The organism is Microbacterium sp. NPDC090003 (genome assembly GCF_044748385.1).
In the GTDB taxonomy this organism is placed as follows: Bacteria; Actinomycetota; Actinomycetes; order Actinomycetales; family Microbacteriaceae; genus Microbacterium.
The window spans coordinates 1471033-1586375 of sequence record NZ_JBIVFW010000001.1; the positions used below are offsets into that span (position 1 = coordinate 1471033).

General features: G+C 69.7%; 98 protein-coding genes and 5 tRNA genes (2 of these 103 only partly in view). 32 read left to right on the forward strand and 71 right to left on the reverse strand.

Annotation, left to right across the window (positions count from 1 at the left end):
- Positions 1–79: transfer RNA gene (locus ACIPVN_RS07130), tRNA-Ser, on the reverse strand (it extends 14 nt beyond the left edge of the window).
- Positions 80–177: 98 nt separating this feature from the next.
- Positions 178–546 (reverse strand): VOC family protein, encoded by a 369-nt coding sequence (locus ACIPVN_RS07135; RefSeq protein ID WP_400441360.1) that lies wholly within the window; start codon positions 544–546, stop codon positions 178–180.
- 63 nt (positions 547–609) lie between these two features.
- On the opposite strand from ACIPVN_RS07135, the gene ACIPVN_RS07140 reads away from it, so the two are divergent.
- Positions 610–1053, forward strand: a complete 444-nt coding sequence (locus ACIPVN_RS07140; protein WP_400441363.1) for a MarR family winged helix-turn-helix transcriptional regulator — start codon at positions 610–612, stop codon at positions 1051–1053.
- Between the two features lie 35 nt (positions 1054–1088).
- Here ACIPVN_RS07140 and ACIPVN_RS07145 read toward each other — a convergent pair whose 3' ends face one another.
- The 4 genes from ACIPVN_RS07145 to serS all read right to left on the reverse strand — a co-directional run bounded on the left by ACIPVN_RS07145 (position 1089) and on the right by serS (position 4684).
- Complete coding sequence (locus tag ACIPVN_RS07145) at positions 1089–2360, reverse strand: LCP family protein (protein ID WP_400441365.1); 1272 nt, start codon at positions 2358–2360, stop codon at positions 1089–1091.
- A 50-nt stretch (positions 2361–2410) separates the two neighbouring features.
- Positions 2411–2495, reverse strand: a tRNA-Ser gene (locus ACIPVN_RS07150).
- Between the two features lie 42 nt (positions 2496–2537).
- Positions 2538–3359, reverse strand: coding sequence for an HAD family hydrolase (locus ACIPVN_RS07155; RefSeq protein ID WP_400441368.1), 822 nt, complete (start codon positions 3357–3359; stop codon positions 2538–2540).
- On the reverse strand, positions 3356–4684 hold the full coding sequence (serS, locus tag ACIPVN_RS07160) for a serine--tRNA ligase (protein ID WP_400441371.1): 1329 nt from the start codon (positions 4682–4684) through the stop codon (positions 3356–3358). The genes ACIPVN_RS07155 and serS overlap by 4 nt, the downstream gene beginning before the upstream one ends.
- Positions 4685–4806: 122 nt before the next feature.
- Here serS and ACIPVN_RS07165 point away from each other — a divergent pair, with 122 nt between their 5' ends.
- Complete coding sequence (locus tag ACIPVN_RS07165; protein WP_400441374.1) at positions 4807–5187, forward strand: YybH family protein; 381 nt, start codon at positions 4807–4809, stop codon at positions 5185–5187.
- A 127-nt stretch (positions 5188–5314) separates the two neighbouring features.
- Here the strand turns inward: ACIPVN_RS07165 and ACIPVN_RS07170 are convergent, their stop codons facing one another.
- Positions 5315–5854: an RNA polymerase sigma factor gene (locus tag ACIPVN_RS07170; RefSeq protein ID WP_400441377.1), complete on the reverse strand. Its 540-nt coding sequence runs from the start codon at positions 5852–5854 to the stop codon at positions 5315–5317.
- A gap of 77 nt (positions 5855–5931) precedes the next feature.
- Here ACIPVN_RS07170 and ACIPVN_RS07175 point away from each other — a divergent pair, with 77 nt between their 5' ends.
- A complete protein-coding gene (locus tag ACIPVN_RS07175) occupies positions 5932–6930 on the forward strand; it encodes a diacylglycerol/lipid kinase family protein (RefSeq protein ID WP_400441380.1) in 999 nt (332 codons plus the stop codon).
- Between the two features lie 24 nt (positions 6931–6954).
- Here ACIPVN_RS07175 and ACIPVN_RS07180 read toward each other — a convergent pair whose 3' ends face one another.
- From ACIPVN_RS07180 to ACIPVN_RS07190, 3 genes are all read right to left on the reverse strand, one after another.
- Complete coding sequence (locus ACIPVN_RS07180) at positions 6955–7683, reverse strand: hypothetical protein (protein WP_400441382.1); 729 nt, start codon at positions 7681–7683, stop codon at positions 6955–6957.
- A 50-nt stretch (positions 7684–7733) separates the two neighbouring features.
- The gene (gene cls, locus ACIPVN_RS07185; RefSeq protein ID WP_400441385.1) at positions 7734–9194 is read right to left on the reverse strand and encodes a cardiolipin synthase; all 1461 of its coding nucleotides are present in this window, start codon (positions 9192–9194) and stop codon (positions 7734–7736) included.
- A gap of 99 nt (positions 9195–9293) precedes the next feature.
- Positions 9294–9467 (reverse strand): hypothetical protein, encoded by a 174-nt coding sequence (locus ACIPVN_RS07190; protein ID WP_247623465.1) that lies wholly within the window; start codon positions 9465–9467, stop codon positions 9294–9296.
- 114 nt (positions 9468–9581) lie between these two features.
- Here ACIPVN_RS07190 and ACIPVN_RS07195 point away from each other — a divergent pair, with 114 nt between their 5' ends.
- Positions 9582–10700, forward strand: coding sequence for a DUF4192 family protein (locus ACIPVN_RS07195; protein ID WP_400441388.1), 1119 nt, complete (start codon positions 9582–9584; stop codon positions 10698–10700).
- Here the strand turns inward: ACIPVN_RS07195 and lysS are convergent.
- The gene (gene lysS, locus ACIPVN_RS07200; protein ID WP_400441391.1) at positions 10693–12252 is read right to left on the reverse strand and encodes a lysine--tRNA ligase; all 1560 of its coding nucleotides are present in this window, start codon (positions 12250–12252) and stop codon (positions 10693–10695) included. The two genes, ACIPVN_RS07195 and lysS, sit on opposite strands and share 8 nt — an antisense overlap.
- 79 nt (positions 12253–12331) lie before the next feature.
- On the opposite strand from lysS, the gene ACIPVN_RS07205 reads away from it, so the two are divergent.
- Positions 12332–14161 carry a DUF2207 domain-containing protein gene (locus ACIPVN_RS07205; protein WP_400441394.1) on the forward strand — a complete coding sequence of 610 codons (1830 nt, stop codon included), beginning with the start codon at positions 12332–12334 and terminating at the stop codon, positions 14159–14161.
- 386 nt (positions 14162–14547) lie between these two features.
- Here ACIPVN_RS07205 and ACIPVN_RS07210 read toward each other — a convergent pair whose 3' ends face one another.
- The 10 genes from ACIPVN_RS07210 to hpt all read right to left on the reverse strand — a co-directional run bounded on the left by ACIPVN_RS07210 (position 14548) and on the right by hpt (position 23142).
- Positions 14548–15240 carry a DUF2520 domain-containing protein gene (locus ACIPVN_RS07210; RefSeq protein ID WP_400443331.1) on the reverse strand — a complete coding sequence of 231 codons (693 nt, stop codon included), beginning with the start codon at positions 15238–15240 and terminating at the stop codon, positions 14548–14550.
- A 4-nt stretch (positions 15241–15244) separates the two neighbouring features.
- Positions 15245–17152 carry a PH domain-containing protein gene (locus tag ACIPVN_RS07215; protein ID WP_400441397.1) on the reverse strand — a complete coding sequence of 636 codons (1908 nt, stop codon included), beginning with the start codon at positions 17150–17152 and terminating at the stop codon, positions 15245–15247.
- Positions 17149–17730, reverse strand: coding sequence for a PH domain-containing protein (locus ACIPVN_RS07220; protein ID WP_400441400.1), 582 nt, complete (start codon positions 17728–17730; stop codon positions 17149–17151). Before ACIPVN_RS07220 ends, ACIPVN_RS07215 begins: the two co-directional genes overlap by 4 nt.
- The gene (locus ACIPVN_RS07225) at positions 17681–18166 is read right to left on the reverse strand and encodes a DUF3180 domain-containing protein (protein WP_400441402.1); all 486 of its coding nucleotides are present in this window, start codon (positions 18164–18166) and stop codon (positions 17681–17683) included. The genes ACIPVN_RS07220 and ACIPVN_RS07225 overlap by 50 nt, the downstream gene beginning before the upstream one ends.
- Positions 18163–18699, reverse strand: coding sequence for a 2-amino-4-hydroxy-6-hydroxymethyldihydropteridine diphosphokinase (gene folK / locus ACIPVN_RS07230; RefSeq protein WP_400441405.1), 537 nt, complete (start codon positions 18697–18699; stop codon positions 18163–18165). The genes ACIPVN_RS07225 and folK overlap by 4 nt, the downstream gene beginning before the upstream one ends.
- The gene (gene folB, locus ACIPVN_RS07235) at positions 18696–19082 is read right to left on the reverse strand and encodes a dihydroneopterin aldolase (RefSeq protein ID WP_400441408.1); all 387 of its coding nucleotides are present in this window, start codon (positions 19080–19082) and stop codon (positions 18696–18698) included. The genes folK and folB overlap by 4 nt, the downstream gene beginning before the upstream one ends.
- Positions 19083–19126: 44 nt before the next feature.
- The gene (gene folP, locus ACIPVN_RS07240) at positions 19127–19930 is read right to left on the reverse strand and encodes a dihydropteroate synthase (protein ID WP_400441410.1); all 804 of its coding nucleotides are present in this window, start codon (positions 19928–19930) and stop codon (positions 19127–19129) included.
- Positions 19927–20526, reverse strand: coding sequence for a GTP cyclohydrolase I (gene folE / locus ACIPVN_RS07245; protein WP_400441413.1), 600 nt, complete (start codon positions 20524–20526; stop codon positions 19927–19929). The genes folP and folE overlap by 4 nt, the downstream gene beginning before the upstream one ends.
- Before the next feature lie 2 nt (positions 20527–20528).
- Positions 20529–22526, reverse strand: coding sequence for an ATP-dependent zinc metalloprotease FtsH (gene ftsH, locus ACIPVN_RS07250; protein WP_400441415.1), 1998 nt, complete (start codon positions 22524–22526; stop codon positions 20529–20531).
- 64 nt (positions 22527–22590) lie between these two features.
- Positions 22591–23142 (reverse strand): hypoxanthine phosphoribosyltransferase, encoded by a 552-nt coding sequence (gene hpt / locus ACIPVN_RS07255; RefSeq protein ID WP_247623476.1) that lies wholly within the window; start codon positions 23140–23142, stop codon positions 22591–22593.
- 102 nt (positions 23143–23244) lie between these two features.
- On the opposite strand from hpt, the gene ACIPVN_RS07260 reads away from it, so the two are divergent.
- The gene (locus tag ACIPVN_RS07260) at positions 23245–23781 is read left to right on the forward strand and encodes a DUF937 domain-containing protein (protein WP_400441419.1); all 537 of its coding nucleotides are present in this window, start codon (positions 23245–23247) and stop codon (positions 23779–23781) included.
- Between the two features lie 22 nt (positions 23782–23803).
- Here the strand turns inward: ACIPVN_RS07260 and tilS are convergent, their stop codons facing one another.
- A complete protein-coding gene (gene tilS / locus ACIPVN_RS07265; RefSeq protein WP_400441422.1) occupies positions 23804–24796 on the reverse strand; it encodes a tRNA lysidine(34) synthetase TilS in 993 nt (330 codons plus the stop codon).
- A 68-nt stretch (positions 24797–24864) separates the two neighbouring features.
- Between tilS and ACIPVN_RS07270 the strand changes: the two genes are divergently transcribed.
- Positions 24865–25530, forward strand: coding sequence for a TMEM175 family protein (locus tag ACIPVN_RS07270; RefSeq protein WP_400441425.1), 666 nt, complete (start codon positions 24865–24867; stop codon positions 25528–25530).
- Between the two features lie 46 nt (positions 25531–25576).
- Complete coding sequence (locus ACIPVN_RS07275; protein ID WP_045254862.1) at positions 25577–26068, forward strand: inorganic diphosphatase; 492 nt, start codon at positions 25577–25579, stop codon at positions 26066–26068.
- An 82-nt stretch (positions 26069–26150) separates the two neighbouring features.
- Here ACIPVN_RS07275 and ACIPVN_RS07280 read toward each other — a convergent pair whose 3' ends face one another.
- On the reverse strand, positions 26151–27518 hold the full coding sequence (locus tag ACIPVN_RS07280; RefSeq protein ID WP_400441428.1) for a M23 family metallopeptidase: 1368 nt from the start codon (positions 27516–27518) through the stop codon (positions 26151–26153).
- A gap of 209 nt (positions 27519–27727) precedes the next feature.
- On the opposite strand from ACIPVN_RS07280, the gene ACIPVN_RS07285 reads away from it, so the two are divergent.
- The 7 genes from ACIPVN_RS07285 (at position 27728) to ACIPVN_RS07315 (ending at position 33520) form a co-directional block, all read left to right on the forward strand.
- A tRNA-Glu gene (locus ACIPVN_RS07285) sits at positions 27728–27803 on the forward strand.
- Between the two features lie 26 nt (positions 27804–27829).
- A tRNA-Asp gene (locus ACIPVN_RS07290) sits at positions 27830–27903 on the forward strand.
- A 69-nt stretch (positions 27904–27972) separates the two neighbouring features.
- Positions 27973–28045: transfer RNA gene (locus ACIPVN_RS07295), tRNA-Phe, on the forward strand.
- Between the two features lie 217 nt (positions 28046–28262).
- The gene (locus tag ACIPVN_RS07300) at positions 28263–28904 is read left to right on the forward strand and encodes a hypothetical protein (protein ID WP_400441431.1); all 642 of its coding nucleotides are present in this window, start codon (positions 28263–28265) and stop codon (positions 28902–28904) included.
- 21 nt (positions 28905–28925) lie between these two features.
- Entirely contained in the window at positions 28926–30326 is a 1401-nt protein-coding gene (locus ACIPVN_RS07305) for a threonine/serine exporter ThrE family protein (protein WP_400441434.1), read from the forward strand.
- A 177-nt stretch (positions 30327–30503) separates the two neighbouring features.
- Positions 30504–32483 (forward strand): S1 family peptidase, encoded by a 1980-nt coding sequence (locus ACIPVN_RS07310; RefSeq protein ID WP_400441437.1) that lies wholly within the window; start codon positions 30504–30506, stop codon positions 32481–32483.
- 116 nt (positions 32484–32599) lie between these two features.
- Positions 32600–33520 (forward strand): AEC family transporter, encoded by a 921-nt coding sequence (locus ACIPVN_RS07315; RefSeq protein ID WP_400441439.1) that lies wholly within the window; start codon positions 32600–32602, stop codon positions 33518–33520.
- A gap of 12 nt (positions 33521–33532) precedes the next feature.
- Here the strand turns inward: ACIPVN_RS07315 and ACIPVN_RS07320 are convergent, their stop codons facing one another.
- On the reverse strand, positions 33533–34861 hold the full coding sequence (locus tag ACIPVN_RS07320) for a peptidoglycan DD-metalloendopeptidase family protein (RefSeq protein WP_400441442.1): 1329 nt from the start codon (positions 34859–34861) through the stop codon (positions 33533–33535).
- A gap of 127 nt (positions 34862–34988) precedes the next feature.
- Between ACIPVN_RS07320 and ACIPVN_RS07325 the strand changes: the two genes are divergently transcribed.
- The 3 genes from ACIPVN_RS07325 (at position 34989) to ACIPVN_RS07335 (ending at position 37439) form a co-directional block, all read left to right on the forward strand.
- Positions 34989–35291, forward strand: coding sequence for a hypothetical protein (locus ACIPVN_RS07325; protein WP_400441445.1), 303 nt, complete (start codon positions 34989–34991; stop codon positions 35289–35291).
- Between the two features lie 52 nt (positions 35292–35343).
- Complete coding sequence (locus ACIPVN_RS07330; protein WP_400441448.1) at positions 35344–35865, forward strand: hypothetical protein; 522 nt, start codon at positions 35344–35346, stop codon at positions 35863–35865.
- Between the two features lie 179 nt (positions 35866–36044).
- On the forward strand, positions 36045–37439 hold the full coding sequence (locus ACIPVN_RS07335) for a cell division initiation protein (protein WP_400441451.1): 1395 nt from the start codon (positions 36045–36047) through the stop codon (positions 37437–37439).
- A 60-nt stretch (positions 37440–37499) separates the two neighbouring features.
- Here the strand turns inward: ACIPVN_RS07335 and ACIPVN_RS07340 are convergent, their stop codons facing one another.
- From ACIPVN_RS07340 to ACIPVN_RS07355, 4 genes are all read right to left on the reverse strand, one after another.
- A complete protein-coding gene (locus ACIPVN_RS07340; protein ID WP_400443333.1) occupies positions 37500–38618 on the reverse strand; it encodes a fatty acid desaturase family protein in 1119 nt (372 codons plus the stop codon).
- Positions 38619–38759: 141 nt separating this feature from the next.
- Entirely contained in the window at positions 38760–39038 is a 279-nt protein-coding gene (locus ACIPVN_RS07345; RefSeq protein WP_400441453.1) for a hypothetical protein, read from the reverse strand.
- A gap of 185 nt (positions 39039–39223) precedes the next feature.
- A complete protein-coding gene (locus ACIPVN_RS07350; RefSeq protein WP_400441456.1) occupies positions 39224–40126 on the reverse strand; it encodes an intradiol ring-cleavage dioxygenase in 903 nt (300 codons plus the stop codon).
- A gap of 72 nt (positions 40127–40198) precedes the next feature.
- Complete coding sequence (locus ACIPVN_RS07355; protein WP_400441459.1) at positions 40199–41350, reverse strand: low temperature requirement protein A; 1152 nt, start codon at positions 41348–41350, stop codon at positions 40199–40201.
- Between the two features lie 359 nt (positions 41351–41709).
- On the opposite strand from ACIPVN_RS07355, the gene ACIPVN_RS07360 reads away from it, so the two are divergent.
- Positions 41710–43242: a sugar transferase gene (locus ACIPVN_RS07360; protein ID WP_400441461.1), complete on the forward strand. Its 1533-nt coding sequence runs from the start codon at positions 41710–41712 to the stop codon at positions 43240–43242.
- Positions 43243–43246: 4 nt separating this feature from the next.
- A complete protein-coding gene (locus ACIPVN_RS07365) occupies positions 43247–44200 on the forward strand; it encodes a glycosyltransferase family 2 protein (protein ID WP_400441464.1) in 954 nt (317 codons plus the stop codon).
- A 257-nt stretch (positions 44201–44457) separates the two neighbouring features.
- On the opposite strand, the gene ACIPVN_RS07370 is transcribed toward ACIPVN_RS07365, so the two are convergent.
- A complete protein-coding gene (locus ACIPVN_RS07370) occupies positions 44458–49800 on the reverse strand; it encodes a PKD domain-containing protein (RefSeq protein ID WP_400441467.1) in 5343 nt (1780 codons plus the stop codon).
- Between the two features lie 278 nt (positions 49801–50078).
- Positions 50079–51092 (reverse strand): glycosyltransferase family 4 protein, encoded by a 1014-nt coding sequence (locus tag ACIPVN_RS07375; protein ID WP_400441469.1) that lies wholly within the window; start codon positions 51090–51092, stop codon positions 50079–50081.
- Between the two features lie 59 nt (positions 51093–51151).
- On the opposite strand from ACIPVN_RS07375, the gene ACIPVN_RS07380 reads away from it, so the two are divergent.
- On the forward strand, positions 51152–52339 hold the full coding sequence (locus tag ACIPVN_RS07380) for a DUF1972 domain-containing protein (RefSeq protein ID WP_400441473.1): 1188 nt from the start codon (positions 51152–51154) through the stop codon (positions 52337–52339).
- Here the strand turns inward: ACIPVN_RS07380 and ACIPVN_RS07385 are convergent.
- Positions 52336–53670, reverse strand: a complete 1335-nt coding sequence (locus tag ACIPVN_RS07385; protein ID WP_400441475.1) for a hypothetical protein — start codon at positions 53668–53670, stop codon at positions 52336–52338. The two genes, ACIPVN_RS07380 and ACIPVN_RS07385, sit on opposite strands and share 4 nt — an antisense overlap.
- A gap of 7 nt (positions 53671–53677) precedes the next feature.
- Entirely contained in the window at positions 53678–55060 is a 1383-nt protein-coding gene (locus ACIPVN_RS07390; protein ID WP_400441478.1) for a polysaccharide biosynthesis tyrosine autokinase, read from the reverse strand.
- 128 nt (positions 55061–55188) lie between these two features.
- Here ACIPVN_RS07390 and ACIPVN_RS07395 point away from each other — a divergent pair, with 128 nt between their 5' ends.
- Positions 55189–55845, forward strand: coding sequence for a hypothetical protein (locus ACIPVN_RS07395; RefSeq protein WP_400441480.1), 657 nt, complete (start codon positions 55189–55191; stop codon positions 55843–55845).
- Between the two features lie 18 nt (positions 55846–55863).
- Here the strand turns inward: ACIPVN_RS07395 and ACIPVN_RS07400 are convergent, their stop codons facing one another.
- The 5 genes from ACIPVN_RS07400 to ACIPVN_RS07420 form a co-directional block, all read right to left on the reverse strand.
- Positions 55864–57015, reverse strand: a complete 1152-nt coding sequence (locus tag ACIPVN_RS07400; protein ID WP_400441483.1) for a glycosyltransferase — start codon at positions 57013–57015, stop codon at positions 55864–55866.
- Positions 57016–57112: 97 nt separating this feature from the next.
- Positions 57113–59737: a right-handed parallel beta-helix repeat-containing protein gene (locus ACIPVN_RS07405; RefSeq protein ID WP_400441486.1), complete on the reverse strand. Its 2625-nt coding sequence runs from the start codon at positions 59735–59737 to the stop codon at positions 57113–57115.
- A gap of 268 nt (positions 59738–60005) precedes the next feature.
- Positions 60006–61340 carry a phenylacetate--CoA ligase family protein gene (locus ACIPVN_RS07410; protein ID WP_400441489.1) on the reverse strand — a complete coding sequence of 445 codons (1335 nt, stop codon included), beginning with the start codon at positions 61338–61340 and terminating at the stop codon, positions 60006–60008.
- On the reverse strand, positions 61337–62386 hold the full coding sequence (locus ACIPVN_RS07415; protein ID WP_400441491.1) for a glycosyl transferase: 1050 nt from the start codon (positions 62384–62386) through the stop codon (positions 61337–61339). The genes ACIPVN_RS07410 and ACIPVN_RS07415 overlap by 4 nt, the downstream gene beginning before the upstream one ends.
- Positions 62379–63101, reverse strand: coding sequence for a CDP-alcohol phosphatidyltransferase family protein (locus ACIPVN_RS07420; RefSeq protein ID WP_400441494.1), 723 nt, complete (start codon positions 63099–63101; stop codon positions 62379–62381). Before ACIPVN_RS07420 ends, ACIPVN_RS07415 begins: the two co-directional genes overlap by 8 nt.
- A 118-nt stretch (positions 63102–63219) precedes the next feature.
- Between ACIPVN_RS07420 and ACIPVN_RS07425 the strand changes: the two genes are divergently transcribed.
- The 3 genes from ACIPVN_RS07425 to ACIPVN_RS07435 all read left to right on the forward strand — a co-directional run bounded on the left by ACIPVN_RS07425 (position 63220) and on the right by ACIPVN_RS07435 (position 66140).
- Positions 63220–64152 (forward strand): glycosyltransferase family 2 protein, encoded by a 933-nt coding sequence (locus ACIPVN_RS07425; protein ID WP_400441496.1) that lies wholly within the window; start codon positions 63220–63222, stop codon positions 64150–64152.
- Between the two features lie 66 nt (positions 64153–64218).
- A complete protein-coding gene (locus ACIPVN_RS07430; protein WP_400441499.1) occupies positions 64219–64866 on the forward strand; it encodes a DUF4232 domain-containing protein in 648 nt (215 codons plus the stop codon).
- 14 nt (positions 64867–64880) lie between these two features.
- Positions 64881–66140, forward strand: a complete 1260-nt coding sequence (locus ACIPVN_RS07435) for a hypothetical protein (RefSeq protein ID WP_400441502.1) — start codon at positions 64881–64883, stop codon at positions 66138–66140.
- Here ACIPVN_RS07435 and ACIPVN_RS07440 read toward each other — a convergent pair.
- Positions 66094–67260 (reverse strand): glycosyltransferase, encoded by a 1167-nt coding sequence (locus tag ACIPVN_RS07440; RefSeq protein WP_400441504.1) that lies wholly within the window; start codon positions 67258–67260, stop codon positions 66094–66096. The two genes, ACIPVN_RS07435 and ACIPVN_RS07440, sit on opposite strands and share 47 nt — an antisense overlap.
- A gap of 193 nt (positions 67261–67453) precedes the next feature.
- Here ACIPVN_RS07440 and ACIPVN_RS07445 point away from each other — a divergent pair, with 193 nt between their 5' ends.
- Positions 67454–67903 carry an adenylyltransferase/cytidyltransferase family protein gene (locus tag ACIPVN_RS07445; RefSeq protein ID WP_400441507.1) on the forward strand — a complete coding sequence of 150 codons (450 nt, stop codon included), beginning with the start codon at positions 67454–67456 and terminating at the stop codon, positions 67901–67903.
- Positions 67904–67907: 4 nt separating this feature from the next.
- Here ACIPVN_RS07445 and ACIPVN_RS07450 read toward each other — a convergent pair whose 3' ends face one another.
- Positions 67908–68300, reverse strand: a complete 393-nt coding sequence (locus ACIPVN_RS07450; RefSeq protein ID WP_400441510.1) for an SIP domain-containing protein — start codon at positions 68298–68300, stop codon at positions 67908–67910.
- Positions 68301–68381: 81 nt separating this feature from the next.
- Between ACIPVN_RS07450 and ACIPVN_RS07455 the strand changes: the two genes are divergently transcribed.
- The 3 genes from ACIPVN_RS07455 to ACIPVN_RS07465 all read left to right on the forward strand — a co-directional run bounded on the left by ACIPVN_RS07455 (position 68382) and on the right by ACIPVN_RS07465 (position 71977).
- Entirely contained in the window at positions 68382–68645 is a 264-nt protein-coding gene (locus ACIPVN_RS07455) for a glutaredoxin family protein (protein WP_247623511.1), read from the forward strand.
- A gap of 175 nt (positions 68646–68820) precedes the next feature.
- Complete coding sequence (locus ACIPVN_RS07460) at positions 68821–70197, forward strand: MFS transporter (RefSeq protein ID WP_400441513.1); 1377 nt, start codon at positions 68821–68823, stop codon at positions 70195–70197.
- Positions 70198–70225: 28 nt separating this feature from the next.
- On the forward strand, positions 70226–71977 hold the full coding sequence (locus ACIPVN_RS07465) for an aldehyde dehydrogenase family protein (protein ID WP_400441515.1): 1752 nt from the start codon (positions 70226–70228) through the stop codon (positions 71975–71977).
- Between the two features lie 19 nt (positions 71978–71996).
- On the opposite strand, the gene ACIPVN_RS07470 is transcribed toward ACIPVN_RS07465, so the two are convergent.
- The gene (locus tag ACIPVN_RS07470) at positions 71997–72884 is read right to left on the reverse strand and encodes a neutral zinc metallopeptidase (RefSeq protein WP_400441517.1); all 888 of its coding nucleotides are present in this window, start codon (positions 72882–72884) and stop codon (positions 71997–71999) included.
- A gap of 45 nt (positions 72885–72929) precedes the next feature.
- On the opposite strand from ACIPVN_RS07470, the gene ACIPVN_RS07475 reads away from it, so the two are divergent.
- The 3 genes from ACIPVN_RS07475 (at position 72930) to ACIPVN_RS07485 (ending at position 74930) form a co-directional block, all read left to right on the forward strand.
- A complete protein-coding gene (locus ACIPVN_RS07475; RefSeq protein ID WP_400441519.1) occupies positions 72930–73919 on the forward strand; it encodes a malate dehydrogenase in 990 nt (329 codons plus the stop codon).
- A 121-nt stretch (positions 73920–74040) separates the two neighbouring features.
- Positions 74041–74382 carry a response regulator gene (locus tag ACIPVN_RS07480; RefSeq protein ID WP_400441521.1) on the forward strand — a complete coding sequence of 114 codons (342 nt, stop codon included), beginning with the start codon at positions 74041–74043 and terminating at the stop codon, positions 74380–74382.
- Positions 74383–74459: 77 nt separating this feature from the next.
- A complete protein-coding gene (locus ACIPVN_RS07485) occupies positions 74460–74930 on the forward strand; it encodes a recombinase family protein (RefSeq protein WP_400441524.1) in 471 nt (156 codons plus the stop codon).
- Positions 74931–74937: 7 nt separating this feature from the next.
- On the opposite strand, the gene ACIPVN_RS07490 is transcribed toward ACIPVN_RS07485, so the two are convergent.
- The 31 genes from ACIPVN_RS07490 to ACIPVN_RS07640 all read right to left on the reverse strand — a co-directional run.
- Positions 74938–75570: a hypothetical protein gene (locus ACIPVN_RS07490; RefSeq protein WP_400441527.1), complete on the reverse strand. Its 633-nt coding sequence runs from the start codon at positions 75568–75570 to the stop codon at positions 74938–74940.
- 41 nt (positions 75571–75611) lie between these two features.
- Positions 75612–77300: an alpha/beta hydrolase gene (locus tag ACIPVN_RS07495; protein ID WP_400441529.1), complete on the reverse strand. Its 1689-nt coding sequence runs from the start codon at positions 77298–77300 to the stop codon at positions 75612–75614.
- Positions 77281–77601, reverse strand: a complete 321-nt coding sequence (locus ACIPVN_RS07500) for a hypothetical protein (protein ID WP_400441532.1) — start codon at positions 77599–77601, stop codon at positions 77281–77283. Before ACIPVN_RS07500 ends, ACIPVN_RS07495 begins: the two co-directional genes overlap by 20 nt.
- A 150-nt stretch (positions 77602–77751) precedes the next feature.
- Entirely contained in the window at positions 77752–78039 is a 288-nt protein-coding gene (locus ACIPVN_RS07505) for a WXG100 family type VII secretion target (protein WP_247623521.1), read from the reverse strand.
- Positions 78040–78161: 122 nt separating this feature from the next.
- On the reverse strand, positions 78162–78827 hold the full coding sequence (locus ACIPVN_RS07510; protein ID WP_400441535.1) for a hypothetical protein: 666 nt from the start codon (positions 78825–78827) through the stop codon (positions 78162–78164).
- A 4-nt stretch (positions 78828–78831) separates the two neighbouring features.
- Entirely contained in the window at positions 78832–79473 is a 642-nt protein-coding gene (locus ACIPVN_RS07515) for a hypothetical protein (protein WP_400441537.1), read from the reverse strand.
- The gene (locus ACIPVN_RS07520) at positions 79470–80597 is read right to left on the reverse strand and encodes a hypothetical protein (RefSeq protein WP_400441540.1); all 1128 of its coding nucleotides are present in this window, start codon (positions 80595–80597) and stop codon (positions 79470–79472) included. The genes ACIPVN_RS07515 and ACIPVN_RS07520 overlap by 4 nt, the downstream gene beginning before the upstream one ends.
- On the reverse strand, positions 80594–80896 hold the full coding sequence (locus ACIPVN_RS07525) for a hypothetical protein (protein ID WP_247632977.1): 303 nt from the start codon (positions 80894–80896) through the stop codon (positions 80594–80596). Before ACIPVN_RS07525 ends, ACIPVN_RS07520 begins: the two co-directional genes overlap by 4 nt.
- Positions 80897–80972: 76 nt before the next feature.
- Positions 80973–81260 (reverse strand): WXG100 family type VII secretion target, encoded by a 288-nt coding sequence (locus tag ACIPVN_RS07530; protein ID WP_247623521.1) that lies wholly within the window; start codon positions 81258–81260, stop codon positions 80973–80975.
- 130 nt (positions 81261–81390) lie between these two features.
- Positions 81391–81987 carry a hypothetical protein gene (locus ACIPVN_RS07535; protein ID WP_400441543.1) on the reverse strand — a complete coding sequence of 199 codons (597 nt, stop codon included), beginning with the start codon at positions 81985–81987 and terminating at the stop codon, positions 81391–81393.
- A gap of 57 nt (positions 81988–82044) precedes the next feature.
- Positions 82045–82716, reverse strand: a complete 672-nt coding sequence (locus ACIPVN_RS07540; protein WP_400441546.1) for a hypothetical protein — start codon at positions 82714–82716, stop codon at positions 82045–82047.
- A gap of 37 nt (positions 82717–82753) precedes the next feature.
- Positions 82754–83347 carry a hypothetical protein gene (locus ACIPVN_RS07545; RefSeq protein ID WP_400441549.1) on the reverse strand — a complete coding sequence of 198 codons (594 nt, stop codon included), beginning with the start codon at positions 83345–83347 and terminating at the stop codon, positions 82754–82756.
- Entirely contained in the window at positions 83344–84642 is a 1299-nt protein-coding gene (locus tag ACIPVN_RS07550) for a hypothetical protein (RefSeq protein WP_400441552.1), read from the reverse strand. Before ACIPVN_RS07550 ends, ACIPVN_RS07545 begins: the two co-directional genes overlap by 4 nt.
- A gap of 17 nt (positions 84643–84659) precedes the next feature.
- The gene (locus tag ACIPVN_RS07555; RefSeq protein WP_247623530.1) at positions 84660–85007 is read right to left on the reverse strand and encodes a hypothetical protein; all 348 of its coding nucleotides are present in this window, start codon (positions 85005–85007) and stop codon (positions 84660–84662) included.
- Between the two features lie 82 nt (positions 85008–85089).
- Positions 85090–85983 carry a hypothetical protein gene (locus tag ACIPVN_RS07560; RefSeq protein WP_400441556.1) on the reverse strand — a complete coding sequence of 298 codons (894 nt, stop codon included), beginning with the start codon at positions 85981–85983 and terminating at the stop codon, positions 85090–85092.
- A 36-nt stretch (positions 85984–86019) separates the two neighbouring features.
- Complete coding sequence (locus ACIPVN_RS07565; RefSeq protein WP_400441559.1) at positions 86020–86898, reverse strand: hypothetical protein; 879 nt, start codon at positions 86896–86898, stop codon at positions 86020–86022.
- A gap of 163 nt (positions 86899–87061) precedes the next feature.
- Entirely contained in the window at positions 87062–91573 is a 4512-nt protein-coding gene (locus tag ACIPVN_RS07570) for an FtsK/SpoIIIE domain-containing protein (RefSeq protein ID WP_400441562.1), read from the reverse strand.
- A 64-nt stretch (positions 91574–91637) separates the two neighbouring features.
- Entirely contained in the window at positions 91638–92996 is a 1359-nt protein-coding gene (locus tag ACIPVN_RS07575; RefSeq protein WP_400441564.1) for an RDD family protein, read from the reverse strand.
- On the reverse strand, positions 92993–93718 hold the full coding sequence (locus ACIPVN_RS07580; RefSeq protein WP_372491565.1) for a hypothetical protein: 726 nt from the start codon (positions 93716–93718) through the stop codon (positions 92993–92995). The genes ACIPVN_RS07575 and ACIPVN_RS07580 overlap by 4 nt, the downstream gene beginning before the upstream one ends.
- Complete coding sequence (locus tag ACIPVN_RS07585; RefSeq protein WP_400441567.1) at positions 93715–95346, reverse strand: serine/threonine-protein kinase; 1632 nt, start codon at positions 95344–95346, stop codon at positions 93715–93717. The genes ACIPVN_RS07580 and ACIPVN_RS07585 overlap by 4 nt, the downstream gene beginning before the upstream one ends.
- A complete protein-coding gene (locus tag ACIPVN_RS07590) occupies positions 95343–96899 on the reverse strand; it encodes an FHA domain-containing protein (protein WP_400441570.1) in 1557 nt (518 codons plus the stop codon). The genes ACIPVN_RS07585 and ACIPVN_RS07590 overlap by 4 nt, the downstream gene beginning before the upstream one ends.
- A complete protein-coding gene (locus ACIPVN_RS07595) occupies positions 96899–97714 on the reverse strand; it encodes a PP2C family protein-serine/threonine phosphatase (RefSeq protein ID WP_400441574.1) in 816 nt (271 codons plus the stop codon). Before ACIPVN_RS07595 ends, ACIPVN_RS07590 begins: the two co-directional genes overlap by 1 nt.
- On the reverse strand, positions 97711–99069 hold the full coding sequence (locus tag ACIPVN_RS07600; RefSeq protein ID WP_400441577.1) for an RDD family protein: 1359 nt from the start codon (positions 99067–99069) through the stop codon (positions 97711–97713). Before ACIPVN_RS07600 ends, ACIPVN_RS07595 begins: the two co-directional genes overlap by 4 nt.
- Positions 99066–101492, reverse strand: a complete 2427-nt coding sequence (locus ACIPVN_RS07605) for a transglutaminaseTgpA domain-containing protein (protein WP_400441579.1) — start codon at positions 101490–101492, stop codon at positions 99066–99068. Before ACIPVN_RS07605 ends, ACIPVN_RS07600 begins: the two co-directional genes overlap by 4 nt.
- Positions 101489–102751, reverse strand: a complete 1263-nt coding sequence (locus ACIPVN_RS07610) for a DUF58 domain-containing protein (RefSeq protein ID WP_400441582.1) — start codon at positions 102749–102751, stop codon at positions 101489–101491. Before ACIPVN_RS07610 ends, ACIPVN_RS07605 begins: the two co-directional genes overlap by 4 nt.
- Positions 102751–103722 (reverse strand): AAA family ATPase, encoded by a 972-nt coding sequence (locus tag ACIPVN_RS07615; protein WP_400441585.1) that lies wholly within the window; start codon positions 103720–103722, stop codon positions 102751–102753. The genes ACIPVN_RS07610 and ACIPVN_RS07615 overlap by 1 nt, the downstream gene beginning before the upstream one ends.
- A 58-nt stretch (positions 103723–103780) precedes the next feature.
- A complete protein-coding gene (locus ACIPVN_RS07620; RefSeq protein WP_400441587.1) occupies positions 103781–109870 on the reverse strand; it encodes an Ig-like domain-containing protein in 6090 nt (2029 codons plus the stop codon).
- A gap of 184 nt (positions 109871–110054) precedes the next feature.
- Complete coding sequence (locus ACIPVN_RS07625) at positions 110055–110792, reverse strand: hypothetical protein (RefSeq protein WP_400441590.1); 738 nt, start codon at positions 110790–110792, stop codon at positions 110055–110057.
- Positions 110789–111616, reverse strand: coding sequence for a PP2C family protein-serine/threonine phosphatase (locus ACIPVN_RS07630; RefSeq protein WP_400441593.1), 828 nt, complete (start codon positions 111614–111616; stop codon positions 110789–110791). Before ACIPVN_RS07630 ends, ACIPVN_RS07625 begins: the two co-directional genes overlap by 4 nt.
- Positions 111613–113052 carry a DUF5684 domain-containing protein gene (locus ACIPVN_RS07635; protein ID WP_400441596.1) on the reverse strand — a complete coding sequence of 480 codons (1440 nt, stop codon included), beginning with the start codon at positions 113050–113052 and terminating at the stop codon, positions 111613–111615. Before ACIPVN_RS07635 ends, ACIPVN_RS07630 begins: the two co-directional genes overlap by 4 nt.
- On the reverse strand, positions 113049–115343 hold the 3' portion of the coding sequence (locus ACIPVN_RS07640) for a transglutaminase domain-containing protein (RefSeq protein ID WP_400441599.1). It continues 255 nt past the right edge of the window; 2295 of the gene's 2550 nt are visible here — the last part of the coding sequence; its start codon lies beyond the right edge, outside the window; the stop codon is at positions 113049–113051. Before ACIPVN_RS07640 ends, ACIPVN_RS07635 begins: the two co-directional genes overlap by 4 nt.

Here is a 115343-nt window from a genome sequence, read left to right on the forward strand (position 1 = left end):
GGATTTGAACCCCTGGACCCCTTAAAGAGGTCTCCACCTTAGCAGGGTGGTGCACTAGGCCGGACTATGCGACGTCTCCAGGCATCCTCGCCCGAAAGCTCGGATGCACCTAGCCATCGTAACGGATTCCGCCCCATCCCACGAACCGGGTCGATCCCTCCCCCGGGAGAGCGCCGATCAGGCGCGATCGTGGAGGGTCACGTGGTAGCCGTCGGGGTCGGCGAACGTGAACGTGCGGCCGAAGGGTCCGTCGATCGGATCGGACACGATCGTGTGCCCATCGGCGACGAGGGCGTCGTGAATTCGCTGCACATCGGTGGCGTGAAGCCAGAGTGCGACGCCGATGCCGGGGCGCGAGACGGAGGCGAGCTCGGTTCCCGGTACGAGGTCTCGTAGTGCGAAGGCGATCGGCGTCGTCGTGAAGACCACGGCGTGCGGCGGCCCGTCCGGCGACCGCACGAGGCCGAGGTAGTTCTCGTAGAAGGCCTGGGAGGCGTCGAGGTCGCGCGTCTGCAGGGAGACGAAGTCGGGTCCGGTGACAGGCATGGGTTGCTCCTCAGATTGTATGTCAGTTTTCTGACACACAGAAGTCTATGTCAGAATACTGACATGACGCAAGACGGCATCCATCTCCCCTCGTCCCTCGGCTACCTGCTGAAGGAAGCGGCGAGCGCCCTGCGCTCCGCGATGGAGAATGCGCTGCGCCCCCTCGACATGACGATCACGCGCTATTCGTGCCTCGAACTCCTCGCCCAACGCCCCGGACTCTCGAACTCGGATCTCGCTCGCGGCGCCTTCGTCACGCGGCAATCGATGAACGTGCTGTTGCAGCAGCTCGAACGCGAAGGGCTCGTCGCGCGGGCATCCGAGGCTCCGGTCGGCAAGGCGCTGCCGACGGTCCTCACCGCGGAGGGCCGACGACGCCTGGCATCGGCGACCGCCGCCGTTCGCGCGGTCGAGAAGCGGATGCTGTCGGAGATGAGCGACGACGATCAGGCCGTCGCGTTCCGGATGCTGCAGAGCATGACGCGATCGCTTCGGTCGGCGCCCTGATCAGATGACCGACGTGCACCGCGTCGTGATGCGGATCAGCGCACGTTGCCGTTCGAGCAGGTCTGCTGCGCGGCCGAGTTGCCCTTGATGCTGTCGGGGAGGGCGACGACGTTCTCTGGCGTCGCCGGCTCGGTCGGGGCGGCTTCCTCGGTCGGAGCCGTTTCTTCGGTCGGGGTCGTGTCTGCGGGCGTCGGCTCTTGCACGATCACACCGTCGTTGCTGGTGTTCTGATGCGTGATCTGCAGCTGCGCGTTCGCCTCGATCGCGGCGAAGAGCTCGCCCGCGGCCGTGTAGTTCGGCACCACCTTGTTGGCGTTCTGCGAGTCGGTGCCGGTCGGGTACTGCACGAAGACGATGTCCTCGAACGGGACCTCCTTGACCGCGAGCGCGATCTGCACGATCGTCATCGGGTCGTTCAGTGTCGTGCTCGTCTCGAGGTTGCTGAGACCGACGTTCGCGAGTTTCAGCATGGTGCCCACGTTGCCGAGGGTCTCACCGCTGATGAGCTTGCGCGCCAGGCTCGACATGTACTGCTGCTGGTTACCGATGCGGCCCAGGTCGCTGCCGTCGCCGACGCCGTGACGAGTGCGCAGGAACTGCAGGGCTTCAAGGCCCTGAACCGTGTGATTTCCGGCCGTGAGGTCGAGTCCGGTGTAGCGATCGCGGATCGGGTTCGCGAGGCACACATCGACGCCGCCGATTGCGTTCGTGATCTCGATCACGCCGCCGAAGGTGACGGATGCCGCGAACTGCACCTCTTGATCGGTGAGCTCGGAGATGGTCTTCGCGACGCAGTTGAGGCCGCCGTCGCTGTACGCGACGTTGAGAGGCTGCTTGCTCATGGCGGAGTGCACGTTGCCGTCGTCGTCGGTGCACTCGGGGATGGGGATCATGAGGTCGCGCGGGAAGCTGACCACCGTGATGCGACGGGGGTTGTCGGAGACGTGCACGAGCAGGTTGACGTCGTTGAGGTTGCCCTCGGAGTCGTTGCCGCTGCAGCGGTCGCCGAAGTACCCGGCGTACGCCTCTTCGCAGGTGTCGACACCCGCGAGCACGAAGTTGAATCCGCCCTCGTACTCGCTGATGTCCGGCGGCACGGCGTCGGCCGACTGACCCTCGAGCTCGACGGAGTTCGCGAGCTGCGTGCTGCGCAGGTCGTACACGACGTACGCCGCCACACCGATTCCGCTCACCAGCACCACCGCGAGTCCGATCGCGATGAACTTCAGCAGCTGGCTGAGGGGTCCCGGCGAGTGCAACTGGCCGTGGCGAGCGATGGTTCGACGGCGTCGGGTGTTCTCGGTCACACGGTGCCTTTCGGTTCTGCCTGCGGTGAGGGGGCACCGGGCTCAGGAAGCGGAGGGTGTGGGATTCGAACCCACGAGACATCTCTGCCCACTGGTTTTCAAGACCAGCTCCATCGGCCGCTCGGACAACCCTCCCGACAGACGGATCTGCCGACAAGCCGTGAGTCTAGCCGAGTTCTATTCTCCTGCGCTGACCTGGGCGGGCGCTGGAAGCGTATTCAGTGCACTCGCCAGCCCGCCGTCGGCGACGTCGTCGGTGATCTCGGATGCCGCGTCCTTCACTTCGACCGGCGCCTGGCCCATGCCGATCGCGCGCCCGCCGAGCGAGCGCGCCCAGCCGAACATGCCGATGTCATTGCGACCGTCACCCGCGACGAGCACACGCTCCCCGACAAGGCCGAGCTCGTCGCGCACGCGCTCCAGCGCGGTGCCCTTGTCGACTCCCTGCGGGGCGATGTCGAGCCAGGCCGTCCAGCCGATCGCATACGACACCTCGTTCAAACCGGCATCCGCCACCAGCCGATGGAAGTCCTCCTCGTCGTGCCCGGGCGAGACCACGACGATGCGCGACACGGGTTCGGCCGCGAGCTCCTCGAAGCTCACCCGCCGACCCCCGTCGAGCGTCCAGTCGTCGAGCTGGTCGGTGAAGAGCCGCTGGCCCGAGGCGAGCTCGACCATGTAGCGGGCGTCCGGCAGGCGCTCGCGCAGCAGAGTGAGCGCGGGCGAGGGGTCGAAGGTCTCGACGTTCCAGCGCTCCCAGTCGTCGCCGACGCGGCGCATCGTGACGGCGCCGTTCGAGCACACGACGTATTCGGCGTCGAGTTCGAGCTGCTCGACGTAACGGCGGGTCGCCATCCAGCTGCGGCCGGTGGCGATCGTCACCACGTGACCGGCGTCGCGCAGGCGGGCGACGGCCTCGGGCACGCCGGGGCTCATCGTCTCGTCCTGGAGCAGGATGGTGCCGTCGACGTCGAGCGCCACGAGCCAGGGCGCGGTCACGCGGTGACCTTCGACTTCGTGTTCTCCGGCGTCAGCACCTCGAGCCCTCCGAGATAGGGGCGCAGCACCTCGGGCACGCGCACCGAACCGTCGGCCTGCTGGTGGGTCTCGAGCAACGCGACGATCCAGCGGGTCGTCGCCAGCGTGCCGTTGAGCGTCGCGACGTGCTGCGTCCTCGGAGCCGATCCGCCCTGTGTCGCCTCACCAGCCGAGGCATCGACCGTCGGACGATGGCGCACATCGAGGCGTCGCGCCTGGAACGTCGTGCAGTTCGACGTCGACGTCAACTCGCGGAAGGCGCCCTGCGTGGGCACCCAGGCCTCGATGTCGTACTTGCGCGCGGCGCTCGATCCGAGGTCGCCCGCGGCGACATCGATCACGCGGTAGGCGAGGCCGAGCGACGTCAGCATCTCCTCCTGCAGGGCGACGAGGCGCAGGTGCTCGGCTTCGGCGTCTTCGGCCTCCGTGTAGACGAACATCTCGAGCTTGTTGAACTGGTGCACGCGGATGATGCCACGAGTGTCCTTGCCGTGCGAGCCGGCTTCGCGACGGTAGCAGGTCGACCAACCGGCGTAGCGCAGCGCGCCGTCCGAGAGATCGACGATCTCGTCCTTGTGATACCCGGCGAGCGCGACCTCGCTGGTGCCGACGAGGTAGAGGTCGTCGCCCTTGTCGAGGTGGTAGACCTCGTCGGCGTGCTCGCCGAGGAAGCCGGTGCCCTGCATGATCTCGGGGCGCACCAGCGTGGGCGTGATGAGCGGCACGAATCCGTTCTGGAGCGCCTTGTCGAGCGCGAGGTTCATGAGCGCGATCTCGAGCCGGGCACCGATGCCGCGCAGGAAGTAGAAGCGGGCGCCCGAGACCTTCGCGCCGCGCTCCATGTCGATCGCCCCGAGGATCTCACCGATCTCGAGGTGATCGCGCGGTTCGAAGTCGAACGAGGGCACCTCGCCGACGCGGCGCAGCTCGACGAAGTCGGCCTCGCCGCCGGCGGGCACGCCGTCGATCACGACGTTCTCGATGCGGGCCAGAGCAGCGGATGCCGTCTCCGCCGCGTCGTTCGCGACCTGCTGTGCCTGCTTGACGCGCTCGGCGAGCTCCTTGCCCTGCGCGACGAGGGCGGGCTTCTCCTCCTTCGGCGCCTTCGCGATCACCTTGCCGAACGCGTTCTGCTCGGCTCGCAGTTCTTCGAACGCGGCGAGCGCCGCGCGGCGCGATCGATCAGCCTCGAGCGCGATGTCGACGGTGGCCTGGTCGTTGCCGCGCGCGGCCTGCGAGCGGCGGACGATCTCAGGGTGGTCGCGGAGGAGAGCGAGGTCGATCATTCCACGATTCTACGGGGGTCTTCCGCCCCCGCAGACTCTGCGGATGTCACACTCACGCGCGTGCATCGTCTTTCTCCTCGGTGGTCGGCATCCGGCCGATCCCCGCTGTGAAAGGACTACCCATGACCACCCGTGTCACCTCGCTCGACCAGCTGAACCTGGCGTTCGCCGACCGCTTCAACGCCCGCGACCTCGACGGCCTGATGGCCCTGAACACCGCCGATGTGGTCTTCGTGCCCGCCCCCGGCACCCCCGTGACCGGCGAGGCGGCCGTCCGCGGTGCGCTCGAGCAGTTCCTCGGCCTCGACCTGCCGATCTCGATGACCGTCCGCCACGTGTTCGAGAGCGACGGCACCGGCCTCGCGATCGCCGACTGGACGATCACGGGCACGGGTCCCGACGGATCCGAGGTCGCCCTCGCCGGCACGACCGCCGACGTGGCCGTCTTCGACGAGGAGCACGGCTGGCGCTATGCGGTCGACAATCCCTTCGGCACGGTCTGACCCGTAGCCCGGCATCCTTCGAGCCTGCCGAGACCCACCACGCGCGTCGAGACCCACCGGTCTCGACGTCGGCGACCAGGGGTCTCGGCGGGCTCGATGGGTCTCGATGGCCGCGTCGGCCCGGGTGTCAGTCGGTGCCCATGCCGTTCTGCCGGCAGGCTCCGAGCGCCTTGCGCGCGCGGGCGACGCGCTGGCGGACCGCCGCAGGATCGATGCCCAGCCGCTCCGCTGCTTCGGTGGCCGACAGGCCGTCGACGGCGGTGAGCAGCAACGGCTCCCGCAGCGAGTCGGGGAGGTCGTGCAGCGCGGCGAGCGCCCCGTCGAGGATCACGCGGATCTCGGCGGCTCCGGCCACGTTCACGGCGTCGGGCATCTCGTCGTCGAGCTCGGCGTGCGGGCGGCGCACCCGCTGACGGGAGAGGTCGATCGCGACGTTGCGAGCGATCGCGTCGAGCCACGAGCACACCCGCCCCGGCGCGGGGGTCTCGAGATGGGCGACCGATCGCCAGGCGCGCAGCAGAGCCGTCTGGGCGGCGTCGTCGGCATCGTCAACGGGCACACCGAGCGAGATGCTGCGGCGCCGGAGCCGATCGGGCTCGTCCGTGATCATCTCGGTCAGCAGCGCACGCGCGTCGTCGATCGACTCGCGATCGGCCTGCGCACCCATTCCGGCCCCTCCCCCGAGCGATCGGGCACCCGTCCCCGTGTCACCTGCGTGACACATGCCGGGAATAGAGTATCGCCATGACGAAGCCCCCGGCCGCGAGACGACAGGCCGCACTCGTCTACAACCCCATCAAGGTCGACGAGAAGAGACTGCGCGCCGCCGTGCGCGAGCTGTCGAAGGCCGAGGGGTGGGAGCATCCGGCGTTCTATCCGACGACGATCCAGGATGCCGGGCAGGGGGCCACGGCGCAGGCTCTCGCCCGCGGCGTCGACGTCGTGCTCGTCGCCGGCGGTGACGGCACCGTGCGAGCGGTCTCCGAGGCCATCGCGAACACGGGCGTGCCCCTTGCGATCCTGCCGAGCGGCACCGGCAACCTGCTCGCACGCAACCTGGCGCTGCCGCTCGCTTCTCCCGACGACATGATCCGCGCGGCATTGACCGGATCCCGCCACGCGATCGACATCGGATGGGCACGCATCACCCGCGAGAGCGGCGACGAGAGCGAGCATGCCTTCGTCGTGCTCGCGGGCATCGGGCTCGATGCCGACATGATCGCGAACACCCGACCGGACCTCAAGAAGTCGGTCGGGTGGATCGCCTACGTCGACGGCGCCGCGCGCTCGCTCGCCAATGCCTCGCCCTTCCGATCGGTGTACCAGATCGACGACGGGCGCCTGCACTCGACGAAGGTGCACAGCATCCTCTTCGCCAACTGCGGCACTCTGCCCGCGGGCATCGCCCTCGTGCCCGATGCCTCGATCTCCGACGGCACCCTCGACGTCGCCGTGATCCGGCCGTCCGGTGCGTTCGGCTGGTTCAACGTCTGGCGCAGGATCTGGTGGGAGAACTCCGTTCTGCGCCGCTTCGCCGCCGGCAGACGGATCCTCGAGCGCCGCGGGAAGGACGCCGCCGTGAACTACTTCCAGGGCCTCGTCGCGGAGGCTGCGACGTCGGCACCCACACCGGTCGAGCTCGACGGTGACGAGTTCGGCGACGCCGTGCGCATCACGTGCCGGGTCGATCCGGGCGCACTCCTGCTCGCGCTGCCGGAGGGGCATCCGGTCGACGCGCTCTGACGCGTCGCGGCCGCGCGCCCCGGATCAGTCGCGAGCCGGAACCGAGACCGTTCCGTCGAGATTGCCGCCGCTCAGGGTGAGTGTGAACTCGCCGTCGTCGACGGCTCCGTCTGCGAAGGCGACGATGGTGGCCCGCGGAGCCATGTCCATCGTGCACACCTGACCCTCGATCGTCGTGAACTCGACGGTGCCCGCGTTGCCCGAGCCCTCGACCGACGCGACCACCGGCGGGCAGCCCGACGACCCCCAGGTCACCAGCACCAGGGCGTCGTCGTCGAACCATCCGGCCGACGGCTGGTACTCGGTCGGCTCCCCCGGCATGCCGGTGACCGCGGCACCCTCGAGCTCGACGTCGTCGCTCGCGTCCTTGTAGGTCACCTGAAGAGTGATGTCCTGGGTCGGGTCGACTCCGCCGGGCAGCCCGCCGAGGCTGGCGCGCTGCACCATGTCCATGGTGCAGACGGCGTCGGCATCCGTATCGACGAGTTCGACGGAGACGTTCTGCCCCTCGGCCGTGACGGTGTCGACCTGCGGGATGCAGGTCGACGATCCCCAGGTGACGACGGCGAAGATGCGCCCGTCGTCGAGCAGGGCGCCCTCCATGTCGTCGTAGTCCTCGTCGGCGATCGGTGTGCTCGACGGGAGGGACGTGCTCTGCGGCGACGTCGAGCCCGGCCCGATCGTGCATCCGGCGATCAGAACGACGGCGGCCAGAGCGGAGAGTGCGGCGGCGACACGGGTGGGGGAGGTCATGCGCCCAGGATACCCGCGCGGTATACCGGTGGATAGCGAGATGGACGCGGCTACTGCAGGGCGGAGGTGAGGCGCGCCAGGTTGTCGAGCACGGTCGAGCGGAGCGGCTGCTGCATCCACTCCTCGAGGGTGAGCTCGCGGCTGAGCGACCGGTAGGTGTCTTCGACCTCGCGCATCTCGGCGACGAACTCCTCGCCGCGCACGAGCATCGAGACCTCGAGGTTGAGACCGAACGAACGCATGTCCATGTTGCTCGAGCCGATCACCGCGACCTCGTCGTCGACCGTCAGGCTCTTGGTGTGCAGGATGTACGGTTTGCGGTACATCCAGATGCGCACGCCCGCCTTGAGCAGCACCTCGTAGTAGCTGCGCTGCGCGTGGTAGACCATCGCCTGGTCGCCCTCTTCCGAGACGAACAGCTCGACCGCGACTCCACGGTCGACGGCCGCGGTGACGGCGAGCAGCAGGGCCTCATCCGGCACGAAGTACGGACTCACGATCATGATGCGATCCTTCGCCGCGTACAGCAGCCCGAGGAAGAGGCGCAGGTTGTTCTCGACCTCGAATCCGGGGCCCGAGGGCACGACCTGGCAGTCGAGGTCGCCCGAACCGATGTCGGCGTGGGCGATGTCGATCTCCTCCAGCACGATGTCGGTCTCGCTGTACCAGTCGCTCAGGAAGATCGCGTTGACGCTGAGCACGACCGGTCCGTCGAGGCGCACCATCAGATCGACCCAGTGCAGGCCGCGCTTGATGTTCTTCGGCAGGTTGTAGGTCGAGTCGGTGACGTTCTGCGAGCCCAGGAAGGCCGTCACGCCGTCGACCACGAGGAGCTTGCGGTGGTTTCGCAGATCGGGGCGCTGCATCCGACCCTTGAACGGCTGCACCGGCAGCATCAGATGCCAGTCGGCTCCCATGGCGTTGAGACGCCGGATCGTCTGCTTGTAGCGGGGTTTCCAGCGGTTGGCCCAGTGATCGAGCAGCACCCGCACCGAGACGCCTCGGGCCGCGACCTCTTCGAGCGCGCGGAAGAAGTTGTCGGTCGAGGCATCCGATTGCAGGATGTAAAACTCGACGTGCACGTAGTCCTTCGCCTCGCGGATGGCATCGGCCATCGCGTCGAGCGACCCCTGGTAGTCGGAGATCAGGTGCGCTCCGTTGTCGCCCGAGAGCGGCAGAGCACCGAGGCGCTGGTTCATCTCGACCAGCGGACCGAACCAGTCCGGCGCGTGCGGGCGGAGGGTTCCGAAGTGCAGGTGCTCGCTGGTCGCCGCGATGTACTCGTTGATCTGGTCCTGCTTGCGGCGGCGGGCGCGCGGCAGCCGCGGGTTTCCGATCACGAGGAACAGGAAGACCCCGACGAACGGGATGAAGAAGATCGCCAGCAGCCAGGCCATCGCGGCCGTGGGGCGGCGGTTGCGCGGGATGACGATGATCGCCGTGATGCGGATGGTCAGGTCGAGCACCACGAGGAACGCCGTGATCGCCCAGGCGACGCCCTCCGCGGTCATACTGCTCTCTTCCTGACGGGCCTCGCCGATGACGGGCTCCGTCGCGCATCACCGTCCGGCGGTGTTCGCTTCACAGTATCGGATGGGTGGGACAGAGCCTCAGGAACGCGGGGGAAGGCCGCGGGCCGCACGCTCTTCCGCCTCGATCTGCGCGTGCACCTTGCGCTCGGTGCGGTCGAATCGCAGGATGCCGCGGAGCACCATGAAGAAGATGGCGCTGACCCCGAGGGTCGGAAGGATCGACCACGCGGCGGCGACCCAGAAGTTGTCCATACCCCCATGGTACGCGACCTCACTCCTCCTGCGCCGGTCACAAGGTCGGGGCCATCTCTCCACAGGCCCGGTTTTCCGGAACGGACGGATGCTCCCGCCGGGCACACTCGCCTCATGAACACCGTCCTCCGTGCCGCAGATTCCGCCGAGTTCCTCGGCATCGTCCCCCTCCTCGCCGGCTTCACGCCCCGACGCAGCATGGTGCTGCTCCCCTTCCAGGGCTCCCGCGCCTACGGCGCGATGCGCATCGACCTTCCGCGCGACGACGTACCGCTCGAACAATATGCGGATACCGCGATCGGCCTCGTCTCCCGCGTCGCCGCGATCGATGCGGTAGCCGTCGTCGCCTACGTCGACGAGGCGGCCCAGAGCACGCCGGACGGGTGGGTCCTCCCTCACGCCGTCGTCCTCGACGAACTGCTCGGTTGCGCCGAGGACGCCGGCCTCCGCATCGTCGACGCGCTGTGCGTCACGCCGGGCGGATGGGCGAGCTACCTCGAAGAGGAGCCGCTTCTGCATCCCGTCGAGCCGGCGTGCGCCGAGAAGGTGCCCGGAATCGGAGACGTCTCGGGCGATCAGAACTCCGGCGCCGCGCTCCCCGTCGCCGATCTCGCGCAGAAGGAGCGCGTCGGGCGAGCCCTGCGCGACCTCTCGGAGATGCTCGGGCGCCCGGCGTCGTCGCTGTCCGACGAAGCGAACCCCGAGGCCCTCGCCGCCCTCGCGATCCTCGACGACGTGCCCGCGTTCTACGAACAGCTCCTCGACACCCGCGGCGATCTGCCGCCCTTCGCGGTCGCCGCACTGCTGTGGTGCCTCGAGCGCCCCGTCTACCGAGACGTGGCGCTGCTGCAGTGGGCGTCGGATCACGCGTCCGGTCGACGATCGCTCGGCGCTCAGCTCGACTTCGCGCAGCACGGCCGGTCGATCCCCGACGAGCTCGGCGACATCTTCCTCGGCCGCGGCCCCACGCCCGACCCCGACCGGCTCAGCTTCGCCCTCGAGGTCGTGCGCACCGCCGCATCACGAGCTCCGCGGGCGACCCGTCCCGCCCCACTCACCGCGGCGGCGTGGCTCTCGTGGGCGCTCGGCCGGTCGACGCACGCGGCGCACTACCTCGACGAGGCGCGCTCGATCGACCCGGACTACGGACTCGCCGCACTCGTCGGCTCGATGATCGAGTCCGCGGTGCTGCCGGAATGGACCTTCCGGCGCACCACGGGGCCGACTACTTGACCAGCGGGAAGAGGATGGTCTCGCGGATGCCGAGACCTGTGATCGCCATGAGCAGGCGATCGATACCCATTCCCATGCCACCGGACGGCGGCATGCCGTGCTCCAGCGCCCGAAGGAACTCGTCGTCGATCGGCATCGCCTCGACATCGCCGCGCGCGGCGAGCTTCGCCTGCTCGACAAACCGCTCGCGCTGGATCACGGGGTCGACGAGCTCGGAGTACCCGGTCGCCAGCTCGAAGCCGCGGATGTACAGATCCCACTTCTCGACCACGCCGTCGATCGACCGGTGCTCGCGAACGAGCGGCGAGGTGTCGACGGGGAAGTCCATGACGAACGTCGGGCGCACGAGGTCGCCCTTCACGAAGTGCTCCCAGAGCTCCTCGATGAGCTTGCCGTGGGTCGCCTGCGGCGGCAGATCGACGTCGTTCGCCTCGGCGAAGGCGATGAGGTCCTCGACCGCGTCCTGCGGAGTGAACGTGCGCCCGGCCGCGGCGGACAGCGACTCGTACATCGAGATGCGGTCCCACTCGCCGCCGAGGTCGTACTCGGTGCCGTCGGCCCAGGTCACCGTCGTCGACCCTGCGACCGCGATCGCCGCGTTCTGCACGAGCTCCTGGGTGAGTGCGGCCATCTGGTCGTAGTCGCCATAGGCCTGGTAGGCCTCGAGCATCGCGAACTCGGGGCTGTGCGTCGAGTCGGCGCCCTCGTTGCGGAAGTTGCGGTTGATCTCGTACACGCGCTCGATGCCGCCGACGACCGCGCGCTTGAGGTACAGCTCGGGGGCGATGCGCAGGTACAGCTCGGTGTCGAACGCGTTGGAATGCGTGATGAACGGACGAGCGGATGCTCCGCCGTGCTGCACCTGCAGCATGGGGGTCTCGACCTCGAGGTAGTCGTGACCGGTGAACGTGGCCCGCAGGCTCGCGTTCACCGCGGCGCGGGCGCGCACGGTCTGGCGCGCCTGCTCGCGCACGATCAGGTCGAGGTAGCGGCTGCGGACGCGGCCCTCCTCACTCAGCTCGGCGTAGGCGTTCGGCAGGGGCAGGATCGCCTTCGATGCGATCGCCCAACCGTCGGCCATGATCGACAGTTCGCCGCGGCGGCTCGAGATGACCTCGCCGTGCACGAACACGTGGTCGCCCAGGTCGACGTATTCCTTCCAGTCCGCCAGCGACTCCTCGCCGACGTTCGCGAGAGAGATCATCGCCTGGATGCGCGAACCGTCACCCGCCTGCAGGGTCGCGAAGCAGAGCTTGCCGGTATTGCGGCTGAAGACGACGCGGCCGGCGACCCCGACCACGACGCCGGTCTCGGCGCCCGCTTCGAGCTCGTCGGCACCGCCCTCGCCGTACTGGGCGCGCAGGGCCGGGATCGTGTGGGTCACCGGGACACCGACCGGGAACGCCCCGCCACCGGCATCCGTCCGCTTCGCGATCAGACGCTCGCGCTTGGCGAGACGCACGGCCTTCTGCTCATGGATCTCGTCGTCGCCGAGCTCGGTGTTCGAAGAGTCGGTGGGGTTCTGCGCGGGCGCGGCGGACGCGTCGGTCATTCGGGGCTCCTTGGAAAAGTCGTTCCAGTTTACCGAGGCTACGAGCCGATCCGAGGCCGGGGCTGGGTAGCCTCGAAGAATGGCCGCCCCACGGATCCTCCGCGCCCTCGCCACCACCGCCGCCGTCGCCGTCGCCGTCGCCGTCCTCGTGTTACTCGCATCGAGCCCCGCGAGCGCCCGGGCATCCGTCTCCGCCGACGTCGACGACTTCTCCTACGCCTCGTGGGACGCCACCTACACGGTGGGCGTCGACGACGAGGGCCGAGCCACCATGCACGTCACCGAGGAGCTCGTCGCCCGGTTCCCCGACGTCGACCAGAACCGTGGGATCGTCCGCGGCTTGGCCACCTCCTACGAGAATGCGGGTATCGACACCCGCGTCCTCTCCGTCACCGACCAGACCGGCGCCGACGTCCCCTACGAGACCGACACCGACGATGGCGTGCTCTACGTGCTCACCGGCGACGACGACTACGTGCAGGGACTCCAGACCTACGTCATCGAATACGAGATGCGCGATGTCGTCCTGGCCGCCGAGACCGGAGTCGACGAGTTCTACTGGGACCTCCTGCCGCTCGACAGCACTCAGGCGATCGAGTCGTTTCGCGCCGACATCCTGTTCGACGACACCCTGTCCGCGGCACTCACCGGCGCGAGCGGTTGCTACGAGGGCTTCTCCGGTTCGTCCGAGACGTGCACGGTCGAGGGCCCGACCGACACCCCCGACGGCGCGATCTTCCACGTCGAGTCGGGCGAGCGAGCCGCGGGTGACGGCGTGACCGTCGCGATCGCCTTCGAGGCGGGCACCGTCACCCAGCCGTCCGCCCGCACCCCGAACCCCGTCACCGACGTCGCCCCGATGTTCGCCGCAGTGGGAGGTCTGGGGCTGACTGTCGCGAGCTGGTTCGCCGTCGCGTCCGTCCGCAAGCGTCGACGCACCGCCACCGGCATCGTCGTCGCCCAGTACGACGTGCCGGATGCGATGCCTCCGCTCCTCGCGGCCGCGATCCTGCCCGACCCGAAGGCCGTGATCTCCGCAGAGATCGTGCACCTCGCCGTCCGCGGCGTGCTCCGGATCGAGGAGGGGGCCGAGCCGGAGCGCCCGCGGCTGCGGCGCCTTCCCGACGGGCGCGTCCCCGACGGACTCGACGCGGATGCGGTCGACAACCTGTTCCTCGGCACCGACGGCACCGACGTCGTCGACATCCCTGCCGCGAGCGAGACCTTCGCCGCGCGCATGGGAGTGTTGCAGGCGCTGGGCAAGAAGCAGGCCGAGACCCGCGGGCTCACCGTGCGCGAGCGCGCCCGCGGTGCCGTGATCCTGCAGTGGATCGCGATCGCCGTCGCCGCGATCGGACTGGCGGCGGCGATCTGGGGAGTCGCCACCGGTCGCGTCGGCGCGATCCCGGCGCTCGTGGTCGTCGCGTTCGGGGCCTTCTTCGTGCTCCTGGCGAGCCTCTACGCCTTCTCGAAGCACGTCGTGCTCACCCCGGAGGGTGCACGGCAGTACGAGTACCTCCAGGGGGTGCGCGAGTTCATCCGCGTCGCCGAGGCCGACCGGCTGCAGATGCTGCACTCCTACACGGGGGCGGAGCGCCGGCAGGACGGCAGCGCGAACGTCATCGTGCTCTACGAGCGGCTGCTCCCCTACGCGATGCTCTTCGGCATGGAAGACGAGTGGGGCACGGTGCTCGAGCACGCCTACACGCAAGAGCAGCGGGGTCCCGGCTGGATCGGCGACGGTCGCTCACCGTATCTGAGCACCTCGCTCGCGGCCTTCGCCGTCTCCACCGCGTCGGCATCGTCGTACACGGCCCCGTCGACCGGCAGCTCGTCGAGCTTCGGCGGGTCGAGCGGCGGCGGGTTCTCCGGCGGCGGCGGCGGGGGCGGGTTCTCCGGCGGACGCTGACCGGCACCTCACCCCTTCCCCCCTTTCCGAGGGGTCAAGACACGCCTCAACGCACAGTGCGCTCACGGCATGTTGTGACCCCTCGCGTCCTCACTCACACAGAGATGCGGAAGGTTGCCCCATGCGCGCGTCGCGGCGGCCGCCGTGCGCACGCAGTGCAGTGGACGCACGCTATGCAGGAGGACGCACGCTATGCAGGAGCGGATGCCGCGCACGCACCTCCGCAACGCGCGATCTCCTCCGTACCACGCGCCCCTCGGGGGAGGAAGCGGTCACTGGCGTCTGCTCTCCCCTCCCCTGATCGCGAGAGGTCAAGACACGCCGCGTCCCGCACCCCGGATAGGGCGTGTCGTGACCCCTCACGGTCGAGGATCGCGGGGCGCCGGTCAGAGCAGGGGCGGAGGATCGGATGCTTCGCGCAGAGCCCGTTCGACGGTGGACTGCACGAGCGCCGAGAGGTAGCCGCCCGGGTTGTCGATGCCGATCTCGCGCAGGCGTCCGGTGGCCTGCCCGATGATCGAGCGCGAGAATTCGGTGGCCGTCTGGATCGCATCGGCGTAGGCGGCGCGATCGGCCTCGGCGACGACGACCGGCTCGCAACCGATCTCGACGGCGAGGGCCTGGGCGATCGGGAGGACAGCCGCCGGAGCGGTGACCGCAGCGAACCCCGCCTGCAACTGACGCAGATCGATCGAGGATCCGGTGAACGTGATCGCCGGGTGCACGGCGAGCGGGATCGCCCCCTTCTCGGCCGCCGGACGCAGTACCTCGATGCCGAAGGCGGGATCGGTGTGCAGCACGAGCTGGCCGATCTGCCACCCGCCGACCTCGGCGATGCCGGCGACGAGCGACTCCAACTGGTCGTGCGGCACCGCGATCACCACGAGCTCGGCACGGCGCACGACCTCGAGTGCATCGAGCACGGGCACATCCGGCAACACGGCCGACGCTCGCTCGTCGTCGGATCCGCTCGTGATCCCCACGACGGCGTGCCCGGCGCCGCCGAGGGCCGCGCCGATGACCGGTCCCACGAGGCCCGCGCCGATGATCCCGACGCCGAGGCGTCCGTCGCGCTCCACCACGTCACTCCTCCGTCGGCGCCGGGGGTACGGGCGGTGCAGCAGGCGCGGTCGGTGCCGGCGGCTGAGGTGCAGGCGAGGCCGAAGGCGCGGGCGGGGCCGGCGGTGCAGCCGAAGTCGGTGGCGGCACCGCCGGCGCACCCGCACCGGTCCCGGGCTGCCCTGCGTACGGCGGAGGCACCGGCGCAGACGCTGGAGGCGCGGGCGCACCCACGACGGCGGCACCCGCTTCTCCCGCATCCGCATCTCCTGCATGCTCGCTCCAGCGGTGCGAGGTGTCGCGCGCGGCGGCTGCAGCGGCCCGACTCGAGACGTCGCCGATCAGGGCGAGGGCGTCGTCGCGCTCGAGGCCCGAGAGGATGCCGTGGATCGGACCGGGCACCGTGTGCACCTGCGCGCCGCTGACACGCTGCGCGCGATCGATGGGGCCCTGCGAGAGCGAGACGCCCTGCAGCCGTGCGAGCGGGAACACCGCGAGCTTGCGCCAGAGGACGCCGCGACGCAGGATCAGTCCGAAGTCGGTGACCGTGTACCCGTGGCGCTTCCACGAGAGCGGGCGACGCCAGCCCGCACGACGGGGCATCGTGCGATACGGGTCGCCCTCGACCGGTCCGAGGATGCCGTGCTCCCAGATGAGGGGGATGTCGGACGCCGGCACGTCGGGCAGGATCAACCCGAGCACACGCTCGACGTCTGCCCGCTTGCCGACCGGGAGCACGATGTTGAACTGCTGGGCGCTGCCCGACGACTGCTGCGCGGCGCTCTTGCCGCTCATGCGGTTGATCTTGATCGACCACCAGCCGAACGGGCGCCACAGCAGCGACTGCGTGACCTCGACCGCGAAGATCCGCCCCGGAGGCAGGGTCTCGGTGACCGTCGTGAGCAGACCGTAGGTGATGCGCACACCGTCGGGCGTCGGAGCGATCGAGTACCGGAGCGACTTCGAGATCTGCGCCCACGTGATACCGACGACGGCGATCACCAGCGGGATGCCGATACCGAGCGCGAGCCCCAACGAGATGAAGCTGCCTCCCACGTCTCCGTCGAGCAGGGCACCGAAGAACATGAAGCCCATCGTGATCCCGAAGATCAGCGCGAAGAAGACGAACCACAGCACTCCCGCGAGCAGCTGCGACCCGATCAGCCGACCGGTCGGGATCTTCACGACGCTCTCGGGTGCCACGTCTTCGAGATCGACGCCGGCGATGAGCCCCGTGACGCCGTGATTCATCGAGTCGACGAGCTGGGCGCGCGCGGTCGTCGGTGCGGCGGGCGCACCGGATGCCGCAGCCCGCCGCGCCGCACGCACGCCGGACGCCAGGCGCAGGATGTCGGCGCGCACGGCTTCGGCCCGCGGGGTGGCGAGGTACTCGAGCTCGACGTTCGCGTCGGTTCCCGCGCCGACGACCTCGAGCTTGGCGAGGCCGATGATGCGCGCCGGGAAGGGACGGGTGAGGTTGACTCCCTGCACGCGATCGAGCGGGGCGCGGCGGTGCGAGCGGAAGATGATGCCCTTGCGCACCTCGACATGATCGCCGGTGATGCGGAACTGCTGGAAGCGCCACACGAACCAGAAGATCGCGACCAGCACGACCAGCAGCCCGAGCACCGCCAGCAGGGCGATGAGGATCAGGTTGTTCTCGAGCACCCAGTCGACCGGGTCGCCCGAGGAGTAGTCGCTGTAGTGCGTGTCGCTCGGCGTCGTGATGTTCACGAACCAGGCGATCACCCGGTCGCGCAGGTTCGCGACCGTGATGCCCGCGACGATCAGCAGCACGAGTCCGCCCTTGAACAGGGGCGTGAGCGGATGCATCCGATGCCATTCGCCGTCGGCGAGGTTCGACGTATCCGTCTTGTCCGCGGGTGCGCCGCCCGTTGGCGTCGGCGGGGCGGGGAACTGCGGCTCGCTCACAGGCCGGTCCGGCGGGTCTCGGCGACCTCGATGAGCGTGTCGCGCAGCGCTTCGGCCGCCGCCTGCGTGAGGCCCGGGATCTGGACGCCGGTGGTCGCCGCGGCGGTCACCATCTTGAGCTGCGAGATGCCGAAGCCGCGGTCGACCGGACCCTGCGTGATGTCGACGAGCTGCATGCGCCCGTAGGGCACGGCGATCATGCGCTGCCAGAGGATGCCCTTGCGGAAGACGATGTCGTCGGCGCGCAGCATGTAGCCGATCGCCCGCGCCTGCCGCGGCAGGATGATCATCGTCGCCACGATTAGCAGCGAAAGCACGGCGCCGGGGATCCACACCCAGCTCTGGTGCAGCACGAGGGCCAGCACGACGGCGGCGACGATCACGACGACGAGCAGGAGCGCGTTCTGCAGCAGCTGCGAGACGGCGTAGCGCGGCGAGATCTGGTGCCACGTGCCGTCGAGCTCGAGGCGGGCGTCGCTGCGCGCGGTACGGAGAGAGGTGTACACCCCTTGGTCGAGGGCGGCGAGGTCAGTGCCCTCGGCCGGGTTCAGGGGCGCGTTCTCTGGGCTCTGAGTCATCAGGATCCTTCGGCAGGGTGCAGAACTGTTCGGCGACGAGGGCGGCGACCACGAGCACGATTGCTCCCGCGATCAGGGCGATCATCGCCACTGTCGACCCTACCGGGGGATCGATCGGCCGTGTCAGGAGGAAGCCCAGGAGACCCGCACCGAAGCCCGCGAGCAGGGCTCCGAGCAGACTCGAGGCGCGGGCCAGCGTCGCGGCGCGGAGCGCGCGGAACGGATCGATGCGGATGCCGGTGCGCACACTGCGCCGCACCGGCCAGGCCACGGCCAGCGCCGCCGCGGCGATCAGCACGAGCAGAACGGGGAGGAAGACCGAGGGGGTGAAGGTCGCTCGCCCCATCGCCGTCAAGAGCTGATCGAGGAGGAACCCGAGTGCGGCGCCGACGGCGGCGAGGATGACGAGGAGCCCGGCGGAGGTGCGCTGCATCATTCCCCCTGCGCGCGGAGCGCGGCGGCGAGGTCGGCGATGCGGCCATGCCCGATGAGTTCGGCATCGGGGTCGACGTCGAGCCAGGGGTCGAGCACGAAGAGCCGCTCGAAGGCGCGCGGGTGCGGCAGCACGATGCGCGGGTCATCGGAGACCATGTCGCCGTACGCGATGAGGTCGAGATCGAGGGTGCGGTCGCCCCAGCGCTCGTGACGCTCGCGCCCGTTCTCGTCTTCGATGGCGTGCAGCATGCCGAGAAGGATCTCGGGGGCGAGGCGCGTGGTCACCAGAGCGACCGCGTTCACGTAGCCCGGCGCGTCGGGGTCGGGCCCGTCGAGCCGGAGCGCGACGGTCTCGTGAAGAGGAGAGAGTCGCACGTCGGTGACCAGAGGAAGGCGCGCGATGCGCTGGGCCGCCGCGGTGATCGTGGCGTGGCGGTCGCCGAGGTTGGCACCGAGGGCGACGACGGCCGTGACCGGCTCGCGACCGGGGCCCGGCGGCTGAACCTCGGGCGGGCGGGTGAGGTTACGGCTCATGCGGCACCCCCTGCCACGGCGCGCCCTCGGGTGAGGGTCACCGCGACATCGGCGAACGTGAGCGAAATGGGGGCATGCGGCTTGTGCACCGTGACGGTGACGTCGTGCACCCGCTCGTCGGCGAGGGCGGCGTCGGCGATGCGCGACGCGAGCGTCTCGATCAGGTCGACGGGCTCTCCCGCGACGATCGCCGCCACCTTCTCCGCCAACTCGCCGTAGTGCACCGTATCGACCACGTCATCGGATGCCGCCGCCGGGGCGAGGTCGAGACGCAGACGCAGGTCGATCGTGAACTCCTGCCCCTCGGCACGCTCGTGGTCGTACACACCGTGCCGACCGAAGACCGTCAGCCCGGTCAGCACGATCTCATCGAGGGAGTCCATCATCCCAGCGTACGCGGGAGCACCGACGGCGCAGTGGCCGGTGCTCAGCGCCCTTCCCAGGCGTGCGCGATCGCGAGCGCGTCACGGGTCGCGGCGACGTCGTGCACGCGCACCGCCCACACGCCGGCGCGCAGCGCGAGGGCGCTGGTGACGGCGGTCGCGAGGTCTCGACGCTGCTCGGTGACGTCGGCATCCGCCTGGCCGAGCGTCTCGGCCAGGAACCGCTTTCGCGAGGCGCCGATGAGCACCCGCGGCCCCAGGCCGACGATGTCGTCGAGTCCCCGCAACAGCTCCCAGTTCTGGGCACCCGCCTTCGCGAATCCGATACCCGGGTCGAGGATCACCCTCGACGGCGCGATGCCCGCCGCCGCGGCCTCGCCCATGCGCTCCTGCAGCTCACCGGCGACCTCGCGGGCGATGCGATGGTAGTCGGCTCGGGCGTACATGTCGTCGGAGAACCCGCGCCAGTGCCCGATCGCGTAGTCGGCACCGGACTCGGCGACGGCCGCACGCATCTCGGGATCGGCGAGCCCGCCCGACACGTCGTTGACGATGCGCGCGCCGGCGCGCACCGCCGCCGCGGCGGTCGAGGCGTTGAGGGTGTCGATGCTGAGGGCCACGCCCGACGCGGCGAGCTGCTCGATCACCGGGATCACCCGCGACTGCTCGGTGGCGGCATCCACACGCTCCGCGCCGGGACGCGTCGACTCTCCGCCGATGTCGAGCACGGTGGCGCCGTCGGCGCGCAGCTTCAGTCCCCGCGCGACCGCGGAGTCGACGTCGAGGTAGCGCCCGCCGTCGCTGAACGAGTCGGGCGTGACGTTGACGATGCCCCAGATGCCGGTCACGAGAGCGCGCCGGACGACGTGCCGATGAGGGCGATGAGCTCGGCGCGCGCGATCGGGTCCTCGTACACGCCGCGGGCGGCGATGGTGAGGGTGGATGCCTCGGGCTGGCGAGCCCCTCGCATCGTCACGCAGCCGTGGCTGGCGTCGAGCACGACGAGCACGCCGCGGGTGTCGAGGTTCTCGGCGATCGTGTCGGCGATCTGCTCGCCCAGTCGCTCCTGCACCTGCGGGCGGGCGGCGAGGATCTCGACGACCCGCACCAGCGCACCGAGACCCACGACCTGCTCCCCCGGCAGGTACGCGAGGTGGGCGCGACCGGCGAAGGGCAGCAGGTGGTGCTCGCACACCGAACGGAAGCGGATGTCGCGCAGCAGTACCGCGCCGGAGGGCAGGGTGTCGGGGGCCGGGCCCCGGGTCACACTGATCGTGCGTTCGAGCGGAGCCGCGGCATCCTCACCGACGCCGCCGAAGAACTCCGCGTACAGCTCTGCCATGCGCGTCGGCGTCTGCCGCAGACCCGGACGATCGGGATCTTCGCCGATCGCCTCGAGCAGCTCACGCGTCAGCCGCTCGATCCGCGTCCTGTCGACGCTCACGATCAGGCCGTCGCGGGACGCGGGTTCGTGGCTCCCGAGGGTCCCTGCGCGCGGGCGGTCGCCGAGGGCTCCTCGACGGACGCAGCCACCGGCACGACCTTCTTCGGAACCTCGATCGGCGGCACGTCCGAGACCGGGCGGTCGGAGCTCGACAGCCACAGCGGGCGCTCGGGCAGCTTGCGGATCTCGGTGAAGATCTCGGCGATCTGGTTGTGGTCGAGGGTCTCCTCCTCGAGCAGTGCCCGGGCGAGACGATCGAGGATGTCGCGGTTCGCGCTGATCACCTCGTAGGCCTCGTCGTGCGCCTGCTCGATGAGCGCGCGCACCTCGGCGTCGACGCGCTCGGCGACCTTCTCGGAGTATTCGCGTCCGCGACCCATGTCGCGCGCGACGAACATGTCGCCGCCCTCGGAGCCGAGCTTGACCGGGCCGACTTCGGTCGTCATGCCGTACTCGATGACCATCTTGCGGGCGATCGAGGTCGCCTTCTCGATGTCGTTCGAGGCCCCGGTGGTCGGGTCGTGGAACACGATCTCCTCGGCCACGCGGCCGCCCATCGCGTACGTGAGCTGGTCCTGCAACTCGTTGCGCGTGACCGAGTACTTGTCTTCGAGCGGCAGCACCATCGTGTAGCCGAGGGCTTTGCCGCGCGGCAGGATCGTGATCTTGGTGACCGGGTCGGTGTAGTTCATGGCCGCGGCGGCGAGCGCGTGCCCACCCTCGTGGTAGGCCGTGATGAGCTTCTCGCGGTCCTTCATCACGCGGGTGCGGCGCTGCGGACCGGCGATGACCCGGTCGATCGCCTCGTCGAGAGCGCGGTTGTCGATGAGCTGCGCGTTCGAGCGGGCGGTGAGGAGCGCCGCCTCGTTCAGCACGTTCGCGAGGTCGGCACCGGTGAAGCCCGGCGTCTTGCGGGCGACGACCTCGAGGTCGACGCTCTGCGAGAGCGGCTTGCCCTTGCTGTGCACCTCGAGGATCTTCTGACGGCCCTTGAGGTCGGGAGCGTCGACACCGATCTGGCGGTCGAAGCGGCCGGGGCGCAGCAGCGCCGGGTCGAGGATGTCGGGGCGGTTCGTCGCCGCGATCACGATGACGTTCGCGTTCGGGTCGAAGCCGTCCATCTCGACGAGCATCTGGTTGAGCGTCTGCTCGCGCTCGTCGTTGCCGCCGCCCATGCCGGCACCGCGGTGACGACCGACGGCGTCGATCTCATCGATGAAGATGATCGCCGGCGAGTTCTCCTTGGCCTGGTTGAACAGGTCGCGCACACGCGAGGCTCCGACACCGACGAACATCTCGACGAAGTCCGAGCCCGAGATCGAGTAGAACGGGGCGCCGGCCTCGCCGGCGACGGCGCGGGCGAGGAGTGTCTTACCGGTTCCGGGAGGGCCGTACAGCAGCACGCCCTTCGGGATGCGGGCGCCGATCGCCTGGAACTTGGCGGGATCCTGCAGGAACTCCTTGATCTCATGGAGCTCTTCGATGGCCTCGTCGGCGCCGGCGACGTCGGCGAAGGTGACCGTCGGGGTCTCCTTGTTGACGAGCTTCGCCTTCGACTTGCCGAACTGCATGACCTTTCCGCCGCCACCCTGCATCGACGACAGCAGCCACCAGAACAGCAGGCCCAGCAGCACGAGCGGGAGCAGGAGCGAGAGGAACCCGTCGAACCACGTCGCGCGCGGCACGGCGTCGTTGAAGCCCTCCTTGGGGTCGGCGTCGTTGATCGCCGTGACCACCTCGTCGGCGCGGGCGTCGACGTAGTAGAACTGCACCTTGTCGGCACCCTCGAAGGGCTTCGACAGCGTGAGGTCGACGCGCTGGTCGCCATCGGTGTTGACCACCTCGGTGACGGTCGAGCCGCCGAGCAGCTTCAGACCCTCCTGCGTGGTGATCTGCTTGGGTGCCGCGATGTTCGAGACCAGCACGAACCCGAGGATCAGCAGCAGGCCGATCACCAGTACGTAGATCAGCGGATTCTTGCCGAGCTTCTTCACATCCATGATCGGATCAGCGTATCGCGCGCGTACTAGGCGCCTGCTGTGCGTTCACCCACGGCGTAGCGCGTCAGGAGTAGACGTGCGGGGCGAGCACCGCGACGTCGCGCAGGTTGCGGTACCGCTCGTCGAAATCGAGACCGTAGCCGACGACGAAGTCGGTGGGGATGTCGAAGCCCACGTACTTGCAGTCGATGACCACCTTCGCCGCCTCCGGCTTGCGCAGCAGGGCGAGCACCTCGATCGATTCGGCGCCGCGGGATTCGAAGTTCTCGAGCAGCCAGCTGAGCGTGAGACCCGAGTCGATGATGTCCTCGACGATGAGCACGTGCTTGCCGTTCAGGTCGGTGTCGAGGTCCTTGCGGATCTGCACGACGCCGCTGGACTTCGTGCTCGCGCCGTAGCTCGACACGGCCATCCAGTCCATCGGCGCGTGGAAGGGCAGCGCCCGTGCGAAGTCGGCCATCACCATGACCGCGCCCTTGAGTACGCCGACCAGGATGAGGTCCTTGCCCGCGTAGTCGTCGGCGACCCGCAGGGCCAGCTCGTCGAGCTTGGCGAGGATCTGCTCTTCGGTGACGAGGATCTCGGACAGGTCAGCCTGGATTTCCGTGGCGCGCATGGATCGATTTTAGGCGATCGACGACACTCCCCTCCCCCCGCCCCGGTATCCGCACTAGCCTGGGCCGTGAACGGCCTGGCACCCACCGATGGAAGGATCCCCATGGCTCTCGACGACATCCTGAAGCAGGTCCCGATCGACGACATCGCGAAGCGACTGGGCGTCTCGCACGACGAGGCGAAGACCGCGGTCGAGCAGGGCGGCGCGGTGCTGCTCGGCGGGCTCTCGAAGAACGCCTCGACCGATGAGGGTTCGGCGGCGATCCAGAAGGCGCTGAAGAAGCACGAGGGGACGACCGGGGCCGCCTCGGTCGATGACATCGATCAGGCCGACGGCGACAAGATCGTCTCGCACATCCTCGGGGCCGAGGAGAAGAAGAAGGTCACCGAGAAGCTCACGCAGTCCGACAAGACCGCGGGCATCGACTTCGGCAAGCTCCTGCCGATCCTCGCGCCGATCGTGATGGGTCTGATCGCGAACGCCGGCAAGGGCAAGAGCGGATCCGCGTCGACAGAGTCGCAGGGCGGCGGCGGGATCGGCGACATCATCGGCGGCCTGCTCGGCGGCGGCGGCAAGTCGGGCGACGGCGGTATCGATCTGGGCAGCATCGTCGGCGGCCTCTTCGGCGGCAAGAAGTAAACCGGCCCCCACCCGCCGCGGGTCAGGTGCGCGCCGTGAAGACGATGCGCCCCCCGTGGCGGGCGGCGGCGCACCCGGGCAGGTCGATCGGCCCCTGACCCGACCAATCGGTCACCAGACGCGCGACCTCCAGCGTCTGCAGCCGAGTGAGGCTCACCCCGAACTCGCTGTCGACGACGAGGCGGATCACACGATTGCGCAGGGCCGCCGGGTTCGCCGCGAGCGCCGCGACGCTCACCGAGATGCCGGCTTCGGCGTGCTCGACGATGTCCTCGATGGTCTCGTGGATCATCTCGTCGAACGCCTCGGCGTCTTCGCGCAGCTGCTCGGCGGTGCGCGCGAGGGCTTCGGCGATGCCCGGCCCGATCTCGGCCTCGAGCACGGGGAGCACGCGCTCCCGCACCCGCACCCGCGCGAATCGGTCGTCGAGGTTGTGCGGGTCGTCCCAGACATCGAGAGCCGATGCCGCGCAGAAGGCACGCGTCGTCGAGCGACGCACCGTCAGCAACGGGCGCATCCAGCGCAGACCGTCGTCGTCTCGGACGGGCGCCATCCCCTGCAGGCTCGACGCTCCGGCGCCGCGGGCGAGTCCGAGCAGCACGGTCTCCGCCTGGTCGTCGAGCGTGTGGCCGAGCAGCACCGCTCGCGCGCCGACCTCGCCGGCGACATCCCGCAGCGCCCGATAGCGCGCAACCCGGGCGGCTGCTTCGGGACCGTCCTGTGCGGCGTCGATGACCTCGACCCGAGCGATGCGGGCCTCGAGGCCGAGGGTGTCCGCGTGCTCAGCGGCTCGGGCGGCGACGGCATCCGATCCCGCCTGCAGGGCGTGATCGACGGTGACGGCGGTCGTGCGGATGCCGAGCTTCGGCGCCTCGAAGGCGACCGCGGCTGCGAGCGCCAGCGAGTCCGCTCCCCCGGACAGTGCCACCACGACGGTGGCGCCCTCGGGCAGATCGGCCAGTGCGGTGCGCACGGCGCGACGGATCTCGGCGATGGCGGGGTCGAGTGACGGCATCCCTCCACGCTAGGGCACGGCATCCGCGGGGCGTGCGCCGCTCACGGCGGCGGGTCTATCCTGACGCCGTGACCGCACCGCACCGCACCACGCCGTTCCGCACCGAGCGGTTCTCGGCGTTCGTCGACGCCGTCGTCGCGATCGCGATGACGCTGCTCATCCTGCCGCTGATGGAGGCGGTGTCGGATGCCGCCTCCGGCAAGCTGACGACGGCGGCGTTCTTCCACGAGCACTCGGGGCAGCTGCTGAGCTTCGCCCTGAGCTTCCTGCTCATCGCGACCTTCTGGATGGGACACCACAGCCAGTACCGCGATGTCGAGCGGATCACGACACCGCTCATCTGGATCAACGTGGCGTGGATGGCCTCGATCGTGTGGCTGCCGGTGCCGACGGCCATGCTGGGGCAGATCGACACCGATCCGCTGCAGAAGGTCGTGTACATCGGCACCCTCATCGCGACGCAGCTCGCGACGCTCGCCGGAGGCATCTATCTCGGACGGCACCCCGAGCTCTCGACCGCGGCTCCCTCGACCTACCGAGCAGGGGTGCTCGGCGACCTCGCCGCGATCATCCTGTTCGCCGCGGCGCTGCTCGTCGCGGTGCTCGTTCCCGAGATCGGGTACGCCTCGCTCCTCCTCCTGTTGCTGAACGCGCCCGTGTCACGTCTGGTCGATCGGGTGTCGCGCCGACGCTCGCGCGACACCGGCGTTCAGACGCCGGGGCCCGCCGAGTAGGCTTGTCCGCGGCATCCAACCGATTTTTCTCCCGAGGAGCACACGCATGGGCGCACACGACGCCGTCATCGAGATCCCGCGCGGCAGCCGCGTGAAGTACGAGGTCGACCACGAGACCGGGCGAGTGCACCTCGACCGCGTGCTCTACACGACCTTCGGCTACCCCGCCGACTACGGCTACTTCGACAACACGCTCGGCGAGGACGGCGACCCGCTCGACGTGCTCGTGCTGCTCGACCACGCCATCTACCCGGGCGTCGTCGTCGAGGTGCGCCCCGTCGCCGTGCTCAAGATGAGCGATGAGGCCGGCGGAGACGACAAGCTCGTCGCCGTGCTGTCGAAGGATCCGCGCTGGGCGCACATCCAGGACATCGACGACATCGCCGAGTACACCAAGAAGGAGATCGCGCACTTCTTCGAGCACTACAAGGACCTCGAGCCCAACAAGTGGGTCAAGGTCGACGCGTGGGGCGACAAGGCCGAGGCCGAGCGCATCCTCGACGAGGCGATCGTCCGCTTCGGCGAGCAGGGTCACTGACCCCTCCGAGCCTGTCGAAGCGAAAGACCCCCGGTTCCGCTCAGCGGCCCGGGGGTCTTCTGCATGCGGGGAGGGCGGATGCTCAGATCGAGATGCCCCGCGCAGCCATGAAGTCGGCCGGGTTCGTGTAGGCCCCGTTGATGTAGACCTCGTAGTGGAGGTGGCAGCCGAACGACCCACCGGTGTTGCCGGCGTAGGCGATGACCTGGCCGGCGTTGACCCACTGGCCGCTGCTGACGGCGAAGCCACCGTCACGGATGTGCGCGTACCCGGTCGCGACGCCGGTACCGTGCTCGATCTTGATGTAGTTGCCGTACCCGCCGTTCCGGGCCGCGTAGACCACGGTTCCCTGGTACGCGGCGTAGATGGCCGCACCGCAGCCGTTGGCGAGGTCGATGCCGTAGTGCCAGCTCGACGAGCATCCGTTCGCATTGCACTGCTGCGAGCGGGGGCCGTAGCCCGAGCTGCGGTAGCCGCCGTGCGGACGCACCCAGCCGCTGCCGCTTCCGGCCGGCGTGCCTCCGCCGCCGCTGTTGCCTCCGGCGTTCGCCGCCGCTTCGGCGGCCTCGCGCTCCCGGCGCTTCTTCTCCTCGGCTTCTCGAGCCGCGACACCGGCCTGGTACCCGGCGACCGTCTTCGTCGTCGCGTCCTTGAGCGCGGCGAGCTGCGCCTGCATCGTGGTGAGGTTCGCCGACTGCTCTTCGAGAGCGGCCTGAGCGGCATCCGCCGCCTGCTGAGCGGCGACCATCTTCTGCTCGGCGATCTTCGCCAGGCGGTCGCGCTCGTCGCGCGCGACCTTGGCCTGGTCGCTGAGCGACTGGGCGGAGTTGCGGGCGGCGACGGCGTCGTCGTAGACGGACTGGTTGTATTCGAGGAGCTTGTCCATCGTGCCGAGGCGCGACAGCAGTTCGTCGGCATTGGCGGCGGACCCGGCGAAGAACAGCTCGAGCGACGTGTCATCGCCGCCGTTGCGGTAGAGCTGCGCGGCGACCTGGCCGGCCTTGCGAGCCGACTGGTCGGCGATGCCCGCCTGCTCGTCGGCCTTCCCCTGAAGGGTTTCGGCCTCGGCGATCGCGGCGAAGTAGTCCTGCTGGGCGGTGTAGAACTCGTCGGAGGCGGTCTGTGCGGCGGCCTGGGTCTGCGCGACCTTCTGGGTGAGGGAGTTGATCAGCCCCTCGATGCGCTTGATCTCCGCGCCCTTGGCGGCTTCGTTGTTCTTGGCGCGCTGCACGTCGTCCCAGCTCGGGTACGACGCGGCGTAGGCGGCGGAGACGCCGGAGGTGACCCCGAAGGCGCTGAGCGCGACGACGCTGAGCGCGCCGAGCCCGAGCGCGCCGCGACGGCTGACGCTCTGCTTCCACAGCGCGGCTCGCTCGGCGGGCGTGGGCGCGCAGCCGCATTCCTCGGATGCTGCAGCTGCTGCGGCATCCGTCGTGATCTGGTCGTTCACACGGCCCCTTCCGCCGGTTTCACACATGTCACAGTAACAACAACTTTCACATGCGCACCAGGGCGCGCAGGTGGGTCGAAGGGCATGCTGACGGGTACATGGTCTCGCGGAACACGCCCGGGAGCGCGCTGACTCGCCCTCGATTCGCGATTTGCCCCGACTATCGCTTATGCTTGAGCGTCGGCAAGGAAGTCCCCCGGGACTGACTCGGCCCCATCGTTTAGCGGCCTAGGACGCCGCCCTTTCACGGCGGTAGCACGGGTTCGAATCCCGTTGGGGTCACCACGTCCGATATAATTGAAAACAAGTATGGCCCTGTAGCGCAGTTGGTTAGCGTGCCGCCCTGTCACGGCGGAGGTCGCGGGTTCAAGTCCCGTCAGGGTCGCTCCGTGCGATGAGCTCTTTCTTCGGAGAGGGCTCTTCGTCTAGGACGCGACAGGTTCGCCGGTCGCGCGGCTCTGTAGCTCAGTTGGTAGAGCGTTCGACTGAAAATCGAAAGGTCACCGGATCGATGCCGGTCGGAGCCACACGGCTGATCATTACAATCAGCCCAGAAACCCTCGCCTAGCTTCTACATGGCGGGGGTTTTGCTTTTCCCCGGCATCCGCGTTCTCGTCGCGCGAACGGCCGCGCCAGCCTTTCCGGTCGCACGAACGGCTGTCCTGAGCGCTGATATCAGCCACTCGCGCGACCGGAACCACAGGAGCCCTTGCGACGCCTGTCGGTCTCGGGTGTACTTCTCCGATGCGATCCGTGAACCCGATCCCCGGTAACCCCTGGCCGCACGACATGGTCATCCGCGTCCAAGATTCGCCGTGGGCACTCTACGAGCTCCTCTGGCTACGAGAGGCACACGGACTTCAGCCCGCCGGCGATGACCTTCCGCCGCTTCTCGCCCGCACCCCTTCCCCGGCTTCGACGAGCCCCGACGCCGCGACGCGCGCGCGCTGGGAGAGTGCGTGGACGCGACTTTGGCGTGCGGCCTCCGCTCACGCCGGTCGCGAGCAGGACCACGAGGGACACGCGCGACTCATCGCCATGAAGCCTGGCGATCCTGGCCGCACCGAACTGCTCCATCACATCATCGGCCCGACCTGGCGCGACGAGTTCGGCGACGAAGCGTTCGACGACCCCTCCTACACCCAGCGTGAGCGCTCGACGCCCGAGGAGCGCGCCGCCGCGCGCCCGCGCACCCTCGCCGACAATCCCGAGCATCGTGACCTCGAAGCACTCATCCCCGCCTGGCGGGCCGGGCTCACGACCATCGTCACGATCCCCTGCCGAGGCGAGCACACCCGCCGCATCGGCGACAACGCACTGCTCACCACCGCCGCAACGCGCGCCGACAGCGCGGCCTATCGGCGCGCGCTGGCATCGTTCGTCTGACCCGGGCGAGAGGATGGAGACATGTCCTCGAACTCCCGCCGGCGGCTGCTCGCCTCGATGCAGCGGATCCTGCACAACGATCCCTCGAACGTCGCGCACACCGAGGCCATGCCCATCATCGACGAGCGCACGGTGCCCCGCGTGCTCGACCTCGCGACGCGCATCGGGGAGTCGATGTTCGCTGTCGGAGCTTCGGCCCACGAGGTCACGCTCGCGATCACCCGCGTCTGCGAGGCTTATGCCCTCAAGGGCGTGCAGGTCGACGTCACCTACAACTCGGTCACCGTCTCGTTCCACCTGAGCGGCGAGGTGTGGCCCGAGACGCTGCTGCGCGTCGTGCGGGTCGCCGCCCCCGACCACTCCAAGCTGCAACGGGTGCAGGCGCTCGTCGCCGACATCGAAGCGGGGCTCGATCTGGAATCCGCGCGCACCGCGTTCCGGGTCATCCGGCGCGTGCCGTTCCGCTACCAGCAGGCGGTGGTCGTCGTCGCCCGCGCCCTGCTCGCCGTCGGCGTCAGCATCCTGCTCGGCGCATCGCCGCTCATCGTAGGACTCACCTTCATCGCTGCTCTCGCCGCGGCGCTCACCCAGGCGGGTCTCGCGCGCGTGCGCGTTCCCCTCTTCTTCAGCCAGATCGCCGGAGGCTTCGTCACGACGGTGGTCGCGGTCGCCGTCTCCGCGCTCGGGTCCGCCGGGATCGAGCCGTTCGTCGGCATCCGCCCCTCGATCATCGTCGCCTCGGGTATCGTGCTCATGCTCGCCGGACTCACCGTCGTCGGCGCCGCGCAGGATGCGATCGACGGGTTCGCGCTCACCGCCGGCGGCCGCATCCTCGACCTCACGATGCAGACCCTCGGCGTGGTCATCGGCATCCTCGTGGGCCTCGAGCTCGGCAGCGTGCTCGGGTTCACGATGGACCTGCCCGACGACCCCGCGCCGTTCGGTCCTCTGCTCGGCGTCTTCGCCGGGGCGATCATCATCGCCGTCGCGGTGGCCGTCTTCAACGGCGCCGGCATCCGCATCATCCTCGTCAGCGCTCTGCTCAGCGCCATCACGATCGCCGGCTACTCGGCATCCGTCGCCCTCAATCTGCACCCGGCCGCGGCGAGCGCGATCGGCGCCCTGCTCGCGAGCTTCGTGGGCGTGCTGATCGCCCACAATCTGCACGTTCCGTCGGTGGCGGTGACGACCGCGGCGATCGTGCCGCTCGTGCCCGGAGTCGCGGTCTTCCAGGGGTTGCTCGAGATGGTGCACAACGGCGGCACCAGCATGGGCGTCGTCGGTGCGGGCGGCTCGCTGATCGATGCCGCCGTCATCGGTATCGGTCTCGCCTCGGGCGCCTCGCTGGGCCTCTACCTCGGAACTCCGGTGCGCGCGACGCTGGGCAGCGTCACGAAGACGCGAGCGCGTACCCGCCGCTGACCGGCCGTTTCGTCGCGCGGTATGGGCACTTCTCCCCAATGACAATTCGCGCAATATATCGCCCGCCCCGCATACAGCGCGCTCACAGGTTGACTAGGTTGGGCGTGTCCCCGGGCGCGCGCAAGCGCTTTCGTGCGCGCCGTCGATCACCTGCACTACGAATATCGAGACGAGAAGATGACCCCCAATAAGAGAAGAGTGCTGGCGGGCGGAACCACCGCGGCCATCATCCTCGCGCTGTCCGGCGCGCTGATCCCCACGGTAGCCACGGCCGACGAAGACGTCGCGGCCCCGACGAGCGGCGCGACCTTCGATGCGAACGCCAAGCAGCTGCTCACGAACGAGGGCGTCGAAGCCGTCGCCACGAACGCCGAGGGTCAGGTCGTCGTCTACACCACGACGGCGCCCGAGACTCTGGACGCTGAGGCGGATGCCTTCGTCGAGAGCCACTCGAACGTCGTCGTCAAGGTGATCGATGCCCCCTTCGAATCCCATGCCGACACCGATGTCGTCGGTGGCGCCGGCTACTTCGCCTTCGACCCGACCAACCCCACCGGTCCCGGCGGGCTCTGCTCGGTCGGTTTCTCCGCGTGGTCGCCTGCCGGCGACCCCGCGGTCGTTTCCGCGGGCCACTGCACCGGTGACGGCCTGTATTCGGTAAGCGCCCTCACCCTGCCGAGCGGTGACCAGGCCGGCGGCGGCAACCCCGACAACTCCGACGTCGAGGTGACGTACGGTCTCGCCGAGCTCGCGTTCTCGCAGTACGGCGGACCGGGCAACACCCACGGCACGTCCGGCAACCCGAACGACCTGAGCTCGACCGATGTTTCTGCCTGGGACATCGTGAACCCCAGCCTGACGACCCTCCCCGAGGTCACGAACTGGACCACGTCCGCGACCGAGGATCTCTCGGCCGCGACCATCCCGGTTCGCGCCGTCGGTAGCGCCGCTGTCGACGGCGCCGTGACGAAATCGGGTCGCACGACCGGCTTCACCTCCGGCCAGGTCCTCGAGGTCGGAGGCTGGGCGAACGTCAGCGGGCGCCAGGTCTACGGCTTCGTGACGAACGTCGCTTCGGCAGAGGGCGACTCGGGAGGCGCCGTCTTCCAGGGCAACACCGCCGTCGGCATCCTCTCGGGTGGCACCACACAGAACGGCCAGCCCATCATGTTCGCGGCCGACCTGCAGAACGCCCTCTCCTACACCGGCGGTTACACCGTCGCTCTCTACGTCGATGCCCCGACCGTCACCTCTCCGGCTCAGGTCGGCATCGGCGGCGCCATCACCGGCACCGGTGCGCCCGGTCAGACGCTCGTCGTCACCCAGGCCGAGGGCGCACCCTTCGAGGTTCCGATCGACGGCAACGGCAACTGGTCGTTCCCCGCACCGCCCGAGGTGGGCGAGTACGAGTTCAGCGCGATCGTGCGCAACGGCTTCAACGAATCTGCAGCGACGCCGTTCGCGGTCGCTGTGCTCCCGGGCGCTCCGTCGTTCACCTCCCCGGTGAACGGCGACCGCATCGTCGGCGAGGTCACTGAGATCTCCGGCACGGGAGAGATCGGCGCGACGGTCAGCCTGACCGGCGATGTCACCGACGAGACGACCGTCGGCGAGGACGGCACCTGGAGCGTCGAGGTCGACCTCGGCATCGACGCCTACTCGATCACCGCCACGCAGGAGATCGACGGCGTCACCTCGGCAGCGGCGACCTCGGCCTTCGCCGTGATCCCGACCGCACCGGTCGTCGACGCACCGCTGGCCGGTGGCGCCTACGCCTTCGCCAGCGCCCCGACGTCGGCGAACGGCACGGGAATCGACGAAGCCGCGATCAGCGTCACGCTGAACGGTGCGGATGCCGGCGCCACCACCGTCGCCGACGGCGCATGGAGCGTTCCGCTCACCGCCCAGGCGGGCGAGTTCACTCTCGTCGTCACGCAGACCGTCAACGGCCAGAGCAACAGCACCACGGTCGCGTACGCGGTCGCCGAGGCCCCGGCCACCGGCGGCGGTGCGGGTGGCGCGGACAACACCCCCGGTTCGCTCGCCAACACCGGTATGACCGACCCGTCGCCGTACGTGGTGACGGCCGCCGGCCTGCTCCTGCTCGGGGCTGCGCTGCTGGTGGTGCGTCGGATGCGGACGCGCAACACCCTCTGATCCGATTCTGATCTGATCGCCGTCGGGCGGTGCGGGCTCCGGCTCGCACCGCCCGACGTGTTTCCCCGTGCGCCCCCGGATTCGTCCACCCCGCGGCACCTCGATACGCTCGGAGAATGCTCGAGACGCTCACCGGATTCGTCGTGGTGGGCGTGGCGATCATCGTCGGCTACGTGCTGGCACGGATCGATCTGCTCGGCGAACACGCCCGACCGGTGCTGAGCCGCCTGGTGTTCTTCGTGCTCTCGCCGTTCCTGCTCTTCACGGTTCTCGCGCACGCCGATGCGACGATGCTGTTCTCGTCGCTGCTGCCGGTGTCCGCGATCGCCGCGGTCGTCGTGATCCTGATCCACACGCTTGTCGCGCGCTTCGTCTGGCGTCGGTCGGTGGCCGAGACGACGATCGGCGCACTGTCGGCCGGACAGGTCAATTCGAACAACATCGGCCTGCCCCTCTCGCTCTACCTGCTGGGGAGCGCGGCGTTCCCCGCGCCGGTCATCCTCCTGCAGCTGCTGGTCTTCACTCCCCTCTCGCTCACGATCCTCGACGCCGCGACGGCCGAGCGCACCTCGCTGCGCCGCACGCTGCTGCGCACCGCCACGAATCCGATCATCATCGGCGCCCTCCTCGGCACCCTCGTCTCGGTCACGGGCCTGCGGCTCCCCGAGATCGTCCTCGCACCCGCGCAGTTGATCGCGGATGCCGCTGTGCCGGTGCTCCTCATCAGCTATGGCATGTCGCTGCACGGCCAGCGCGTTCTCGGCACGCAGGGGCATCGACGCGACGTCGTCGTGGCGAGCATCCTGAAGCTGGCGGTCATGCCGCTGGTCGCGTGGGTCTTCGCCCAGTACGTGTTCGGGCTCACCGCCCACGAGGTGTTGATCGTGACGGTGCTCGCGGCTCTGCCGACCGCGCAGAACGTGTTCAACTACTCGCAGCGCTACGGCGTCGGCGAGCCGATCTCCCGCGACACCGTCTTCCTGACGACGATCGGATGCCTGCCTGTGCTGCTCCTGATCATGCTTCTGCTCGGCTGACGCGGCTCGCGGTCACTCGATCTGCAGGTACGAACCGAAGCCGGTGCCGATGACGTAGGAGGCGCCGAACCCGCCGTTCCCGCCTCCGGGGTAGACGCGAAGGTCGCCGTTGGCCATCCGCGCGACGAGGTCGGGGCGACCGTCGCCGTTGTAGTCGACGCCGCCGGTCATGGCCGTGAACCCGGTCCATCCGCGCCCGACGATCTGCCGTGCGGCGAAGCCGTTGGGAATGCCCGGGTAGAAGTACTGGGTGCCGCCCGCGTCGATGGCGATGAGGTCGCCCCGGCCGTCGCGGTCGAAGTCGCCGCCCACGAGATAGACCATCGAATTCCACTCCGGTCCGCCGGGACGCGTCTGACCCGACAGACCGCCCTTGCCGTCACCGAGATGAATCGTCATGTTGCCGTCCGGACGAACGGCGATGACGTCGTGGAGTCCGTCTCCGGTGTAGTCGGCACCGGAGACGAGATGCAGCAGCCCGCCCCAGCCGGTCGCGATGTCGCGCTGGGAGGCGAAGCCGCCACCGGCCGCGGGACTGCCGCCGTAGAACTCCAGGGTCCCGTCGTTGCGGACCACGATGAGGTCGGAGTGGCCGTCGTTGTTGAGGTCACCGTGCGCGATATGTCCGCGGCCCGCCCACCCCGACGTGATGACGACGCGCGGCTTGAGCGCCGCGGTGCCGTTTCCGCCGAGGAAGTGGAGGTCGCCGTCGGCGGCCACACCGACGAGGTCGGCCCTGCCGTCGCGGTTGTAGTCGGCCGTCAGCACCTTGGGGTTGACCGGCGTTCCGAGGCCGGGGAAGTTCATCGGGATGAATCCGCCGCGCGTGACGTTCGTCAGGCACGTGAAGCCGTTGTTGATCGCGCTGTACACACTGCCGTTGCGCCACACCTCGAAGTGCAGGTGGTAGGCGTCCGTGGCACCGGTCTTGCCGACGACGCCGATCTGCTGGCCGCGGCTGACGCGCGTGCCGGCCGCCTGCAGACCGGGTGCGGCCATGTGCCCGTAGCGGGTGACGTAGCCGCCGGGATGTTCGATGTCGACGTAGTTGCCGTAACCGCTGTTCGCCGTGCGCGCCTTGATCACGCCGTCGTAGGCGGCCAGGATCGGTGTTCCGCCGCCTCCGCCGATATCGATGCCGTCGTGCTTGCGATAGTTGTTTCGGCATCCGTCGCCGACCTTGGACTGGATGTTCCCCGACGAGGGATAGACCATCTGCCCGTCGGTGGCAGCGGATGCCGGCGCCGACGTCGTGAGCGACGGGAAGAAGGAAACGATCACCACCGCCAGGAGTGCCAGAACACCGGTGCGGGCGCGCCGCAAGCGTGACTGTCGCTTCATGTCGCGCTCTCCCGTGGTCGTTCGGCCCCAGCGGACATGATGTCCCCCGCCGTCACGGTATCAGCGCGACAGGAATTCGTCGCGGACATCGGCGTGATATTCCCCGAATAAGAAGTACGGTTCTTCTATGGGCAGGCTCAGGTACGACGGCACTTCCGACCCGATCATCATCGAGGACGTGACGCTCGCGCATCTCAAGATCATCATCGCGACGAAGCTTCGCCGGCAGGAGAGCTTCATGATGACGTGGGTACCCCGTGACGGCGGCCCCAACAAGCGGGCGACCGTCTGGATCCATCCGGCCATCCCGCTGCAGTTCGGGTTCGACGAGGAGCAGCCGCCCACCGTCGACCCGCGGCGGATCGCCGAACTGATGCAGCACCTGAACGCCAGCGGCGAGCTGGTGCTCGACCACGTGCTGTCGAGCTAGCCGAAATATCGGTGCGCGCGACCCGATCGCACGCGCCCGCTACGCTGTGGCCGTGGACCCGACACTCATCCTCCTCGGCATTCTCGTCGTCGTGCTCATCATCGGCGGCCCCTTCATCAGGAGGTGGGCGAACCGCAAGGCCTCGGCCGCCGGTGAGAACGCCGGACGCAGGTTCGCCGCGAAGCAATTGGTGAACGTGCTCGTCGAGTTCGGAACGACCGTCGTCATCCACGCTCCCGAAGATGCGGCACGTCAGATCGTCGCCGAGGCCGCGGGCAAGAAGCCCATAGACTTCCCGGAGCGCGCAGACGGCGGATTCGGCATCCGCTTCGTCGAGCCCGATGACACGATCGTGCGCCTGGTGCCCGATCCCGCCGGCACACGCGTACAGGTCGAGACCTTCCGCGAGTACATGGGCTTCCCGCAGACCGTCTCGCTCTGGCAGGACCTGCGCACGCGCATCTCGACCGTCGCCGAGGCGCGCGGGGTCACCGTGTCGGAGGGGCCGCACCTCGAGTACCTCCGCGGCCACCTGCTCGACCCCAAGAACGCCCGCTGGGCACTCGACAGCTGACCGCCCCCTCGCCCGGGGTGGCTTCACCGTTTCGTGCCGGGCGAATCGGGCACGCAACTGCCACCCGACGCAACTAGGCTGGACTCCGACGGCGACAGCGGCTCGCAGCGGCTGTCGCGGCATCGGCCCTCACGATCCCTCCCCGGTCCTCACGGACCTGCCCCAGAAAGGCACGAACCATGAGCGAATCCTCCGAGTCCGAAGACCGCAGCGGCGACCGCTCCCCCGACTTCTTCGACCAGCTGATCGAGACCACGCCGCCCGCAGCCTCCTCTTCGCAGGGCTCCTCGTCGTCTCCGGCGGCGTTCACGATCGGTTTCCGCGGCTACGACAAGGCGGAGGTCGACTCCGCTCTGTCGACGCTGCGCAACCAGCTGCAGCAGGCGAACGCCGACCTGGCCGACGCCGAGGTGCGTCACGCCGACGCGATCGACGCACTGAAGTCGGACGAGAGCGCCGCGCGCGAAGAGCTCCAGAGCGAGCTGACCGCTCTGAAGGCGAAGGTCGCCGAGACCGAGCAGCAGGTCGCGACGCTCACCTCCGAGCTCGTCGACGCCCCCGCCCCGGACGGGGAGGAGGCGCCGTCGCGCCAGCAGTTCGAGGCGATCCTGCGCGTGGCCGAGGAGCAGGCGAACGTCCTGATCCAGAACGCCGCGGTGCAGGCCGACCGCCTCATGGCCGCCGCCCGCGAAGAGGTCGCCGCCCAGCGCGCCGAAGCCGAAGCAGACGTCGCCCGCATCATCTCCCAGGCCGAACGCGATGCCGACCAGGTGCGCCTCAAGATCGACACCGAGTACACGGCCCACGAGGCGCGCATCGAGCGCGAGGCCGCTCACGCCGCCGAGAAGGTCAACCAGGCCTCGCAGGAGGCAACTGCCATCCGCACCGAGGCGGAGAAGGGCGCGGCCGCGCTGCGCTCGCTCGTCACCCGCGAGACCACGCAGCTGCGTGCCGACGCCGAGCGCGAGGTGCGCGAGATGAACGCCCGCGTGCTCGAGTTCGAGGAGACGTTGACCCGTCGCCAGGACGACGCCCAGCAGGAGTTCCTCGTGCTGCACAACCAGGCCGTCGCCCACGCCGAGCGCATCACGAGCGATGCGAACGAGCAGGTATCCGCCTCTCTCGACCACGCCCAGCGCATCTCGGCGAAGGCCGACGACTACGAGCGCCTCATGCGTTCGCAGGCGCAGTCCATCGAGGCCGACGCCCAGGTCCGCGCCCGCGAGACTCTCGACCGTGCACGGGTGAAGTCGCAGAAGATCGTCGACGCCGTCACGACCCACACCAACACGGTGCTGCGGGATGCGGAAGACCGTACGCGCCAGCTGCGCTGGCAGCAGCAGCAGCTGACGAGCTTCATGGCCGAGGTGCGCGAGCTCATCCGCCCCGACGGCATCTTCTCCGACGAGGGCGGCTCGACCGCGTCGCTCGGCGAGGTCGCCACGATCGACGACGAGCCCGTCGAGGAGTTCCTGGGTGACGAAGTGCTCGACGACGAGGCGATCGACGACGAGCGTCCGCTCGAGAAGATCACGATCGAGGTCGTCGAGAGCGACGACGACTCGACACGCTGACGACCCCTGCATGACGAAGGCCCGAGCGGAATCCGCTCGGGCCTTCGTCGTGGTCGTCGTCTATGCGCGGCGCATCTGCGATGCGGCGGGGCAGTCGAAGGGATCGCTCGCGGCGAGCCCCACACGGTTGAGGTACGCGATGACGATCGCGTACGACCGCCACAGGCTCGTCTCGGTGTAGGGGATGCTGTTGGCCGCGCAGTAGTCGCGCACGATGCCGCGCGCCTTCGAGAGGTGCAGGCGCGACATGTTCGGGAACAGGTGATGCTCGACCTGGTGGTTGAGACCGCCCATGAACCAGGTGGCCCACCAGCCGCCGTTGACGTTGCGCGAGGTGCGCACCTGCTTCGAGAAGAAGTCGAGCTTGGCATCCGGCGCGATGACCGGCATGCCCTTGTGGTTCGGGGCGAAGGACGCGCCCATGTAGACGCCGAAGACGGCGAGCTGCACGCCCATGAACGCGAAGGCCATGCCCAGGGGCAGGAAGAGGAAGACGGGCACGATGACCAGCGCGAGGCGGAGGGCGATCAGGCTCAACTCGGTCCAGCGGCCCTTCACGTTCTTCTGCGTGGTGAGGTGCTTGAGGCTGATGTAGTGGAGGTTGATGCCCTCGAGCGTGAGCAGCGGGAAGAACAGCCAGCCCTGCTTACGGGTGATCAGACGCACGAGACCGCGGGACTGTGCGGCATCCGTCTCGAGGAACGAGATCGTGTCGACCTGGATGTCGGGGTCTTTGCCGACCTGGTTCGGGTTGCCGTGGTGACGGGTGTGCTTGGAGTCCCACCAGTGGTAGCTCATGCCGACGGCACCGGCGGCGAGGAGGCGTGCCAGGCGGAAGTTCGCCGGCCCGGACGCGAGGATCTGACGGTGGGCGGCCTCGTGGGCGAGGAACGCGACCTGCGTGAAGAGGATGCCGAGGGCGCCGGCGATGAGCAGCTGGAACCAACTGTCACCGAGAAGGATGAAACCGGTGATCGCTCCGCCGAAGCCGAGCGCGAGCGCACCCGCGACGAGCGAGTAGAAGACCGGGGTGCGCTGCATCAGGCCGGTCTCCTTGACCACCTGCTGCACGTCGCGGTACGCCTTGGCCATCGGAGGGAAGTCGGCGTTCCCGGAATACGTCTGCCGGATGGGGCCGAGCGTGGAAGCGGTGGTTTCGAGCTGTGAAGTGGAGATGATGCTCTCCTTCCGATCGGGAGCCCTCGAGCTTCAGAAGCCAAGGGCAGATGCCGTTCGCTGACCTCAGGCTAACCCCGCCCGCATACGCCGGAGGGCATACGAAAGCCCCTCCGGCATGTCTTTCCGGAGGGGCGGGGTCGTTCAGGAGCGTGCGCGGCGCGGGCGACGGCGGAAAACCGCGGGAAAAACGAGGTTCCGGTGCTTGCTGTGGGGTTCGTGTGAGAACTCCAGAGCCCGCTGAGCGCGGTCGAGATCGGCGAAACGGCCGAGATCGGCGCCGCGCGCGTCGCGCACGAGGTGGGCGGTGCCGTCGAACTCGACGAAACCGGCGAATTCGCCGTCGCGAGTCGCGACGTGCACATCGAGGTCGGCCTGCTTCCAGGTCAACGGATCGGTCGGGTGGAAAGTTGTCGTACTCATGGTCATGCTCATCATTGCTGTGTGGCGGGCGCGCTTCGGCGCTCCGCGATGGAAGATCGTGGGCGGATGCCGCGCGCGTCGATGTGCGTGGTCCGGAATGGCCCTGATCAGTGGCGACGTGGGCGCCGAGAGGGGCGAAGCACACACGTTGCATAGAAAGAATAGCAGACTTCGCGGAGGCCGCGTCAGCGGGTCACTCCCACCGCCAGCACCGCGCGGTACCCCGCGGACGCATCTCCCGAGAGGGTGGCGAGCTGCGACGCGGCCGAATCCTCGCCGAACACGTTGTCGCTCGCGAGCGTAATCCGAGAGAGGTTCCGAGCGGATCCGTCGTAGCCCGAGGTCGCGTAGACCGCCGCGCATTCCGCCTCGGGCAGCGCCACCTGGGAGGTGGCGATCGCGTCGCGCGCGTCGGTGATCGATGCGACGTCCGGGTACACCTCGAAGTGGATGTGCGGCCAGCGACCGGCATAGCAGCCGGGGAAGATCGAGGTGAAGGTCACCGAACCCTCGGCATCCGCCACCTGCACGCCCCGCAGGTAGGTGACGTCTTCCAACCCCGAGGAGTACAGGGAGTACTCGCCCTGCGCCGTGCAGTGCCACGCGTAGACCGCGACACCGTCAGCGGGCGCCCCGCTCGCGACATCGACGACCCGGAGTTCGAAGACCAGGGGCACTCCATCGGCGGTCGCGCCGCCGTCGACCGACGAGCGGATGTCCTGACGGACGATTCCGGAGTCGTCGAGGATGTCGGGGCCGTTCGACCCGTCACCCGGGTAGGGCCCCGCGGTCTCCTCGGGGATCTCCGTGACCTCGGCGGTCACGGCATCCGACGTCGGCGTGGGAGTGGGCGTGGGCGTCGCGGTCGGCGAGGGGGAACCGGATGCCGTGACCGACGGTGCGCAGGCGGCGAGCACCACCGCTCCCATGCCGAGCCCCGCCAGGCTCAGCACTCCGCGACGCGTCAGCAGAGTGCGCAGGTCGAAGGGCGCGCCCTGGTCGACGACCTCCTCATCGGGACGATCGAGCAGGCGACCCTCGTAGGCGGGGCCTTCGGGCGTGCGGTCGGGCTCGGGGATTCGGGTCATGGTCGCGCTCCTCGTGTGCGGGTCGGGAGCGTCCATGGTCACTCGGCGATCGATGCGCGGCCCCTGCCCCGGCTATGCGTTCTCGATGACGGCGGCCTTCTTCTCCGGCACCGGCGGGTGCAGCACCAGGAACACGACGATGATCACCATGATCACTGCGGTGAGCGCCACGGGGACGGGAAGGATCGGGTCGAGCAGCACGAGCACCGCACCGATCGGGACGATCGTGTTGACCACGCGGTCGGCGCTCCTGCGGATGGCGACCCACCAGACGCCGAGCAGGAAGACGGCGATCGGGACCGTCACCGTGAAGGACGCCGCCGTGCTCGACAGCTCGCTCTTGCCCGTGAGCACGTCGAGCTCGACCTCGATGCCGGCCGAGAAGGCGGCCGCCGCCGCGAAGATCACGTAGTGCGTGTAGCCGTAGCGCAGCGAGCTGCCGAACGACCCGACGGCACGATGGTGCTCCGGCCAGAAGTAGATCCACCACAGCGATGCCGTCACCACCAGGGTGAGCACGGAGATCGAGATGAACGGCACGAAGGACTCGGCCTCGTGCAGCGCCTCGATGATCGCGTTCGCCGACGCCAGCAGGCTCTCGCCGAGCACGATCAGGGTGAACAGACCGTAGCGCTCGGTGATGTGATGCGGATGCCACGGGGTCTGCCGCTCGTGCTCGGCGAAGACCGGGATCGACATCTCGAGCAGTGCGAACGCGACGAAGGCGACGAGTTGGAGGGGTCCCTCCGGCACCAGCAGGAACAGGATCCAGAGCACCTGCACCGCGGCGATGCCGACGGCGTAACGTCTGGTCGCCCGGCGCAGCGGCCCTGCCGCGCGCGACGCCCGCAACCACTGGGCGACCATGGCGATACGCATCACCACGTATCCGACGACCACGAGCGCGAAGCGCCCCTGCTCGAACGCGCTCGGGATACCGGCGGCGAGCACGAGCACGCCGCTCATCTGCACGATCGTGGTGACCCGGTACAGCCAGTCGTCGGTATCGAACGCGGTCGCGAACCAGGTGAAGTTCATCCACGCCCACCAGATCGCGAAGAAGAGCATCGCGTACGAGATGATCCCGTGCTGCAGATGTCCTGCGCTGAGGGCATGGTGGAGTTGAGCCGAGGCGGTGCTCACGGCGACGACGAACACGAGGTCGAAGAACAGCTCAAGCGAGCTGGCGACCCGGTGCGGCTGGGCGGCGTCGCGCGGAATCATGCGGGTGAGACGCAGTCTCGGTGAAGTGGCGTCGGGTGTCACCGCGCCAGAATAGACCCGCTGTCGCGGCGGCGTGCCGAACCTCCGAAATATCGTTCCGGATCGTTGCGTGGAGAACCTACCCAAAGCGACCGCCGTGGGCTATGCTGACGGGAGTCTGCAGTGCTCTCTGTACGCATTCACCGTGTGGGACGGTGTCTGTTCGCCCGTGATGTGGGATCACGGAACGCCAGAGGGACCCGAGGGGTCGGGAATGCAGACGAAACCGCGAGCGTGGGGCTGGCGGTCTGGGGAATATCTGGGGAAACAATGGCGCACTGGGGATTTTTGCGTACATCACCGGCTCGAGGAGCCTCGGCATGACCTCCGTAGAGGATGCCGTGAGCATCACTCGCGCAGGTACGGCATTCGTGCCGGTTGCCGCTCCGCGAGCCGTCAAGCCGGTGCCGCGCTCGGTGGTCTCACCGCGCGTCTCCGCAACGCTGGAACGCCGCCGTCAGTGGGAGCGGCGATATCGGATGCGACTGCGGACGACGGATGCGGCTGTCATCCTGCTCGCCGTTGCACTGACGGCGGCGATCCAGCTGTCCATCGGCCTCACCATGCTCGAGGTGCTGCGCGCCAGCGCGCCGCTGGCCGTGCTGTGGTTCCTCATGCTCGGGGCGCTGCACACCCGTGACGCCGCGCTGTTCCAGGCGAGCGCGACCGAGTACCGCGGCGTCGCGAATGCGAGCGGCCTCGCGTTCGGCCTGGTCGCGATCATCGACGTGCTGCTGGCGTGGGAGTCGATGCAGCTGATGCTCGTCGTCGGGCTGCCGGTCGGACTGTTCGCGCTGCTCGTCGCGCGCTGGGGATGGCGGCACTGGTTGCAGGGCGAACGGCGCCACGGGCGCTTCGCCTCCCGTACTCTCGTCGTCGGCAACCGTGACGACGTCGAGTACGTCATCCGCACGCTTCACCCGATCGGGGCCTCGGGCTACCAGGTGGTCGGGGCGACGCTGCTCGACGGCAACGCCCGCGACGTCGAGATCGACGACATCCGCTTCCCCGTGCTCGGCAACTCGAACTCCGTGGCGACCGTGGCCACCGAACTCGGCGCCGACACGATCATCGTCGCCAGCCGTCCGGAGCGCGACCCCGACTTCGTCAAGCACCTGAGCTGGCAGCTCGAGGGCACGGCCGCCGAACTGGTTCTCTCGAGCCGGCTCACCGATGTCGCCGGCCCTCGCATCTCCTTCGCCTCGGTCGAGGGGCTCCCCCTGATCCAGGTGCAGATCCCGACATACGAGGGCGGCAAGCACGTGCTCAAGCGCGCGCTCGACGTGGTCGTCGCGACCCTCGCCCTCATCCCGATCGGGCTGATCCTTCCGGCGCTCGCCCTTCTCATCAAGCTCGACTCCCCCGGTCCCGTGTTCTTCCACCAGGAGCGGGTGGGGCGCGACGGCCGGCGCTTCCGGATGGTCAAGCTCCGCTCGATGGCGACGGATGCCGAGCAGAGGCTCGCGGCGCTCAAGCTGCAGAACGAGGGCTCGGGTCTCCTGTTCAAGATGAAGGACGACCCCCGTGTCACGCGCGTCGGGCGCGTGCTGCGCAAGCTGTCGCTCGACGAACTGCCGCAGTTCTGGAACGTGCTCGTCGGCGACATGAGCGTGGTCGGACCTCGTCCGCCGCTGCCGACCGAGGTCACCGCCTACGACGGAACGGTGTTCCGCCGGCTCTACATCAAACCCGGCATCACCGGTCTGTGGCAGGTCTCGGGTCGCAGCGACCTGTCGTGGGACGAGAGCGTGCGTCTCGACCTGCGCTACGTCGAGAACTGGTCGGTCATGAACGACCTGCAGATCATGTGGCGTACGGCGAAGGTCATGGTGCAGCCCAGCGGGGCATACTGAACGCATGAGCACCGCCACGCCCGACGAGGGCCCTGCCGTCCTTGTCGCGGTGACGACCTTCCGACGCACTGAGCTGCTGCCACCGCTGGTCGCCGCGATCCGAGACGCCGCGGGAGCCACGGGCACCCGGATGCGGATCGCCCTCGTCGACAACGACCCGGAGCGATCGGCATCCGCGGTGGCCGCCGACCTCGGGGTCGACTACGTCTCGGAGCCCACTCCCGGGATCGCGGCGGCTCGTCAGGCTGCACTCGATGCCGCTCGCGCCGATGAGCTCGTCGCCATGGTCGACGACGACGTCGTGCCGCAACCGGGGTGGCTCGACGCCCTCGTGCGCGTCTGGGCGGCGGAGCACCCCGCGGTGGTGATGGGCTACGTCGAATACGTGTGGCCCGAGGGCACGGACCCGTGGATCGTCGCCGGCGGATTCATGCGCCGGCGACGACGTGTCACCGGGCAGCGCCTCGACGCTCTCGCCACCGGGAACGTGCTGGTCGATGCCGCCCAGGTACGCCGCCTCGGCGTCTCCTTCGACACGAACCTCGGGTTGGCGGGTGGCGAGGACATGCTGTTCGGGCGAGCGATCCTCGCGGCGGGCGGGTCGATCATCGCCTCCGCCGACTCGGTCGTGCGCGATGAGGTTCCCGTGGCCCGGACGACGCGAGAGTTCGTGCGACGCCGGACCATCTCGCAGGGGCAGATGCGCACACGCCTGCTGACGCGAACGCCATCGATGCCGCGGCGGATGCTCCTGCGCGGCGCGCATCTGCTCGGCGGCGTCGCGCGCCTGATCGTGTTCTCGGTTCGCGGCGCGTTCGCGCGCCTGCGAGGAGACGTCGCGGCCCATGCCGTGCTGCAGCGACGCACCTGGTTCGCGCAGGGCCGCATTCTCGGCGCCGTCGGGCACGTGACGCCCGAGTACGCACGGGCGTCCCAGCCAGGAACCGCTTCGGCATAGCCGTTCGCACCACGCGCGAGCCCGCGTGCTCTTCGATCTCTTGCGGGCGTCGGCGGTCGCGAGAGGTCACGACACGCCCTGCGGGACAGCCGACGTACGGCGTGTTGCGACCCCTCACGGTGCTCCAGTTCGCATGGAAAAGGCCCGGCATCCGCGAGGATGCCGGGCCTTCCAGCGACGGGAGCGTATCGGGCACTCCCGGATCGCCCGGATGCGGGGAAGGGCGAGCGCCTGGCCTGGCCCTCCCCGCACCGTGCCTACTGAGGAACCACCACGGCGATCCGATCGAACGACAGCTTGGTCGTCGGGTTGGTCGACGCCGAGCTGATCGACGTCTTGATCCCGACGCCGCCGGCCGCCTGGAGAGCCGCCGTCGTGTCGGTGCCCTGCAGCTGCCACGCGGTGGGCTCGGGCTGACCTTCGGCCCAGATCTTCGCGGCGATCGTCGTCGGGTTCGTGCCCGTGACCGACAGCTTGGTGTGCAGCACCTGTCCCGGCGTGTACGCGGTCGGCAGCACGTAGCTGTTCCCGATCGCGGTCTCGTCGCGCAGGATGTAGAGGCGGATGACCCCGGCCGGCTCGAACCGCACGCGGGCCGAGTAGTTCGAGGTTCCGACAGTGCGTCCGAGTACGGTGACGCTCGCTGTGCCGCCGGTCGAGGCGACATCGGACGAGAACAGCGTGTCGAGCACGATGTTCGTCGCCGAGACCCCCAGACGGGCCTCGCGGGTCTGCGAGGGTGCCAGCGTCACCGTTCCCTGACCGGCGGCGACGCCGAAGGCCGCGTTACCGCCCGACGTGGCCCAGGCTCCGCCGAGGTCCGCCGTCCCCCACCCTCCGGAGAGCGTGCGGTTGAACTCGTCGGTCGCGAGCGGGGTCGGCCCCGCCGGCGGGTCGACGGGCGGAGCGGTCACGGTCACGGGAGCCGTGATCGTGTGCGTCGCACCGACGTTGTCCGTCACCGTGAGCGACACCGTATAGGTGCCGGCCGCGGCGTAGGGGTGGGACGCCGTGACTCCCGTGCCCGTCGCTCCGTCTCCGAAGTTCCAGGCGTAGGAGGCGATCGTCCCGTCCGGGTCGCTCGAGGTGCTCGCATCGACGTTGGCGGTGAGGCCGCTCGTCGAAGAGACGAACGCGGCGACCGGCGTCTGGTTCGGCGGTGCGACGACTGCCCCGGAGACCACCTTGTAGTTGTCGATGCTGATCACGGTCGGCACCGCCGAGACGGAGCTGACGGCCATCTTCAGCCCGACGGAACCTGCTTGCTGCATCGCGGCCGTGGTGTCGGTCGCGGACAGCTGTGGGTTGGTCGGCTCGGTGGTTCCCGTTCGCCACACCTTGAGCGAGAGGTTGGTCGGCGAGGTTCCCCGCACCGACAGCACGGCCGACAGGCTCTCACCCGCGACGTAGTTGCCGGGCAGGACCACGCTGTTGCCGATCGCCGTCTCGTTCCTCAGCAGGTAGAGACGGATCGTTCCGGTCGACTCGACCTTGATACGGCCCGAGTAGACGTCGCTCCCGACCTGACGGCCGTTGACCGTGAGGTTGAAGGCGCCGCCCGAGGTCGCGTTGCTCGACGAGATCGTCAGCGAGGTGATGGTGTTCGTCGAGCTGATTCCGGCGAGGCGCGCCTCGCGGGTCTGCCCGGCAGCCAGAGACATCTTGCCCACGCCATCCGCGACCGAGAAGGCTGCGGCCCCACCGGTGGTCGTCCAGGCCCCTCCGACGTCGGCGCTGCCCCAGGAGGCGCTCGCCGATCGGGCGAAGGCGTCACGGGCGATCACGTCTTCGGTCGAGGCCGGAGCGACGACGATCGACGAGGTCGCCTGGTGCGTCGCACCGCGGTTATCGGTCACGACGAGCGTCACCGTGTAGGTGCCGGCTGTCGTGTACGTGTGCGTGGCGGTCGGCCCGGTCGCCGTGGCGCCGTCTCCGAAGTTCCACGCGTACCCGGCGATCGTGCCGTCGGCGTCGGTCGAGCCGCTGCCGTCGGCCGAGACGGTCATACCGTCCGCGCCGCGCACGACGTTGGCCACGGCCTTGGGCGGCACGTTCGCCGCCTCGACCACGATCTGTTGCGTGCTCGTCGCCGAGCCGCCGCGATCATCGGTGACGGTGAGCGAGACCGCGTAGGTGCCGCTCGCGCCGAAGGTGTGCGCCGCCGTCGCACCGGTTGCGGATGCTCCGTCTCCGAAGTTCCACGAGTAGCTCGCGATGGTGCCGTCCGGGTCGGCGCTGGCCGAACCGTCGACCGACAGCGCCAGGAACTCGGCGCTGGCGGTGAACGCCGATGTCGGCAGCACGTTCGGATCGCGCACGACCACATCGTGGCTGACCGTCGAGGTCAGCGAACCGCTGTCGCGCACCATCAGGGTGACGGTGTAGGTGCCGGCGGTCGTGTAGGAGTGGGTCGGCGCGACCCCTGTGCCGGTCTCACCGTCTCCGAAGTTCCAGCTGTAGTCAGCGATCGGCCCCTCGGCGTCGGTCGAGGTCGAGGCGTCGAATGCCACCGACAGGTCGGTCGGGGCGGTGGTGAACTGCGCGACCGGGAGCTCGTTGCCCTGACCGGTCTTGCCCAGCTGGTAGTGCTGAAGCACCTGGCTGGCGCTCAGGGGCGCCGGGTAGATCGCCAGCTCGTCGACCGAGCCGACCCAGAACGGGTCACCCTCCCACGTCGAGTCGCCGCCGACCCGCCAGTAACCGGCGTAGTCCTCGGCGTTCGAGACCGCGTTCGAGGCGACCAGCTCACCGTCGACATAGAGCTGCATGCCGCTCGGCGACTGCTGCGCCACGACGTAGTGCCACTGGTTGTCACGGTACGTGCTCGGTGCGGTGAGGATGTTCGTTCCGCCGTTGTACGTGCCGAACTTCAGCCGACCCACGGTGTCCATGTAGATGTGGCGGTCGTAGTTCGAACTCGCGTTGGCGTTGTTCGAATTGCTGTTGCCGAAGCCGACGATCTTGCCGCCGCCCGTCGTGGTCGTCTTGAACCACGTCTCGATGGAGTAGACGTCGGATGCCGCGTACTGGCGATCGCTGACGACGTTCTGCCGGTTGTTCCAGGTGCTACCGAGGCGCGACGACGTGAATCGGATCGCCTTGTTCGTCACCCCGGCGAGCGCTCCGGTCTCGCCCTTCTGGATCGATGCGCTGCCGCTGGTCTTGTACGTGCCGGTGCTGCCGTCGCGGCCGGAGTCGGCCGCCACGGTGCCGGTGGTCTCGCCCAGACGCCAGTAGAGGGTCGGGTCGAGGTCGTAGACGGCTTTGCCGTAGGCATCCGCGGGAGCGGCCGGGAGCGACGAGGTGCGCCCGGAGGCGACCCAGTGCGCATCGACCACGTCGCGGGTGATCGCGGTGTCGTACACCGCGACGTCGGCGATCCTGCCGTTCAGGTACCCGGAGCTTCCGGCCGAGGGCCAGCTGCCCAGCGAGTCGCCGCCGATACGCCAGTAACCGGAGTAGCTCTGCCCCGTCGTGGTGTCGGACCGCGACCCGACGCGCTTGCCGTCGAGGTAGAGCACCATGCCGGACGAACTCATCGTGCCGACCACCTGGTGCCACTGGCCGTCGTTGAACCCCGCGCTGCTGGTGACGGCGCGCGTGGTGCCGGGGTACACGCCGAACGACACCTGACCGGTGTTGCTGATGTAGATGTGCCGGTCGTAGCTGCCCGAGTTGCCCGTGGCGTTGTTACCGAAGCCGACGATCTTCCCACCGCTCGTGCTGGTGGTCTGGAACCAGGCCTCCACCGAGAAGGTGTTCGGGCCGACCTCCGACACGGCCGAAGCGCCGGTGCCGGTGGAACCGTTGAACGCCGTCGACGACGACGCCGCTCCGACGACCTGACCGGTCTGACCGCGCGTGTATCCGCCGGCGAGCGTGACGTCGTTGCCCGCCATCCAGTCGATCGCCGAGGCGCCCGACGCGTCGTTCAGCGGCCAGTAGTACTTCGGTGCCGAGTTGAGGATCGCGGTGTTGTAGGCGTTCTCCGTACCCGCCGCCGCGACGGTCGCGGAGGTCCAGTCGGACGTCGTCGAGTTGCCGTTCGGATCGGTGACCTTCACGCGGTACTGGTACGTCTGGCCCGCGGTGACCGCGTTGTCGGAGTACGTCAGGCGCGGACGCACCCAGTACGTCGACTCGGCCGTGGTCGTGTAGATCGGCTGCGCGATGTCGCGACGGAAGACCTCATAGGTCAACTTCGCATTGTCGGCATCGTGGTTGGCCGACCAGGCGATGCGCACCTGACCGGCGCGGAAGGACTGCGTGCTGATCTGGTAGGCCCCGCCCTGGATGGTCGGGCCGACCTTGTTCGGCGCGGTCGACGGCTTCGCGAAACGCACGAGGCCCTGTTGGGCGACGCCGCCGACGGCCGTGAACTCACCGCCGTAGATCAGGTACTCGCCGGCCCCCGTGACCGACCATCCGGCCTGATCCATGCCCGAGACCGAGCCCGGCTGCCACTTCGGGTACCAGTGCAGCAGTTTGGCGGCGGGGTTGCCGGTGAAGCTGCGGTAACCGTAGGGGTCGGGTGTGATGGTGCGGTTCGACGGATTCTTGTCGAACGCCAGCGAGTGGTTGAAGTTCCACGGGTCGAGCTGCGGGAACTCACCGATGTTGCCGCAGTAGTGGGTGTGGGATGCCGTGTAGAGCACGCCCCCGGTCGGGAAGATCGAGTACGTGTCGCCGTGGCAGTCCTCCATCCATGCCATCGACCCGTCGCTCCAGTTCGCACGGAATGCGCCCTCGAAGTCGTCCTCGGTCTTGGAGCCGCCGAAGTCGTAGCCGCTGCCGTACACGCTGTCGCCGTCGGAGGCGAGCGCGTAGATCGATGCGCCGGTGCCGGCGTTGCGGATGACGCTGTTGATCGCCCACGGCAGGCTCTGGCCGGTGACCGCGTCGAGGGCGGCCATGCCGCGCCCGGGGTTGGTCGAGCCGTTGGTCGAGGTGAAGGAGCCGCCGATGACGACCTTCGACTTGTCGGGCGACACCACCACGGCGCGCACGCCGTAGCCGCCCGCGAGCTGCGGGTTGAAGTCGAGCACGGCACCGGTCGATGCGCTCAGCGCGGCGACACCGGTACGGGCGACGTTGTTGATGTTGGTGAACTCGCCCGTGACGTAGACGGTCGTGTCGGTGGCGACGATGCCCTGGACGATCGTGTTCGTCCCGGGGGTCCAGGTCGAGATGAGTTGACCGGTCGCGGTGTTGAACGCGGCGAGACGGTAGCGGTTCTGCCCGTCGACCGCCGTGAAGCCGCCTCCGATGTAGAGACGGGAGCCGTCGGGCGAGACGGCGGCCGCGAGGATGCGGCCGTTCACGTTCGGGTTGAACGATGTGTCGAGCACGCCCGTCGCGAGGTTGTAGGCGAGCAGGTTCGACCGCGCGGTCTCGTTCGTGCCGGCGGCGGCGCCCGCCGGGCGAGCGCTGGTGAACTGACCGCCCGCGAAGACCTTGTTGCCTGCGACGGCCTGAGCCCACACGATGCCGTTGATCTGCACGGTCGGCAGCGGATCGGCGCTCATCGTCACCGGCGACGCCGGATCGGTCGGAACGGTATCGGCCTGCGCGGCAGGAGCCGTCAGCGTGGCACCGAGCATCGCAGCCACCAGAACGGTGACGATCCCCAGTGCGATACGACGGAATGGACGTGATTTCGAATCGTGATCGTTTTCGATCGCGTCGAGTCGACGGACTCGCATAGCGCCTCCCCAGGCGGCTGCCGAGTGATCGGCAAAGAAGTGGATTCCCCCGCGTCCCCCATAGACGCATCCGCGGTAACGATAGCGCACAACCGCGTCGGATACTAGAAGAAGTTTCTCGACGCCTTCGCGACACCCCGGATCAGATTCCTCGGAAGGGAAAGATCACCCCGGCGTCAGACCACGATGCGGGCGAGGTGGGCGCACATCTCGCGGGTCGTGAAGCGCTCCTCGACGTCGCGGCGCCCGGCCAGGCCCATCTCCGCCGCGCGCTGCGGATCGTCGATCAGGCCGATCAACCGCTGCGCCAGCGCCTCGTCGTCGCCGAGCGGCACGAGGTGGCCGGTTCGCCCCTCCGCGACGTACTGCGACATGCCGGGGGTGTCGGTGTTCACGACCGGCCGACCGGTCGCGAAGGCCTCGAGCGTCACCGTCATGCCGGAGACGTGCAGATTGGGACGGGTCGCGGTGGCGATGACGGATGCCGTCGCGTAGAGCTCGTGCAGTTCGCCGTGGCTCATCCGCTGAACGACCTCGACACCGGCCGGAGCATCCGTCGACGCCGACGACTGGACGATGAGCTCGACGTCCGGGCGCTGCTCGTGCACGCGCGCCAGCGCGCGGAACAGCGTCTGCGGATCCCGGTCGCGGTCGTTGCCGACGCTCACGATGCGCGGGCGATCGGGGTACGGACGGGGCGAGAAGAAGTCGGCGTCGACGCCGAACGGCACCGCGACGATCCGCGGCCCCGCGCTCCCGAAGAGGGCGCGCAGGGGTTCGACCTGCGCCTCGCTGAGTACCCACAGCGTCTCTGCACCGCGCAGCACCTCGACGAGCCGACCGGTGTCGACCCCGCGCTCGATCATGTCGGTCAGCCAGATCACCCCCGAGGCGAACCGCTCGTAGGGGCTCGCGATCTGCAGGCGGAAGGCCGCGTTCTCGTCCCAGGTGAACGCCGTCTGGGCGCGCGGTCGGGGCCCGATCCCCACGCGCGACCGGAGCCGCGAGAGACGCCCTGGCGCGGGGAGGTCGAGCACGGCGACCGGCGCATACTCGCACAGACCGTCGAGCCCGTAGGGCCATACGCTCGGCACCTCGCCCGCGGAGTGCCGGCGCTCCCAACGCGTCACCGACTGCTCGGCGGGGAATCCCCAGATCAGCGGGCGGCGTTCGTGCGGCGGCGTGGACACCGCCCCAGGATAGCCCGCGGTCTTCCGACATCGTCGGCCGCCTCGGGCATACTGATGCGATGCAGACCGCCTCCGCTCCGTCGTCGACGTCCCTGCGCATCGCCCTCATCGGCACGCGCGGCATCCCCGCCGCGTACGGGGGATTCGAGACCGCCGTCGAGGAGGTCGGGCGGCGCCTCGTAGAGCGCGGGCATCGCGTGCTGGTCTACGGGCGCGACGCCGGCACGGCGGGCGATGTGCACCTCGGCATGCGCCGCGTGACCCTGCCGGCGGTTCGCCAGAAGGCGCTCGAGACCCTCAGCCACACCGCGCTGTCGACCGTGCACGCCGTCACCAGGGCACGCCCGGATGCCGCGTTCGTGTTCAACGCCGCGAACTCGCCCTTCCTCCCACTGCTGCGCGCGCGTCGCATCCCGGTCGCCCTCCACATGGACGGCCTGGAGTGGCGGCGCTCGAAGTGGGGCCCGCGCGGCAAGGCGTACTACCGCGCCGCGGAGTCCTTCGGCGTGCGCCAGGCCGACGCGATCATCGCCGACGCCCCCGGCATCGGCGACTACTACGACCACCAGTTCGCCGTCGCGAGCGAGCTGATCCGCTACGGGGCCCCGCTGCTCGACGACGCGCCGTCCGACGGCATCCGCGAGCTCGGCCTCGAGCCCGACGGCTACCACCTGGTCGTCGCCCGCTTCGAGCCCGAGAACCACGTCCGCGAGATCGTGGAGGGCTATGCGATGTCGTCAGCCGCGAAACCGCTCGTCGTGGTCGGCTCCGCGCCCTATGCCGCGGAGTACACAGCCGCGATCGACCGGATCGCCGCCTCCGATCCGCGCATCCGACTGCTCGGCGCCGTCTACGACCAAGGTCTCCTCGACGCGCTCTACCACCATGCCTCGACGTACCTGCACGGCCACTCGGTCGGGGGCACGAACCCCTCGCTGCTGCGCGCGATGGGGGCGGGCACGGCCGTGGTCGCGTTCGACGTGGTCTTCAACCGCGAGGTGCTCGACGAGGAGGGCTGGTACTTCCGCACGCCGGGAGATGTCGCGGCGGCGGTGAACGCGGCGGAGTCGGATGCCGGAGCCGTCGCCGCGGCATCCCACTCCGCCCGGCGCCGCGCGGCCGAGGCGTTTTCGTGGGACGACGTGGCCGCGGCGTACGAAGACCTCGCCCGGCGCCTGGCGGCCGGCGACAGCATCCACCCGCTCGCTCGCCGAGCGCATCGCGCAGAGACGGAGTGGCCCGGCTAGACCGGATCGACGGCGGCTTCGGCCGCGGATTCGGGCTCGCTCTTCAGGAGTCGATCCCGGTGGCGGTGGATGTAGATCGCGTACGGGATCACCTGGCAGACGATCAGCGCGAAGCTCACGCCGAGGAGCGGTCCGACGATGCCGAGCACCGGCGTCAGCACGAGCGAAAGACCGATGCTGACCGCCGCCATCGCCAGGGTCGGGATGACCTGGAAGCGGATGCCGGGTTTGTCCATGATGAACATCCCGAGCGGGTACACGGCTGCGGTGAGCATGATCATCGTGCCGAACGCGAGGATCGTCGAGGTGCGCACGTCGAGTTCGCCCTGCGTGATGAACTCGAACAGCCACGGCGAGATCAGCCAGACGAACGCGGTGGCCGCGGCGACCGCCCCGGCGAACAGCAGCGAGAGCAGGTACGGTCCGCGCGTCAGCTCGCCCCTGTGCCGCAGACGCGCGAACTGCGGCCACAGCGCGACGCCCGCCGCCATCACCAACCCGTTGAGGGCGAAGAACACCTGACCCGTCACGCCGTATTCGGCGACATCGGTCGGTGTGCCGAACTGGGCGAGCACGTAGCGCTGCGACCCGACGGCGATCGGGTAGGTGATCATCTGCGCGAGCATCGGCCAGCCGACGTCCATGACCCTCACCCCGGGGATGCGGCGCCACCGGAACAGCATCCGCAGAGCGTCCGGGATCAGCGGCCGCGTCGACCTCGTCACCAGCAGGAAACCGATGATCGCAGAGAGCAGCGAGGCACCGTAGGAGGCGATCGCCAGATACGAGTCGAAATCGCGCCCGCCGAGGTGGAGCATCAGCCAGACACCGCCGAGGGTGACCGGCGAGATGAGGCCCTGCACCAGGATCACCAGGTGGTTGCGCCGCTGACCGAGCAGGATGCGGAACCACACGCCCAGGGTGATCGACAGACTGAACAGCGTGATGCACAGGAAGGCGGCGAGCGCCGCTCCCGGGATCGCGCCGGCGTCGCCGAACAGGGCGCGCCACCCACCCGTGACGAGCAGCACGGTGTTGATGAGCATGAGTCCGGTCGCGAACATCAGCAGGATGCGGCCGACCGAGGTGACCTGCAGTCGGAGCCTGCGGTCGGTGCGGATGTCGTCACTGGTCGCGACGGCGTTCACGAGCACCGCGCCGCTGCCGAGGTCGGTGAACGTGAGCAGCGACGGGATCGTGATGAGGAGCGAGTACAGGGCGTAGTGCTGGATATCGGTCTCGCCGAGGATCATGCGGGTCGTGATGACTCCGCACACCAGCGAGACGACCATCGTCAGCGCACGGGCACCGAGGGCCAGGAGCGAGTTCATGACCGTGTCAGCGCGTGGCGCGGGCGACGAGACGCGGACGGACGCCGCGTCTCGGTTCGTCCGTGTAGTACGGGCTCTTCGCCGCGCCGCGCACACCGTTCAGCACGATCCCGAGCACCGGGGTCCTGGTCGACTCGAGGGATGCGAGTGCCCGGGTGAGATCGGCGGCCTTGGTGCGGTTCGAGCGCACGACGAACAGGGTGCCGTCGGCCATCGTCGACAGCCACAGCGCGTCGCTGACCGACAGCACGGGCGCGGTGTCGATGATGACGTAGTCGTAGGAGTCGCGCGCCTCATCGACGATACGGTGCAGTCCGCCGCTCGACAGCAGCTGGCCGGGGTTCGGAGGCTGCGCGCCGGCGGTGAGGACGTCGAGTCCCGGCCGCCCCCACTGCTGCACGGCATCGGCGAGCTCCACGTCGCCGATCAGGACGGTGGTGAGGCCGACCGAGCCCTCGAGCTGGGTGTACCGGGCGGTGCTCGGGCGACGCAGGTCGGCTTCGACGAACAGCACCGAACGCCCGCCCTCGGCGAGGGTCAGGGCGAGTCCGAGGCTCACCGACGACTTGCCCTCCTGCGCCGAGCACGAGGTGACGAGGATGACGCGGCGGTTCTTGTCGACGTCGACGAATTTGAGGCTCGCGGCGACCTGACGCATCGCCTCGGCGACGCGGCCATCGGGCTGCGAGCGGATGATGCGAGCGATCGTGTGGGTGTCGGATGCTTCGGGGATCTCGCCGAGGAGGGCGACCTCGGTGGCGTCGCTCAGGGTGCGCGCGGTCGTGATGCGGGTGGCGAGAATGCGTCGGAGCAGCGCGAAGACGACACCGAGCGCGATTCCGGCGACGGCACCCACCATCACGTTCAGGCGGGTGTTCGGGGAGATCGGAACCGTCGGGGTGCGCGCGGCGGAGATCGTGTCGACGCGCACGGCGGGCTCGCCGTCGGCGCTGACCGGCGAGACGCCCGCGACGGCGGTCGCGAGCTCCCGGGCGATCGCGTTCGCGGTCTCGGCGGCGCTCTCGCCACTGGCATCCGTCACGCCGATCTCGATGACGACGGTGTTCAGGGGCACGTTGACGTCGACCCGCCGCGCCAGACGGTTGGCCGTCTCGTCGAGCCCGAGGTCGTCGATGACGGGGTCGAGCACGGTCGGCGATTTCACGAGGAGCGTGTAGGTCTGCACCAGGCTCTGCACGTAGTTGGAGCCCTGGACCAGCTCGCTGGTGTTCTCGCCCCGGGTCGGGATCACGATCACCTGGGACTCGGCCCGGTACTCGGGGTCGATGAACTGCGAGTACCCGTACGCGGACCCCGCGCCGAGCACCATCAGCACGACGATCACGATCCAGTGGCTCCTGAGCGACTGGAAATAGTCCTGCAGTGTCATGTGTCCCCGTATCCCCTCGGCACCTCGACGTGCCTGAGTGTCTCGCACGGTGCCTTCCCCGCGACCATTATCACCTATGTTGGAGGATCGGACCGCAGAGATCTCTGCGGGGCACGACGGGGGAACACGTGACGCACAGACTGATCTTCGTCTGCGAGGCGAACATCTGCCGGTCGCCGCTGATGGAGCTGGTGCTCCGCGCGCAGGGCGATGCGGCCGGGTGGCAGATCTCGAGCGCGGGCACCCGCGTGGGCACGGCGGGCCATCGCATGTGCGTGACCTCGGCCGAGATCGCCGAGACCTCCGGCGATGCCGAGACGCCGATCCTCGCCGCCGGCCACCGTTCGGAGGCGATCGATGCCGAGGCCTTGCGGGCTGCCGATCTGATCCTCACCGCCAGTCGCGCCGAGCGCTCGACGGTCGCCGCCGCCGCACCCGACGCTCGTTCGCGCGCATTCACCCTGCGCGAGGCGGTCCACCTGGGGTCCGAGCCCGTCGAGCCCCAGGAGTTCGAGATCATCGCCGAATTCGATGCGGATGCCGCGAGCACCGCGGGCCTGGCCAGGTACGCCGAGGCGCTCCACGCCCGTCGTGGCTTCACCGCGCCGCCGAAGACGAGCCGCGCGTTGTTCGGCCGACACCGCCGGAACCCGTTCGACATCGCCGACGCGCACCACGACTCGGCGCGCGAGCACCGAGCGATGCTGACCTCGACATCGGCCGAGGTCGTGCAGTTCCTGCGTCAGGCTGCGGCGTTTCTCGATTCGGCTGCGGGTTCGCGCTGACCTCGGCGGTCTTCGACCTCAGCGAGCCCGCGCGAGGTCGCTGAGGAAGCGGGCGATCGTCGCCCGGTAGACCGCCGGGGCGAAGCGCTCCTTCGCCCGGTCACGATCGGCGAGCGCCGTCACCCGGAGCGCCGACCAGTCCGCGACGACCCGGGCGAGAGCATCCGCCAGCGCCGGTGCGTCACCCGGCGCGACGAACGCGGCCGAGCCGTACGGGCCGACCGCCTCGCGCAGGCCGGGGATCTCGCTCGCCACGACGGGACGCCCGGCGAGGACGCCCTCCACGGCTGTGTTTCCGAAGGATTCGTCCTGGCGTGAGGGGACCACCAGAACGTCCGCCGCCCCGAGCGCCGGCCATACGTCCGACCGGAAGCCGTGGTGCTGCACGAGATGCGCGACACCCAGCTCTTCGGTGCGACGCCGCAGGGTCTCGTCGTACGCCTCGTTGCCCTCGAAGACGGCCCCGACGAGATCGAGTTCGGCCTCGATCCCGGCATCGCCGAGGAGAGCGACCGCCTCGACGGCCACGTCAGGACCCTTGCGGTGGGAGATGCGACCGACGTAGGCGATGCGGAGGCGATCGATCACCGCGCGCGGCTCGGTCACGGACTCCGGGGAATCGACCCCATTGGGGATGAGCGTCGCGCGCCGACCGAGCGCCGGGATCACGGAGGCCACCGTCCGCATCGTGAACTCGCTGTTCACGATGATGCGGTGCGAGGCGAGGTGCGGCGCATAGAGCAGCGTGTTGACGACGCGAGCGGCGGACGCCTCGGCCTCGTGCACGTGGGTCACCGTCGGCACTCGCAGCAGGCGACCGACGAGGGGCCACAGCGGCAGCACGATCGTGCTCACGTACAGCGTCCGAGGACGCAGGCGACGGGTGATCACGACCGCGGCGACGAACCCGCGGATGGCATCGCGCAGGGATCGCAGCCAGTTGCGGGGGCGGAGCGCCGACTTGCGCAACGCGAAGGTCGGCGGGATCAGCACCTCGACGCCGGCGGCCTGGAGCTCGCCGACCAGCGGACCCGCCGCGGGGAGCGCGACGACGACGCGCTCCCCCGCATCACGCAGGCTGCGCGCGCTCTCGAGGAGCATCCGGTCGGAACCGAACAGCTCCCACCCGGCGTGCACGAGCAGATGCGGGCGGCGGGTGTCGGCTGTCACCCGACCATTCTGCACGGCGGGGCCGCTCGGCGCGCCCCCACCGCCCATCCGCCCGCCGCATCTCGGACGCGGCGGGCGGATTCGGTGGGGGTGCGTGTCAGCGTCCGCTGCCCAGCAGCACCGTGCCGCTGCCGACACCGAGAAGGGTCGCGGCCGCGCCGGTGAGCGGACGTGCGATGCCGCTGTTGGCGGCGATCTCGTCGGCCATGCCCGAGAAGGGCTCGGCAGTGGTGGTCATCGCGTTGCGCCATCCGGTGTTCTTCGCCGAGGCGAGCGCGAGCGGTGTCGAGAACGTCTCGTAGACGTTGCCCGAGCCACCCCAGGTGACCATCGACGGCCCGCCCTTCGAACTGCTGAAGAGGTTCCCGTCGATCGTGAGGTTCCACGTGTCGACCGCCCGTCCGGTCTGGGTGTCGTGAGCGAAGATCGCTCGAGGTCCGCCGGCGCCGAACACGTTGTTGCGGATCGTGATGTTGCGGTTGATCCACGTCACCGTCGGGTCGGCACCGGTCACGCGCGGATCGCGTCCGACTCTGTGGGTGGCTTGACGTCGCTCGTCCTGCATGAGGTTGATGTCGTGCCGGGAGTTGTTGCCGAGGTCGTTGTTCGTGATGAGCACGCCCTCGGTATCGAAGATCCGGATGCCTTCCTTGTTGTCGAACGTCTGGCTACGGGCGATCGTGACCTTCGATGAGAGCTCGGCGTGGATGCCGATCTCGGTGTTGTCGTTCGACGTGACGTCGACGATGTTCACGTCGTAGCAGGACTCGTCGAACCAGGTTCCGCTGCCGACGTTGCGGCTCGTGTCGACGTTGGTCATATCGACCCCGCGGGAGCGCGTGACCTTGATGCCGCCGGCGACGGGCGAGCCGTTGAAGCGCTCGTTGTTGTTGTCGGTGATGAGCGAGTCCGACACGGTCGAGTCGTACGCCGTGGTCAACGACATGCCGAGCAGGCCGTTGCGGCGGATCGTGAGGTTGTCGACCGTGGCGCGGTCGTTGCCCACGAAGAGCCCGATCGTGGCGTTGTCCTCGATGACCAGATCGCGAAGCGTGACCCCGACGTTGTGCATGCGGATGGTGCCGAGCACGTCGTACGAGGTCGCGTAGCGGCGCACACCGAGGCCCTTGAGCTGCGAGTTCGCGGAGCGCACGTTGAACGCCTGCCCGAGATCGCTGGCCCGCACCTGCTTACCGCTCGGGTCGGTGCCGAGGATCAACCGATCGTTGGCGTAGTCGACCGCGAACGTGCCGGCTGTGACCTGGGATGCCGAGGCCACCTGCTTCTGCGCCACGCCGTCGATGAACAGCATGTCCGGGTGGTTGGCCATCGGGTAGTTCGGGTCGACGAACCAGCTCGCATTGCCGTTCAGCATGTCGTCGTCGAACTCGGCGGTCCATCCTCCGCTCACCCACGACGATCCGGACTTCGTCCAAGAGGAGACGCGGGTCGATCCGTCGAACCAGACCGCCTCGCCCGGGTAGGCCTGGATCGTCAGGGACTTGTTGAAGGGCACCTCGACGGACTCGTGGTACTCACCGGCGCGCACCACGATCGTCGAGCCGGCGGGCGAGGAATCGACCGCCTTCTGCACGCTGCGGTACGGCGCCGCCGCGCTGCCGTTCTGGGTCTGCGAGTTCGATGAACCGTTGACGAACACGGCCCCCTGCGGCACGGCGTAGGACGCAGTGCCGACCGGAGCGGAACCCCGGGCCTCCAGGCCCGTGCCCGGCTGGGGCTGCGGCTCGGGCTCCGGCTGGGGCTGCGGCTCGGGCTCCGGCTCGGGCTGGGGCTCCGGCTGCGGCTCGGGTTCGGGCTGAGGTTCGGGCTCCGGCTGCGGCTCGGGAACCGTGACGACCTCGCTGCTCAGCGGCCCGGTGGCGACCGTCGCCTCGAGCGCGTCGATCTGCAGGGCGGATGCCGCGGCGCCGCTGCTGGAGGCGTAGCCCCACAGCGCGAATCCGCCGGCACCGCTGATCTTGTTCGACGAGGCATCGGTGACGGTCAGCTGCGGCGCACCGGGAGCGGCGCCCTTCGGCGTGAGGCGGGCCTCGAAGGTGACGGCGTCGGTTCCGGTGACGGTCGCGTCGAACGTGTACCAGTCGTCACCGAGGATGGTCAACGGCACCGACGCCGACTTCAGCTCGGTGTCCTTGCCGCCCTGGGTGCGCAGCACCGAGAGCTGCACCTGCCCCTTCGCGTCGGTGAGCAGGCGCACGCGATAGGACGACCCGTCGCTCTGCACGCGGGTGGTGTAGGCGTAGTACCCGCGACCGCCCGTCGCCGACAGGCGCACGTCGGCGGAGAGCCGCACGTCCTTCGCCTCGAGGGCGCGAGGGGTGAGGTAGGCGGACTCGCCGGGCTTCAGCGCGATGGTCGCGGCGCCGTCGGCGACGCTCGCGACACCCGCGCGGGACGACCACGAGGTGTAGGCCAGCCCGTTGTCGGAGCTGCCCCACCCCGCGGGCGAGGTGCGCTGGAAGTCGTCGGCGAGCAGCACGGTCGGTGCCGCCGCCGCGCTGCGGGTTTCGGGAGCGGGAGCGTCCGCGGCCGGGGATTCGCCGGGGGCGGGGTCGGGCGACGCCGGTTCGGGAGCCGGCGCCTCGCTCGCGCTCGGCTGCGGCTCCGGTGACGGGGCCGGGGTCTCGGTCGTCGTCGGCTCGGGTGCCGGGGTCTCAGCCGCCGAAGCGGGAGCGCCGACCAGGCCGAGCAGAAGCGTCACGGCTGCGACCGCAGCGGTGGCACCGGTGGTCGCCGGACGAGGGGAGGGATCGGGACGGTGATGGTGACGTCGAAGACGCAACAGGGTTCTCCTAGGGGTTTCAGCCCGCGTACACCGCGCCCCTCCAACTTGCCCCCTCCGGGCGAGATGGTGTGCAGTATCGGTACGCACCGCCTACCCGGAGGGCGGCGGCCAGGGGTCAGTGTACACACGCCCACTGGAAGATCGTTGCGAAACTGAAATATATTGGAAGCCCAGGAGCCAGGACTCAAGCCGGGGAGACGGGGGCGGCGCTGCGGATGAAGCGCATCTTGCCGCCCACCTGCGGGATGCCATCGACCCGCTCCACCGTCACCGGAACCAGGCCCTTGGTGGCGAAGCGCAGCTTCGCGGCGGCCGCGTCGATCCCGGCCTGCGCATCCGGCGCATCGCTCGGGATGCAGCGGAGGGTGACGGCGTAGTCGGCATCCTGCACGATCTCGAACTGACGGATCGACAGCGGGGCATCGTCGAAGATGTGGCCGAGCGCCCCCGCGATCGTCGTGCCGTCCGGCAGGCGCACGGCATCCGACGACCTCCCGGAGATCGCGCCCAGACGCGGCAGGCCGCGCCCGCAGGCGCACGCGCCGGGCAGGTAGCTGCTGATATCGCCGAGGCGGTAGCGCACCACCGGGAACACCCGGTTGCTCAGGTCCGTGACGACGACCTCGCCCTCGACGCCCTCGGGCACGGGAGCATCCGAGGCATCGACGATCTCGATCCTCCGTACGTCCGCGAAGACGTGCAGGCCGCTCTGGTGGCTGCACTCCCCCGCCATCCAGGGGATCTCGGCCGAGCGGTAGTGGTCGTAGCAGGGGGCGCCGAAGGCCGCCTCGATCTCGGCGCGTGTGCCGGGGGTGAGCGGAGCCGCAGTCACGGCGATCGCCCGCGGTGGATGCACCTCCACCCCCAGGCGCCGCAGGCGGCGCACGGTGTCGAGCACGCCGCCGCCGTAGCCGATGAGGAACCGCGGCTTCACCCGGTTCCAGTCACGGGCGAACTCCGTCACGGCCGCATCCGTGATCTGGAAGGCGTCGAGCTGTACGCGCCGCGAGGGCAACCACCCGAGATCGTGCCGCAGCCGTGCCGCTCCCGTGAGCACGTGCCGGGTGACGATGCCACGGTCGTCCCACGGCGTCACCCCCCACCACTCGAACAGGCGCCACTCGAGCGCCCGCGCCGGGAAGCGCAGATCGCGCAGCAGATGCAGTGGCAGCCCCGTGCTGCCACCCGTCTTCGACACCACACTGGTGCGCTCGTCGGCCTCATCGGTGCGGATGCCGTCGAAGTTCTCGCGCAGCATGGCCTTGTCGACGATCGGCAGCGACGAGAACGACGCGGGGTCGCGCAGGTCGTCGTCGGAGAACCCGTGCGACGAGTAGAGCTCACGATAGAAGGGGCTGTGCGCGAAGGCGAACCGGGCGTGCTCCGCCGACCGACGTGCACTGATGTCGGCGATCTCCTCGGGCGCGAGCGCATCCATCTGCAGGAACGACCGGTAGGCCTCCATACTCGAGCGTCCGCCGATCGCGGTCTTCAGGCGGAACGCCGCCTCGCGGATCACGCGTCCACCCCTCGGGGCTGCACGCCGAGCCAACGGCTGCGCAGGGCCGCCCGGTAGGCGGCCGCGTGCGAGGCCCCGGCATCCGCCCACTCCCGACGCGAGAGATCCGGCCGCTCGGCCTCGATCCGCCGCACCGCGCGCAGCGCCTCGAGCAACGCGCGGCCGTCGACCTCGCCCTCGTACATCTGCACCCACTCCGTGCCCACCTCAGCGGCGAGCGCCTCGTTCGGCTCGTTACGCGGCACGAGCACCGGCCGGTCGAGCGAGAGGGCCGCGAGCACACTGCCGGAGTTGTGCATGAAGCGGTAGGCGAGCACGACCAACTCGGATGCCGTGACCAGCTCGACCAGCTCGGCATCGCTGAGGAACGCGAGCTGCAGCGTCACCCCGGGCAGCCCCTCGACCTGCGCGCGCAGATCGTCCGCCAGCTCCTGCGTCGAGGCCTTGCCGCCGATCGTCATGCTGAGCTCGTGATCGTCGCCGCGAGCCTCGGCGTAGGCATCCACGAATCCCGAGACGCCCTTGTACCGACGCACACCGCCGAAAGTTCCGAGACGCCCGCGCACCCGGTCGGCGCGAGGCTGCGGCGCGTACCAGTCGCGATAGTGCCCGTGCAGGATGACCGAGCGCGCGGTGCCCTCCGGCAGCAGGGTGGTCTCGTTCAGGACGATCCGGTGATCGGCCTGGTGCTCGATGCGTCGCAGTAGCCACAGCCGGGCGGCGTTGTCGTCGGGGAGCTCGAGATTGTGCACGGTGCGCACGACCGCGATGCGCCGCGAGAGCGAATGCCGCAGCGACAGCAGCGCGGTGAGCACGTACTTGCCCACCGACGACACGGCGCTCCCGCCGTGCAGCTTCACCTCGGGCCAGTGCCAGTGAAAGACGTCGTAGCGACCGAGGATCGCGCCGCGCCACGAGAAGCGGAGGTGATCGACCTCGTCGGAGTCGGCGAGTGCCCGATCGAGCATCGTGATGTACGGGTTGGTCGTCACACGCGGCGCCCCGAAGGACTGCATGACGCGCACCGGCCCCGGGCGCTCAGCCATCGGACTGCAGCCCCTTGATCGAGCGGTACCAGCGCATCGCGGCGAGCAGGAGCAGCAGCGCGTTGATCGCGGCGAGCGCCGTGTAGATCACCACGAAGCCCTGCTGCCACCACAGCAGCGCGAAGGCGAGGCAGAGGAATCCGTAGTCGCTGGGGATCACCGCGAGCGAGTACAGCGAGCCGGAGCGCCACGCCTCACGCGGCGCCTCCTCGGTCTCGGCCGGGGACTGGAGCCGGTGGATGCGCCGCAGGAAGTCGGCGGCGATGATGCCGAAGAAGAACGTGTTCGCGATCGCGGCGAACGCCAGCGGTACGAGCAGCCACAGGTCGTCGAGATCGTAGAACCGGAACCAGCACACGAGCACGGCGAGGTGGATCGTGGCGAGCTTGAACGAATCGAAGAAGTGGTCGAGCCACTCCCCCGCGAGCGAGCCCGTTCCGGTGAGCCGCGCGAGCTGCCCGTCGGCCGAGTCGAGCGCGTAGCCGAGCACGAGCAGCGCCGCCACCAGCACCGACGACCAGACGGTCGGCGCGAGCACCGCGATCAGCGCCACCCCGCTCAGTGTGCACAGCGCGCTCACGATGGTGACCTGCGACGGGGTCATCCCCCACGCGTAGGCCGTCGCCGCGAGCGGGCGCCCCAAAGGCCGGTTCACGTAGCGCGAGTATGCCGCCGCGCCCTTCGATGATTTCTGCGCCTGTTTCAGACGCAGCATCGCCCCACGAATCTCTGACACGACATCTCCCCAGGTGGCGTCAAATGTAGCCTTCACTATAGCCACAGGCGCCCTCGCACGGGTCCGTGGGTTTCGTGGCGACGGGGAGGATGCACGAATGGACGAGGGACGGATGCTGGGGATCATCGTCGTCAACTACGCCTCGGCGAGCCTTCTCGCCGAGAACCTGACCAGGACCGGCGCGGCGGTGCCGGACGCGCGGATCGTCGTCGTCGACAACCGCTCGACTCCGCAGGAGCGCGCACACGTCGAGGCGCTGAGCGTCGCGAACGGGTGGCGGCTCGTGCCGATGGACGACAACGCGGGGTTCGGCGGCGGAGTGAACGCCGGTGCCGCGGTGGCGTTCGACGAGCTCGGGGTCACCGACATCCTGCTCCTGAATCCGGATGCCCGGATCGACGGTCGCTCGGTCGCCGCCCTGGCCGCGGCGACCGCGGAGGGGCCCAGCGTCGCCTCGCCGCGCGTCGAGGACGCCGCGGGTCGCGTGTGGTTCGCCGGCATGGACGTATACCTCGACGACGGATCGATGGGCGGGCCGCGTCGCCGCCGCGAGCACGCCGACGCCCGGCGCCTGCCGTGGCTCAGCGGAGCCTGCCTGTGGTTCACCCGCGAGGCATGGGACCTCACGGGCGGCTTCGACGACGCCTACTTCCTGTACTGGGAGGACGTCGACATCTCGGTGCGCGCGGCCCGCGCGGGGGCGCGCCTGCTCGTCGTCGATGACGCTCTGGCGGTGCATGACGAGGGCGGTACGCATCGAGCGAGCACCCAGCGGCCGGAGGCGAAGTCCGAGCTGTACTACTACTACAACATCCGCAACCGGCTGCTCTTCGCCGGTCTGCTGCTCGACGGAGCGGATGCCGAGGCCTGGTCGCGCACCGCCTGGAGCAATGCACGCCAGGTACTGCTGCGCGGGGGACGTCGGCAGTTCCTCCGCCCGATCGCTCCGCTGCGCGCGGCCTGGCGCGGGGTGCGCGACGGACGGCGACTTCTTGCACAGGCTGGTTCGGAGCGCGGGCCCGCGGTCTAAACTCTCATCACCGGCAGCCGTCATCGCGGCGCCGGATGGGGACACACGGGGAGCAGGGGGTCTGCGATGGACGCAACCGAAGAGACGCAGCCGAATCGACGGCGCGTCTGGATCACGTCATCGGCGCTCGTCGTGGTGATCGCGCTCGCGATCCTGGGCGCGATCTTCGTGCCGCCGCTGCTCGCCGGAACGCCGAGCAGCACGCCCTCGGCATCCACCACTCCCACCACGCCTCCGCGCGACATCGTCGATCCCGATGCCCCGCGCCCGACGCAGACGCCGACGCCCGCCGCCGGCGCGACCGACGAGCCCTTCGCCGAACTGAGCCCGGTCGCCCCCGACCAGACGATCGTCACCGAGGAGGGCATCGAGATCACGCTGTCGTCGCTGCAGGCCGTCGACGGCCAGGCCACCCTCTCGGGTGAGACCTCCGGTCCCGCGATCCGTGCGACCGTGCGGATCACGAACACCGGTGACGAGTCGCTCGACCTCGAGTACGTCGCGGTCAACGCGTACATCGGCGAGGATCGTGCGCCGGCCGGCACGCTGACCCAGCCCGGCGGCACACCGTTCGAGGGCACCGTGGCACCCGGCGACTCCGCCGACGGCACCTACCTGTTCTCGGTGCCCGAGGCCGACCGCGACGACGTCACCCTGACCGTGGACTACCTGTTCGGCGCGAAGGTCGCCGTGTTCCGCGGAGACCTGCGCTGATCGGCGCACCCGCCATGGGGCGCGCCGAGCGGTACACGACCACCTCGATCGTCGCGGCGGCCGCTGCGGCGGCGACCGCGGTCCGGTACCAGTTCGGACCGGGCGTGAGCCTCTCGCTGATCGCCGCCGTCGTGCTGCTGCCGGTGTGGTGGCAGGTGCTGGCTCGGTTCCGCTTCGCCCGCCTGCTGCTCGCCCTCGCCGCGATCGCCGCGGTGTGGGGCGGGGTGCTCACGCTGTTCGAGACCATGCGCCCGGTGTCGACGAGCCTGCTGCTCGAGCAGACTTTCACGCTGCTCTCGCTCGCCGGCGGCATCGGCGTGCTGCTGTGGGCGCGCACGCAGATCGGTCTCGGCGGTACCGCCGTGGCGTTCGGCGTCGGCGCGCTGACGAACGTGGCGCTGACGGGCGGAAACTCGGCGAACCTCTGGAAGTACTCGCTCGCGGTGCCCGTGATCATCATCGTGCTCGGTCTCACGGCGACGAGCGGACGGCGGTGGCTCGACCTGCTCGCACTCGGCGGGCTCGCCGTGGTGTGCCTGGCATCGGACTCCCGGTCGATGACGTCGTTCCTGCTCCTGGCCGCCGTCATCGTGCTGTGGCAGATGTTCATGCCGCCGGGAACCCGCCGACCGCGCCCGATGCAGACGCTCGTCCTGCTCGGCGTGCTGAGCCTCGCAGCCTTCAGCCTGCTGCAGGCGCTGATCCTGGAGGGGGCGCTCGGCGACGCCGCCCAGCAGCGCACCCAGGCGCAGATCGACACCTCCGGGTCGCTGATCGCCGGCGGACGCCCCGAACTCGGAGCGGCGACCGCGCTCGTCGCCGAACGGCCGCAGGGATTCGGCAGCGGGGTGCTCCCCGTCTCGCACGACGTGTGGATAGCGAAGACCGGCATGAGCGAGCTCAACTACGACCCCGACAACGGCTACGTCGAGGGATACATGTTCGGCGGCCAGTACGAGGTGCACTCGGTGGTCGGCGACCTGTGGCTGCGCTTCGGCCCGGTCGGAGCGATCTTCGCGGTCGCACTGATCGGGTGCGCGATCTACGCCGTCGCGCGCAGCGTCTCGGTCAAGGCCGCCGCCGGGATCGCGATCTGGCTGGTGCTGCTCGGCGCGTGGGACACGTTCTTCAGCCCACTGCTGACGTCGTCGCGCACTCTCGCGCTGCTCTTCGCGCTCACCGCGATCCCGGTGGCGCGGCTCGCGTCTCGCAGCGAGGCGAGCGAGGTCAGAGCTCGCCCGGACGCATCGCCTCTTCGTCGATCGCGCGGATGATGCGCAGTGTCGCGGTATCGGGCTTCGGCTCGCCGCTCTGCCCCCGGCGTCGGGGCGCGTAGACCACCAGCGAGTGGAACAGGAAGCGGGCGAAGAACGCGACGATCAGGGAGAGCCCCGTCGCGAGGACGCTGGAGATGTGCCAGGTCTCGACCATCAGCGCCATCACGGGGATGCGCAGCGCCGCCTCGATGCTGTTGAACGCGAACGACGCCGCGAAGCGCTGCCACACCCCGCGGGCGTGCGTGCGCATGTCGGCGAAGACGAAGCGTTCCTGCAGCAGGAAGTTGCCGACGATCGTGACGCCCGCCCCGATGATCGCGGCCCAGATGTACGGCACGCCGGCCGCCGTGAGCAGCCACATGATGGCGAGGTTCGCGACGGCGCCCACCGCGCCGATCAGGGCGAACAGCGACATCTTGCCGAAGCGCAGTCGCGCGAGATGCGCGATGAACGTGCCGCCCTGGCGCAGGCTCGCCTTGGACGTGCCGTGACGTCGCTCCGCGAATTCCATGGGCACCTCGGCGATGCGCAGATCGGTGCGGGCGAGGATCTCGAGCAGGATCTTGAAGCCCTGCGGCTGAAGCGTCGCGAGGTCGAGCCTGCTGCGATCGACGAGGAAGAACCCGGTCATCGGATCGGTGCTGCGGGCGAGGCGGATCGGGAACATGGCCCGCGTGAGCCAGGTGGCCGCGCGCGAGACGCCGAAGCGCACCGCCGTGCCGAGACCGCTCGTGTCGCCGCCTCCGATATAGCGCGAGGCGGCGACGACGTCGGCGTCGCCCTCGGCGTGCCGGGCGAGCAGGGCGGGCAGGAGCTCGGGAGGATGCTGCAGGTCGCCGTCCATGACGACGCAGAGATCGGATGCCGCGGCCTCCAGACCCACCACGACGGCGCCACCGAGTCCACCCGTGTTCTCGACCCGGTGGATCACGCGCACGGGCAACGGAGCATCCGCCGCGACCCGCGCGACCTCGTCGGCGGTGTCGTCGCTGCTGTCGTCGACGAACAGGATCTCGGCGTCGTACCCCACCAGTGCGGCGGCGGTGCGGGCGACGAGCTCGGTGACGTTCTCGCGTTCGTTGAAGGTGGGCACGATGACCGTGACCTTCGTGTCCATGTCGCCCCCTCTGCGCGTGCCGCTGTGCGACATCTCATCGTGCCACGGGTTCCTCTGCACTCGAAACCTGGCCCGACCCCCGGATCCGGGGGTGCGCTTTCGCGTGCGGGAGGTCTAGACTGACCCATGCGACTGTGGGAGTCGCAGGTGGATGGGGATCCACCTACTGGGGAATCACTGATCTGGGGAGATCATGGGGACGCGTATCGGCTATGCCGCGGGAGCTTTCGACCTGTTCCACGTGGGGCATCTGAACCTTCTGCGCCACGCCAAGCAGCAGTGCGACATTCTGATCGCCGGCGTCGTGAGCGACGAGATGCTGCGCGAGGTGAAGGGCATCGAGCCCGTCATCCCGACGGCGGAGCGCGCGGAGATCGTGCGGCACATCTCGTTCGTCGACGACGTGCACGTCGAGACGACGCCGTCGAAGCTCGACGCCTGGGAGAACGTGCGCTTCACGCACTTCTTCAAGGGCGACGACTGGCGCGGCACCGAGAAAGGGCTGCGCCTCGAGCACGAGTTCGCGGCGGTCGGGGTCGAGGTCGTGTACTTCCCGTACACGGCGCACACCTCGAGCTCGTCGCTGCGACGCGCACTCGACGCGATCACCGCGGGTGCGGGGGCACCGGCGCTCGCACGCTAGGGCCTCAGTTCGATACGCCGAGCAGGCTGCGGGTCATGCGGGCCACGTGGGGTGGCGTGTGCGGCCCCAGCCAGACGGTCCACTGCGCCGGCGGCTCGCTGCACGCCCACTCGACGCACCACGAGTGCACGGCGCCGGCGAGGCGCTCGCCCTTGGTGTGCGCACGGATGCCGTCGCCGCGCACCAGCCAGCGCACCGAGACACCGTCGGGCACATCGATGTGACGCATCTGGATGCGCGCGGCCGCTTCGAGCAGGATCACGCCGGTCGCGTCCCACGGCAGGCGCGCGGCGATCCCCGCGATCACCCCGGCGTCCGCCGCGTCTCCGGCGACGAGCACAGCACCCTCGATGTTCTCCCAGTCGGGATCGTCCAGATGCTCGCTCGCGTGGTTCATGGCTTCGATTATAGGTAAGGCTACCCTTACCGACAACCCCTTCTCGGCCCTCTCCCCGTCAGGGCGTTCTACGCTTGTCTCATGACTTCTCCTGCTGAATCCACCATCACGATGTTCGGCGCCGACTGGTGCCGCGACTGCATCCGCACCAAGAAGCAGCTCGACGACCTCGGCGTCGAGTACACCTACGTCGATCTCGTCGCGGACCCCTCCGGTGCCGACGTGGCGAAGGACATCTCCGGCCGCACGAACATCCCCGTCGTCCTGTACCCGGACTCCTCTCACCAGGTCGAGCCGTCGAACGCCGACGTCGAGGCGAAGCTGCGCGAGCTCTCCCTGATCTGAGCGCGGGGCGGGCCCCCTCGACGGGCCGTGAGCGAGAGCTGACGCGCCGCTCGCACAACTTCGGAGATCCGCAGCGCCACGCCGCGCCGGCATCCGATTCGACGGCGTGTCGCGTGAAATCTCCGAAGTCGTGCCGGGCGAGGAGACGAGGAACGCCCACCGCTACACTGGCGCGATGAGCACAGAGGCTCGGCCCGAACGAGCATCCGTCCGCCTGTCCGCGCGCACGATCCTGCTGTACGCGATCGGCTCCGTCGGCACCGGCGGCTACGCCACGCTGCCCGGGCTGGTGCTGACGTATTTCCTCACGGACAACCTCGGAGTCGCCGCACTGGCCGCCGGGGTCATCGTGACCGCCGCCAAGATCTGGGACGTGGTGATCGACCCGCTGATCGGCGCGGCGTCCGATCGCCAGCTCGCGCGCTCGGGCTCGCGTCGCGGGTTCATGGTGCTCGGCGCCGTCACGCTCCCCCTCTTCTTCGCGCTGACGTTCGCGGTGCCGCCGTCGTGGGGGCCGATCGCCGGTGCGGTGTGCGTGCTGCTCGCCTTCCTCGCCACCGCCACCGCGTTCAGCCTGTTCCAGGTGCCGTACGTGGCGCTGCCCGCCGAGCTCACCGATGGCTACGACGAGCGCACGCGCCTGCTCGGGTGGCGGGTCGTGGTGCTGACGGCATCCATCCTCCTGTTCGGCGCGGGCGGCCCCGCGCTGCGCAAGGCCGGCGACGACCCTGTCCTCGGATACCTGGTGATGGGCATCGTCGCGGGTCTCGCCATCGGCATCGGCATGCTCGTCGCGACGCGCACAGCGGATGCCGCGGCCGCACGCGGCGCCGAGGACGCGACCCTGGCGACCCCGCCCGTCGGCATGCGCGAGCAGTACGCCGCGGGGTTCCGGGCGCTGCGGCGCAGCCAGCCGTTCCGCGCACTGCTGGGTGCGTTCCTGCTGCAGGCACTCGCGACCGGCACCATGCTCGCCGGGGCGCAGTACATGGCGACCTGGGTGCTGCGCTCGGAGGACGCGGTGACGTTCGTGTTCGTCGCGCTCGTCGGCCCCGCACTCGTGGCGACGCCCGCTTGGACCGCCGTCGCCCGACGGGTCGGCAAGGAGCGGGCATTCGGGATCGCGAGCGTGCTCTTCGCTCTCGCCGCGGCATCGCTCACGATCGCCGTCTGGACGCCCGGTGTCTGGATCTACGGCTCCGTCGCGGTGGCCGGCATCGCCTACGCCGGGCTGCAGTCGCTGCCGATGGCGATGCTGCCCGACGTGATCTCGCACGATGAGCGCACCCACGGCAGCGGACGCGCAGGTACCTTCACCGGCATCTGGACCGCCGGGGAGACCGTCGGCTTCGCACTCGGGGCGACGACCGTGTCACTCACCCTCGCTCTGACGGGATATGTCTCGACGGTCGCCGGGGCGACGACCGAGCAACCGGATGCCGCCATCACCGGCATCGTGCTCAGTTTCAGCATCCTTCCCGCGCTGATCATGCTGGCGAGCCTGCTGCCTCTTCGCCGCTACCGCCTGCGCCGCCACGACATCGACGCATAAGCTGGGATCCCGTTCGAAGGAGCCGCCCGTGACCTCCACGCCCGTCGCCACGACCACCCCCGAGATCGGTGAGAGCGAGCGCGCGCGACTCGACACGGCGATCACCGACCTGCAGACCGGAGCCCGCGTGTGGTCGGCGCTCACCATCGGGCAGCGCGTGACGCTGCTGCGTCAGGTGCGAACGAGCGTGGCCGCGACCGCCGAGGACTGGGCCACGACCGCCGCAGCGACGAAGGGGCTCGATGCTCGGCATCCGCTCCGTGGCGAGGAATGGCTGAGCGGGCCCTACGGCGTGCTCGGCGCCCTCGACGCCTATATCGAGACGCTCTCGCGGATCGCCCGCGGCGCCAATCCGCTCGACGGCGTCACCATCGATCGCGCTCCGGGAGGCCGCACGCGCGTGCACGCGTTCCCCCTCACCGGCATCGACCGCTTCCTGCTGTCGGGGTTCACCGGCGAGGTCTGGCTCGAACCCGGCACGACGCCGCGCGCGGCTCGCGCCGCCGCGGGGCTCGGCCAGCGCACCCCGAGCGTCTCCGGCGGAGTGGGCCTCGTGCTCGGCGCCGGTAACGTCACCTCGATCCCCGTGCTCGATGTGCTCTACGAGCTGCTCGCCTCGAACCGCACGGCGCTGCTCAAGGTGAACCCGACGCAGGATCCCCTCGTACCGATCTACAAGCGCGCGCTCGCCCCGCTCATCGAGCCGGGGTTCCTGCGCATCCTGCGTGGCGGCCCGGCGGTCGGTGCATATCTCACGGCGCATCCCGACCTCTCGCACGTGCACATCACCGGGTCCGCGGCGACGTTCGACGCGATCGTCTGGGGCCCCAAGAACGCACGCGGCGCCCGCCGCAAGAAGCCGTCGATGTCGAAGCCGATCACGGCCGAGCTCGGCGGGGTCTCGCCGATCATCGTCGTGCCCGGCGAATGGACGGACGCCGACCTGCGCTACCAGGCCGAACACGTCGCGACCATGCGGCTGCAGAACAGCGGCCACAACTGCATCGCCGGGCAGGTCGTGATCCTCTCGGAGGACTGGGACCAGGCGGATGCCTTCCGCGCCGCGCTGCGTCGCGCATACGCGAGCGCTCCCGAGCGCCCCACCTGGTACCCGGGATCGACGAACCGTATGCACCAGGCATCCGATGCCTACCCCGATGCCCTCGTGCTCGGCGACCGGCTGCTCGTGGAGATCGACGGTGATGACGACGCCTCGGCGCTGCAGAGCACCGAGTACTTCGCCCCGGTCCTCGGCGTCGTGAACGTCGCCGGGACGGGCCAGGAGTTCCTCGACGCCGCCGTCGCCTACGCGAACGACGAGCTGCAGGGCACGCTCGGCGCGAACCTGCTCATCGACCCGGCGACCGAGAAGTCGCTCGGCACCGGCTTCGAGCGGGCGATCGCCGCCCTGCGATACGGATCGATCGCGATCAACGGATGGACCGGCTTCGCGTTCATCACCCCGACGCTGACCTGGGGCGCGTTCCCGGGCAGCACGATCGACGACGTCGGCAGCGGCATCGGCGTTGTGCACAACGCCCTGCTGCTCGATCGGGTCGAGCGATCGGTGCTGCGCGGGCCGTTCCGACCGTTCCCACGGGCGCTGGTCGGGTCCCTGAGCCTGTCGAAGGGCGACGGCCGGTTCACGATCCTGCCGACTCCACCCTGGTTCGTGACCTCGCGCACCGGCGCCGAGGTGAGCGAAGGGCTCACGCGCTTCCGCGCGAACGGTGGTATCCCGGGACTCGTGAAGACCCTGCTCGCGGCGCTGCGCGCCTGAGGGCTCTCGCGGCGCGATATCAGGGTTCGAGGTCGTCGACCGAGCGGGTGAACGTCTCGGCGCAGACTCCGAGGCCCTCGGTGAAACCCAGTTCGAACCAGTACTGCCGCTGCTCACTCGATCCGTGCGTCCAGCTCTCGGGGTTCGAGACACCCGACATCTCCTGAATGTGGTCGTCGCCCACCGCCGCCGCCGCATTCAGCGCGTCTTCGATCTCGGTCTCGGTGGGCTTCACGAGATACGGCGTGCCGTCGGCATCCGTCTGCTCGGAGATCCGCCCGATCCAGGCACCGGCATAGCAGTCGGCCTGCAGCTCCATGCGCACGCCGTTGCTGCCGGGACCGGTGCCGTTGTTCGGGTACTGGTCCATCGTGCCCACGATGTTCTGGATGTGGTGGCCCCACTCGTGCCCCACGATGTAGAGCTGGGCCAGGTTACCGGCGGATGCCCCGAACTGCTGCTGCATGAGCGAGAAGAACGTGGGGTCGACGTAGACGCCCTGCTCGGGCGGGCAATAGAAGGGACCGACCGCGTTGGACGCGGTGCCGCACTGCGTCGACGTCGACCCGTCGACGACTCGAAGTTTCGGCGGCACGTAGCCCTCGACGTTGTCGCCCCAGAACGCATCGAGGGCCACCTGCGCCCCGGCCATGCGGCAGTCGACGTTCTCATTCGCGTCCTGTCCGGTGTCGCAGTTCTCGATCACCGACTCGCCCGATCCCGCGCCCGAGCCGCCGGGCGAGGTGCCACCGCCGAGGAGCCCGGTGAGGTCGATCCCGAGCAGAGGCCCGGCGATGAGGGCGATGATCCCGAGCACGCCGACGCCCGCACCGCCCGCGATGGCGGCGTTGCGGCCGCGGCGGCGCGTGGTGTTGGTCGACAGATCGGCGTCGGGGTTGAACGTCATGGCTCCGAGGGTACTCCGCCCCTCGGACGGACGTAGGCTCGGCATATGACCACGACGATCACCATCACGGGCGCGGGCGGACAGATCGGCTATGCGCTGCTGTTCCGCATCGCGGCGGGGGACCTGCTCGGACCGGACGAGAATGTGCGACTGCGGCTGCTCGAGATCCCGCAGGGGATCGGGGCGGCGGAGGGCGCGGCGCTCGAGCTGCAGGACGCCGCCTTCGGTCTGCTCGAGCACGTCGAGGTGACGGATGACGCGGCGGTCGGCTTCGACGGCGCCGACCTCGCGCTGTTGGTGGGCGCGCGCCCCCGCGGGCCGGGCATGGAGCGCGGTGACCTGCTCGCCGCGAACGGGAGCATCTTCGGACCACAGGGGGCCGCGATCGCCGCGAACGCGGCACCGGGCGTGCGGGTCACCGTTGTCGGCAACCCCGCGAACACCAACGCGCTGATCGCCGCGGCATCCGCCGACGGTGTGCCGGCCGAGCGGTTCACGGCGCTGACCCGCCTCGATGAGAATCGGGCGCGTGCGCAGTTCGCACAGACCCTGGGAGTGCCGGTGGCGACGGTGGCGCGCCTGCCGATCTGGGGCAACCACTCCGCGACGCAGTTCCCCGATGTGTCGCATACGACCGTGGCGGGCGAACCGGCGGCGGATGCCCTGGCCGCGATCGTCGGCGATGTGCCGACGTGGCTGGAGGAGACGTTCATCCCGCGGGTCGCGAAGCGAGGTGCCGAGATCATCCGGGTGCGCGGGTCGTCGTCGGTCGCCTCGGCGGCGAGCGCGACGATCGACCACGTGCGTGACTGGGTGCACGGCACCGAGGACTGGACCTCGGCCGGTGTGGTCTCGCACGGCGAGTACGGAGTGCCCGAGGGGCTGATCTCGTCGTTCCCCGTGCGGGCGATCGACGGGGAGTGGCGGATCGTCGAGGGTCTGGAGATCGGTGAGGATGCCCGGCGGCGGATCGACGCCTCGGTCGCCGAGCTCGTCGAGGAGCGCGATGCGGTGCGCTCGCTCGGTCTGATCTGATCTGACCCACTCTTCCGGCGTGAAACTGTGGATAACACAGTTGTTCACCGTCTCCGCACGAGGACTATTCGCCCACGTATGGTTACTGGACTGATGTCGCTCCGCAGAGCAGAATGGACCGGTGACCTTGTCTCCTGACACGATCGGAATGATCATCGCCCTCTTCGCCTTCACGGCGACGGTGCTGAGCGGTGTGGGCGCGATGCTCGCGCATCAGACGCGGCGCCTCGACGCCCGATTCGAGCAGATGGACTCACGGATCGATGCGCGATTCGAGCAGGTCGATGCGCGATTCGAGCAGGTCGACCGTCGTTTCGACCAGGTGGACGCCCGACTCGACCGCGTCGACGCCCGAATCGACCGGGTGGAAGAACGCCTCCTCGGCGTCGAGCACGAGCTGGTCGACGTGAAGATCACGATCGCCCGTCTCGAAGGGCCTCCGCGTCGCCTGCAACAGCTGTGAGCGGCATCCGCTCCGTCTGCGGATTCGATACGGATCCGGGCCTCGGACAGGGCACAATGGATTGCGGAGGTGCGCCCATGAGCGATACGACAGACCGGACAACCGGCACGGCATCCGTCGATGACGCGCTCACCAGCCCGCTGCACCTGCCGCACGCCGCAGCCGAGTGCCCGAAGTGCTTCACCGAGCTGCAGCAGAACCGCGACTTCTGGCTCGCGCGACCGGACGGTTCCCGCCTGGTCGGGCTCGTCGTCTCCCGCGAGGGCATGCCCCCGGTCGTGCAGCAACGCGAGGACCTCACACGTTTCGGTGTGCCGATCGAGGGCTTCCGTCACCCGGCGCCCGACATCCTCGAGAGCTGGGGCGATCGACTCGCTCGACTCATCGACACTCTGCGCCCGGGCGATGTTCTGGTCGTCGCCAACACCCACGCACTCGGACGCGATGGCGAGGAGGAGTCGCGCACGGTCGCCGAGCTCCGCCGCCGCGGGATCATCGTGAAGGTCCTCAACCACGACGCGCGCCACCTGGCGGATCTCGCGCGCTGACGTACGCCTACGGCGAAGGTGTCGGCGCGAACGACGGTTCACCCGGGGTCACGCCGAAGAAGAGCGGATCGCTCGGCGACTCTTTCCGTGGCAGGTAGCCCTCCGACAAGGTGACGCCACCGAAGATCTCCTGGCTTATCTCGTTCCGGTCCCCGGGCCAGCACTTCGTATTCGCCTTGACGAGTACGGAGCCGTTGGCGATGAACGTCACCATCAGCAGCGAGAAGTCCCCTTGCCGGCGCACGATCACATCGGACGACTGCACCTCGCCTGAGCCGAGCTCCTGACCCTCCACCTCGAAGCCCGCATCGGTGAGATAGCGTCGCACCTCGTCGCGCATCGCATCCTGCGCGTCCGGATCAACCTGCGTCGTGCGTGTGAGATCGAACTTGTAACCGTTGTCGCCGCACCCTGCGGCTGAGGGCTGCATCCCGAAGGAGCCGATCTCCGCTTCCCAGGGCCCGTCATAGATGAGCGCTTGGACATCGTTCGTGATGGACCGGTAGTCGAAGTAGTGCTGCTTCGCCTGTGCGACGAGCTCGTCACCTGTAGGGGTCATTCCGTCTCCTCCGTTCACGCACCCGGTGAGGGCGAGCGCCAACACCGCCACAACAGCGGACATCCGCCAGCGCTTCCTCATCTGCACTCCTCCACTACGCTTGCGTGGTCGCCGCGAAGCGGTCAACTGATCGGCTCGCCATTGGCGACGATGTTGGCAATGTTACGGAACGACTCCGAATCGGCGGAAAGGTAGCCGTTGTCCTCCTGCCACCACTCCACGCCGGTGTTGCCTCCGTCGTGAGCCGCGTGCCCGGGCGTGCCGACCGCCATCTCGGTGCCGCCCCCCAGACTCGGGACCTCGCCCCCGTCGCTCTCGAAACTCACCGCACCCGGCAGTTCCTCGGGATTCGTCCCGTGGCCGAAGGAGCTGTGCTCGCCGTACCTCGCAACCCAGTCGTCGGGAGCACGGGAAGCGTAGATCTGCGTGCCGGAGTAGTCCATCGGCGCGTCGCCGGTCCAGCTCTGATGGTAGCCGTCGGGGACGCCCGCCGATCCGACCGCGATGAGGTTGTCGACGCCGAGATTGTCGGGCGCACCGCCCACCGCGAGGAAGGCGGTCGTGCTGCCGTAGGAGTGCCCGATGACCGATGTGGTCACCCGCGAGGACACCTCGTTGTCGAGTCCGCGCAAAGTGGAACTGAGCGTCGCCGCCCCTTCGGTGGCGCTGCCCATCGTGTGTTCGGTCGCGAAGTTCGGAGAGTCATACCCGTACCAAGCGATCGTCGCCGACTGCACTCCTCCGCCGTACTCGTTCGCATAACTGTTCAGGTCACGGGCGCTCTGCCCCCAGTCGCTGAGGTCGGCGAGGCTCGAGAACATTCCCCCCACCAACACGTTGACGTTGGTGATGCCGTCCATCGGATCGACCGGGTTGCCCTCGTCGTCGACGATGCGCACGCCGTACATCACAGCGGCGGTCGCCTGCGGATGCTCGAACGGATGGAACATCAGCAGCTGACCGTCGAAGTCGGCCATTTCCGCACCGAGATTCGCCAACTGGGAGTCCAGTGGCTCGCCATACGGGCCGCCTTCGATCACCCGGTCGTAGGCGGCCTTGTTGGCGAGGAACCGGTCGAGGTAGGGAACGCCTTCGAGGTTGCCGACGAACTCCGGGTAGGTGCGCGCCAGCGCCGCGCGCTGCGCATCGGTGAGGCTGTCCCAGATCTCGGCCACCTCGGCCGGGCTGTCGGCGTTCGCGAGCGCATCGATCGCCGAGAGCGTCGAGTCGCTGAGGGTCGTGCCATCGGAGCGGACCAGGCCCGAGATCGCAGCCCCATAGGCCTCATCCCACAGCGAGTACGCCGATTCCCACTGCTCCCACAGATCGTCGAGGGTGCTGGTGGCCGAGGCGAGACCGCTCTCGGCATCCGTCACACCCTGCTCGGCGGTATGGCGGGTCTGCGCGGTGTCGTCGGGCGTGCACTGCCGTTGGGCGAGTTCCGCGGACTCGAGATCCGCTGCGGCCGTCTCCTTCGCGGCGTGGGCCGCCTCGATGTCGTCGATGAGATCGTTCGCCGCCTTCGCGTGCTGCGCCACGGCCTCGCCGTAGGCGCGGACGACATCGGCGATGCGCCGGAGGGTGAGGATCGTCGGATTCATCCTGCTCGCGAGGGCACCCGACTCGGTCTGCACGCGGTCGATGCTGTCGCCGCGACCTTCCAGCCCTCCGTCGATGTTCTGCAGCACGATGCGGGCGTTGCCGCCCTCGTCGATCAGCTTCTCGAGGTCACGATGGATGCCTTCGAGGGAGCCGCTGTCGTACTCGATCTCCTCGAGCGGCCAGCCGCGGTTAGGAGAAGTCAGCGACATAGTCGGCATCCCATCCATTACCGAGCGAGACGTCGAGATCGTCGAAGGATTCGTTGATGCTCTTCAGGCGATCGCTGATCGCGACGCCCTCGAGGTGCTGCGCCTTCGCTTCCATCGACGCCTGACCGAGTGCGTTCTCGAGCATGACCCGGAGGCTCGTGCGCCCCACTGGGTTGCCGACGCCGGTGTCGCGCGCCCAGATGTCGTTCGCATACATCACGTAATTGCCGATCGAAAGGTCGATCTGCAGGATCGCCCCTTCGAGCGCGGCCTTGTCGATCTCGACGTCCGACATCTTCACCCCCCGGTGCTCTCTCTGTTTTCACCCTAGCGGCGCACATCGGGATGTCTCGATGGGCAGGACTCCCCATCCGCCCCGCGCCAGCGGCCGGGTGTGGGACACGACGAGGGGCCGGCGGCGAACCGTCGACCCCTCGAAAACTGCGCTCGGTCAGCTGCCGGCGAGCTGCGTGTCGAGGTCCTGGATCGCACGCATCATACCCAGCAGCGACTCCGACATGTCGTTGATGCCATCGACCGCGGTCTTCAGACCCGTCGTCAACTCGGTGTAACCCTCACCGAACTTGCCCGACGCATGCTGCGTCTTGAAGTCCTCACCCAGAAGGGTGTCCACCTGACCCTTCAGCGTGTCCAACTGACCCTGAATGTCATCACGAGCCTGCGACAGCGACGACGCCACCTGCTCCATCTCTGCATAAGACGCACCGAAATCGGCCATCGTCCACACCTCCGGAAATCGAATGAACCGGACCCCTCCGGCCCGATAACAACCACCCTACGAAAAACCCCCACCCCCGTCGATGGGGAGACCTCCCCATCGAGCCGCGAGTGACGGGGAGGTCAGCGGCCGATCACGCCCGATCGGATCCGCACCCAGAGCGGGTCCCGCTCCGAGAGACCGGACACGATCCGCATCACCCCGCCGATCTGGCCGATCCCGGCGAGCGCGGCGATCACACCGGCGACCCCCGCCGCCGCGGTCATCGAGGTCGTGCCCTCGATGAGATCGCGGACGAAGAGGGCGATCCCGCCCACCGCGATCAGCAGTGCCAGGCTCGCCGTCGCGATCCGCACGAACACCCGCGGCTCGAAGTTCACGGTGCGCGCCTGCAGCCAGCCTCCGGCGCGACGCTGGCGCCCTCCGCGCGTGTACGGCAGACGCATCCACCAGGTCGCGGCGGAGAGGAGCCGCCGCCCCGACCACCACAGCAGCCCCAGCAGGGCGATGCCCGCCAGAGCGACGACGACGGCGACCACGATGGCCACCAGGTCGACGCCGGCCGGTGTGCCCCCCAGCATCCGCACCGTCTCGATCAGACCGACCGCCACGAACGAGCCCGCCGCGGCGAGCGCGAAACCCAGGATGCCGAGACCCCACCGCGACCAGCGCTCGAAGTCCGCACGCAGGGCCGCGGCGGCGCGGTCGGCCTCGACAGGACGAGCGTCGTCGGCTCCCGCCTCGGCGATGAGCGGACGCGAAGCCGGGAGGATGAGCGCGAAGGGCATGTAGTCAGGTTAGGTCGTCGTCGAGCGGGGTCTCGAATCGTGCGCCCTCCGGCAGTTCCGGTTCGACCCCCTCGGGCAGGTACTGCGTCATCGACAGCGCGAAGGCCGTCATCACGGCCAGCTCCTGACGCTGCGTCCGATCGGAGCAGAGCCCCATCACGACCACGGTCCCCACCTCGTCGGGGAGACGGATCTCGCCGACCGTCATGACCGTGTCCAGGCCTCCGCTCGACACCAGTCCGCTCGTCACGGTACCGACTCGACCGTCGGGCGACGCGAAGGTCTCGGCGGTCGCGTCGTCGCCGAAGCGGCCGAGCGGCAGCAGACGGTGCAGGGAGACGGCATCCATCGCGTCCTCCGGACGCGTCACGACCACATTCGTGCACAGGAACGACACCGCCGGCCGCTCGCCGAGCACGATCGACACCCCGGCGAAATCGAAGTCGGTGTCGGCGAAGGTGCGCACGCCCTCATGGAAGCCGGCGACGATCGCCTCTCGCGCCTCGTCGGGGAGCCATCCCTTGCCGCCCTCGAGGTAGCGTTCCAGCCACTCCTCCGGCGTGCGCTCCCCCATCGCGCGGAACTCGATCCAGCCCTGCGGCATCCGCTGCCAGACCCGGTGGCCGGCGGCCTGTTCGACGCTCACAGCTCGGCGTCCGTCTTCGGGCCGTTGCCGTGCACCGTGTTGTCGACCCGCTCGGCGAGGTTCTGCCACGGTCCGAACAGGCTGTCGGTGAAGTCCTGGCCCTTGTCGTGCGCATCCTTGGCGGTGTTGAACATCCAGTACGTGTTGGCCACCATGTTGCTCATGTTGATGTTGAGCGTCACGGCGAGGGTTCCGGCCGCCGTGCCGCCACCGGCGAGCGCCGGCGTCATGCGCTGGATCGACGGGATGAGCACCGCGCCGCCGGGGCCGATGAGCGTCTTCGCCGCGACGCCCAGCAGACCACCGGCGAGGAGTCCGACCGCGCCGATCGCGAAGTCGGCCCACGACCCGCGGCCGGTGAGCGCCTGGAGACCGTCGATCGCGACGAGCGCGATCGACATGATGAGGGCCACGGTACCGAGTACCGGGATGAAGATCGAGAGGATGGCGATGATCGGCAGTGCCGCGCGGAGGATGTCCTCCAGGATCGGCACCACGTTGTCCATGAGCCACTCGCCGGCGTCCGCCAGCCAGTCGCCCGCCCCCTCGAGGAAGTTCGAGAACGCGTTCCCCGCGTAGGAGTTGAGGGTGTCGCTCGCGCTCACGAGGTGCTGCGCGGCGATCGCCGCGTCGTCGTCGACCTCGATCTTGAGGCGCTGCGCCTCGGCGATGACGTCGTCGAGCGCTCCTTGCGCCGTCGCGAGCGCCGTGGTCGCGTTCGAGACGGCGTCGGGGTCGGCATCCTCGGCGTCGGCGCCGTCGACCGCCTGGTCCTTCGCGGTCGCTTTGCTGCTCACCGAGGCGGCGGCGGTGGCCGCCCGTTCCTCGAGCTCGCGGGCGCGCTGCTGGTACCCGGTGAGCTGGGTGATCCAGGTGCTGAGCGCATCGCGGGAGGTGCGCAGCGCCGAACCGGTGTCGACCAGGTGCGGTCGGAAGTCCTCGCTCATCGCGGCGCGGAACGCCACGGCGGCCTCGCCCGTCCAGGCGGCGTCATCGTCGCCGTTGAGCATCGCGAGCGCATCGTCGACGCTGTCGCAGCCGGTCGAGAGCCCGAGCACGAAGCCCTCGAGCTCGCCGAGGTTGCCGGGAGCGGGATCGAATCCCAGTGCGGGGAACGAGGTCATGCGGATGCCCCCTCCTCGGGTTCCATACTGGCGGCGAGCTCGGAATCGAGCCCGCGGAACGCCTCGAGGATGCCCTGCAGGCCGGTGCTCGCATCTTCGGCGTAGCGGCCGAGCTTGTCGATGCCTCCGCCCCACGAATCGTGGAGGTCTTCGAGACGGCGCCGCAGCTCCTGCTGCGGGACGGCCGAGGCCGAGACGCTGCCGAGAGCGCTGGTCGCGGCATCCAACGACGTGCGCATGTTCGCATACGCGGTCTTGCTGGCCTCCATGGCCGAGTAATCGATACTCACATCAGGCATGCGTGCCCCCTCCCCTGCTCACCGATCGAAAGGGGGCGCCGACCTCGTCGGTCGACGCCCCGTGAAGAACGCTCGGTCAGCTGCCGGCGAGCTGCGTGTCGAGGTCCTGAATCGCACGCATCATGCCCAGCAGCGACTCCGACATGTCGTTGATGCCATCAACCGCGGTCTTCAGACCCGTCGTCAGCTCGGTGTAACCCTCACCGAACTTGCCCGACGCATGCTGCGTCTTGAAGTCCTCACCCAGAAGGGTGTCTACCTGACCCTTCAGCGTGTCCAACTGACCCTGAATGTCATCACGAGCCTGCGACAGCGACGACGCCACCTGCTCCATCTCTGCATAAGACGCACCGAAATCGGCCATCGTCCACACCTCCGGAAATCGAATGAACCGGACCCCTCCGGCCCGATACCCACAAACCTAACAACCCCCACCCCCACCGTCGATGGGGAGACCTCCCCATCCCGCATCCGCGATGGGCGAAGAACCGGACTCAGGGGCGGGGGATGACGCCGGCGATATCGATCTCGCCGTCGTAGGCGAGCCACGCGACCCAGGCGGCGGGCGCGAGCGTGCGCGCCTGGGCGATGGTCGTGGCGTCGATGCCGGCGCTCGCCAGGGCATCGAGTCGGCGGGACCACACGGCCTTATCGGTCGCCGTCGGCGAGGACGACGACGCCGCCCACTCGGCGTCGCGGCGCATCTGACGCAGGTCGCCGGGATCGACGGATGCTCGCGCGCCGGTCGAAGGCGCGGCATCCCGACGCCGCACCAGGTCGCTCCGGATCGTGACTCCCGCGATGAGGAGGGCGATCACCGCCGTCATCGGCAGCCAGATCGCGAGGTCTTCCGCCCTGAACCCGCGGTCATCGCCGGTCCCGAGAACGAGGCGTATCGCGAGCATCGCGACGCACAGCATACCCACCAGCACGGACGAGGTCTCGCCGACGCGGGCGCTCTGAACGTCCGGCACCCGCAGGAGGAACGCGATGAGGAGAACGGGGATGGCAACCGCTCCGGCGATGAGAGCCGTCGACATCGCGAGCTCCGGATCCATATACGCGTTCTTGCGGCCCGGGGGACCGAGCATCACCGCCGCCGTCAACGCGGCGGTCAGACCGCTACCGCACCGAGAGGGTTCGTGCGCTCAACCCGGCACCGCATCCGACGAACCCGCTGGTACGGCGTCCTCCTCCGCCACCCGCTCCCAGGCGAACGTCGAGACGATGGAATCGCTCAGCAGAGCCAGCTCGTCGATCACCTCGGCGGGGAGCACATCGCCGTCGGGGATGACGATCGTGGACGTGAAGACGAGGGCTTTACGGCGCTGCGTTCCCGGCACCGGGATGACGTAGGTGATGGTGCGGCCGCCGACGCCCTCGATCGACGACGCCCCGGACGGGCGCTTCGCCTCGGTCATCCACCGCACGATGTGCTTGACGTGGTCGTCGAGGAACGTAGCGCCCCGAAGCCGGAAGGCCTCGGTAACCCAGCCGTCGAGGTTCTCGCCGTGCGCGGCCGTGAGCAGCGAAGCCGTGATCGAGAGCGGCAGCAGCTCCTCCATCGGCACGTCCTGCTGCCGATAGACGGCGAACACCTTGGTGTTGCGCATGACCTGATTGACCTGCGCCATCATCGTGCGGAACTCGGCGTCGAGGTCGGGACGCCCGGCCTGCATGAAGATCGCACTCGCCTTGCGCACGTCTTCCTGCTGCGCGGCGTTGGTGGGAACGTGCCGCACCCAGCCCGGGGGGAGCACCAGGCGGAACGGTGGCACGCCGAACCGCATCTCGACACCGAGGTCGTTGATCTCGTTCACCGAAGGGCTCCTCGCGATGGTCGGTCCGGGAAGGCGATCACGCCGGCAGGGTGATGCCGTCGATCACGCGGAGGATGTGCTCCTCCATGAGGGCGAAGGACTCGAGCGTCGAGCCCATCGCCTCGATCATGATGACCCATTCTCCCGCACGGAGCATGACCGTCCAGTTGGCGATCGGGCGCGCGACGCCGTCGACGACGACGGCGGAGGTGCGGCGCAGCAGGAATCCGTTGCCGTGCGAGTCGGTCTCGAGCTGAATCAGCTCGGATGCCGCCGAGTCGGGGAGCGTGGCGATCTCCTCCAGCACGGCGCGCTCATCGAGCGCCTCGGCATCCGCCACCGTGATCTCGACGAGGACGTCGCTGTACACCCCTCGGGGGATGAACCAGAGTTGCGTCGCGGCGTTGCCCGCGAGCCCTGCGAGACCCTGCGCGGTGAGGCGGATCGCGTCGAGATCGCCATCGGTGAGCGTCGAACGCGACGCGTAGCGCTCGACCGCCGCGTCGACCCACGCCTCCACTCCGCCGTCGCTCGCGAGATCGCGGGCGGTCGGCAGCGGGAGGAACCATTCGTCGTCGTAGGCGAAGTCCCATCGCGCGTCGGTCGCCGTCTCGACGGGAAGCGGCGTCATCGGGTGATCCCGTTCAGCAGGCCAGCGGGCGAGAGGCCACCGGACGGTCGCCCGTTGGTCATGGCCACGCCCTTGTCCGCCCACTTGTAGACGTTCCATGCCTGCTCGAACAGCGTGGGAGGACTCGCGTCCATCACCGAGCGAAGGGCCTCGGGCAGTTGTGGCCGCAGGCGGTTCGCGTAGCCGGTTCCGACCGCGGCTGCTTCCTGGAAAGAGACGGTGAAGGATCTGTTCGCGCCGCCGAGGAAGCGTTGTCCCAGTCCGGCCAGTGTGAACGGTCCAGTCATGCGCGTCCGCGAGACGTTCTGCACGAATTCCGCGAAGTTCGCCTTGCTCGCCGCACGCCAATTGCCCGGCTTCGCTACGATCCCCCGGATGCTCTGGATCTGTCCGAGTGGGCCGGTGAGCTGCTTGGGGATCGCCTTGAAGAACTTCCCGAGCCCCTGACCGAGCTTCCCGATCGGCAAGACCCCGACGATCGCCCAGGCGAGATCGCCCCAGCCCTTGCGACCGTCGAACATGAGCGCGACGGTGAGAGCGAGCGCGATGACGCCGACGACCAGCGCCGCGATCGCGAAGAACGGGCCCCCGATGATGAGGCCGAGGACGGCGATCGCGAGCCCGACCCAGCTCACCCACTCGGCGACGACCGCGAGGACTCCCGCGATGTCCTCCCAGGTGGAGTCCTTGCCGATGTCATTGGCATCCGTGAGTCCCGACACGGCCGTCTCGTACGCCTCGTGCCAGGTGTCGTACTCGGCGTCGAAAGCGGCGAGGTTGTCATCGTGATCGCTCGATGCCGTGCTCAGAGCGCTTTGGGCTCCGGATGCCGCAGAAGCGAGCTCCTGCCCCGCAGCGGTGTTGGCCGCCGCGGCGTCCTCCTCCGGCGGGTTCAGCCGCGTGTTCGTGTTGTGGGAGCTCAGCGCGGCCGATGCATCCGCCGCGTCCGACTGCGCCGTCTGCAGGGCCGTGAGGCTGGACTCGCAATCCGCGACCACCGTCTGCATGCGCGACTGCACCTGGGCGAGCGCCGTCGCGTAGGCGGAGAGGGTCGACCCCGCCGGCGTGTAGCGCCGACCGGCCTCGTCGAGGTCTTTGTGGACGTCGTCGATGACCTCCTTGATCCTGTCCATCGCATATCCGCGACCGACGATCGTGCCGTCCTTGATGCCCTCGAGAGTGCTCGCCGCCTCGACCATGCTCTCGCCGAGCTCGGTGATCTGCGACCCTCGCGTAGAGATCGCCGCGGCATCCCCCGCGACCACCTCGACATCGCGTCCTCTGTGCGTCTGCATCTTCCCGCCCCTCCGTGTCAGTACGCCACCGGCGCGTGACCGCCGGATCCGCCCGCGCTGCTGCCCGACTGCTCCATCGACGTCGCCATCTCGGAGTCGAGGCTGGTGACCTCGTCGACCGTGCCCTGCACTCGCTGCGCGACTTCTTTGAGCTTCGTCAGCAGCTTGTCGCGGCTGTCGTTCCAGCTGCCCTCGAAGTCGTGGCAGCGGTCCTGAAGCCGACCGTCGCCGTAGGGCCGTGCGACGGCGGCCTCGACGTCGTCCTGGCGCCCCGACGCCGACTCGAACTCGCTGACGATCGCCGTGAGCTGCTCGCTCGTGGTCTGCAGATACTCGATCGGCACGATCATGCTCTGGCCGCTCATCGCCCCTCCTCAGTTCCTGGACGATACGACATTAGTGGGCGGCGACGTCTCACACGATGGGGAGCACTCCCCATGTTGCGGATCACCGCGCCGTACGGCGCGCGGCGCCGTTCTCGGCCTTCTTCGTCAGCGCCCGGATGCTCTCGCGATCGGCCAGGATCCCCAGCTCCGTGATGCCGGCGGCACCGAGGCCCCGACCGCGCGTCTTCGCCGCGGTGGTGCGGATACTGGTGGTGGAGGCATGCTCCATGACCTCGCCGAGCCGTGTCCATCGCCGGAGGTCCTGAGCGTCGAGTTCCTTCCGATGCGCGCGGCGCAGTCGGCCGAGACGCCTTCCCCCGGCCTTCCGCTGACCGAACGTCTCGCTGTACTCGTCGCTCCCCTTCTCCAGGATCCTGCGCTGCTTCGCCTCCGTGTCGGTGATCACCGCCGCGATCTCCTGGGCGTAGCCGGGCATCCCCCGGAGGATCCGCCGCTCCTCCGCGACCCATCGCCGCAGCAGTGCATCCTCGCACTCGTCGCAGAGATTCCTCGGCGCGACCCCGTCCGTCGCGTAGCCGCAGTCGCACGGGATCCCCCCGCGCTGTGCGCGCCGTGGGGGCGCCCATCCGAACCGCTCCCGCAACGACGCGGCACCCACGACGCTCTCGTGCAACTCCCCCAGATGCCCCTCCCCGCTCCGGCGCTGCGCCTCGCGCACCAGCGGCTCCCACCGCTCCGCATCACCCGCACGCACCAACGGCTGCGCCTCCCGCGCATACTCCGCCAGGACCGCGAAGACCTCCGCCTCCACCAGCGCAGCCTTCAACACCGACGCCGACGTCGCCCCCGGCCACGACGGAAACGCCGCATCGCGTGACAGCTCGCGCACCCGCGCCTCACCCGCCGCCACGAAACGCTCCCAGACAGACGTCAACGCCTCGTCACGCTCGAGCACGCCCCGCTCGAACTCCACCACCGCATCGAACACACCCATTCGAAAAGCGTAAGCCGTGCCCGCCTCCGAACGTGCTCACCGACTGTGCCGGACCGCCGCCGCACCGTGCTTCGAGGCGAGGCGAAGATCCACCGTGACGAGTTCCGTGAGGGCTGCCGCGCCGAGTCCGCGCGGGGCGACCTTCGCGGCGGTCTCGCGATAGGCGGTCATCGCTGCCGCCGCGATCGGGGCAGCGGTCGCCGACCAACGGGCGAGGTCGACGGCCCGCAGCTCTGCGCGGTGCTTTCGGCGCAAACGACCCAGCGCTCTGCCGCCCGCCCGACGTATGCCTGCAGCGTCAGAAGCGGTGTACTCGCCACCCTTGACCCATGCTCGCTCCTGCTTCACGGCAACCTTCGATACGACTGCGGCGACCTCTTCCCCGTACGTCGGCAGTGTTCGCAGGATGCGTCTCTCCTCACCGACCCATCGAAGAAGAAGCAGGTCCTCGCAGTCATCGCAGAGAATCCTCGGCACGACCCCGTCCGTCGCGTAGCCGCAGTCGCACGGGATCCCCCCGCGCTGTGTGCGCCGTGGGGGCGCCCATCCGAACCGCTCCCGCAACGACGCGGCACCCACGACGCTCTCCTGCAACTCCCCCAGATGCCCCTCACCGCTCCGGCGCTGCGCCTCACGCACCAGCGCCTCCCACCGCTCCGCATCACCCGCACGCACCAACGGCCCCGCCTCCCGCGCATACTCCGACAGGACCACGAAGACCTCCGCCTCCACCAGCGCAGCCTTCAACACCGACGCCGACGTCGCCCCCGGCCACGACGGAAACGCCGCATCGCGTGACAGCTCGCGCACCCGCGCCTCACCCGCCGCCGCGAAACGCTCCCAGACCGGCTTCAGCGCCTCGTCACGCTCGAGCACGCCCCGCTCGAACTCCACCACCGCATCGAACACACCCATGCGAAAAGCGTAAGCCGTGCCCGCCTCCGAACGTGCTCACGTGAGAAAAGGGAGACCGGATGCCGCGCCGGCGGCGCGTCACGGCCTCCCACCGTCCGGCACGCCGAAGCGGCGGCATCCGCTCCGGGTTTTCTCCCGACCGGATGCCGTCGCAGACGCGAGCTCAGCCGACCCGTTCCCCCTCGACCAGCGGCATCTGCACCGTGACCTGACGACCGGCCTGCACGAAGATGCCTCGCCCCTCGGGGAAGTCCGTGCGCTTGACCTTCGGGAACGGCACCTTGAACACCGCGTCACCGTCGAACGAATCGGGCTTGAGGATGATGCCCTTGCGCCCGGCCTTGAAGTCGCCGATGAACCCGAAGCCACTCGTCACCTGCGTGACGTCGGCGTCGCCGATCATGAGGTGGTCGCTGCGGTTGATCGCCTGGAACAGCGCCTTCATGTCGCGCTCCGCCGGCGAATCCGCGAACTGCGGCACGTCTTCCACCACGATGAGGATGCGGATGCCGAGTGACTCGTCGGCGACGAGCTCGACGAGCTCCTTGGCGAGCTCCTTCGCCTCCTCGGGTGTGGTGGCGCTGCGCGTCCAGTCGGCGTAGCCCTTGAGCTGCGCCCGTCGTCCGCCGAAGTGGAACAGCTTGACCGCCGGATCGAGGCGCCGCATCGACGTGATGAGGCCCTTGAGAGCCGTGGTCTTGCCCGACTGCGGGGGCCCGGCCACGACGAACGTGCCGACCGGGTCGAAGTCGCGTGCGGCGAGGGTGTCCTCCGCGACGCCGAGCACCGGGAACTCGCCCAGGCGATCGGGCAGGTCGCGCACCGACAGGCGGGTCGGCAGCGCACCGATCTCCTCGACCTCCCGCACGCCGGCACCGCGCAGCTGCGCCGCGAGCTGTTCGAGCAGCTTGGTCTGCTCGGCCACGTTGGGAGTGCCGCCGAGCGTCGCGATCTGCGTCTCGAGACCGTCGACGATCGCGCGACCCGGCGCGGATGTCTCGTCGAGCACGTCCTTCGGAGCATTGAGCATGGCGTAACCGGAGTCGTCGGAGAGGCGCAGCACCACGCGGCGAGAGACGTTCGCGCTGACCGCCGTGGGCACCGAGCCCGAGCGGTCCGCGCTCGCGATCACGTGCACGCCGAGCGGCCTGCCCTCGCCGAGGATGCGCATGAAGGTCTGGTAGAACGGCATCCGCGCGGTGGTCGATTCCCACTCGCTGCGGAACTGCGGGAAGCCGTCGATCAGCAGCAGGATGCGCGGCTCGCGCGACCCGGTGATCTCGCGGTACTCGGTGAGGCTCGAGGCGTTGGCGGCACTGAAGCGCTTGCCGCGATCGTCGAGCACGCGCGCGAGCGAGCGCAGGATGCGCTGCACGCGCTCGGCATCATCGCCCCCGATGATCGATCCGACGTGCGGCAGGACCTCGAGGCTCTTCAGCGCACCCGACCCGAAGTCGAGGCCGTAGACCTCGACGTCGGCGTGCGCCGCGTGGAACCCGGCCGCGATCGCGACGGTGCGCAGCACGGTCGACTTGCCCGAGCCGCTCGTGCCGTACACGAGGAGCGAACCGTCCTTGTCGGGCACGAAGTACGCGGGCTCCTGCATCTGCCGAGAGGGCACGTCCATCTTGCCGAGCAGGATCTGCCCGTCACCCAGCACCGGCAGATCGCGGATGTCGACCGCGCGCTCGAGGTCGTCGAGCCACGGGCGGCGCGGGGCCGGGATGCCGGCGATCGAGGATGCCGCGACGAGCGACGAGACGATGCGCTTCTGGTCGTTCGGGCCGAGGTCCTCGTCGTGCGAGTCGGACTCGGGCGCCTGGTCGGCCTCCCACGTCTGGATCGATCCGAACCGCAGCTCGGCCACCTTGACCTCGGCCTGCTGCACCTCGTCGGTGGTCCATCCGCCGGCGTACGCCGACTGGAACGGCACGAGACGACCGGGGCCGGTCTTCGCGATCCCGCGACCGGGGAGCGAGGGCGGGAACGACGCCGCCACCGGGTCGTCGACGACGTCCTTCGAATCGGACTCGTCGGCCATGCGCAGTGCCACGCGCAGGTTGGTGTTGGCACGCAGGTTGTCCTTAATGACGCCCGCGGGCCGCTGGGTCGCCATGATCAGGTGGATGCCGAGGGAGCGACCGCGCTGAGCGATGTCGACGACGCCGTCGACGAACTCGGGCACCTCTCCGGCGAGCGCCGCGAACTCGTCGATCACGAGCACGAGGGCCGGCGGGGTCTCGGGGTCGCGGCGCTTCTCGAGCTCGAGGAGGTCCTTCGCCTTCTTACGGTTGAAGAGGTGCTCGCGGTGGTGCAGCTCGGCGCGCAGGCTCGTGAGCGCCCGACGCACGAGGTGCGGGCTGAGGTCGGTGACCAGTCCCACGCAGTGCGGCAGATCGACGCAGTCCGCGAAGGCGGATCCACCCTTGTAGTCGACGAAGAGGAACGTCACCCGGTCCGGGCTGTGCGCCGCCGCCATGCCGAGCACCCACGCCTGCAGGAACTCGCTCTTACCGGCGCCGGTGGTACCACCGACGAGGGCGTGCGGCCCCTGCGTGCGCAGGTCGAGGGTCATGGCATCCGTCTGCGACTGCCCGATGATGGCGCGCAGGTTGCCCGCCTTCTTCAGGCGCGACTGCGGCGCGCCGGAGCGGTCGAGGATCGTGTTGTTCTGTCGCCAGCGGTCGATCACCGCGTGGGGATCGGACGCCAGTTCCGTGCCGACGAGCGACAGGAACATCACCGAGTTCGGAATGTCGGAGGAGTCCTCGATCACGGTGCTCGAATCGACCACCGGAGCGAGACGCTTGGCGAACATCGTCATGTACGAGTGCGAGACGCCCTCGACGCGCACGTCGTCGTAGGCGACGCCGTTGCGCACCGTGCCGACCCGCGCGTGCTCGAGGCCCGCCGAGACGTCGACGAAAGAACGGCAGGCGGCCGGCAGCGACTCGACCACCGGGGCGACGAAGAGGCCGTAGACGCCGACATCCGCTCCCCGCTCGAGGATCTGCGTGAGGCGCGCACGGTCGACCGGCGCATCGTTCGTGACGATCACGAGGATCGCGGTCTGCCCGGGGAACGTCGCCTCTTCGGCGGCCCGCTTGACGTCGGTTCCGTAGTACATCGGATCCCAGTCGTCGCCGTAGGGCGGGCGCTGCGACTTCGCCTCACGCGAGCGGCGGAGCACGATCTCCTCGAGACCGTTGAGCAGCGCCGTGCCGGTCGAGGCGGAGTCGGCGAGGGCGACGTCCTTGAACGGATTGCGCTCGCTGGAGGTGTGCGGAAGCCACTTGAGCCAGTCGAGCTCGTTGGCCCACCCGGGTTCGGTGAGCGCGACGGTGACGAGCTCGTTGGGCGAGTGCATGCCGAACAGCTGCACCGCCAGACCGCGCAGGGCGTCGCTGGCGAGCGAGGTGGGGCCGGCGACGCCGATCGATCCCGAGCTCTGCAGCGACTCGAGGATCGGCACGTCGTCGATCATCTTGTACCGCTCCTCGAGGCGGTCGACGCGCTCGAGGTACTCGGGCAGCGCCTCGGGGATGTCGGCGCGCTTGATGCGCGTGCGCGATTCGTCGGTACAGGTGCCCAATCGCACCGCGAGGAAGTTCCAGTGCTCGGGGCGACGGGTCCAGAGCAGCGGGCCGAGACGCATCGCCTCGTCGAAGACGACGGCGACCGCCGGCACCTCGTTCTGACGCACCTCGCGCTCGCGGGGCTGGGCGAGATAGAGCTTCTCCTCGAGCCGCTCGAAGTGCTCCTCGAACTTCTCGACCTCTTTGCGCAGGCGCTGACCGAGGTTCGTCTTCTGCGAGATGAAGTTTCCGAACATCATCAGCGGAGACATGAAGACGATGAGAAGCGAGCGCGGGTTGCCGCTCATGGCGTAGATCGCGGCGCCCAGCAGGATCGGGGCGACCAGCATCGGCCAGGGGAAGAGACGCTGCACCTGGTCGCGGGGGTAGCGGGGCTCGTCGAGTTCTTCGCCGGTGAAGCGGGGCTCGACCCGCGGGCTGCGGTTGAACAGCAGCGCTCCGCCGCGCTCGAGCACGGGGTCTCCGGCCGCGGAGCCGTCGAAGTCGCTCACGAGGTGCACGACGAACTCGCAGTCGCCGAGGGTGAAGCGCTGGCCGGGGATCACGCGCAGGCGCTGCACGAGGCCGCCGTCGACGAGGATGCCGTTGGCCGAGTTCAGGTCGACGATCTCGACGAAGGTCGTCGCGACCTCGATGCGCGCGTGGCGCTTCGAGACGAGCGGGTCGGCGATCGTCACGTCGTTCGCGGCGTCGCGACCGATGAGGAAGTGCCCGATGGGCAGGGCGAACTCCTGGCCCGTCGCGGGGCCGGCGACCACCGTGAGAACGGCGGCGGGGCGCGCCCCGGCGGTGCCGACGGATGCCCGGTTCGGACCGAGGTTCACGACCTCCGCGAGGAAACCGGAGCCGAGCGGGGCGTCGCCGACGAGCAGGTCGGGGGTGAGCATGGTGAGCTGCTCGCTCGTCGGCGGGGCGACGGAGAGGGTGAGCACGTCGGTCGGCGATGCGGGGATGCTGCGGGTCGGATCGCTCGACGCGATCTGCCGCGCGACGTCGGCCACGGTGGCCGTCGAGTCGGCCATCACGACGATGTCGGTCAGGGGTGCCGCGGGGCGGCGCAGGGTCAGCTTGACTCTCATCGTCGATCCTCACCGCGCCCGGGGCGCGTCTCTCGTCTTGCGGCGGTGGGGCGCACGGCCCCGGTCATGCCTGCTCCACCCGCATCGTGCGGTCTCCGAAACGCACGGTGTCACCCGTGCGCAGTTCGGCGGGGTGCCCGGCGACGAGCGGCGTCTCGGCTCCGTCGCGGATGATCGCGCTCCCGTTGGTCGACGCACGGTCGACCACGAACACGCCGCGGCGCGCGGGCATCACGGCCACGTGGGTCTTCGAGACCGAGCGGGTCTCGTCGGGAACGGGGATCAGCTGCGCTTCGCCCTCGCCGGCCGCAGCAGCGGGTGATCGCCCGAAGAGGGTGGTTCCGCGCACCTCGACGCGCGCGCCCGAGTCGAGCACGAGCACGGCGCGGATGCCGTCGCCGACCTCGGCCCGAGCAACGGATGCGGGGGCGGATGGCGCGGGAGCCGCGGCATCCGAGACGGCGGCCGGCGCCGGAGCCGCCGGGGCCTGGGGCGGCGACACGACCGCTGCGGAGGGAACCGAGGCGGGCGGTGCGGGTGAGGGTACGGCCGGAGCGGGAGCCGCGGCCGGAGCGACCGGGAACACGGGAGGAGCGCCGGTCGCGAGCGACGGCGGCACCGTGGCGACCATCAAGCCCGGAGCCTGAGCATCCGTCTTCTCCGCGGGCGTCTGCGACCGGTGCGCTCCGATGACCCCACCCGAGAGGCGCGCGCTCGGCACGTACTCGGCGGGGGCGTCTCGGTCGATCGGGGTCGCGAGCGAGGGCAGCGGCGCCTTCTCCTCGTGCTCCGAGATCTTGACGCTCTTGCGAGCGATGCGCATGCGCTTCTGGTCGTAGGGGTTGAGTCCCCGGCGCACGTCGACGAACCAGGTGCCGGCGGCGAGGTCGAGCCACCCGCGCCCGCGGCGTTCGATGTCGAAGAGCGGCGACAGGGCGATCACGAGCACCGGGCCGATCACGGGCACGATCAGCGAGGCGTAGGCGAGGAGGTAGCGCACGACGGCTCCGCGCCAGAACTTCGGGCGCTCCAGGGTGCGCACGTTCACCGAACGGATGCCGCACACGGCCTTGCCCAGCGTCACGCCCTTGCGTCCGTGCAGCACCAGCTGCACGATCACGTAGGCCAGGGTCAGCACCTGCGAGACCGCCACCGCGACGATCACCCAGACGAGATCGCCGCGGGCGAAGAACGCGTCTACGTCGAACCCGCCGGAGGCGCTGTCGACGAGGACCGGTGTCAGCACGATCAGAGCCGGGAGCGCGACGAGCACCGCCACGGCCCACTCGAGGAGCGAGGCGAGCACACGCGATCCCGTGCGCGCGGGCAGCAGACCCAGCGACGCGGCGTACGCCGGGTCGGGGCGTCCGTGCGCGTCGAGACCCTCGACGACGGACGTGCCGTCGTCGATCTCCCAGATCACTCCTGCTCCCCTTCGACCTCGTCGGCGTGCGAGATGTCGAGCAGCGGAAGGTCCTCGCGACTGACGAGACGCGAGGCGATCACGTGCTCGACCAGGCGGGCACGGCGGTTCGTGGCGAAGCTGCGCTGCCCTCCGCGCATGCCGGGCACGCCCACGCGGTCGAACTTGTCGCACACGTTGTCGAGCTTGCGGTTGAAGCGGGTGACCGTCCAGCCCAGCCGCTCGGCGGCCTTCACCGATGTGGGGATGTCGCTCATGCCCGTGCCGTCACGGCGCAGCTGCGGCTCGGCGAGGGCGAGGATCAGCAGCTTCTGGCTGAGGGTCAGAGGCACGTCCCCGATGGTCGACGCACCGCCGTCATCGTGGTCGCGCCGGGTCGCGCGGAACGCGGGCTCCGCGGCGTGCAGGGTGAGCTCGTAGGTCGTCGGCCCCGCGCTGAAGACCACCGTGGTCTTCTCGAACACCAGCGGCAGTCGGGCGCCGGGCGCGAGCCAGGCCTGCACCCCGCCGGCCGAATCGGTCACGGTCGCCGTCAGCCGCGTGCCGACGTTCGACAGCCACCACAGCCCGTCGGCATCCGTGATCTCGAGGAAATGCCGGTGCAGGAAAAGATTGTCGTCGAGCTCGAGATCCCCTTCTCTGCCCACGATGAATCGGCCCCCGCGCTCGATGGGGAAGTATTCCCCGGCGAACTCGACGGTCACTCCGGTCGTACCGCTCACTCCACGCACCCCCGTACCGGCTCCGAGGCTCTTCCGTCCTCGCGCCGAAGCATCACTTCGATGCACACGATATCGCCCGCCGGGCTCTCGACCTGCACCGTCGTCTCGGCTGTCTGCTTCTGCTCGCCGACATCGTCGAGGCGCACCTGGTGCCAGAGGTAGCTGTCGCCCTCCTGCGGAGAGGGGTTCGTCCAGGTGAACGTGACGGTCGAGCCCTCGCGCGTACCCGTCGGCGCGGCGAGCGTGGGGACCACGTCCGGCACGACATCCTGCGGCTGCGCGTCTTCGGATGCCTGAGGGGCGGGTTCGGGTTCGAGGCCCGCGACGAGCAGGTTGAGTCCGACGATGCCGCCGATCACGAGCACCACCGCTGCGGCGGCGAGACCGATCCAGAGGCCCGCGCGCGAGCGCCGGGCATCCGTCGTCGCCGGCGCGGGAGCCGCCGGGGCACCGGCTGCCGACGGTGCCGGGACGAACACCGGGGCCTCGGGCGCGACCACCTGCGGCGCGCGCAGCAGGGTGCGCTCGTCGTCGGGGACGGGCGGGGGCACCGGCGCGGCCGAGGGCCGAAGCTGCGTCTGCTCGAACGCCGACGGCACGACCGGCGCGTCGAAGCGGGGCACCTCGGGCGTGCGGGGCGGGGTGTGGCGCTGCGTCGTGGCCGAGGGGCGGGTGGAGGTCGCCATGTCGGGGTCGATGCTGACGACCTCGCGCACCCGGGTCAGACCGTCGTCGTCGTCTTCGAGTTCTTCGGCGGACGGATGCTCGTCGACGATGTCGATCGGGGTGACCGAGTGCGACAGCTCGATCTGCACCTTCTGCAACGCCCGTGCGAAGGCGACCGCGCTCGGGAAGCGGTCGTCGGGGTTCTTCGCCATGGCCCGCTCGAGCAGCCGCTGGAGGCTCTCCGGGGAGTCGGGCCGGCCGAGGTGCGGCAGTGCCGCGCGCTCGATGCGCTCGATGAGATCGGCGCTGGAATTGCGCTCGCCCGGGCGCTCGAACGGCGAGCGCCCGGCGAGCAGCGTGAACAGCGTCGCCCCGAGGGCCCAGACGTCGGTGCGCGGGCCGCTCGTGGGCGGCTCGGCGAACGACTCGGGCGGCGACCACGGGATCGACATGCCGGACGCCTCGGTGGTCGCACCGGTGGTCGACGCGATGCCGAAGTCGGTGAGGGCCGGGCGGTTGTACTCGGTGACGAGGATGTTCGCGGGCTTGATGTCGCGGTGCAGCACCCCGGCGCGATGCGCCGTCTCGACGGCGCCGGCGACCTGCACGCCGACGCGCAGCGCCTCGGCGACCGAGAACGGCTCCTTGCGGGCACGCAGCTGCAGGTTCGGACGCGGGCAGTACTCCATGACGAGGTACGGGCGGCCGTCGCCCGCGACACCGGCCTGGTAGATCGTCACGATCGCGGGGTGCGTCGAGAGCATCGCCATGACGTTGGCCTCGTCGGCGAACTCCTGGGCGGATCCACTCGAGATGCGGTCGGCGAGCAGCACCTTCACGGCGACCCGTCGCCGCGGCATCTCCTGCTCGTAGAGGAAGACGTCGGCGAAGCCGCCGGTGCCCAGCGGCTCCACATAGGTGAAGCCGGGAAGGTCGGGCGGCGGTGAGGGGCGACGATTCACGGCAGGTCCTCGAAGGCGACGGTGATCCCGTCGCCGAGGTCGACCACGTCGCCGGTGAGCACGAGCGTCTGCTCGCCCGGGTGCAGCCGCACGGGGTCGGCGCCTGGACGCAGCAGCGTCGATCCGTTCGTGGTGTGCAGGTCGATCACGACCACGGTGTCGCCCTCGGGGCGCACCTCGAGGTGGCTGCGGGAGATGTCCTGCTGCGGGCTCTCGACGGCGATCAGGTGCGGGAGGCTCGCTCCGCTGGCCCGCGTGGAGCGCGGACGGCGCCCGATGATCACGGTGCGATCGAGCTCGACGACCTGTCCACTCGATACCCGCAGACGGCCGACGGTCGAACCGTCGGCTGCACCGGCGACGGGCAGCACGGCGGTCGGCGTCTCGTCGGCCGAGGCGGGCTGCTGGCGCAGGGCGCGCAGCTCGGCGGCCGAGATCGTCGCACCGTCGTGATCGCCCTGCGCGGGCAGCGGCGGTACCGGCGGAGCGTCGGCGGGTGCCGGTGCGGTGTGCACCGTCGCCCCGAAGAGCTGGTCGAAGATGTCATCGTCGTCCGGCGTGATCGTGTCTTCGGCGGGCACCAGAGTGACACCGTCGATCACGGGCAGCGGGCCGGACTCGGCGCGCTGTTCGGGGATCTCCTCGGTCACGGGGGCGGCGTCGACCGCGGACCCGGCGTCCGCCGACTCGGGGGCAGCGTCCTCGGGCGCCGCATCCTCGGGCGCCGCATCCTCGCGCGCATCGTCGTCGGGGGAGGCGTGCTCGGGAGCGGCATCCTCCGGGGCGGCCAGCGCATCCGTCGCGTCCGTCGCGTCCTCTGCCGGCGGCGCGGGGATGATCGGCACGGCGGCGGCAGGCGGGGAGGAGACGGATGCCGGTACGACCGGAGTCACCCCCACCGACGGCGCGGCCACGGGCGGGGGCGACACGGCCGGGGGTACCGGAACGGCGCCGACGAGCGGGGCGCTGATGGCGGCATCCGCTCCGAGCGCCGCGCCTCCGAACAGGGCGAGCGGCACGGGGGCGGCGGCGAGCGCCGTGGCCGAGGCACCGTCGTGCGTGGCGACGACGACCGGCGCCGGCCCGAGCGCACCCGCCAGCGGAGCGGCGTCGTCGGATTCGAGATCGGCGCTCACGGCTGCCGCGCGCACGATTCCGGTATGCACCGGCAGACCCGCGTCACCCTCGACGGTCTCGACCGTGATCTCGATGCGCGAGGCTCCGCCGACGAAGCGCTCGCTCCACGTCGTCACCTCGGCACCGGAGAGTTCGTGGGCGCCATCGGTCGCGGTCACACGGGCGGTGACCCCGCCGCGCAGCGCGATGCGCACATCGGCGCCCTCGGCGACCGCCGCGACGAACGGCGGCAGCGCGGTGAACGACCCGCCCGCCTGCGTCGTGAGCACGTCGACCACCGTCGCCAGCGTCTTGTGCGCGGGGAGCCGCTCCCACAGGGTCGACACGACCTCGGTCGGGGCGTCCGGCGGCAGCGCGACGAGCGCGCCGGGGATCACGATGAGATTCCACTGGCCCGGGCGATAGATGGTCTGCATCAGCGGCCCCCTCCTGCTGCGGCTTCACGCGGACGCGTGTTCATGTCGATGTCGTCGTCGGTCGCGAGCAGGGTGCCCGGCCGCGAGGCGACGGAGACCGCATCGGCGACGATGACGGTGATGTTGTCGCGTCCGCCGGCGGCCACGGCCGCCTCGATGAGCGCGTCGGCCGCCCGTTGCGGATCGGGCGTCGTGCCGAGGATGTGGCGGATGCGCTCATCCGACACCTCCGAGGTGAGGCCGTCGGAGCACACCAGCATCCGATCGCCCAGCTCGGCCGGGAACATCCAGTAATCCGCGTCGCCGGTGCTGGAGGCGCCGATCGCCCGGGTGATGATGTTGCGCCGACGGTCGGTCAGCGCATCCTGCGGCGTGAGTTCGCCGGCCTCGATGAGTTCTTGCACGACCGAGTGGTCGACGCTGATCTGCTCGAGCTCGCGATCGGCGAAGCGATAGGTGCGCGAGTCGCCGATGTTCACCGCAAGCCAGTAGCCCATGCCGTCGACATCGGCGATCACGACGCCGCTGAGAGTCGTGCCCGCACGGCCGTTTCCCGAGGTCGACAGCTCCTCGACGCGCTCGCGCGCCGTGGCCAACGCTCGGCGCACGTCGTCGAGTTCGAGCGCCATGCGCCCGATCGAGAAGGCGAACTCGGCGATGACGGCCGCGCTCGCACGTTCCCCCGCCTCGTGCCCGCCCATGCCGTCGGCGACGACGAACACGGGCGAGGTGGCGAGATAGGCGTCCTCGTTGAGCGGTCGACGCAGACCCGCGTGCGTCGCCGCCCCCGACGAGACGACCAGTCCGGGCCTCATGCGTACCCTCCGACCGTGACGATGCGGTCGCCGATCTCGATCGCGTCGCCGAGCCGAATCGGCACGCGCTGCCCGGGCGGGCAGGCGATGCGCTGACCCTCGCGCACGATCGTGGTGCCGTTGGTCGAGTGGCGGTCGAGTACCCATCCGCCCGAGATCTCTGCGGCGGCCTCGAAGTGGGTCTTCGAGAGCGAGAGCGTCTCGTCGCGCACGGCCACGGTCGCCGCTCCCTCCTCGGGGCCGGGATTGCGACCGAACACGGTGCGACGCGAGACCGAGACGCGGGTGCCGTCGTCCCACGTGAAGATGAGGCGGTGCCCGGGGATGCTGATGCGGGTCGACTCGACGTCGGGGTCGTCGACGAGGGGCGCCGGGGCGGCGGGCGCGGGCGGCGCGGGGGGTGAGACGGATGCGGGCGCGGCGAGCGTGGGATCGGCGACCGGTGCCGGGGGCGCGGGCGGCGCCGGGGCGACGGGCTCCGATTCGGGAGCGGCCGGTGCCGGGGCCGAGGGCTGCGGCGGCCGCGGCGGAGCATCCTGCGTCACTCCGGGGACGAAGGCGATCAGGTCGCCGCCCCCGCCGATCGGCGCGGCCGGCGTCGCCGGAGCGGAGAACACGGGTGCCGACGGCGCGTAGGCCTCGGCCGGAGCCGGAGGGGCCTGCGGACCCCCCACCGCGGCGGGCGGAGCGGCGGGTGGCTGACCAGGAGCGGCCGGCGCCGCGTAGGGCGAGACCGGAGCGTTCGGGGTCGGGGCGTGCGGGGCTCCGTACGATCCGGGGTGGGGCAGGCCCGGGATCGCGGGCGGCTGCGCCGGAGCGGACGATGCGGGGTACGTCGGCGACGCGGTGTCGATGGTCGGAACGGCCGTGGTCGCCGGCGCCGCGATCGGCACGATCCCGCCCTCGGCTCGGGCGTCGAGCATGAGCGACCGGCCGACCTTGTCGTGCCATCCCTGGAAGCGGCCCGACCCGTCGAACAGCGGCGTGAAATACCCCACGACGATGCCGGCGGCGAGACCGAAGATGACGTTGCGCACGAGGGCGCGGCCGAAACCGATCGGCGACCCGTCGGTCTCCGACACGAGGCGCAGGCCCTGTGCCCGCATGCCGATCGACCCCGCACCGGCCTGCATGTTCGTGTAGACGACGAACCAGCCCAGCAGCACCAGCCCGACGAGCGGCCCGCCGATGGTCACCGTCAGCAGCGACGCTTCGAGTCCGCCCGAGAGCGCGGCGGCGATGCCGAGCACGACGCTGAGTACGATCGCCAGACCGCCGGCGATCAGCGCGTCGATGAGGTACGCGACCGCGCGCCGGGAGATCGGGGCGATCTGCCCGAAGGGGAGCTGGGTCATGGGTTCTCGCTCTCGGGGGCGGTAGTGCGGTCGTTGTTCTCGATGGTGCCAGGTTCGCGGCGTGCGCGCGCGTCCGCCGAGTCGGCGACACGGGCGGCAGCGGCATCCTTCAGGTTCTGGAAGCCGTGCGACAGAGCCGTTCCGCCGAGGAGCGAGCGCAGATTCGCCCGCGCCTTCCAGCGCCGCCAGAAGCCGGCCTCCTTGCCCAGGCCGCCGACGATGTCGTCGACCTCGCTCCAGAACGCCTCGACGTCGGCGGGCGTCGGATCGGTCGGGCCGAAGATCTCGGCATCCGCCCGCTGCGCCAGAGCGGCCGCCTTCGGCACATCGAGCGTGGCGACGACGGTCGCGGCGTCCTCGACGCGCGTGCCGCCCGGAGCGATCCGCGCGCCGTAGTCGGTGGCGCGATCGGTGAGTTCGTCCCAGCCGCCGCTGATGCGATCGGAGGTGCGCGCGGCGCTGCGACGCGCACGGCGCTTGGCCGCCTTCCACGCGCCGATCACGATGAACGGCGAAGCGAGGATGGCGAGGATCGCGAGCGTGATCCCGCCGATCGCGAGGATCGTACCCAGGATGCCGAGGATGTTGAGCGTCTCGTCCTCGGACTTGCGGTCGTCGGGCAGAGTCGGGGGAAGATCGACCGGCTCCTGCGGCGGGGGCGGCGGCTGCAGGACCTGCGGCTTGGGGTCGACCCGCGGTTTGGTGTTCTGGTCGTTCGGCACCTGGTCCTCGGGAGGGGTCGGGTTGAACGGCAGCCACCCCACGCCCTCGAAGTTCACCTCGACCCACGCATGCACGTCATCACCGGTGGCGGCGAACTCGGCCGCCTTCGCGTCTTCCTCATCGGGGTAGTACCCCATCACGACGCGGGCGGGGATGCCGACCTCGCGGGCGAGCAGTGCCATGGCGACCGCGTACTGCTCGTCGTCACCGATCATCTGGTCGCCGCCCACGAGAGTCGAGATGCGCTCCGCGGTGTGGCCGGCGCGAGAGATCACCTCGCCCTCGAGGCCGTGGCTGAAGAACCCGCCGTCGGCCAGCATCGTCTCGAGCGCACGCACCTGCTCGATCGGCGACTCGGCCTTCGCGACCGTCTCGGCGGCGAGCGAGGTGAGCTCCTCGGGCACGTTGCTCTGCTTGGGCTGGGCGACGTTGCCGAAAGCGACCTCGGCGAGCCGATCGTCGTCGACCTCGTTCGGGATCACGGTGTCGACGGTGTACGTGTCTCCCGCCGAGAGGCGCGACGTCGCCACCGCCGTGCCGGTCTCGGCGTTGTAGAACGTGCCGCGGCGCAGCTCTTCGGCGCGGTCTCCCGTGTACTCGATCTCGGAGACGGCCCCGGCATCCGGCACCCACACCCCGCTGTACTCGGCGATCTCGACCTGCAGGGTGACCGGGATCCCCTCGGCCTCGGGCGACATGTCGGAGCGCAGCGGCGTGAACGCGCTCGACGACCCCGGTCCTCCGTCGGTGACGTTGTAGACCATGCCGTCGAACTGGTCCATGACGGCGATCCGGATGCGCGCCTTCTCGGGCAGGCCGCGCACCGTGAAGAGCGTCTTGACCTTCTCGTCGCGCACGTTCTTGCGGAACGCCTGCAACGGGCTCGGGTAGTCGCGGATGTCGAACGGCGGGATGATCACGTCGCGGAACACGTGGCGGGTCTCGGCGGGGGCGGCGACGGCCGACGACGCGATGCCCGCGCCCGCAGCGATCGCGAGCACGGCCGCGCCCGCCAGCAGCCGGCGCAGGCGCATGTGCGCGGCACGGGAGGGATCGACCTCGCTCACCGAGATCGCCGAGTTCTGCGGGGCCCACAGCTGACGCAGCGCCATCCAGGCGATGGCCACGACCGCGAACACGAGTCCCTGCACGAGCGGGAACGCGGTCTCGGGGGTGCCGAGCGCGATCACCAGCACGAGCAGCGTGCCGGCGGGGATCAGCGCCCACGCGACGTTCGACAGCTTGAGCGCCAGGGAGGCCGTCACGACCGACGCGACGAGCGCCAGCAGGAACGGCACGAGCAGGTGGCCGTCGGCGGCCGACACCGGCGCGACGGTCGTGAGCATCTGCTTCCACGACGTGACCACGCCCAGCGCGAGCATCAGGAGCGTGTCGAGCGTCGGCACGAACCCGGCGATCGTCGTGCCGGGAAGCGCGAGTGCGCCCCCGAAGACGAAGTACACGGCGATCGTGAGGCCGGCGATGATCAGGATGCCCCAGCGCCGCCAGGCCGAGACCCCGGCGACCGCGAGGCCGAGGAGAAGCCCGCCGATCGCGGCGGACAGGAACGAGCCGCCGGCGAATGTGGGCCAGAAGCCCAGGAGGATGGCGCCGACGAGCAGCGCCGTGGCGACGAGATCGAGGATCCAGCGGCGCAGCGGCAGCGTCTCGGGCGCGGCCGGGATCACGGGCGCGGTCATGCGAGCACCTTCTGCAGGGCGAGGGGGATCTGCTCCAACGCGCCGATCGTCACGACGTCGGCATCGCCGATGCGGCGCAGCTCGGGCGAGGACAGCGTGGAATCGGTGACGATCGCGAGCACGCGTGCCCCGAAGGGCAGCCGCGCGCACGCGAGCCGCAGGTCTTCGGCGCGCACCTTGGATCCGCACACCAGCACGACGATGCTGGCGAGGGGCATGCTGGCCGCGAGAACGCCGGCGAGTTCGGCGATGCCGCCCTCGCGGGGCTTGGAGTTCTCGACGGCCGAGAGCGAGTCGAGCAGCTGCTTTCCCGTGCTCGACGGCAGCTCCCGGCCCTGCACCCGCATGTCGACGCGCTGCGAATCGCGCAGAGCGCGCAGGCCGATCGATCCGGCGGCCGAGATCGCGAGCTCGAAGTCCTCCTCGCGGGCGTAGTCACCGGTCGAGCGCGACAGGCCGATCACGAAGTGCGAACGGCGGGTCTCCTCGTACTGGCGCACCATCATCGTGCCGGTGCGGGCGGTCGACTTCCAGTGCACGTGACGCAGGTCGTCCCCCGGCTGGTACTCGAGGAGGGCGTGGAACGAGACGTCGTCGCGCGACAGGTCCGTCGCCGGCATGCCCTCGAGATCGCGGAGGAATCCGAGGGACTGGCCGTCGAAGAGGATCGTGCGCGGGTGCACGAAGAGATCGACCGGTTCGTCGCTGCGCCGGGCGCGCTCGAAGAGACCGAGGGGATCGCCGCGCACGACGCTCACCGGACCGACCTTCACGACGCCGCGCTTCTGCGTGGGGATCGCGAAGAGCTCCTCGGCCTCGGCACCCGGGGCGAGGCGCTGGATGCCGAACTCCCCTCGACCCGAGCCGACCGGAAGCACGACCCGCGACGGCAGGATGGCGCGAGTTCCGCGGTTCGCGAGAGTGAGGGCGCCGATCGCCCGCTCCCCCACCACGACCCGGGTGCGGGCGAGGTCGAGCGAGACGTCGTAGGCCGTGCGGCCGATGAGGAACAGTGCGCACAGCGCGACGGCGATCGCGATGACGAGGGCGGTGATCGTGAACTCCGCCCAGCCGGCGACCTGCCCGAGGATCCAGAATCCGACGGCGAGGCCCATGAGCACCCACGCGAGCGGACGCACCGCCTGCGCGATGAGACGGAGGCGCGCGAGCATCCGCACACCGACGACGGCCGCGATGTCGCGCCAGCCGGCGTCGCGGTCGATCGTGGGGTGCGTGCTCTGCAGGGCCTCCGTGGTCATCAGGCCGCCGTTCGCGCCTGCGGGGCCGCCACGGAGTCGAGAACCCGGGCGATCACGGTCTCGCTCGACGTGCCGGCGAACTCGGCCTCGGCGTCGAGCAGCATGCGGTGCTGCCAGACGGGGCGGGCGAGGGCCTTGATGTCGTCGGGCAGCACGAAGTGGCGACCATGGGCGGCGGCCCACACCTTCGCGATGCGGATCATCGCGATCGCGCCGCGCACCGAGACCCCGAGACGGGTCGCCGAGTCGGTGCGGGTCGCCTCGGCGAGCTCGGCGGTGTACCGCAGCACGGCGGGCTCGACGTGCACCGTGGAGGCGAGGTCGGCCATGTCGGCGACCGCACTGGTGGTGATGATCGCGGCGAGGCCGGCGGAGGGGTTGCGGTCGGATGCTCCCGCCAGGATGCTCTCGGTGACGGCGAGGTCGGGGTAGCCGATCGACGTCTTGATGAGGAAGCGGTCGAGCTGGGCCTCGGGCAGCTTGTAGGTTCCGGCCTGCTCGATCGGGTTCTGCGTCGCGATCACGAGGAACGGGCGTCCGGTCTCGTGCGTGACGCCGTCGACGGTGACGCGCGACTCCTCCATGACCTCGAGCAGGGCGGACTGGGTCTTCGGCGAGGCGCGGTTGATCTCGTCGGCGAGCACGATCGACGCGAAGATCGGGCCCTTGTGGAACTCGAACCGGTGCTGCTGCTGGTCGTAGATCGTGACGCCGGTCACGTCGGAGGGCAGCAGATCGGGCGTGAACTGGATGCGCGCGCTGGTGCCCTGCACGGTGGCGGCGAGGGCCTTCGCGAGGCTCGTCTTGCCGGTGCCCGGCGCATCCTCCAGCAGCACGTGCCCCTCGGCGAGCATCGCGGAGATCACCAGGCCGACGATCTCCTGCTTGCCCTGCACCGCCTTGTCGACGTTCTCGACGAGACGGTGGAACGTCCCCTGGAACCAGGTGGCCTGCTCGGGAGTCATGGTCATGAGTGTGTCGTTCCCTGTTCTCGTGGGGTGTCTTCGCGTGCGGGGGCGTGGTGCGGCATCACTGCCAGGTCCTGTGCTCGTAGGCCGTGCCGTCGATGACGACCCAGGCCTCGATCGTGCCGCGGCGCATGCCGAGGTAGCAGCCGATGCGCTCCTCGTAGTTGCCGTTGCCGTCGGTCGTGACGTTGCGGCCGCCGAACGTGCCGCCGTACGGGGCGGGCGCGTTGCTCGCGCACTGCAGGTACATCGTCTTGTTGGGCGGGAAGTCGCGCATCGTGACGTAGAAGTACGAGCAGGTGCCGTCGTTGCAGTTGGGTTGGCCGTTCGCGTCACCGCTCGAGGTGACCCAGGCCCTGGGCGGCGGCTTCGATCCGGAGGTCTCGTTGGCCGAACGCTCGATGGTCTGGCCTGCCGAGTCGGTCACGCGCACGGTGATGGAGTGCTGCTGGCTGTAGCCGTTGCCGACCGTTCGCGAGCCGGTCGCTCCGACGCCCTCCCATCCGCCGCCGTCGATCCGGATCTCGACGGATCGGAGGTCGCGACCGTTCATCGACTGGTTGCCGTTCCACGAGAACGTCACGCTGGTGGCGTTCTGCTGCGTCGAGAGGCCGGGTTGGCTGAGCGGGCCGTAGGGGCGGCCCGAACGCGTGGCCGAGCCGTCGCTGGCGTAGGTGGTGCCGTCGACCGTCGAGACCGACCGTAGGACGACGTTGTACGTCGTGCCGTTGTTGAGACCGGAGATCACGTTGTTGCCCGGGATCGCCGCCCAGCTGCCGCCGCCGTTCAGCGAGTACTGGTGCTGCACCTCGCTGCTCTTCGCACCGTTGAGCGCACCCGCCGTCCACGAGAGAGTGAGTGCCCGGTCGCCGTCGGTGACCGCCGAGAACGAGGGCGCACTGGGCTTGTTCACGCCACGGCGCGGGGCCGACATCGGGCTCCACTCACCCCAGCCCGCTTTGTTGATCGCGCGGATGCGGTAGGTGTAGGGCGTCTCCGACGTCGCGACGGTGACGGCCTGCGAGCGCGCTCCGGCGTTCGGAGTGAGGGTGTTTCGGAGGGTGCTGCCCTCCCACACCTCGAGCTGGAAGGAGTCGATCGCGTCACCGTTGGCGCTGCCGGGCTCCCACGAGACCTGCATCTGCGCCTGGTTGCCGACGCCCTGGATCTCGGCGGTCCTGGGCGCGGCGGCGGGCATCGGGGGGCCCGCCGGGATCTCGGATGCCGACCATCCGCTCCAGCTCGACGGCTCGGGCGCGCGGTTGTGGGCCTGAACGCGCACCTGGTAGTTGCCGCCGTTCTCGAGGCCCTCCCAGGTCATGGAGTTGCCGGTGACCTGCTTCTGCGTGACGCCGGACGGCGGCGCGGGCGAGATCTCGAGCGTGTAGCTCTCGACCGGCGACCCGGGGGTGGTGGGCGTCTTCCAGCTCACGTCGAGGGACTTGTCACCGAACTTCAGCGTCGGCGGGGTGGGTGTGTCGGGGCGTGCGTCCGGCCGCGCGATCGCCGAGCCGCCCGACGGCTCGGACTCGCCGACGCGGTTGGTGGCCGTGACCTGGAACGAGTACTCGACGTTGTTGGTGAGGCCGTCGAGGGTGCAGGTCGTCGAACCGCACTCCTTCGAGTACGGGTTACCCGTCACCGAGCGCACCGTGTACTTCGTGATCTCGGCGCCGTTGTTCGACGGTGCGCCGTACGAGACGACGACCGTGCGATCCTGCACGCTCGACACGGTGGGGGTGCCAGGGGCATCCGGCACGCCCTGCACCGTCACGACGATCTGGCCGTTGGCCTCGCGGTCGGGATCCTTCGTGGCGTCCTGGATGCGGTAGCGCACGACCATCGTGCCGACGAAGTCCGCGGCGGGGGTCACCACGACCTCGTCACCCTGCACTTCGGCACCGCCCGACCCCGACTCGGTCGACGCGTTCAGGAGCTTGAGCGGCGTCTCGGGGAACGGGTTGAAGTCGTTCGCGAGCACGGGCACCGTGATGCTCTTGCCCTGGTCGGCCTCCGAGATCGTGTCGGTGTTCGCGGCCGGGAGCGGCCGGGTCGATGCCCCCACGCGCACCGTGACCGTACCCTCGACGGGTTCGGTCGTGCCGTCGGAGATCTCGAGCTTGAGGGAGGCGACCGTCCCCTTCGCGACATCCGATCCCGCCTCGACGAGCAGCTCCTGGCCGTCGATTCGCGCGCTGATGCCGTCGCCCGCACCGCTGACGTACTTGTACGTGTGCACGCCGGCGTCTTCGGGATCGGGGTCGGTCGTCAGCGGCACGAGGTCGAGGCTCACGGCGTCCTCGCCCGCGGCGACGACCATCTCGGTGCCGATGAACTCCGGCTGCTGGTTGTCGGGCGGCAGCACGTTGATCGGGATGCTCAGTGTGGCCTTGCGTCCCTCGGGGTCGTCGGGCCCGGTGCCGTCGGTGACCTCGAAGGTGAGGGCGTCCTGCCCGAAGTAGCCGTCGGCCGAGGTGTAGACCAGCGTCGTCTCGTCCTGCACGAGGTCGGCGCCGTTCGCGTGCACGGCGCTCACGCGGGCGTGCTCGGTGATGCGGGCCGTGCCGCCGCCGGCGACCGTGACGTAGTCGGCGAGCGGCACTTCCTTCGTCTCGCCGCTCATGACCTCGAGCGGCTCGGTGGAGTCGAGGATCGGGCGCAGATCGGATTCGGCCGGCACGAAGATGAAGGCCGACGCCTCGAGGCCGTCCTGGTCGGTGAGGGTGTAGCGGATGAGCTGGAGCTCCTCGGTGACGGTGACCCGCACCATCCCGTTATCGAGCTGAGTCGCGCCCTCGCCGAGGGTCACCTCGAGCCGGTCGGTGGTGCCGTCGGGGTCTTCGTCGTTGGCGAGGATGTCGATGTCGGCATCCATCGTGCCCTCGGTGAGGTCGGTGGGCCGCACCCGGTCATCGCGGGCGATCGGCGCCTGCAGGGGCACGTCGTCGTCGACCGTGATCTGCAGAGCGGCAGTCGCGGTCGCGCCCCGGGTATCGCGGATCGTGTACTGCAGAGAGGTCTCGAGCGAACGATCCGGCGCCTGCACGAGCACGCGGTCTCCCGAGACGCGCGCCTCGATACCGGTGTCGGTCGGCACCTCCAGGCCGTCTTCGACCAGGACGATCTTGTCGCCCTCGGGATCGGAGTCGTTCTCCATCACGGGAACGGCGATCTCGCGACCGGGCCGTACGACGACGGCATCCTTCACCGCGTACGGCGCCTGATTGACTTTCTCGGGCGGCGCGATGCCGACGCGGATCGTGGCGATGCCCTCCTTGCCGAGGCGGTCGCGCACGCGGTACTTGAACACGTCGACACCGGCCGAGCCGTCGAAGGCCTCGTAGGTGAAGTAGTTCTGCGCGGTCTCGGTGATGCGGCCCTTGGTCGGGTTCGAGGCGATGTCGATCAACTCGACCGAGTCGCCGTCGGCATCGATGCCGTCGAGCGGTACCGCGATGTTGGCGGTCGATCCCGCGAGCACGCGCGCCACGAGGTCCTGTGGACGCGGAGCGGCGTTCGTCTCCTCGTCGACCGGCAGGATCTGGATGGTGACGTACCCGGCATCCTTCTGCTGACGCGAATCGACGGCTTCGTACGTGAGATAGACGGTCTTCGCGACCGGACCGGCCTTGAAGCGCACCGTGTCCTGCGACACGAAGGCCTCGCCGTCCTCGGGATCGACGAGAGGCTCGACGAGCTCGGGCACGACGTGCAGCACGTCGTCGTTCGGGTGGGTGTCGTTGTCGAGCACCGGGATCGTGACGACGTCACCGGCGCGCACCGTCGCGGTGTCGTCGTTCACGACGGGTTGGAGTAACTTGTCGGGTGCCGGGATCGGGATCACCACGACCTCGCCCTCGGCCGACTTCGAGCCGTTCGAGATGCGATAGGTGATGCGCGCCTGATCGGTCAGCGCGCCCTGGTCGGTGATGCGCAGCGTCTCGTGATTGATGACCGACACCGAGATGCCGGAGTCCTCCTCGATCGACACCGACTGCACGACGAGGATGCCGCCGGCGGGGTCGACGTCGTTGGCGAGCACGCCCACGAGCACGTCGCCACCGGTGGGCAGCAGCGCGACGTCGCGCACGGCGACCGGAGGCAGATCGGTCTCGGTCGCCTCGAGCACGTCGACGCGCACGATGCCCTCGCCGTTCTCTGGGCCCGCGGTCGCGAGGTACAGCACGTAATAGGTATCGGCCTTGTCCGCGGTGAAGGTGAACGTCTTGTTCGGGGCGTCGGGCAACACGGTGGCGCCGGGCACCTCGCTCACGCGGCCGAGGCGCAGCGGCTCGCGGCCCGAGCTCGTGTCGTTCGCGAGCGGGGCGATCGTAACCTGCTCGCCGACGCGGGTCACGACATGGTCGGCGTTGGTCTTCGGCTTCGTCGATCCCTCGGGGCGCACATCGAGGGTGAGGGATGCCGTCGCGCTCTCGCCGTATCCGTCGGCGACCGTGACCTGCACCTCCTTGCGACCCTGCAGGCTCGCGGTGGCCTTGTAGGTGATCTGACCGTCGGTGCTGAAGTCGACCTCGTCACCGGGCGCGGGAACGACGTCCTTCAGGTAGACGTCGTCGCCTTCGGGATCGATCCAGTCCGGGAGGATGTTGTACGAGACCGTCCCGCCCGTCTCGATCGTCAGGCTCGTCTTACGCTTGGGCACCGGAGCGGTGTTGATGCTCTCGTCGTACACCGTGAGGGTGACGGTCGCCGTGTCCTTGCCGCCTCGACCGTCGTCGGCCTCGTAGGTGAAAGTCGTCGAGCCCTTCGCATCACCGGCCACCGCGATCTGCAGGGATCCGCCGTTCTGCACCTGTTGGATCTCGCCGATCGACGGCTGGGACTCGGCCAGTGTCGCGACCAGCACGTCGCCGTCGGGGTCGTTGTCGTTGTCGAGCACCGGGAGCATGGTCGTCACGCCGGGGCGCACACCGAATGAGTCGTCCTCGGCGATCGGAGGCGTGTTCTCCTCCTTGCGCTCGGGCAGGGTCGTCTCGACGGTCTCCTCGGTGGAGTCGTCCTCGTTCTCGGTCTCGCCCTCGGGCGGGGTGAGGTCGTTCCAGTTGTCTACGCGCTGCAGGCTCTCGTCGGCCAGCCAGGCCGCGCCGCCCACGGCGTCGTTGAGGATGATGACGTCGCGGTTCACGCGGAAGACGAGGCTCTGCACGTCTGACGCACCCTCGACCGTCGCGTTGACGTCGTTGGCACTGCCGGGGCATTCACGGATGAACGTCGCCGTTCCCGCCCAGGCACCGTACGTGCAGCCGCGCAGCCAGACCGGCGCGGTGGGCGTTCCGGTGCCACCGGCCTGGGTCGTGCTCGGCTCGCTGCCGTCGAAGGGCAGTCTCACCAGGGCATCGGGGGTGGCGATGGCGACGGCATCCGTCTCTGCGGATGCCGTCTGCAGAACCGCCTCGTTCGCACCCGGCAGCTCGGCGCGGAAGCCACCCGGCGAGGTGACGATGCCGGCCGCGGCGTCGAGCACGACCGGTGTCGTGCCGACGACGGTGATGGTGGGCCGCGCCGAGGTGTCGATCTCGCCGACGGAGGCGGCCGAGGGGTCGCCCGCCTCGCCTTCGGCGTCGACGGGGACCGTGACGACCTCGCCCCGCTCGGCGGAGAGACCGTAGACGGTGCCGTCCTTGCCGACCACGACGTCGGCGTCGGCGCCGAGTTCGGCGACCGGGTCCTGCACCTCGGGTTCGAATCCGGGCACGCCCTGCACGGGGACGACCCACAGCTCGCCCGTCTTCTGATCGAGGATCGCGGCGGTGCGGTTGCCGAGGGAGACCTTGGAGGCGGCGGGGATCGCCGCCGAATCGCCGAGCGCGACGCGGGCGGGATCGACCGCGGTCATCGTGGAGGCACTCTCGTCGACGACGAGGATGTTGGTGGCATCCTGCAGGATGTCGTAGTTCTCACCGGTCGTGCGCAGACCGCCGTCGAGCACCGTGGACTCGTGGTTGAAGTGGCCGACCAGCAGGCTCGACGTCTTGGTGATCCAGACACCGCCGTCGTTCAGGTCGACCTTGGTGGTCGGGAAGCCCTCGTAGGTGAAGGCCATGGTGGTGATCGCGATCACGCCGACGGTGACGCCGGCGGCGGACGCCAGCGTCTTCGGTCGCGCGCGCATCCAGGACAGCGCCTTCATTCCGTGTTCCCCCCACAGGTCCGTGCTCGACTGGGGCCGAACGGCCTCGGGCCGCTCGGCGCACCTGATCATCCTAACCGCGTGCTGGAATACCGCCGCATGGGGAGAGTTCCCCATGCGGTGCGCCGGGTGTCGGGCGACCCGGTGCCGGGAGAGAGTCGCGGCCGAGGCGAGGAGTCGCGGCTCAGGCGAAGACGACGAAGCCGAGGGTCACGAGCCCCGCGACCGACACGGCGCACGCACCGACGAAGGCGAGCAGTGCCGTGCGACTGCGGCGCACTCCCTGCCGCACCACGGACGGCAGCGCGGGATCCTCGTTGCGGGTCGGTGCCGAGCCGCCTCCGACCACGGGCGGCGCCTTCGGGACGAGCGGGGCGGGGCGCGGCTTGTAGATGGCCGGAGGCTCGGGTTCGGTCGGGCGCTCGAACGAGACCGCGCTCCGAGGGATCGTGTCATCGAGCGAGGAGGAGGCGTCGAACACCGTGTTCCGCCGACGACGAAGTCCGCGCCGGGGACGCACGATCGTTTCCTCGTGGCCCGACGGCGCGACGGAAGCGCCGTCCGGGCGATCGACGACGACCGTCGACTCATCCCTGTCGAACGACGCCGGGCGCGACCGGTCGACCACGACGGTCGACTCGTGGTCCTCGACCGACGATGCGGGTCGGGAACGGTCGACGACGACGGTCGCCTCCTGGTCGTCGCCCGGTGACACCGACCGGGAGCGGTCGACCACGATCGTGGCCTCGTCGACGTCGGATGCCACCGGGCGGGAACGGCCGACGACGACGGTCGCCTCGTCGTCCTCGGCATCCACCGTCGTCTCTGCGCCGTGCGCTCCGGCATCCGCCCGCGCCTCCGCGCGCCGACGGTCGCGGCGCGTGACGATGACGGTCTCCTCGTCGATGCCCTCGTCGGTCATCGGGCGCGCACCGGGATCGTCGTGCCCTCGAGCATCGAGTCGGTACCGACCGACACCGCCATCCGGCCGGCCGTGTCGTCGTCGCGGCCGGCTCGCAGGCCGCCGGCGACGACGTCGATGACGACGACCGAGACGTTGTCGCGACCGCCCGCCTGCAGCGCGCGGCGCACGAGGGCGGAGGCCGCGGTCTCCGGTCGCCCGCACATCGTCAGCGTGGCGCGGATCGCCTCGTCGCTCACCTCGCCGCTGAGACCGTCGGAGCAGAGCAACAGGCGTTCGCCGTCGATCACGGGCAGCAGCCAGCTGTCGGCCTCGCTGTCGGCCGCGCCGATCGCGCGGGTGATGATGTTGCGCTGCGCGAAGGTCGCCAGGTCTTCGGGACGCATCTCTCCCGCGTCGACCATCTCCTGGCCGAGCGAGTGGTCGATCGTCAGCTGTACGAGATCGTTCGCGTGGTGCCGGTAGACCCGCGAGTCGCCGACGTTGAAGACCAGCCAGTGCGGCAGTCCCTCGTGCTCGACGAGTGCCACGCCCGAGACCGTGCTCCCCGCGCCCTGCTTGTGCGCGGCGGCGATCGACTCGACCACGGCGGTGGCCCGGCCGAGCGCCAGACGCACGTCGTCGATCGTGACCGCGGTGCCGCGCAACGGCTCGAAGGCGGCGACCACGGCGGCGCTCGCCCGGTCACCGGCCTCGTGCCCGCCCATGCCGTCGGCCACGAGGAACACGGGGGCGGCGGTGAGCAGGGAGTCCTCGTTCGCGGCGCGCTTGAGACCGGTGTCGGTCAGTGACGCGACATTGAGGACGACCTGGTCGACGGTCACGAATCGCGCTCCGCGATCACGTGCATCCCGACCTCGCCGAGAATGAAGCGCCCGGTGCCGACCACGCTCTCGCCCGGATCGAGCAGCACCTCGGTGCCGTCCTCGGCCACCACGACGACGCCATTGGTCGCGTGCAGATCGGTCAGCCGCCACTCGTCGTCGGTGACGACGAGACGCGCGTGGGTCTTCGAGAGGGTGCGGGTCGCGTCGGTGATCGACAGACGCTGCTCGCCCGGATCGCCGACCGGATTGCGTCCGATCACGACGCTCGCACCCGAGAGCGCGAAGCTGCGGCCGTCGTCGAGCACGAGCGAGCGACGAACGCCGCGCTTGCGGGCCACGACGACGGTCGCTTCGAGGTCGTCGTCGACGGCGACCTGGCGAGGCTTGATGATCGTCTGCGCGAGGTCGTCGCCGAGGAGATCGTCGGGTTCCGGAGTGATCGCCTCGGGAGCGGGACGCGTGACCGGAGGCGCCGCCGGATCGGCGGTCGGCGGCGTGGCGATGAGCGGCACCGGCGGGATGACGGATGCCGGGGCATCCGTCGCAGCAGCCGGCGGAGCGGGCGGCGCCGGGGGCGTGAAGGCCGGCGGCCGCGGAGCGAAGGCATCCGGCAGCGCGTACTCCTCGGCCGGGGCGGTCGGGGGCGCGGCCGGAGCAGCGGGGCTGGCCGGCTCGACGAATGCCGTCGGCGGAGCGAACGACGGAGCATGCGGCTGCGGGGCCGGAGTCTGAGGAGCCGAACTCTGCGAGGCGGCGGGCTGCGCGGGCTCGGCCTGCGGAGGCTGCGGGGCGGAAGCCGGGGGCTGCGGGGCCGGGGCGAACGCCTGCCACTCGGCGGGGATCCCGGCGGGAGCGGATGCCTCGGCGTCACCGTTCGTCGGGCGCGCGGCGGGGATGAATCCGCCGGTCGGAGCCGCTCCGGCGTGTGCCGACGCGGGGCGCTGCGGCGCGAAGGCCGGGAGCGCATAGTCGCGGGTGTCTCCGGTCGTCGGTTCGAGCAGCGGCTGTGGGGTGCGGCGCGGGCCGGGCTGCAGGGCCGCGAGGCGGTCACCCTCCGGGTACGGCGGCGCACCGGCGGCGAGAATCGATGCCCAGACGGGCGGCAGCAGGATCGCGAGCACGGTCGACCCGGCACCGCGACCGAACTGCTCGTTGATGCGGTGCGTCGCGATCACCTTCAGATAGATGCCGTAGATCTGCACGATCGGGATGAGGTAGAAGACGACCTTCCAGGCGGCGACCCCACCGCGTGCGAGGATCTCGGCCTCGTTCAGGATGGGCACCCACCCCTTCCACGCCTCGCCCCCGAGCCGCGGGAACAGGCGCGACAGCGCCACCGCGTACCAGACGTAGATGCCGAGGCCGAGGAGCAGGCCGACACCCCATCCGATGAACAGCATCGCGAGCAGTCCGGACTCTGCTGACGGTGTCATGAGGTCTCCTTCTGCCGGTCGTGGGGCGAACCGGCTACTGCGAGCGTACCGATCGCCGGACGGCGACCCGCGAAACGAGGACCGCTCGTCGGTCTCGCACGGTGCAGCAACGAGGTCAGGCGCACCCGCGCGACCAGACGTCGCCAGCGGGTGTCGGCCGTCGAGAGCGCGGCTCGTTCGTCGTCGACGATCTGCCAGGCGGCGACGGCATCCGCATCGGTGGGCGGATGCCCCGCGAAGACGCCGCGGTCGACGAGCACCGCGAGCCGCACGGCGGCCGAACGATCGGTCGAGCGGGCGCGCTGCACGCGCGTGCCCTGGGCCTGCAGGGCGACGTCGTGATCGGTGTACAGGTCGACGAGCTCTTCCCAGGCGCCCGCGAGCCGCACCTCGGGATCGTCGGCGTCGCGCCGCGCGCGTGCCCGACGGCCCTTCGCGATCAGCAGCACCAGCAGCGGAAGCGTCACGAGCACGAGCACGAGCACGCCCAGGCCGACGGCGCGCAGGATCGGCAGCAGAACGGCCAGGAACTGCGACTCGGGGGCCTCCAGCGGCGGAGCGTCGTCGTTCGAGTCGCTCTGCGCCTGCGGCGGGTCGAGCGCCTCCGAGCGCGGCTGCTCCGGAACGGTCGGATGCTCGGGCAACTGCTCGCCCTCGGTGATCGCACTCGGCAGCATCGCGTACTGCGGCGTGACGTCGATCGGCATCCATTCGCCGCCGGTGGACCGCACCTCGACCCAAGCGCTCATGCTCTCGCCCGTGCAGACCTCGGTACAGGCCGGGATGCCGGGCACCTCCTCGGCACCCGCCAGACGGGCACCGATGACCACACGCGACTCGAACCCCCAGTGCTCGGCGAGCAGTGCGGCGGCCGTCGAGAACTGCTCGTCGTCGCCGATCGCCGACACCAGCAGCTCGGGCGCGGCATCCGACCCCGCCCGCCTCTCCTGCTCGACCATCGCGGTGAAGACCTCCTCGATGCGCGCCGCCGAGTGACCGGCGTAGCTCGAGGCGAAGCCGTAGCCCTCGGCCCCGTCGAGCGCGGCGATCCACCCTGCCGACGCCGCGTCGTCGAGCACGGCGTGGCTGAGGTAGCCGCGTGAGCGCAGTCGGTCGATCAGTTCGACGTAACCGGCGCCCGTGCGCGGTTGCTCCTGCATCTCGGCCCACTCGACCAGCGCCGGGAACGCGTCGGCGTCGAGCGTCGAGTCGCCGCCCTGCAGCGACTCGATCCCGTCGTCGGTGGCCGGGGCGTCGACGAGTACCGAGTAGCGGTCGCCCGGAACCAGTCCGCTCCCCCCGCCCGGAGCGTCTGCGATCGTGATGGCCGTGTCGCCGTCGGCGTCGATGTGGAACCCGTCGGCGAGAGCATCCGCCCGCGATCCGGCGAACGCCGGCGCCTCGGCGAGTCCGGCGGGGGTCGGAACCCAGATGCCGCGATAGGCATCGCCCACCGTGATGTCGAGCGCGACACGGCCCTGGCCCGGGCCGGCGGTGCGTGGGAGCCGACTGAAGCGGTCGTCCTCCGCGATGTGGAAGTCGTTGCCGTCGTAGGCGTCGAGAGTGACGAGGCGGATGCGATCGACGGGTCCGGGGTCGCCCTGTACGCCGAACACGGTCTCGTCGAGGCGATCCCCCGCGAACCACGCGCGGTACGAACCGAGCGGACTCGTCTGCTGCTGCACGACGATCATGGGCTCGACCTCGTCGCGCAGCACCGCGCGGTCGGTCCAGCCGGCGGCGACGGGGGCCGCAGCGAATCCCGCGACGAGCGCCACGACCACGAGCGCGCCCGCGAGCAGATGCCGGCGGATGCTGAGCCACACCGGTGCCCCCCGGCGCGAGACGCCGGTCGCCGCGACGATGCGCAGCGCCTGCGCCCGCTCGATGCGCGCGCGGCCGATCACCCAGATCAGAGCAGCGGCGAACACGCCCACACCGATCAGCCACTCGCGCGGAGCGGGCAGCTCGATGCCGAAGAGTGTGACCGCCGAACTCGTCGCGCTCAGCCCGAAGGCCACCCCGAAGACGACCATCCCGACGACGACCGGGACCGCCGCCAGGGCGCGACGCCCGGGGTGGAGGGCGAGGAAGGTCGCGAGGAATCCACCGAACAGCATCACGACGAGGAACGGGATGAGCACGGCCTGGTACTCGCCGAGCGGTGGGGCCAGGGTGAGCATCTGCTTCCACCCCAGCACGACGCCGAGCACGGCGTCGCGCAGACCGCCGAGGAACGCGGGCACCGACGACAGCGCCGAGGGGATCGCCAGAGGCACGGCGACGATCAG

What these genes read in the sequence shown, in the direction of transcription:
- ACIPVN_RS07535 (WP_400441543.1), bottom strand. Translation starts at nt 81,987, where the DNA reads ATGCTCGGTCCCCCGGGCCGCAAGAACGCGTATATGGATCCGGAGCTC.
- serS (WP_400441371.1), bottom strand. Translation starts at nt 4,684, where the DNA reads ATGATCGACCTCGCTCTCCTCCGCGACCACCCTGAGATCGTCCGCCGC.
- ACIPVN_RS07315 (WP_400441439.1), top strand. Translation starts at nt 32,600, where the DNA reads ATGCTCGAGACGCTCACCGGATTCGTCGTGGTGGGCGTGGCGATCATC.
- ACIPVN_RS07470 (WP_400441517.1), bottom strand. Translation starts at nt 72,884, where the DNA reads ATGACGTTCAACCCCGACGCCGATCTGTCGACCAACACCACGCGCCGC.
- folB (WP_400441408.1), bottom strand. Translation starts at nt 19,082, where the DNA reads ATGGACTCCCTCGATGAGATCGTGCTGACCGGGCTGACGGTCTTCGGT.
- ACIPVN_RS07505 (WP_247623521.1), bottom strand. Translation starts at nt 78,039, where the DNA reads ATGGCCGATTTCGGTGCGTCTTATGCAGAGATGGAGCAGGTGGCGTCG.
- ACIPVN_RS07260 (WP_400441419.1), top strand. Translation starts at nt 23,245, where the DNA reads ATGGCTCTCGACGACATCCTGAAGCAGGTCCCGATCGACGACATCGCG.
- ACIPVN_RS07435 (WP_400441502.1), top strand. Translation starts at nt 64,881, where the DNA reads ATGGGGCGCGCCGAGCGGTACACGACCACCTCGATCGTCGCGGCGGCC.
- ACIPVN_RS07525 (WP_247632977.1), bottom strand. Translation starts at nt 80,896, where the DNA reads ATGCCTGATGTGAGTATCGATTACTCGGCCATGGAGGCCAGCAAGACC.
- ftsH (WP_400441415.1), bottom strand. Translation starts at nt 22,526, where the DNA reads ATGGATGTGAAGAAGCTCGGCAAGAATCCGCTGATCTACGTACTGGTG.
- ACIPVN_RS07510 (WP_400441535.1), bottom strand. Translation starts at nt 78,827, where the DNA reads ATGCCCTTCGCGCTCATCCTCCCGGCTTCGCGTCCGCTCATCGCCGAG.
- ACIPVN_RS07570 (WP_400441562.1), bottom strand. Translation starts at nt 91,573, where the DNA reads ATGAGAGTCAAGCTGACCCTGCGCCGCCCCGCGGCACCCCTGACCGAC.
- ACIPVN_RS07370 (WP_400441467.1), bottom strand. Translation starts at nt 49,800, where the DNA reads ATGCTCGGTGCCACGCTGACGGCTCCTGCCGCGCAGGCCGATACCGTT.
- ACIPVN_RS07485 (WP_400441524.1), top strand. Translation starts at nt 74,460, where the DNA reads ATGAGCGATACGACAGACCGGACAACCGGCACGGCATCCGTCGATGAC.
- ACIPVN_RS07300 (WP_400441431.1), top strand. Translation starts at nt 28,263, where the DNA reads ATGCGATCCGTGAACCCGATCCCCGGTAACCCCTGGCCGCACGACATG.
- ACIPVN_RS07520 (WP_400441540.1), bottom strand. Translation starts at nt 80,597, where the DNA reads ATGACCTCGTTCCCCGCACTGGGATTCGATCCCGCTCCCGGCAACCTC.
- ACIPVN_RS07195 (WP_400441388.1), top strand. Translation starts at nt 9,582, where the DNA reads ATGAACACCGTCCTCCGTGCCGCAGATTCCGCCGAGTTCCTCGGCATC.
- lysS (WP_400441391.1), bottom strand. Translation starts at nt 12,252, where the DNA reads ATGACCGACGCGTCCGCCGCGCCCGCGCAGAACCCCACCGACTCTTCG.
- folK (WP_400441405.1), bottom strand. Translation starts at nt 18,699, where the DNA reads ATGAGCCGTAACCTCACCCGCCCGCCCGAGGTTCAGCCGCCGGGCCCC.
- ACIPVN_RS07635 (WP_400441596.1), bottom strand. Translation starts at nt 113,052, where the DNA reads ATGACACCGTCAGCAGAGTCCGGACTGCTCGCGATGCTGTTCATCGGA.
- ACIPVN_RS07305 (WP_400441434.1), top strand. Translation starts at nt 28,926, where the DNA reads ATGTCCTCGAACTCCCGCCGGCGGCTGCTCGCCTCGATGCAGCGGATC.
- ACIPVN_RS07600 (WP_400441577.1), bottom strand. Translation starts at nt 99,069, where the DNA reads ATGACCCAGCTCCCCTTCGGGCAGATCGCCCCGATCTCCCGGCGCGCG.
- ACIPVN_RS07335 (WP_400441451.1), top strand. Translation starts at nt 36,045, where the DNA reads ATGAGCGAATCCTCCGAGTCCGAAGACCGCAGCGGCGACCGCTCCCCC.
- ACIPVN_RS07605 (WP_400441579.1), bottom strand. Translation starts at nt 101,492, where the DNA reads ATGACCGCGCCCGTGATCCCGGCCGCGCCCGAGACGCTGCCGCTGCGC.
- ACIPVN_RS07615 (WP_400441585.1), bottom strand. Translation starts at nt 103,722, where the DNA reads ATGACCATGACTCCCGAGCAGGCCACCTGGTTCCAGGGGACGTTCCAC.
- ACIPVN_RS07560 (WP_400441556.1), bottom strand. Translation starts at nt 85,983, where the DNA reads ATGGGTGTGTTCGATGCGGTGGTGGAGTTCGAGCGGGGCGTGCTCGAG.
- ACIPVN_RS07345 (WP_400441453.1), bottom strand. Translation starts at nt 39,038, where the DNA reads ATGAGTACGACAACTTTCCACCCGACCGATCCGTTGACCTGGAAGCAG.
- ACIPVN_RS07275 (WP_045254862.1), top strand. Translation starts at nt 25,577, where the DNA reads ATGGGCGCACACGACGCCGTCATCGAGATCCCGCGCGGCAGCCGCGTG.
- ACIPVN_RS07175 (WP_400441380.1), top strand. Translation starts at nt 5,932, where the DNA reads ATGACGAAGCCCCCGGCCGCGAGACGACAGGCCGCACTCGTCTACAAC.
- ACIPVN_RS07355 (WP_400441459.1), bottom strand. Translation starts at nt 41,350, where the DNA reads ATGATTCCGCGCGACGCCGCCCAGCCGCACCGGGTCGCCAGCTCGCTT.
- ACIPVN_RS07190 (WP_247623465.1), bottom strand. Translation starts at nt 9,467, where the DNA reads ATGGACAACTTCTGGGTCGCCGCCGCGTGGTCGATCCTTCCGACCCTC.
- ACIPVN_RS07455 (WP_247623511.1), top strand. Translation starts at nt 68,382, where the DNA reads ATGACTTCTCCTGCTGAATCCACCATCACGATGTTCGGCGCCGACTGG.
- ACIPVN_RS07360 (WP_400441461.1), top strand. Translation starts at nt 41,710, where the DNA reads ATGACCTCCGTAGAGGATGCCGTGAGCATCACTCGCGCAGGTACGGCA.
- ACIPVN_RS07430 (WP_400441499.1), top strand. Translation starts at nt 64,219, where the DNA reads ATGGACGCAACCGAAGAGACGCAGCCGAATCGACGGCGCGTCTGGATC.
- ACIPVN_RS07380 (WP_400441473.1), top strand. Translation starts at nt 51,152, where the DNA reads ATGCAGACCGCCTCCGCTCCGTCGTCGACGTCCCTGCGCATCGCCCTC.
- ACIPVN_RS07625 (WP_400441590.1), bottom strand. Translation starts at nt 110,792, where the DNA reads ATGACCGACGAGGGCATCGACGAGGAGACCGTCATCGTCACGCGCCGC.
- ACIPVN_RS07620 (WP_400441587.1), bottom strand. Translation starts at nt 109,870, where the DNA reads ATGAAGGCGCTGTCCTGGATGCGCGCGCGACCGAAGACGCTGGCGTCC.
- ACIPVN_RS07425 (WP_400441496.1), top strand. Translation starts at nt 63,220, where the DNA reads ATGGACGAGGGACGGATGCTGGGGATCATCGTCGTCAACTACGCCTCG.
- ACIPVN_RS07475 (WP_400441519.1), top strand. Translation starts at nt 72,930, where the DNA reads ATGACCACGACGATCACCATCACGGGCGCGGGCGGACAGATCGGCTAT.
- ACIPVN_RS07495 (WP_400441529.1), bottom strand. Translation starts at nt 77,300, where the DNA reads ATGTCGCTGACTTCTCCTAACCGCGGCTGGCCGCTCGAGGAGATCGAG.
- ACIPVN_RS07610 (WP_400441582.1), bottom strand. Translation starts at nt 102,751, where the DNA reads ATGACCACGGAGGCCCTGCAGAGCACGCACCCCACGATCGACCGCGAC.
- ACIPVN_RS07490 (WP_400441527.1), bottom strand. Translation starts at nt 75,570, where the DNA reads ATGAGGAAGCGCTGGCGGATGTCCGCTGTTGTGGCGGTGTTGGCGCTC.
- ACIPVN_RS07325 (WP_400441445.1), top strand. Translation starts at nt 34,989, where the DNA reads ATGGGCAGGCTCAGGTACGACGGCACTTCCGACCCGATCATCATCGAG.
- ACIPVN_RS07180 (WP_400441382.1), bottom strand. Translation starts at nt 7,683, where the DNA reads ATGACCTCCCCCACCCGTGTCGCCGCCGCACTCTCCGCTCTGGCCGCC.
- ACIPVN_RS07170 (WP_400441377.1), bottom strand. Translation starts at nt 5,854, where the DNA reads ATGGGTGCGCAGGCCGATCGCGAGTCGATCGACGACGCGCGTGCGCTG.
- ACIPVN_RS07420 (WP_400441494.1), bottom strand. Translation starts at nt 63,101, where the DNA reads ATGCTGCGTCTGAAACAGGCGCAGAAATCATCGAAGGGCGCGGCGGCA.
- ACIPVN_RS07310 (WP_400441437.1), top strand. Translation starts at nt 30,504, where the DNA reads ATGACCCCCAATAAGAGAAGAGTGCTGGCGGGCGGAACCACCGCGGCC.
- ACIPVN_RS07440 (WP_400441504.1), bottom strand. Translation starts at nt 67,260, where the DNA reads ATGGACACGAAGGTCACGGTCATCGTGCCCACCTTCAACGAACGCGAG.
- hpt (WP_247623476.1), bottom strand. Translation starts at nt 23,142, where the DNA reads ATGCGCGCCACGGAAATCCAGGCTGACCTGTCCGAGATCCTCGTCACC.
- ACIPVN_RS07350 (WP_400441456.1), bottom strand. Translation starts at nt 40,126, where the DNA reads ATGACCCGAATCCCCGAGCCCGACCGCACGCCCGAAGGCCCCGCCTAC.
- tilS (WP_400441422.1), bottom strand. Translation starts at nt 24,796, where the DNA reads ATGCCGTCACTCGACCCCGCCATCGCCGAGATCCGTCGCGCCGTGCGC.
- ACIPVN_RS07220 (WP_400441400.1), bottom strand. Translation starts at nt 17,730, where the DNA reads ATGACTCAGAGCCCAGAGAACGCGCCCCTGAACCCGGCCGAGGGCACT.
- ACIPVN_RS07545 (WP_400441549.1), bottom strand. Translation starts at nt 83,347, where the DNA reads ATGACGCCGCTTCCCGTCGAGACGGCGACCGACGCGCGATGGGACTTC.
- ACIPVN_RS07445 (WP_400441507.1), top strand. Translation starts at nt 67,454, where the DNA reads ATGGGGACGCGTATCGGCTATGCCGCGGGAGCTTTCGACCTGTTCCAC.
- ACIPVN_RS07320 (WP_400441442.1), bottom strand. Translation starts at nt 34,861, where the DNA reads ATGAAGCGACAGTCACGCTTGCGGCGCGCCCGCACCGGTGTTCTGGCA.
- ACIPVN_RS07365 (WP_400441464.1), top strand. Translation starts at nt 43,247, where the DNA reads ATGAGCACCGCCACGCCCGACGAGGGCCCTGCCGTCCTTGTCGCGGTG.
- ACIPVN_RS07205 (WP_400441394.1), top strand. Translation starts at nt 12,332, where the DNA reads ATGGCCGCCCCACGGATCCTCCGCGCCCTCGCCACCACCGCCGCCGTC.
- ACIPVN_RS07550 (WP_400441552.1), bottom strand. Translation starts at nt 84,642, where the DNA reads ATGCAGACGCACAGAGGACGCGATGTCGAGGTGGTCGCGGGGGATGCC.
- ACIPVN_RS07460 (WP_400441513.1), top strand. Translation starts at nt 68,821, where the DNA reads ATGAGCACAGAGGCTCGGCCCGAACGAGCATCCGTCCGCCTGTCCGCG.
- ACIPVN_RS07385 (WP_400441475.1), bottom strand. Translation starts at nt 53,670, where the DNA reads ATGAACTCGCTCCTGGCCCTCGGTGCCCGTGCGCTGACGATGGTCGTC.
- ACIPVN_RS07135 (WP_400441360.1), bottom strand. Translation starts at nt 546, where the DNA reads ATGCCTGTCACCGGACCCGACTTCGTCTCCCTGCAGACGCGCGACCTC.
- ACIPVN_RS07390 (WP_400441478.1), bottom strand. Translation starts at nt 55,060, where the DNA reads ATGACACTGCAGGACTATTTCCAGTCGCTCAGGAGCCACTGGATCGTG.
- ACIPVN_RS07530 (WP_247623521.1), bottom strand. Translation starts at nt 81,260, where the DNA reads ATGGCCGATTTCGGTGCGTCTTATGCAGAGATGGAGCAGGTGGCGTCG.
- ACIPVN_RS07140 (WP_400441363.1), top strand. Translation starts at nt 610, where the DNA reads ATGACGCAAGACGGCATCCATCTCCCCTCGTCCCTCGGCTACCTGCTG.
- ACIPVN_RS07415 (WP_400441491.1), bottom strand. Translation starts at nt 62,386, where the DNA reads ATGGCTGAGCGCCCGGGGCCGGTGCGCGTCATGCAGTCCTTCGGGGCG.
- ACIPVN_RS07450 (WP_400441510.1), bottom strand. Translation starts at nt 68,300, where the DNA reads ATGAACCACGCGAGCGAGCATCTGGACGATCCCGACTGGGAGAACATC.
- ACIPVN_RS07590 (WP_400441570.1), bottom strand. Translation starts at nt 96,899, where the DNA reads ATGCAGACCATCTATCGCCCGGGCCAGTGGAATCTCATCGTGATCCCC.
- cls (WP_400441385.1), bottom strand. Translation starts at nt 9,194, where the DNA reads ATGACCGCGGAGGGCGTCGCCTGGGCGATCACGGCGTTCCTCGTGGTG.
- ACIPVN_RS07565 (WP_400441559.1), bottom strand. Translation starts at nt 86,898, where the DNA reads ATGGGTGTGTTCGATGCGGTGGTGGAGTTCGAGCGGGGCGTGCTCGAG.
- ACIPVN_RS07595 (WP_400441574.1), bottom strand. Translation starts at nt 97,714, where the DNA reads ATGAGGCCCGGACTGGTCGTCTCGTCGGGGGCGGCGACGCACGCGGGT.
- ACIPVN_RS07555 (WP_247623530.1), bottom strand. Translation starts at nt 85,007, where the DNA reads ATGAGCGGCCAGAGCATGATCGTGCCGATCGAGTATCTGCAGACCACG.
- ACIPVN_RS07225 (WP_400441402.1), bottom strand. Translation starts at nt 18,166, where the DNA reads ATGATGCAGCGCACCTCCGCCGGGCTCCTCGTCATCCTCGCCGCCGTC.
- ACIPVN_RS07165 (WP_400441374.1), top strand. Translation starts at nt 4,807, where the DNA reads ATGACCACCCGTGTCACCTCGCTCGACCAGCTGAACCTGGCGTTCGCC.